General features: G+C 61.2%; 83 protein-coding genes (2 of these 83 cut by a window edge). 30 read left to right on the top strand and 53 right to left on the bottom strand.

The window, feature by feature from the left end; all coding sequences use genetic code 11:
• The 7 genes from KW841_RS05275 to KW841_RS05245 form a co-directional block, all read right to left on the bottom strand.
• A protein-coding gene (locus KW841_RS05275) for a DUF58 domain-containing protein (protein ID WP_371319491.1) crosses the window boundary here: on the bottom strand, positions 1-904 show its 5' portion. Its footprint begins 41 nt before the window's first position; 904 of the gene's 945 nt are visible here — the first part of the coding sequence; the start codon lies at positions 902-904; its stop codon lies off the left edge, out of view.
• Positions 904-1884 (bottom strand): MoxR family ATPase, encoded by a 981-nt coding sequence (locus KW841_RS05270; RefSeq protein WP_102673574.1) that lies wholly within the window; start codon positions 1882-1884, stop codon positions 904-906. Before KW841_RS05270 ends, KW841_RS05275 begins: the two co-directional genes overlap by 1 nt.
• 54 nt (positions 1885-1938) lie before the next feature.
• Positions 1939-2886 (bottom strand): transporter, encoded by a 948-nt coding sequence (locus KW841_RS05265; RefSeq protein ID WP_218474202.1) that lies wholly within the window; start codon positions 2884-2886, stop codon positions 1939-1941.
• Between the two features lie 12 nt (positions 2887-2898).
• Entirely contained in the window at positions 2899-4299 is a 1401-nt protein-coding gene (locus KW841_RS05260; RefSeq protein WP_218474200.1) for a DUF1254 domain-containing protein, read from the bottom strand.
• Positions 4300-4319: 20 nt separating this feature from the next.
• Entirely contained in the window at positions 4320-5771 is a 1452-nt protein-coding gene (locus KW841_RS05255; protein WP_218474197.1) for a DUF1254 domain-containing protein, read from the bottom strand.
• Between the two features lie 10 nt (positions 5772-5781).
• Positions 5782-6573: a hypothetical protein gene (locus KW841_RS05250; protein WP_218474582.1), complete on the bottom strand. Its 792-nt coding sequence runs from the start codon at positions 6571-6573 to the stop codon at positions 5782-5784.
• A 293-nt stretch (positions 6574-6866) separates the two neighbouring features.
• The gene (locus KW841_RS05245; protein WP_218474195.1) at positions 6867-7292 is read right to left on the bottom strand and encodes a YciI family protein; all 426 of its coding nucleotides are present in this window, start codon (positions 7290-7292) and stop codon (positions 6867-6869) included.
• Between the two features lie 419 nt (positions 7293-7711).
• Between KW841_RS05245 and tpx the strand changes: the two genes are divergently transcribed.
• The 7 genes from tpx to KW841_RS05210 all read left to right on the top strand — a co-directional run bounded on the left by tpx (position 7712) and on the right by KW841_RS05210 (position 20835).
• Positions 7712-8212 (top strand): thiol peroxidase, encoded by a 501-nt coding sequence (tpx, locus tag KW841_RS05240; RefSeq protein ID WP_007974363.1) that lies wholly within the window; start codon positions 7712-7714, stop codon positions 8210-8212.
• A gap of 177 nt (positions 8213-8389) precedes the next feature.
• Positions 8390-9706 carry an MdtA/MuxA family multidrug efflux RND transporter periplasmic adaptor subunit gene (locus tag KW841_RS05235; RefSeq protein WP_218474193.1) on the top strand — a complete coding sequence of 439 codons (1317 nt, stop codon included), beginning with the start codon at positions 8390-8392 and terminating at the stop codon, positions 9704-9706.
• A complete protein-coding gene (locus tag KW841_RS05230) occupies positions 9703-12798 on the top strand; it encodes an MdtB/MuxB family multidrug efflux RND transporter permease subunit (protein WP_218474191.1) in 3096 nt (1031 codons plus the stop codon). The genes KW841_RS05235 and KW841_RS05230 overlap by 4 nt, the downstream gene beginning before the upstream one ends.
• A 148-nt stretch (positions 12799-12946) precedes the next feature.
• Positions 12947-16054, top strand: a complete 3108-nt coding sequence (locus KW841_RS05225) for an efflux RND transporter permease subunit (protein ID WP_218474177.1) — start codon at positions 12947-12949, stop codon at positions 16052-16054.
• Positions 16051-17532 (top strand): efflux transporter outer membrane subunit, encoded by a 1482-nt coding sequence (locus tag KW841_RS05220; RefSeq protein WP_218474175.1) that lies wholly within the window; start codon positions 16051-16053, stop codon positions 17530-17532. Before KW841_RS05225 ends, KW841_RS05220 begins: the two co-directional genes overlap by 4 nt.
• A 296-nt stretch (positions 17533-17828) precedes the next feature.
• Positions 17829-19910, top strand: coding sequence for a bifunctional diguanylate cyclase/phosphodiesterase (locus KW841_RS05215; RefSeq protein WP_218474173.1), 2082 nt, complete (start codon positions 17829-17831; stop codon positions 19908-19910).
• 178 nt (positions 19911-20088) lie between these two features.
• Positions 20089-20835, top strand: coding sequence for an SDR family oxidoreductase (locus tag KW841_RS05210; RefSeq protein WP_104448305.1), 747 nt, complete (start codon positions 20089-20091; stop codon positions 20833-20835).
• Between the two features lie 149 nt (positions 20836-20984).
• Here the strand turns inward: KW841_RS05210 and mapR are convergent, their stop codons facing one another.
• From mapR to KW841_RS05195, 3 genes are all read right to left on the bottom strand, one after another.
• On the bottom strand, positions 20985-22394 hold the full coding sequence (mapR, locus tag KW841_RS05205) for a GntR family transcriptional regulator MpaR (protein ID WP_007974376.1): 1410 nt from the start codon (positions 22392-22394) through the stop codon (positions 20985-20987).
• Between the two features lie 209 nt (positions 22395-22603).
• On the bottom strand, positions 22604-24016 hold the full coding sequence (ccoG, locus tag KW841_RS05200; RefSeq protein WP_218474171.1) for a cytochrome c oxidase accessory protein CcoG: 1413 nt from the start codon (positions 24014-24016) through the stop codon (positions 22604-22606).
• A 195-nt stretch (positions 24017-24211) separates the two neighbouring features.
• The gene (locus KW841_RS05195; RefSeq protein ID WP_218474169.1) at positions 24212-24445 is read right to left on the bottom strand and encodes a DUF3203 family protein; all 234 of its coding nucleotides are present in this window, start codon (positions 24443-24445) and stop codon (positions 24212-24214) included.
• 120 nt (positions 24446-24565) lie between these two features.
• Between KW841_RS05195 and KW841_RS05190 the strand changes: the two genes are divergently transcribed.
• The gene (locus KW841_RS05190; RefSeq protein WP_218474167.1) at positions 24566-25066 is read left to right on the top strand and encodes an MgtC/SapB family protein; all 501 of its coding nucleotides are present in this window, start codon (positions 24566-24568) and stop codon (positions 25064-25066) included.
• A 489-nt stretch (positions 25067-25555) separates the two neighbouring features.
• On the opposite strand, the gene KW841_RS05185 is transcribed toward KW841_RS05190, so the two are convergent.
• Positions 25556-25723, bottom strand: coding sequence for a hypothetical protein (locus KW841_RS05185; protein ID WP_218474163.1), 168 nt, complete (start codon positions 25721-25723; stop codon positions 25556-25558).
• 203 nt (positions 25724-25926) lie between these two features.
• On the opposite strand from KW841_RS05185, the gene KW841_RS05180 reads away from it, so the two are divergent.
• From KW841_RS05180 to glgB, 3 genes are all read left to right on the top strand, one after another.
• Positions 25927-27924: an alpha-1,4-glucan--maltose-1-phosphate maltosyltransferase gene (locus KW841_RS05180; protein WP_218474160.1), complete on the top strand. Its 1998-nt coding sequence runs from the start codon at positions 25927-25929 to the stop codon at positions 27922-27924.
• A gap of 139 nt (positions 27925-28063) precedes the next feature.
• The gene (gene treS, locus KW841_RS05175) at positions 28064-31405 is read left to right on the top strand and encodes a maltose alpha-D-glucosyltransferase (protein WP_218474157.1); all 3342 of its coding nucleotides are present in this window, start codon (positions 28064-28066) and stop codon (positions 31403-31405) included.
• A 2-nt stretch (positions 31406-31407) separates the two neighbouring features.
• Positions 31408-33639: a 1,4-alpha-glucan branching protein GlgB gene (gene glgB / locus KW841_RS05170; protein ID WP_218474154.1), complete on the top strand. Its 2232-nt coding sequence runs from the start codon at positions 31408-31410 to the stop codon at positions 33637-33639.
• 82 nt (positions 33640-33721) lie between these two features.
• Here glgB and KW841_RS05165 read toward each other — a convergent pair whose 3' ends face one another.
• The 12 genes from KW841_RS05165 to glgA all read right to left on the bottom strand — a co-directional run bounded on the left by KW841_RS05165 (position 33722) and on the right by glgA (position 56936).
• The gene (locus KW841_RS05165; protein ID WP_256357710.1) at positions 33722-36484 is read right to left on the bottom strand and encodes an RHS repeat domain-containing protein; all 2763 of its coding nucleotides are present in this window, start codon (positions 36482-36484) and stop codon (positions 33722-33724) included.
• A gap of 241 nt (positions 36485-36725) precedes the next feature.
• Complete coding sequence (locus KW841_RS05160) at positions 36726-39614, bottom strand: RHS repeat domain-containing protein (RefSeq protein ID WP_256357709.1); 2889 nt, start codon at positions 39612-39614, stop codon at positions 36726-36728.
• A gap of 80 nt (positions 39615-39694) precedes the next feature.
• Positions 39695-40762, bottom strand: coding sequence for an autotransporter outer membrane beta-barrel domain-containing protein (locus KW841_RS05155; protein WP_218474152.1), 1068 nt, complete (start codon positions 40760-40762; stop codon positions 39695-39697).
• 300 nt (positions 40763-41062) lie between these two features.
• Positions 41063-43660 (bottom strand): autotransporter outer membrane beta-barrel domain-containing protein, encoded by a 2598-nt coding sequence (locus KW841_RS05150; RefSeq protein WP_218474149.1) that lies wholly within the window; start codon positions 43658-43660, stop codon positions 41063-41065.
• 273 nt (positions 43661-43933) lie between these two features.
• Complete coding sequence (locus KW841_RS05145; RefSeq protein WP_218474147.1) at positions 43934-44734, bottom strand: endonuclease/exonuclease/phosphatase family protein; 801 nt, start codon at positions 44732-44734, stop codon at positions 43934-43936.
• A gap of 256 nt (positions 44735-44990) precedes the next feature.
• On the bottom strand, positions 44991-45749 hold the full coding sequence (locus KW841_RS05140) for a PIG-L deacetylase family protein (RefSeq protein ID WP_218474145.1): 759 nt from the start codon (positions 45747-45749) through the stop codon (positions 44991-44993).
• A gap of 215 nt (positions 45750-45964) precedes the next feature.
• On the bottom strand, positions 45965-48127 hold the full coding sequence (glgX, locus tag KW841_RS05135; RefSeq protein WP_218474141.1) for a glycogen debranching protein GlgX: 2163 nt from the start codon (positions 48125-48127) through the stop codon (positions 45965-45967).
• A gap of 193 nt (positions 48128-48320) precedes the next feature.
• A complete protein-coding gene (locus KW841_RS05130; RefSeq protein ID WP_218474139.1) occupies positions 48321-48656 on the bottom strand; it encodes a DUF2934 domain-containing protein in 336 nt (111 codons plus the stop codon).
• Positions 48657-48677: 21 nt separating this feature from the next.
• The gene (locus tag KW841_RS05125) at positions 48678-51473 is read right to left on the bottom strand and encodes a malto-oligosyltrehalose synthase (protein ID WP_218474136.1); all 2796 of its coding nucleotides are present in this window, start codon (positions 51471-51473) and stop codon (positions 48678-48680) included.
• On the bottom strand, positions 51470-53548 hold the full coding sequence (gene malQ, locus KW841_RS05120) for a 4-alpha-glucanotransferase (protein ID WP_218474134.1): 2079 nt from the start codon (positions 53546-53548) through the stop codon (positions 51470-51472). The genes KW841_RS05125 and malQ overlap by 4 nt, the downstream gene beginning before the upstream one ends.
• On the bottom strand, positions 53541-55340 hold the full coding sequence (treZ, locus tag KW841_RS05115) for a malto-oligosyltrehalose trehalohydrolase (protein WP_218474131.1): 1800 nt from the start codon (positions 55338-55340) through the stop codon (positions 53541-53543). The genes malQ and treZ overlap by 8 nt, the downstream gene beginning before the upstream one ends.
• Before the next feature lie 12 nt (positions 55341-55352).
• Positions 55353-56936, bottom strand: coding sequence for a glycogen synthase GlgA (gene glgA, locus KW841_RS05110; protein ID WP_126045985.1), 1584 nt, complete (start codon positions 56934-56936; stop codon positions 55353-55355).
• Positions 56937-57495: 559 nt separating this feature from the next.
• Here glgA and KW841_RS05105 point away from each other — a divergent pair.
• Together KW841_RS05105 and nudC are read left to right on the top strand one after the other, a co-directional pair.
• On the top strand, positions 57496-58308 hold the full coding sequence (locus tag KW841_RS05105) for a crotonase/enoyl-CoA hydratase family protein (RefSeq protein ID WP_007974277.1): 813 nt from the start codon (positions 57496-57498) through the stop codon (positions 58306-58308).
• A gap of 6 nt (positions 58309-58314) precedes the next feature.
• The gene (gene nudC / locus KW841_RS05100; protein WP_218474129.1) at positions 58315-59145 is read left to right on the top strand and encodes an NAD(+) diphosphatase; all 831 of its coding nucleotides are present in this window, start codon (positions 58315-58317) and stop codon (positions 59143-59145) included.
• Here the strand turns inward: nudC and KW841_RS05095 are convergent.
• From KW841_RS05095 to KW841_RS05085, 3 genes are all read right to left on the bottom strand, one after another.
• Positions 59113-59892: a TSUP family transporter gene (locus KW841_RS05095; RefSeq protein ID WP_007974280.1), complete on the bottom strand. Its 780-nt coding sequence runs from the start codon at positions 59890-59892 to the stop codon at positions 59113-59115. The two genes, nudC and KW841_RS05095, sit on opposite strands and share 33 nt — an antisense overlap.
• Positions 59893-60082: 190 nt before the next feature.
• Positions 60083-60559, bottom strand: coding sequence for a nuclear transport factor 2 family protein (locus KW841_RS05090; protein ID WP_218474126.1), 477 nt, complete (start codon positions 60557-60559; stop codon positions 60083-60085).
• 55 nt (positions 60560-60614) lie between these two features.
• Complete coding sequence (locus tag KW841_RS05085) at positions 60615-61178, bottom strand: TetR/AcrR family transcriptional regulator (RefSeq protein ID WP_218474123.1); 564 nt, start codon at positions 61176-61178, stop codon at positions 60615-60617.
• A gap of 217 nt (positions 61179-61395) precedes the next feature.
• Here KW841_RS05085 and pssA point away from each other — a divergent pair, with 217 nt between their 5' ends.
• Together pssA and KW841_RS05075 are read left to right on the top strand one after the other, a co-directional pair.
• Positions 61396-62739 (top strand): CDP-diacylglycerol--serine O-phosphatidyltransferase, encoded by a 1344-nt coding sequence (gene pssA, locus KW841_RS05080; RefSeq protein WP_007974285.1) that lies wholly within the window; start codon positions 61396-61398, stop codon positions 62737-62739.
• 163 nt (positions 62740-62902) lie between these two features.
• Entirely contained in the window at positions 62903-63919 is a 1017-nt protein-coding gene (locus KW841_RS05075) for an AraC family transcriptional regulator (RefSeq protein WP_218474580.1), read from the top strand.
• Between the two features lie 27 nt (positions 63920-63946).
• Here KW841_RS05075 and KW841_RS05070 read toward each other — a convergent pair whose 3' ends face one another.
• From KW841_RS05070 to arnB, 13 genes are all read right to left on the bottom strand, one after another.
• Positions 63947-64417, bottom strand: coding sequence for an LEA type 2 family protein (locus tag KW841_RS05070; RefSeq protein ID WP_218474121.1), 471 nt, complete (start codon positions 64415-64417; stop codon positions 63947-63949).
• A gap of 67 nt (positions 64418-64484) precedes the next feature.
• Positions 64485-65948: a nucleobase:cation symporter-2 family protein gene (locus KW841_RS05065; protein ID WP_218474118.1), complete on the bottom strand. Its 1464-nt coding sequence runs from the start codon at positions 65946-65948 to the stop codon at positions 64485-64487.
• Between the two features lie 97 nt (positions 65949-66045).
• Positions 66046-66753 (bottom strand): HPP family protein, encoded by a 708-nt coding sequence (locus KW841_RS05060; protein ID WP_007974292.1) that lies wholly within the window; start codon positions 66751-66753, stop codon positions 66046-66048.
• 159 nt (positions 66754-66912) lie between these two features.
• Positions 66913-68124 carry an MFS transporter gene (locus KW841_RS05055; protein WP_256357708.1) on the bottom strand — a complete coding sequence of 404 codons (1212 nt, stop codon included), beginning with the start codon at positions 68122-68124 and terminating at the stop codon, positions 66913-66915.
• Between the two features lie 55 nt (positions 68125-68179).
• Entirely contained in the window at positions 68180-69763 is a 1584-nt protein-coding gene (locus KW841_RS05050; RefSeq protein ID WP_371319489.1) for an ArnT family glycosyltransferase, read from the bottom strand.
• 5 nt (positions 69764-69768) lie between these two features.
• A complete protein-coding gene (locus tag KW841_RS05045) occupies positions 69769-71148 on the bottom strand; it encodes a UDP-glucose/GDP-mannose dehydrogenase family protein (protein WP_218474112.1) in 1380 nt (459 codons plus the stop codon).
• Positions 71145-71546, bottom strand: a complete 402-nt coding sequence (arnF, locus tag KW841_RS05040; RefSeq protein WP_218474110.1) for a 4-amino-4-deoxy-L-arabinose-phosphoundecaprenol flippase subunit ArnF — start codon at positions 71544-71546, stop codon at positions 71145-71147. The genes KW841_RS05045 and arnF overlap by 4 nt, the downstream gene beginning before the upstream one ends.
• Positions 71543-71887, bottom strand: a complete 345-nt coding sequence (arnE, locus tag KW841_RS05035) for a 4-amino-4-deoxy-L-arabinose-phosphoundecaprenol flippase subunit ArnE (RefSeq protein WP_218474107.1) — start codon at positions 71885-71887, stop codon at positions 71543-71545. The genes arnF and arnE overlap by 4 nt, the downstream gene beginning before the upstream one ends.
• Positions 71884-73533: a lipid IV(A) 4-amino-4-deoxy-L-arabinosyltransferase gene (gene arnT, locus KW841_RS05030; protein ID WP_218474104.1), complete on the bottom strand. Its 1650-nt coding sequence runs from the start codon at positions 73531-73533 to the stop codon at positions 71884-71886. The genes arnE and arnT (KW841_RS05030) overlap by 4 nt, the downstream gene beginning before the upstream one ends.
• Entirely contained in the window at positions 73530-74414 is an 885-nt protein-coding gene (gene arnD / locus KW841_RS05025) for a 4-deoxy-4-formamido-L-arabinose-phosphoundecaprenol deformylase (protein ID WP_218474101.1), read from the bottom strand. Before arnD ends, arnT (KW841_RS05030) begins: the two co-directional genes overlap by 4 nt.
• Positions 74414-76405 carry a bifunctional UDP-4-amino-4-deoxy-L-arabinose formyltransferase/UDP-glucuronic acid oxidase ArnA gene (gene arnA, locus KW841_RS05020; protein ID WP_218474099.1) on the bottom strand — a complete coding sequence of 664 codons (1992 nt, stop codon included), beginning with the start codon at positions 76403-76405 and terminating at the stop codon, positions 74414-74416. Before arnA ends, arnD begins: the two co-directional genes overlap by 1 nt.
• A complete protein-coding gene (gene arnC, locus KW841_RS05015) occupies positions 76402-77421 on the bottom strand; it encodes an undecaprenyl-phosphate 4-deoxy-4-formamido-L-arabinose transferase (RefSeq protein ID WP_218474096.1) in 1020 nt (339 codons plus the stop codon). The genes arnA and arnC overlap by 4 nt, the downstream gene beginning before the upstream one ends.
• On the bottom strand, positions 77418-78566 hold the full coding sequence (gene arnB / locus KW841_RS05010) for a UDP-4-amino-4-deoxy-L-arabinose aminotransferase (protein WP_218474094.1): 1149 nt from the start codon (positions 78564-78566) through the stop codon (positions 77418-77420). Before arnB ends, arnC begins: the two co-directional genes overlap by 4 nt.
• Positions 78567-78955: 389 nt before the next feature.
• Here arnB and xerC point away from each other — a divergent pair, with 389 nt between their 5' ends.
• Complete coding sequence (gene xerC, locus KW841_RS05005) at positions 78956-79894, top strand: tyrosine recombinase XerC (RefSeq protein ID WP_218474092.1); 939 nt, start codon at positions 78956-78958, stop codon at positions 79892-79894.
• A gap of 4 nt (positions 79895-79898) precedes the next feature.
• On the opposite strand, the gene KW841_RS05000 is transcribed toward xerC, so the two are convergent.
• From KW841_RS05000 to KW841_RS04945, 12 genes are all read right to left on the bottom strand, one after another.
• Complete coding sequence (locus tag KW841_RS05000) at positions 79899-80969, bottom strand: ABC transporter ATP-binding protein (protein WP_218474090.1); 1071 nt, start codon at positions 80967-80969, stop codon at positions 79899-79901.
• Positions 80966-82564, bottom strand: coding sequence for an iron ABC transporter permease (locus tag KW841_RS04995; protein ID WP_218474088.1), 1599 nt, complete (start codon positions 82562-82564; stop codon positions 80966-80968). The genes KW841_RS05000 and KW841_RS04995 overlap by 4 nt, the downstream gene beginning before the upstream one ends.
• A gap of 3 nt (positions 82565-82567) precedes the next feature.
• The gene (locus KW841_RS04990; RefSeq protein ID WP_218474086.1) at positions 82568-83581 is read right to left on the bottom strand and encodes an iron ABC transporter substrate-binding protein; all 1014 of its coding nucleotides are present in this window, start codon (positions 83579-83581) and stop codon (positions 82568-82570) included.
• A gap of 424 nt (positions 83582-84005) precedes the next feature.
• Entirely contained in the window at positions 84006-85727 is a 1722-nt protein-coding gene (arnT, locus tag KW841_RS04985; RefSeq protein WP_218474084.1) for a lipid IV(A) 4-amino-4-deoxy-L-arabinosyltransferase, read from the bottom strand.
• 174 nt (positions 85728-85901) lie between these two features.
• On the bottom strand, positions 85902-86558 hold the full coding sequence (locus tag KW841_RS04980) for a histidine phosphatase family protein (RefSeq protein ID WP_218474082.1): 657 nt from the start codon (positions 86556-86558) through the stop codon (positions 85902-85904).
• 531 nt (positions 86559-87089) lie between these two features.
• Positions 87090-87647 (bottom strand): membrane integrity-associated transporter subunit PqiC, encoded by a 558-nt coding sequence (locus tag KW841_RS04975; RefSeq protein WP_218474080.1) that lies wholly within the window; start codon positions 87645-87647, stop codon positions 87090-87092.
• 17 nt (positions 87648-87664) lie between these two features.
• Complete coding sequence (locus tag KW841_RS04970; RefSeq protein WP_218474078.1) at positions 87665-89341, bottom strand: intermembrane transport protein PqiB; 1677 nt, start codon at positions 89339-89341, stop codon at positions 87665-87667.
• A complete protein-coding gene (locus tag KW841_RS04965) occupies positions 89322-89978 on the bottom strand; it encodes a paraquat-inducible protein A (protein WP_007974321.1) in 657 nt (218 codons plus the stop codon). The genes KW841_RS04970 and KW841_RS04965 overlap by 20 nt, the downstream gene beginning before the upstream one ends.
• Positions 89975-90571, bottom strand: coding sequence for a paraquat-inducible protein A (locus KW841_RS04960; RefSeq protein WP_102700072.1), 597 nt, complete (start codon positions 90569-90571; stop codon positions 89975-89977). Before KW841_RS04960 ends, KW841_RS04965 begins: the two co-directional genes overlap by 4 nt.
• Before the next feature lie 283 nt (positions 90572-90854).
• Entirely contained in the window at positions 90855-92156 is a 1302-nt protein-coding gene (locus KW841_RS04955; protein ID WP_218474073.1) for an FAD-binding oxidoreductase, read from the bottom strand.
• Positions 92153-93241, bottom strand: coding sequence for a polyamine ABC transporter substrate-binding protein (locus KW841_RS04950; protein ID WP_218474070.1), 1089 nt, complete (start codon positions 93239-93241; stop codon positions 92153-92155). Before KW841_RS04950 ends, KW841_RS04955 begins: the two co-directional genes overlap by 4 nt.
• Before the next feature lie 152 nt (positions 93242-93393).
• Positions 93394-94752 (bottom strand): glutamine synthetase family protein, encoded by a 1359-nt coding sequence (locus KW841_RS04945; protein WP_007974329.1) that lies wholly within the window; start codon positions 94750-94752, stop codon positions 93394-93396.
• A gap of 161 nt (positions 94753-94913) precedes the next feature.
• Here KW841_RS04945 and KW841_RS04940 point away from each other — a divergent pair, with 161 nt between their 5' ends.
• Entirely contained in the window at positions 94914-95846 is a 933-nt protein-coding gene (locus KW841_RS04940) for a helix-turn-helix domain-containing protein (RefSeq protein WP_218474068.1), read from the top strand.
• Here KW841_RS04940 and KW841_RS04935 read toward each other — a convergent pair.
• Both KW841_RS04935 and KW841_RS04930 read right to left on the bottom strand, forming a co-directional pair.
• Positions 95843-96439, bottom strand: a complete 597-nt coding sequence (locus KW841_RS04935; protein ID WP_218474066.1) for a cupin domain-containing protein — start codon at positions 96437-96439, stop codon at positions 95843-95845. The genes KW841_RS04940 and KW841_RS04935 overlap by 4 nt on opposite strands.
• Positions 96440-96601: 162 nt before the next feature.
• A complete protein-coding gene (locus KW841_RS04930) occupies positions 96602-98563 on the bottom strand; it encodes an FAD-dependent oxidoreductase (RefSeq protein ID WP_218474063.1) in 1962 nt (653 codons plus the stop codon).
• Between the two features lie 316 nt (positions 98564-98879).
• On the opposite strand from KW841_RS04930, the gene KW841_RS04925 reads away from it, so the two are divergent.
• From KW841_RS04925 to KW841_RS04865, 13 genes are all read left to right on the top strand, one after another.
• Positions 98880-99929, top strand: a complete 1050-nt coding sequence (locus KW841_RS04925) for an ABC transporter substrate-binding protein (RefSeq protein WP_007974336.1) — start codon at positions 98880-98882, stop codon at positions 99927-99929.
• Positions 99930-100003: 74 nt separating this feature from the next.
• Complete coding sequence (locus tag KW841_RS04920) at positions 100004-100792, top strand: class II aldolase/adducin family protein (RefSeq protein WP_218474061.1); 789 nt, start codon at positions 100004-100006, stop codon at positions 100790-100792.
• Positions 100793-101037: 245 nt separating this feature from the next.
• Positions 101038-101685 carry a TetR family transcriptional regulator C-terminal domain-containing protein gene (locus tag KW841_RS04915; protein WP_007974341.1) on the top strand — a complete coding sequence of 216 codons (648 nt, stop codon included), beginning with the start codon at positions 101038-101040 and terminating at the stop codon, positions 101683-101685.
• Positions 101686-101777: 92 nt separating this feature from the next.
• Positions 101778-102494 carry a response regulator gene (locus tag KW841_RS04910; protein ID WP_218474059.1) on the top strand — a complete coding sequence of 239 codons (717 nt, stop codon included), beginning with the start codon at positions 101778-101780 and terminating at the stop codon, positions 102492-102494.
• Between the two features lie 5 nt (positions 102495-102499).
• Complete coding sequence (locus KW841_RS04905; RefSeq protein WP_218474057.1) at positions 102500-103273, top strand: ABC transporter substrate-binding protein; 774 nt, start codon at positions 102500-102502, stop codon at positions 103271-103273.
• Entirely contained in the window at positions 103270-105525 is a 2256-nt protein-coding gene (locus KW841_RS04900; RefSeq protein ID WP_218474055.1) for an ATP-binding protein, read from the top strand. Before KW841_RS04905 ends, KW841_RS04900 begins: the two co-directional genes overlap by 4 nt.
• Before the next feature lie 208 nt (positions 105526-105733).
• Positions 105734-107158 (top strand): amino acid permease, encoded by a 1425-nt coding sequence (locus tag KW841_RS04895; protein ID WP_218474053.1) that lies wholly within the window; start codon positions 105734-105736, stop codon positions 107156-107158.
• A 353-nt stretch (positions 107159-107511) separates the two neighbouring features.
• A complete protein-coding gene (locus KW841_RS04890) occupies positions 107512-108303 on the top strand; it encodes an enoyl-CoA hydratase/isomerase family protein (RefSeq protein ID WP_116579358.1) in 792 nt (263 codons plus the stop codon).
• Positions 108304-108343: 40 nt separating this feature from the next.
• Positions 108344-109504 carry an acyl-CoA dehydrogenase family protein gene (locus KW841_RS04885; protein WP_007974349.1) on the top strand — a complete coding sequence of 387 codons (1161 nt, stop codon included), beginning with the start codon at positions 108344-108346 and terminating at the stop codon, positions 109502-109504.
• 18 nt (positions 109505-109522) lie between these two features.
• Complete coding sequence (locus tag KW841_RS04880; RefSeq protein ID WP_218474051.1) at positions 109523-111622, top strand: acetate--CoA ligase family protein; 2100 nt, start codon at positions 109523-109525, stop codon at positions 111620-111622.
• Positions 111623-111632: 10 nt separating this feature from the next.
• A complete protein-coding gene (locus tag KW841_RS04875) occupies positions 111633-113240 on the top strand; it encodes a 5-guanidino-2-oxopentanoate decarboxylase (protein ID WP_218474578.1) in 1608 nt (535 codons plus the stop codon).
• A gap of 24 nt (positions 113241-113264) precedes the next feature.
• Positions 113265-114455, top strand: coding sequence for a pyridoxal phosphate-dependent aminotransferase (locus tag KW841_RS04870; protein WP_218474048.1), 1191 nt, complete (start codon positions 113265-113267; stop codon positions 114453-114455).
• Positions 114448-115343: the 5' portion of an aldehyde dehydrogenase family protein gene (locus KW841_RS04865; RefSeq protein ID WP_218474046.1), read on the top strand. The gene runs 520 nt beyond the window's last position; the window shows 896 of its 1416 coding nt (coding positions 1-896); it begins with the start codon at positions 114448-114450; the stop codon falls past the right edge of the window. The genes KW841_RS04870 and KW841_RS04865 overlap by 8 nt, the downstream gene beginning before the upstream one ends.

The following is a 115343-nucleotide window of genomic DNA, read 5'->3' as shown; positions in this document are numbered from 1 at the left end:
GTTGTTCGTGGGCTTCGGTGGCGGTGCTGAACATCATCAACGGCACCTGGCTGCGGCGCAGCAAGGTCGCGACGTCCTTGAGCCGACCGCTGAGAAAATCCCCCAAGGGCTGATGCACCTGTTGCCGATCCACCGCCAATTCCACCTGCAATTGCCCCTGGGTGATCAGCACGCGGCCGTTTTTCGGCAGGTTCAGCGCCAGCGGGTCATAGACCTGCATGGCGATCACATCGTTATGGGCCGCCAGTTGCCGCATGAGCTGCAAGGTGCGTTCGCCGGCCCCGGCAAAATCACTGACGATGCAGATCAGGTGGTCGTGACCGGCCACGGCCAGGCAATGCTGCAGGACCTTGTCGAGCTGGTCTGCGCCCTCGGCATCCGGGTTGCCCGCATTGAGTGCCTGGTTTTGTTGGGCAATGCGACTGCACAGCGCCTCGACGCGTTTGCGGCTGCGCAGTGGGGCGATGCTGTCGATGCGTTGATCGTTGAATACCAGCCCACCGACGCGGTCGCCCGCGTTGAACACCATCCATGCCGCCAGGGCGCCGAGTTCGGCGGCGACCGCGGATTTGAAGCTGCGTTGCGAACCAAAGAACATCGACATGCGCTGGTCGACGAGGATCAGCGCCGGGCGGTCGCGCTCTTCGGTGAATGTGCGTACCACCGGTTTGCCGGTGCGCAGGGAGGCGCGCCAGTCGAGATGACGCAAATCGTCCCCCGGCTGATAACGGCGCAGCTCATCGAAGTTCAGGCCGCGGCCACGCAAGCGTGAAGCGTGATTGCCCGCGAGGATGCTGCCTTGAGGTTGGCGAGCGACAAAACTCAGGTCACGGGCCTTGAACTCCAGGGCCATCAACTGCGCCAGAGAGACATACACCAGGCCGTCGACGCTGTTCATGGTCATCAGGCCGGAATCGCCACTTTATCGAGCAGACGGTCGAGCACCTGGTCGGCGCTCACGCCATCGGCCACCGCGTCGTAGCTCAGTTGCAGCCGATGGCGCAGCACCGGGTGCACCACGGCGCGGACGTTGTCCGGAGACACGAAATCCTGGCCCTGCAACCAGGCGTCGGCCCGGGCACACCGGTCCAGGCCGATACCGCCGCGAGGGCTGGCGCCGATGCTGATCCAGCGCCCGAGATCGGCGTCGTAGTCGGCCGGATGGCGCGTGGCGTTGATCAGGTCGATCAGGTAGCGGTCGATGGCCGGGGACACGTGCACCGCACTGACTTCCCGGCGCGCGGCAAAGATCACGTCCTGGGCCAGGGCAAAACCCTGCACCGCAGCCGTTTTGGCGCCGAGTGCCTGTTCTTCTTCGCGCAGCAGGCGCAGCACCTGGCTTTCGTTTTCCGCGCTCGGGTAGTCCAGCAGCACTTTCATCAGGAAGCGGTCCATCTGCGCTTCCGGCAGCGGGTACGTGCCTTCCTGTTCGATCGGGTTCTGGGTCGCCACCACGATGAACAGTTCCGGCAGGGCATGGCTGTTGCCGGCCACGGTGATCTGGCGTTCTTCCATGGCTTCGAGCAACGCCGCCTGGACCTTGGCCGGCGCACGGTTGATTTCGTCGGCCAGGATCAGGTTGCCGAACAGCGGGCCGGGCTGGAAGCGGATTTCGTTCTTGCCTTCGACCTGATGCAGTACCTCGGCGCCGGTAATGTCCGACGGCAGCAAATCCGGGGTGAACTGGATGCGGCTCATCTTCGCGTCCAGGTGTTTGGCCAATGCTTTTACCGTGCGGGTCTTGGCCAGGCCGGGCAGGCTTTCAAGCAGCAGGTGACCGTTGGCCAGCAGGCCCACAAGGATTTGCCGGATCACCTGGTCCTGACCGAGCACCGCTTCGGCGATGCTGGCTTGCAGGGCGTTGAGGTCGTTGAGAGCGGTCATGAAAGGTTCCTGCAAAAGGTCAAACGGGTACTGATGGCCATCCCGGGCTACCTCTTAGAAAAATGCCAGGGTCAGGTTGACGCTGATGCCATTGCCTTCGGGCCGGTTCTTGGTGTCGAACTCCGGCACCCAACGGGCACTGATGTTGGCCTGGGCGTCGGCGAACTTGCCGCTCCAGCCTACCGTCGGGCCCGCGCCCACCGAGCGTCCGCGAAAACCGCTGGTGGCGCCGGATCCGGAGTCATCGGTGACCTGCTGGATATAGCCTGCCACCATGCCGGCGTTCCAGCCGTTGCCGAAGCCGTGGGTCCACAGGGCGTCGAGGGTGAAAATGTTGCCGTTGCGATAATCGGTGGCGTCGTTCTCGGTGTAGAACTCCAGGCCGCTCGACAGGGTGAACTCGCCGCCCTTGCCGTCCAGGTGAGTGAACGCCACGGTCGGCATGAAGGTGTAAGTGTTCTGCCCGGGGTTGGCCAGGCGATCGTCGTTGTAGGCGCCGGTCGGCACGTAGATCGGCAGCGAGAACGCGATGTGGTTGAGCTCGTCGAAGTGATAACCGGCGGCAATCGGCGTCACCAGCATGTCGGCGAACTGGGTGCCGGTATCCTCGGAGCCCAGGGTCCTGCCGCGAGGGCCGGTGATGCTTGCGGTAATGTCGGTGTACTGCACCGGTACACCGATGGCCGAGGCGTAGTTCCAGGGACCCTTGCCCGTGTCCCAGACGCGAGTGAAGTTGGCCATGGTGTAAGACACTTTCATGTCCAGCCCGGTACTCAGGGCGCCCACGATCGGCACCTGAGCGTTGCCCTTGAGGTCGCCGTCGTACCAGATGCTGGTCAGGGACATGACCCAACCCGGCTCCGGGGGCACGATCCCGGCATCGGAAAACACTTGTTGGCCGGTGATCGGGCGACCGACACCGCCTTCGGCCGCCAGGCCCCATGGACTGACGCTGACCATGCACAGCGCCAACAAGGGGCGCACTACGAAAGGCCTGATCATGAACGACTCCGCTTATGGTTGTGGGGTGGCTGGCGTCAACAGCGGCAGTTTCCACTGGCCGTTGTTGACTTCCGGTTTTGGCAGGTACAGGCGCAGTACGCCGTAGAACGGACCATTCGGTGCCGGCAGCCAGTTGCTTTGCAATGCTTTGGCCGGTGCCTTGTGCTGCACGTAAAGGGTCAGGCCGCCATCGGCATCGAGCTTGAGGTCGGGCAACATCCGCGAATTGATCAAGTAGCGATTGAGTGGGTTGGCCACCAGCAATTTGTTCTTGCCGTCATACATGGTCAGGGACCAGAACGCATCGACCGGGGGCAGGGCGTCCTTGTCAAAATGCAGGGTGTAGTCGGTTTTCGACGCGTCGACCGGTTTTCCGTCCTTGTCGATGAAATAGCCGAAGTAGTTCGCCTCTTCGGCAGAGTTGCCGAAAATCCCCATGTTGGCGCCTGCATAGCGGTACAGGTAGTTGCCCTTGAGGTGGTCGCGACTGCCGAACAGGTCACCGCTGCTGATCTCATGGGTGTCGACTTTGGTTTTCTTGAATTCGGCGAACTCGGCCCTGGCGTCACTGATGCCGTCTTCCAGTGCCTTGCGTTGTTCGGTGCTGAGGTCGCTGAGCTTGAAGGGTTTGCCGGCCTCGACGCCGATTTTCGCGAAGCGCGCCAGCAGGTCTTTTTCCACGTCCTGGGCCGGGGTGAATGCCAGCATGAAATTCAGGTAGCGAAACAGGTCCGGGGTCTCGCTCATGGTCGGCGTCGGTTTCGGCCAGTCGATTTTCGGCGCGGCAGCCGGAGCTTTCTGTTTGACGTAGTGACTCAGGGATTCGACCTTGTAGCCTTTCTGGATCTGCTTGACCTTGGCCAGGTCTTTTTCATCGAACAATTGCGTGCGGTACAGCGCGTAAGCGATGTTGCTTTCACTGCGGACCATGCGGTCGATGTCGACCGGTTGCTGACCCTGCCAGGTCGGGCCGGCAATCATGTAGTGACCCCCGTTGTTGCCCGTGCTGCGAGTGCCCAGATAGCCAAAGTTCTGGGTGTAGGCGTCGATCAGTTGCACCGAGTAATAACGGTGTTCTTCGATGGGCGGCAGGGTCAGCACCAACGGCTCGGCGCGCAAATCCATCCAGACAAAGGAGTAGGGCGTATCGGAATTCGGGGTGACGAACGCCGTGTCCTTCGCGGTAAACGCCTTGGCGGTATTGCCGATCTGATTGAACGGTGCCTTGAAGTTCGGGCTCTTCCTGTCCACGGCCTGGGTGTAGAGGGTCTTGTACATCTCCACCACCGGGAAGCCGTACAGATAGGCCTCCTTGGCAATAGCTCGGGCTTCGTCCGGGGCGGCGGTGAAGTCGGCCCAGGCGTTGGTGCTCAGAGCCAGTGCCAGGCCGGTGAATACGATGCGGTAGTTCATGGTGCTTCCTGTCTCGGTCTTCATTGCACAGCCGTGATGTCGTCGAGTTTCCAGCTCTTGTCGAAATACGCCTCGGTCGGGGCGTACAGGCGGAAGTAGCTGAACCAGTGCTTGCCCGGCAGGGTTTGCACCCAGTTGTCTTCAAAGCCTTGCGGCGCTGTCGGGCCGAAGTAAAGATCCACCGAACCGTCGGGGTTTTTCTTCAGGTTCTGCCGGGACGACAGGTCGGCCTTGCGCTGCGGGTTGTCGATCAGGCAACGGCTGTCGATGTCGTACACGGTCATCGACCAGAACTGCTTGGCCGGCGGGTTGGCGCCGACATGCAGGCGATAGTTCTTGCTGCCGTCGAGCCAGTTACCCTGGTTGTCGGTGTAGGCGCCAAGGTAGGTCTGGCCCAGCCCCGGGGTTTTCGAGACCATGCCTTTGGTGTTGGTCACCGCCTCGTAGAACCAGGCGCTGCGTTCCCACAGCTGGTCGTAATAGGCGACACGCTGGGACGGCTCGGCGATGTTCAGCACGGTGTCCCATTGGCGATCCGGCCAGTACTGGGCATCGGGGAAACGCTTGGCGAAGGTGTTCGCCTTGGCGATCAGTTCTCCGACCTGCGCACCCTGTTCCAGGGCAGCGCGTTGCTTGTCGTCGGGATTGAACGGCTTGTCTTTCTCGATGCCCAGGCTGGCCAGCATGGCCATGTAGAAACGGTCACGCTCGTTGACCGGTTCCTTCTGAATGATCTGATGCAAGCGCTCCCAATACGCCAGGCCTCGTGGCTGGGTACCGGACCAGGCTTTACCGCCGGGGGACAACAACCTGGTCCTGGACGGTTCTGCACGCTTTACATACGGGTACATCTTGAATTGCTCGACCAGCGCCTTGCCCTTGGCCGGGTCTGGATCGAGTACGCGGAAACCGACCAGTACGTTCATGGTTTCCGATTTGGCCAGGTAATACTTGCCGGCATCGGCCGGTGGCTCGGCACCCGGTGGCAGCACCAGGTATTTGCCTCCCTTGCCTTTGTCCGGGCCTGTCTGGCCCATGTCGATGATCGCCCGCTGCCAGAAATCGCCCACGCCACCGGCGGTCGGGCCCGGTGGCAACTCAATCACCAGTGGCCCGGTTTCATTGAGGTCGACAAAGCCAAGGATGTAAGGCGTGGTGGCGTTGGCCGTGATCACCCCGAGCTTGTCTTCGTAGCTGTTGAGCACCATCAGGTCACCGCTGTGGGCACCCAGTTTGTCGCGAAACTCTTCCTGCCATTGGGCGTAGGACACCAGCGGCAACGCCCACAGATAACTTTGGGTGGCCTGCTGGAAATCCAGTTCGGCGTAAAGCCTGGCGATCGATTCGTGGGCCGGCAGTTCGCCTTGCATGGCAATTTTGCCGATACGTGTATCGAGATCCTGGGCGCCCACACCACAACTGACGAACATGGTCATCAGGCTGAAACCGGCTGCGCGAAGTGCACCGTGCATATAAAGGTCCTTATTTACCGAAGGTGACATTGATCCCGGCGAACAGTGTGAATTGCGGCAAGCCATCGCCTTTTCGGTCAACGGTCCACTGTGGTTCGATAAAGGCATTGAGGATATTGGACCCGGACTTCCAGGCTTTGCCGCCACCCAAACCGAGTGGGATGTAGTGAGTGTTGTTCTTCAGGTCGAACGTCCAGATGCCGGTCGAGCGCAGGTACCAGCCTTTTTCCAGGTTGTGGATGATGAACGGCTGGAAAGTGGCGGACTCGACATGGGGGCGGTCGTGATCACCGGCGAACGAGCTCTGGTACTGCACCAGTGCGCCAAGGAGTCCGCGCGGCGAGGAATCGATGGCGATGGCGGACAGTCCGGCCTGCCATTTTCCGGTTCCCAACTCATCCTGTTCGGCGGTCGGCGCAGTGATTTGCGGGCCGACGCCCAACTGCACGCCTTCGGTCTTGAGCAGGAAAATATCGAACAGGTTCAGGTCGCCGATGCCGGTGCTGTAGCCGTTGTGGGGATCCGGGCGGGTGCTGACAGGAAGGGTGACGCGCAACAGTTGCGGGACGCCAATGTAATCATTCGGCGCCATGGGCAACGCGCCACGCAGCAGCGCGTCATTGGTATGAGCGTTGGTGTCGAACAACCTGGGGGTGTAGTAGTCCTGAAGGTTGACGCCGGGCGCCAGGTTCAGCGGGTTGTTGCTTTTGTTGGCCGTCTCGGCGTTATCGGCGTGAGCACAAAAAACAGGCGCCAGCGAAGTCACCCAGACGAAGGCGTACTTCCCCAATTTCCTTGACATCATTCCCCCGGCTCCCTGGTGGCTGATTGGGCAGACGGCCCCTAAATTTGGCCGTAACTGCGTAATCCCTTTCCGATCAAGCCTGTAGGACTTATCGGATGAAGTTAGCAGTTAACCACGGGTTGGCCAGCCATATGGATTAATTCTTTCGTTTTGTGTGTGGATTCTCCTTATTTTTTTGTACTAAAAAGTTAATACGGATCAAAGGCTTGCCCAAGCAAGTTGAGTGGCTATCTAGTTCAATGTGGGAGCGAGCTTGCTCCCACAGGAAACAGAGGAAAAGGTCGAATCCGTCAGTTTTTCTTCGCCTGCTCCCAAACCCGCTGTTCCTGCTCGCGCAGTTCCGGCGTGAACTCGGCGCCAAAGTCTTCGGCTTCAAACACCTGGCGAATCTCGATCTCGGCCTCGGTGCCCGGCATCGGGTTCGGGCAGCGCTTGACCCATTCGATGGCTTCTTCCCTGGACTTCACTTTCCACAACCAGAAACCGGCAATCAGTTCCTTGGTTTCGATGAAGGGGCCGTCGATCACCGTGCGTTTTTCACCTGAAAACTTTACACGAGCGCCTTTGCTGCTCGGGTGCAGGCCTTCGCCCGCGAGCATGATGCCGGCCTTGACCAGTTCTTCGTTGTAGTTGCCCATGGCGGTCAGCAGTTCCTGGCTGGGCATCACGCCGGCTTCGGAATCCTGGCTGGCCTTGATGATGATCATGAATCGCATGGTGTCGTCTCCGTTGCAGTTGAGTGATTCGATTTATAGTCGATTGACCGGGACGCAATTCGACAGGCCCGTAACGAAATTTGTCATCGGGTTGCCTCGGCTGCCTTTCGTCATGAACACCGGGTGGCTGTGGGTGAAGGGGTTACGCTGGATTACGATCACTCACGTAACACGCGAACCCTGTGGGAGCGGGCTTGCTCCGGGCGGCGCTCCGACGATAGCGATGGGACAGTCGGCATGTATGTTGGAGCTGCTGCCGTCATCGCGGGCAAGCCCGCTCCCACAGGGTTATGGGTTGTATCCAGTTTTGTGCGCTGATACATGACAATTTATGTTTGACCGTAGGTCGCAGGACAATTTCGTGGTTAACTTCGGCCTCGTCAAAATTCTCCACCACAACGTTCAGAAGGACTCCGTTCATGGCTCAAGTCACTCTTAAAGGCAACCCGGTTCAAGTCAACGGCCAACTGCCTCAAGCCGGTTCCAAGGCGCCAGCCTTTTCCCTGGTTGCCGGCAATCTGTCCGACGTTACCCTCAAAGACTTTGCCGGCAAGCGCAAAGTGCTGAACATCTTCCCAAGCGTTGATACCCCGACCTGCGCCACCTCGGTACGCAAGTTCAACGCCCAGGCCAGCGACGTGGCCAACACCGTTGTGCTGTGCATCTCCGCTGACCTGCCCTTCGCCCAGGCCCGCTTCTGCGGCGCCGAAGGCCTGGAAAACGTACAGAACCTGTCGACCCTGCGCGGTGCCGAGTTCATCCAGAACTACGGCGTGGCCATCGCTGACGGCCCGCTCAAGGGCCTGACCGCTCGTGCCGTGGTGGTTCTGGACGAAAACGACAACGTGCTGCACAGCGAACTGGTTGGTGAAATCGCTGACGAGCCGAACTATGAAGCGGCACTTGCTGTTCTGAAATAAGCGTACCTTTACAATGTTTAACGGCCTGGCCCTGTCCAGGCCGTTTTCATTTGTGCTTCAGTGTCTTACACAAAACTCCTGTTACGTAAGCCGAAAGTAAATTGCCGGTAAAGGCGCTTTGCTTAAAACCCGCCAGTGCTTATCGTTCAGCCTCATGTAAAAAAGCCCACGCGCCCAATGGTTGATCACTCAATGCAATCCTCCGCTTCCCGTAGTCCTCGTCGCTGGCTGTTCGGCCTGCTTGTCCTGTTGGTCATTGCCGCCCTGTGCTGGAAATTCTGGCCGGGCAGCGCTGCACCCAAAGAGGCGGCGGGGCAGAAAGCCGTTGCCGGGCATACCGGTCGATCGGGGGGCATGCGTCCGGGGTTCGGCGGGGCGTCAGGGCCGGTGCCGGTGCGCGTGGCTCCGGCCGTCACCGGTGACTTCCCGCTGTATTTCAAGGCGCTGGGTACGGTCACGGCGCTGAACACCATCAACGTCCGCAGCCGCGTCGGCGGTGAGCTGGTCAAGATCTCTTTCGAAGAAGGGCAGATGGTCAAGGCCGGCGACCTGCTGGCCGAAATCGACCCACGCCCTTACCAGAACGCCTTGCTCCAAGCCGAAGGCACCTTGCTGCAGAATCAGGCGCAACTGAAAAACGCCCAGGTTGATGTCGAGCGCTATCGCGGCCTGTACCGCGAAGACAGTATTGCCAAGCAGACCCTGGACACCGCCGAAGCGCTGGTCGGTCAGTTCCAGGGCACGGTCAAGACCAATCAGGCAGCGGTCAACGATGCCAAACTCAACCTTGAATTCACCCGGATCCGCGCACCCATCACCGGTCGCGTGGGCCTGCGTCAACTGGACGTCGGTAACCTGGTGGCGGCCAACGACACCACCGCCTTGGCGATCATCACCCAGACCCAACCGATCAGCGTGGCCTTCACCCTCCCGGAAAACAGCCTCGACACCGTGCTCGCCCGTTATCGCAGCGGTGCCCAATTGCCGGCTGAAGCCTGGGATCGCGGCGATACCAAATTGCAGGCCACTGGCGTGCTGCAGAGCCTGGACAACCAGATCGACGTCACCACCGGCACCTTGAAATTCAAGGCTCGCTACGAGAACCGCGATCAGTCGCTGTTCCCCAACCAGTTCGTCAATGTGCGCCTGCTGGCCGACACCCTCAAAAACGTGGTGCTCGCACCGTCCGCCGCGATCCAGTTCGGCACCAACGGCACATTCGCCTATGTCCTGGACGGTGACAAGAAGGTCAAGATCCGTCAGTTGAAAGTCGGCGCCAGTGACGGCCTGAACACCGTGGTCACCGAAGGCCTGTCCGCGGGCGAGCGGGTCGTACTGGAAGGCACTGACCGCCTGAAGGACGGCAGCGATGTGGAGGTGGTCAACGACAGCCAGGACGTGCCGACCACGCCAACCGAACAGCTGCAAGGCAAGTCGGCGGTCAACGCGGCTGAGCCCGCGACTACCGACAAGGCGAAAAAGGGCGGCGCATGAATCTCTCGCGGCTGTTCATCCTTCGCCCGGTAGCCACCACGCTGAGCATGCTGGCAATTATCCTGGCCGGCGTCATTGCCTATCGTTTGCTGCCGGTGTCGGCGCTGCCCCAGGTCGATTACCCGACCATTCGCGTCATGACCCTGTACCCCGGCGCCAGTCCGGATGTCATGACCAGCGCGGTGACCGCGCCGCTTGAACGGCAGTTCGGGCAGATGCCCGGCCTGACGCAAATGGCCTCCACCAGTTCCGGCGGCGCGTCGGTGCTGACGTTGCGGTTCAGCCTCGACATCAACATGGACGTGGCCGAGCAACAGGTGCAGGCGGCGATCAACGCGGCCACCAACCTGCTGCCCAAGGACCTGCCGGCACCGCCGGTGTACAACAAGGTCAACCCGGCCGACACGCCGGTGCTGACCCTGGCCATCACCTCCAAGACCATGCTGCTGCCCAAGCTCAACGATCTGGTCGATACGCGCATGGCGCAGAAAATCGCCCAGATCAGCGGCGTCGGCATGGTCAGCATCGCCGGTGGTCAACGCCAGGCCGTGCGGATCAAGGTCAACCCTGAGGCCCTGGCGGCCAACGGCTTGAACCTGTCGGACGTGCGCACCCTGATCGGTGCCTCCAACGTCAACCAGCCCAAGGGCAACTTCGACGGCCCGACCCGGGTCTCGATGCTCGATGCCAACGATCAGCTGACGTCGCCCAAGGACTACGCCAACCTGATCCTGGCCTATGCCAACGGCGCGCCGCTGCGGCTCAAGGACGTCGCTGAAATCGTCGACGGCGCCGAGAACGAACGCCTCGCGGCATGGGCCAACGAGAACCAGGCCGTGCTGCTCAACATCCAGCGTCAACCGGGTGCCAACGTGATCGAGGTGGTGGACCGGATCAAGGCGCTGCTGCCGAGCATCACCGACAACCTGCCGGCCGGCCTCGACGTGGTGGTGCTGACCGACCGCACCCAGACCATCCGCGCCTCGGTCAAGGACGTGCAGCACGAATTGCTGATCGCTATCGCCCTGGTGGTCATGGTCACTTTCCTGTTCCTGCGTCGCGTCAGCGCCACGATCATTCCGTCGGTGGCCGTGCCGCTGTCGCTGATCGGCACGTTCGGCGTGATGTACCTGGCCGGGTTCTCGGTCAACAACCTGACCCTGATGGCCCTGACCATCGCCACCGGTTTCGTGGTGGACGATGCGATCGTCATGCTGGAGAACATTTCGCGCTTCATCGAGGAGGGCGACAGCCCGCTGAACGCGGCGCTCAAGGGCGCCAAGCAGATCGGTTTCACCCTGATTTCCCTGACGTTGTCGCTGATCGCCGTGCTGATCCCGCTGCTGTTCATGGCGGACGTGGTCGGGCGCTTGTTCCGCGAGTTCGCCATCACACTCGCTGTGGCGATCCTGATTTCCCTGGTGGTTTCCCTGACGCTGACGCCGATGATGTGCGCGCGGCTGCTCAAGCGCGAACCCAAGGAAGCCGAGCAGGGGCGTTTCTATCGCGCCAGCGGTGCGTTCATCGACTGGATGATCGCCGCCTACGGTCGCAAGTTGCAGTGGGTGCTCAAGCACCAGCCACTGACCTTGATGGTGGCCATTGGCACTCTGGCGCTGACGGTATTCTTGTACATGGTGGTGCCCAAGGGCTTCTTTCCGGTGCAGGACACCGGGGTTATCCAGGGTATTTCCGAAGCGCCGCAATCGATTTCCTTCGCCGCCATGAGCGAGCGCCAGCAGGAGCTGGCCAAGGTGATTCTGGCCGACCCGGACGTTGAGAGCCTGTCCTCCTACATTGGCGTGGACGGTGACAACTCGACCCTCAACAGCGGTCGGTTGCTGATCAACCTCAAGTCGCACCACGACCGTGACCTGAGTGCAACGCAAGTGATTGCCCGCCTGCAACCGGAGCTGGACAAGCTGGTCGGTATCCGTCTGTTCATGCAGCCGGTGCAGGACCTGACCATCGAGGACCGGGTCAGCCGCACGCAGTACCAGTTCAGCATGTCGTCACCGGACTCGGAGTTGCTGAGCCTGTGGAGCAAGCGTCTCGTCGAAGCCTTGGCCGAGCGGCCGGAATTGACCGACGTTGCCAGCGATTTGCAGGACAAGGGTCTGCAGGTTTATCTGGTGATCGATCGCGATGCGGCGTCGCGGGTCGGGGTGTCGGTGTCGAACATCACCGATGCGCTGTACGACGCCTTCGGCCAGCGGCAGATTTCCACGATCTACACCCAGGCGAGCCAGTACCGCGTGGTCCTGCAATCGCAGTCCGGCGAGAAGATCGGCCCGGATGCGTTGAACCAGATTCACGTCAAGACCACCGATGGCGGTCAGGTACGCCTGTCCAGCCTGGCGCATATCGAGGAACGTCAGGCGCAACTGGCGATCACCCACATTGGCCAGTTCCCGGCGGTGATGATGTCCTTCAACCTGGCGCCCGGCGTGGCGCTGGGGCATGCGGTCGAGATCATCGAGCAGGTGCAGAAGGACATCGGCATGCCGATTGGCGTGCAGACCCAGTTCCAGGGCGCGGCGGAAGCTTTCCAGGCTTCGTTGTCGAGCACCTTGCTGCTGATCCTGGCAGCGGTAGTGACCATGTACATCGTGCTGGGCGTGCTCTACGAGAGCTACATCCACCCGATCACCATTCTCTCGACCTTGCCATCGGCGGCGGTGGGCGCCTTGCTGGCGTTGATCCTCAGCGGCAACGACCTGGGCATGATCGCGATCATCGGCATCATCCTGCTGATCGGCATCGTCAAGAAGAACGCGATCATGATGATCGACTTCGCCCTCGACGCCGAGCGCAACCAGGGCATGGACCCGCAAACGGCGATCTATCAGGCCGCCTTGCTGCGTTTCCGGCCGATCCTGATGACCACCCTGGCGGCGCTCTTCGGTGCCGTGCCGTTGATGCTGGCCACCGGTTCCGGCGCGGAACTGCGCCAGCCGCTGGGGTTGGTGATGGTCGGCGGCCTGTTGCTGAGCCAGGTTTTGACCCTGTTCACTACGCCTGTGATTTACCTGTATTTCGATCGTCTCGGTCGGCGCTTTGGCAAGACCGGCGCTCAGGAGACGGCGGTATGAAGGCCTGCATAACCTGTGGGAGCGGGCTTGCCCGCGAAGGCGTCCGGTCAGTCGACAGGGATGTTGAATGCAAGGTCCTCTTCGCGAGCAAGCCCGCTCCCACAGGGGGGCAGCAGGGCTCGCGGGTTGGTGCCGGGAGCAGTCATCGATGAATCTCTCGGGACCTTTCATCAAGCGCCCGGTCGCGACCATGTTGCTGAGCCTGGCGATCATGCTGCTGGGTGGCGTGAGCTTCGGTTTGCTGCCCGTGTCGCCGCTGCCGCAAATGGACTTTCCGGTGATCGTGGTCCAGGCCAGCCTGCCCGGCGCCAGCCCCGAAGTCATGGCGTCGACCGTGGCCACGCCGCTGGAGCGCTCCTTCGGCGCCATCGCCGGGGTGAACACCATGAGCAGCCGGTCCAGCCAGGGATCGACCCGGGTTATCCTGCAATTCGATCTCGACCGCGACATCAACGGCGCGGCGCGGGAAGTGCAGGCGGCCATCAACGCCTCGCGCAACCTGCTGCCCAGCGGGATGCGCAGCATGCCGACCTACAAGAAGGTCAACCCGTCCCAGGCGCCGATCATGGTGCTGTCGCTGACGTCCGATGTGCTGGAAAAAGGCCAGCTCTATGACCTGGCTTCGACGATCCTGTCCCAGAGCCTGTCCCAGGTGCAGGGCGTTGGCGAGGTGCAGATCGGCGGCAGTTCGCTGCCGGCGGTGCGTATCGAACTCGAACCGCAGGCGCTGAACCAGTACGGCGTGGCCCTGGACGATGTGCGCAACACCATCGCCAATGCCAACGTACGCCGGCCCAAGGGTTCGGTGGAAGACGATCAGCGGCTGTGGCAGGTCCAGGCCAACGACCAGTTGGAAAAAGCCAAGGACTACGAGTCGCTGATCATCCACTACAACGGCGGCGCGGCCCTGCGCCTCAAGGACGTGGCCAAGGTCAGCGACGGCGTCGAAGACCGCTACAACAGCGGTTTCTTCAACGACGACGCGGCGGTGCTGCTGGTGATCAACCGGCAGGCCGGGGCCAACATCATCGAGACGGTCAACGAGATCAAGGCACAGTTGCCGGCGTTGCAGGCGGTGTTGCCGGCCAGTGTCAAGCTGAACCTGGCCATGGATCGCTCGCCGGTGATCAAGGCCACGCTGCATGAGGCGGAAATGACCCTGCTGATCGCCGTGGCGCTGGTGATCCTGGTGGTGTTCCTGTTCCTCGGTAACTTCCGCGCCTCGCTGATCCCGACCCTGGCGGTGCCGGTGTCGCTGGTCGGTACCTTTGCCGTGATGTACCTCTACGGCTTTTCTCTGAACAACCTGTCGCTGATGGCGCTGATCCTGGCCACCGGGCTGGTGGTGGACGATGCCATCGTGGTGCTGGAGAACATTTCCCGGCACATCGACGCAGGCGTGCGGCCGATGAAGGCGGCCTACCTCGGCGCCCAGGAAGTCGGCTTTACCTTGCTGTCGATGAACGTGTCACTGGTGGCGGTGTTCCTGTCGATCCTGTTCATGGGCGGGATCATTGAAAGCCTGTTCCGTGAATTCTCCATCACCCTGGCGGCGGCCATCGTGGTTTCGCTGCTGGTGTCGTTGACCCTGACCCCGATGCTCTGCGCCCGCTGGCTCAAGCCGCACACGCCGGGGCAGGAGAACCGCCTGCAACGCTGGAGCCGGCGGGCCAACGACTGGATGGTTGGCAAATACGCCACCAGCCTCGACTGGGTGCTGCGCCACAAACGCCTGACGTTGCTCAGTCTGTTCGTGACAATTGGCGTTAACATTGCGCTGTATATTGTTGTTCCTAAAACATTTTTGCCTCAGCAGGATACCGGTCAACTGATCGGTTTCGTGCGCGGCGACGACGGCCTGTCCTTCAGCGTGATGCAGCCGAAGATGGAGATTTTCCGTCGTGCGGTGCTCAAGGATGAGGCGGTAGAAAGCGTCGCCGGCTTCATCGGCGGCAGTAACGGCACCAACAACGCCTTCATGCTGGTGCGCCTGAAACCGATCAAGGAGCGCAACATTTCCGCGCAGAAAGTCATCGAACGCCTGCGCAAGGAAATGCCCAAGGTGCCCGGCGCACAGCTGATGCTCATGGCGGACCAGGACCTTCAGTTCGGTGGCGGCCGTGAGCAGACCACCTCGCAATACTCGTACATTCTGCAAAGCGGGGATCTCGGGGCATTGCGCGAGTGGTATCCGAAAGTCGTCACCGCGCTCAAGGCCTTGCCGGAACTGACGGCCATCGATGCGCGGGAAGGTCGGGGCGCCCGGCAAGTGACCCTGATCGTCGACCGCGACCAGGCCAAGCGCCTGGGTGTCGACATGGACATGGTCACGGCGGTGCTGAACAACGCCTACAGCCAGCGGCAGATTTCGACCATCTACGACAGCCTCAACCAGTATCAGGTGGTGATGGAGGTCAACCCGAAATACGCCCAGGACCCGGTCACCCTCAAGCAGGTCCAGGTGATCACCGCCGATGGCGCGCGGATCCCGCTGTCGACCATCGCCTATTACGAAAACAGCCTGGAAAACGACCGGGTCAGCCACGAAGGCCAGTTCGCCTCGGAAAGCATTGCCTTCGACATGGCTGAAGGCGTGACCGTGGAGCAGGGCGGTGCCGCCATCGAGCGGGCGATTGCCAAGGTCGGGCTGCCGGAAGAGGTGATCGCGAAAATGGCCGGCACAGCCGACGCTTTCGCGGCGACCCAGAAAAGTCAGCCGTGGATGATTCTGGGGGCGCTGGTGGCGGTGTATCTGGTCTTGGGTGTGCTGTACGAAAGCTACATTCATCCGCTGACCATCCTGTCCACCCTGCCGTCCGCCGGGGTCGGCGCGTTGCTGTCAATCTATGCGCTGGGCGGCGAGTTCAGCCTGATTTCGTTGCTGGGGCTGTTTCTGTTGATCGGCGTGGTGAAGAAAAACGCCATTCTGATGATCGACCTGGCGTTGCAGTTGGAGCGGCATCAGGGCATGGCACCGCTGGAGTCGATTCGCAGTGCCTGCCTGCAACGTTTGCGACCGATCCTGATGACCACCCTGGCGGCGATCCTCGGTGCCTTGCCGTTGCTGCTGAGCCGTGCCGAAGGGGCGGAAATGCGCCAGCCGCTGGGCCTGACCATCATCGGCGGGCTGATCTTCAGCCAAGTGCTGACGCTTTACACCACGCCGGTGGTTTACCTCTATCTCGACAAACTGCGCCATCGCTTCAACAAATGGCGTGGGGTGCGTACCGATGCTGCTCTGGAAACTCCGCTATGACTGAACGTTCGCTTTTCAACCTGGCTGCACCGCTGATCACGGCTCGAGGCTCGCGTCTGCTGAGCCTGTCACTGTGCGTGGCGATGCTCAGTGCCTGCGCCGTCGGCCCGGATTACCAGCGCCCGCAAACCGCCGAGCCTGCGCAGTACAAGGCCGCAGAAGGCTGGCGCCAGGCCAACCCGAGCGATGCCCTGGCGCGCGGCGCATGGTGGGAGCTGTATGGCGATCAACAGCTCAATGGCCTGATCGAGAAGCTCAACAGCGCCAACCAGACCGTCGCCCAGTCCGAAGCCCAGTACCGCCAGGCCCAGGCCTTGGTGCGCAGCGCACGCGGGGCGTTTTTCCCGACGGTCGACCTGAACGTCAGCAAGAACCGTTCAAGCCAGGGCACCGGCAGCAGCAACTCCAGCCTGAGCAGTTCGTCCAGCGGGATTCGCGACACGTATTCGGCTCAGGCGGGCGTCAGTTGGGAAGCGGATGTGTGGGGCAAGCTGCGCCGAGGCCTGGAAGCCGACACCGCGAATGCCCAGGCAAGCTTTGCCGATCTGGCGGCCATGCGCCTGAGTCAACAGTCGGAGCTGGTACAGAATTACCTGCAATTGCGCGTGATCGATGGTCAGAAGCGCCTGCTCCAGGACACGGTCGAGGCTTATCAGCGCTCCCTGAAGATGACCGAGAACCAGTACCGCGCCGGCGTATCGGGCAAGGACGCCGTGGCCCAGGCCCAGACCCAGCTCAAGAGCACCGAAGCGGACATGATCGACCTGATCTGGCAACGCGCGCAGTTCGAGAACGCCATCGCCGTGCTGATCGGCCTGCCGCCGGCGGAGTTCAGCCTGGCGGAAAGCCAGGACATTCCGCCGTTGCCGCAAGTGCCGCCGGCCCTGCCTTCGCAGTTGCTGGAGCGTCGCCCGGACATCGCATCCGCCGAACGCTCGGTGATGGCTGCCAACGCCAACATCGGTGTGGCCAAGGCGGCCTATTACCCGGACCTGACCCTGAGCTTGAACGGTGGTTACAGCAGCAGTACCTCGAAAGACTTGTTCAGCCTGCCGAACCGCTTCTGGTCCGTCGGGCCGCAATTGGCCATGACCCTGTTCGACGGCGGCCAGCGCTCGGCGGAAGTCGACCGCAGTGAAGCGGCCTATGACGAAACGGTGGCCAAGTACCGCCAGACCGTGCTGGACGGGTTCCGCGAAGTGGAAAACTTCCTGGTGCAGCTCAAGGTGCTGCAGGACGAAGCCGTCGTGCGCCAACAGGCGCTGGACGCCGCCCGTGAATCGTTGCGCCTGACCCAGAATCAGTACAAGGCCGGCTTGATCGCGTACATCGATGTGGTGGTGACCCAGGCGGCGGCGCTGAACAATGAGCGCAGCAACCTGGACCTGTTGCAAAGCCGCCTGATCGCCAGCGTGCAGTTGATTGCCGCGCTGGGCGGTGGCTGGGACGGGCAGCTTGAAGTGAGCGACAGTCAATAGCGCAATCTAACGGACACTGCAATCCCTGTGGGAGCGAGCTTGCTCGCGATAGCGGTGGTTCAGGCAACATTCATGCTGAATGTGACGCAGCCATCGCGAGCAAGCTCGCTCCCACAGGTTTTGTGGTGCCAGCAGCTTGACGTGAGTTAATGTAAAACCTTAAAACAGACGTTTCATCGGACTGATGGCCCTTTGCTAATTTTGTGGGTGCGTTCTCATTCGGAATCAGTACAATCGCCGCATTTTCCCCCGACGAGAATCAATACCGTTAATGGGGGTATTCGCGAGAAGTCCCCATGCTCATCGGTAGCTATTCCCCCACCCTGGTTATCATTTCGCTCTGTGTCGCGATTCTCGCTTCCTATACCGCACTCGACCTGACCGGACGCATTGCCACTGCCAAAGGCCGCGCGGTGCATTTGTGGACCGCGGGCGGGGCCATTGCCATGGGCATCGGCATCTGGTCGATGCACTTTATCGGCATGCTCGCGTTCAAACTGCCGATCGATCTGGGCTATGACGGCGCAATCACCCTGTTGTCGCTGTTGATCGGCGTGCTCTCCAGCGGTTTTGCGCTGTGGCTGGTCAGTCAGCCAAAACTGCCGGCCTGGCAACTGGCCTTTGGCGCGCTGGTCATGGGCGCCGGCATCAGCGCGATGCACTACACCGGCATGGCCGCCATGCGCATGCAACCGGGCATCGACTATGACCCAACGCTGTTCGGCGCTTCGCTGATGATCGCTGTCGGTGCCTCGGGCGCGGCACTGTGGATCGCTTTTCATTTGCGCCAACACACGCCTTATGTCCGTCTGATCCGTGGCGGTGCCGCTGTGATCATGGGCATCGCCATCGTCGGCATGCACTACACCGGGATGGCCGCTGCACGCTTTGCCGATGGCAGCTTTTGCGGGGCAGCGGTCGACGGTCTGAACGGCAAGGGCCTGGACAACCTGGTGTTGATCACCACGCTGGCGGTGCTGAGCATCGCCTTGCTGACCTCGATCCTCGATGCACGCCTGGAGGCTCGCACCGCGAGCCTGGCCCAGTCGCTGACCGAAGCCAACCGTGAACTGACCCAATTGGCCCTGCATGACACCCTCACCGGGTTGCCGAACCGGACGTTGCTCGCCGACCGAATCGATCAGGCCATGTCGCGGGTTCGTGAAGAGGGGGGTTGCTTTGCCCTGATGTTCATCGACCTGGACGGCTTCAAACCCGTCAACGATGCCTTCGGCCACCACATGGGTGACTTGCTGTTGCGCGAAGTGGCCCTGCGCCTGCGCGAAGACTTGCGCAGCCAGGACACCCTGGCGCGGATCGGCGGCGATGAGTTCGTGTTGCTGGTGCAATTGAGCGAACAGAACGATGCCTTGAACCTCGCGGCCCGCCAGGTCGGGTTGATCGCGCAGGCGTTCCGGGTTGCCGAACATGATTTGCACATTTCCGCCAGTGTCGGCATCGCGCTCTATCCGGGTAACGGGCAGTCCGCCCACGAATTGCTGATGAACGCCGACGCGGCGATGTACCACGCCAAGGGCGCCGGTAAAAACGGCTACAGCTTTTTCGACGCCTCGATGAACACCAACGCGCGCAAGCAACTGCAATTGCTGCAGGACTTGCGCAATGCCGTGGAACATCAGGAGTTCAGCCTGCATTACCAGCCCAAGTTCGATGCCGCCAATGGCCGGCCGGTGGGCGCCGAGGCGCTGTTGCGCTGGGAGCACCCGACGCAGGGGTTGCTGTTGCCGGACAAATTCATCGAACTGGCGGAAAAAACCGGGCTGATCATTCCGATCGGCGAGTGGGTGCTCAACGAAGCGTGCCGCCAGATGCGCGAATGGTACGTGCTGGGCTACACCGATTGGCGCATCGCCGTGAACCTGTCGGCCATCCAGTTTTGCCATGCCGGGCTGGTCCAGAGCGTCGCCAAGGCACTGGCGACTCACCATCTGCCGGCCAACAGCCTGACCCTGGAAATCACTGAAACCACCGCCATGAGCGATGCCGACGCGAGCATGACGGTGCTTCAGGAGCTCTCGGAAATGGGTGTCGACCTGTCAATCGACGATTTCGGCACCGGTTATTCGAGTTTGATGTACCTCAAGCGCCTGCCGGCCAACGAACTGAAGATCGACCGCGGTTTTGTCCGCGACCTGGAGCGCGACAGCGATGACGCCGCCATCGTTTCGGCCATCGTGGCGCTCGGCCAGGCGCTGGGGTTGCGCATCGTTGCCGAAGGTGTGGAGACGGACTCGCAGCAGGACTTCCTGACGCAACTGGGCTGCGACTCGTTGCAGGGTTACCTGCTGGGGCATCCGCTGCCGGCCGCAGGTTTCATGGTGGAAATCCATCGCTCGGAGCGATTGGCGCTGGCTTGATAGTCCGTGTCATCGTTCATCGCGGGCAAGCCACGCTCCCACGGAATATGCAGAACCTGTGGGAGCGTGGCTTGCCCGCGATGGCGTCTGTGCAAACGCCACCGAAGCCATGCAAAAACCATCAATGGCGGTTATTCTTGCCCCCGACCGCTTAAGCTTTGATTGGGGGAAGGCTCGCATGGACAAAGTCATCGTCATCACCGGCGGCAGCCGCGGCATTGGTGCCGCCACCGCATTGTTGGCCGCCGCGCAGGGCTATCGGATCTGCATCAACTACCAGGCGGACGAAAAGGCTGCACTCGACGTACTGGAGCAAGTCCGCGCCCTCGGTGCGCAAGCCATTGCGGTAAGGGCCGACGTCAGCATCGAAGACGAAGTCATCGCGCTGTTCCATCGGGTCGACAACGAACTGGGCCGGGTCACGGCGCTGGTCAACAACGCCGGCACCGTGGGGCAAAAGTCCCGGGTCGACGAAATGTCCGAGTTCCGCATCCTCAAGATCATGAAAACCAATGTCCTGGCGCCGATCCTCTGCGCCAAGCACGCGATCCTGCGCATGTCGCCCAAGCACGGCGGGCAGGGTGGCAGCATCGTCAACGTCTCCTCGGTGGCTGCACGCTTGGGCGCGCCCAACGAATACGTTGATTACGCGGCGTCAAAAGGTGCGCTCGACACCTTCACCATCGGCCTGTCCAAGGAAGTGGCGGGAGAGGGGATCCGTGTCAACGCCGTGCGCCCGGGCTACATCTACACCGATTTCCATGCCTTGAGCGGCGATCCGGATCGGGTCAGCAAGCTGGAATCGGCGATCCCGATGGCACGGGGCGGGCGTCCGGATGAAGTGGCGGAGGCGATTGTCTGGTTGTTGTCGGACAAGGCTTCTTATGCGACGGGGACGTTTGTTGATCTGGGTGGTGGGCGTTGATCTGAGGTTTGCGTTGTCAGTGCTGGCCTCTTCGCGGGCAAGCCCGCTCCCACAGGGTTATCTGGTGTACGCAAAGTCTGTGAACACCCGAGATTCCTTGTGGGAGCGGGCTTGCCCGCGAAGGCATTTGACCGGGCGACGCCTGTGTATCAGAACGACCGCACAATCCGCCCCAACGTCTCCATCGCCTTCTCCGCAGCCTCATCCCACGGGCTCCCATAATTCAACCGAATACAATTCCTGAACCTTTGCGTCGGCGAAAAAATCGGCCCCGGTGCAATGCTGATCCCCTGCGCCAGCGCCATCTGAAACAACTTCAACGAATCCATCTGCTCCGGCAATTCCAGCCACAAAAAGTACCCGCCCGCCGGTTGGCTGACCCGCGTCTGTGCCGGGAAATAGCGGGCGATGGCGGCAAGCATGGCGGCTTGCTGGTCTTCCAGCGCGTGACGCAATTTACGCAGGTGGCGGTCGTAGCCGCCGTGTTGCAGGTAATCGGCGATAGCGGCCTGTGCAGGCATGGACGCGCACAGCGAGGTCATGAGTTTCAGGCGTTCGATTTTCTGCGCGTAGCGTCCGGCGGCGACCCAGCCGATGCGGTAACCGGGGGCCAGGCTCTTGGCGAACGAGCCGCAATGCATCACCAGGCCTTCGGTATCGAAGGCCTTGGCCGGTTTCGGGGCTTGTTGACCGTAATACAGTTCGGCGTAGACATCGTCTTCGATCAGCGGCACCTGGTGGCGGCGCAGCAGTTCCACGAGCTGCTGTTTCTTGGCCTCGGGCACGGTGGCGCCCATGGGGTTCTGGAAGCTGGTCATGCACCAGCAGGCCTTGATCGGATGGCGTTCCAGGGTTTGTTCGAGCACGCCGAGGTCGATGCCGTCGCGCGGGTGCACGGGGATTTCCACGGCTTTGAGTTTCAGCCGTTCGAGCACTTGCAGGCAGGCGTAGAACGCCGGGGCTTCGATGGCCACCAGGTCGCCAGGCTGCGTCACCGCTTGCAGGCACAGGTTGAGGGCTTCCAGGGCGCCGTTGGTGATCAGCAGTTCCTCCATGGGCAGCATCAGTCCGCCGACCATGTAGCGCAGGGCGATTTGCCGGCGCAGCTGCGGGTTGCCGGGCGACAGGTCGGTGACCACCATGCGCGGGTCCATCTCGCGGGTGGCGCTGGCCAGGGAGCGGGACAAGCGTTGCAGGGGGAACAGCGTCGGGCTGGGGAATGCCGAGCCGAAGGCCACGGTGTTCGGGTCCTTGATCGAGTCGAGTACTGAAAACACCAGTTCGCTGACGTCGACTTCCGTGGATTCGTTGACCTGGCTGCTGATCACCGGCTCGGAAAACGGTCGCGGCGCATGGGCATTGACGAAATAGCCGGAGCGCGGACGGGCGCGGATCAGCCCGCGGCGCTCCAGCAGGTAGTAGGCCTGGAACACCGTCGACGGGCTGACGCCATAGGTCTGGCTGGCGTAGCGCACTGACGGCACACGCTGGCCCGGTCCGAGAACGCCGGAGCGGATCAGTTCTGCGATGTCGTCGGCGAATTTTTCGTAGCGTTTCATCGGTGTCCCGCAATGGAGTCGTTTCGATTAATTGTGGCGAGGGGGCTTGCCCCCGTTCGGCTGCGCAGCAGTCGTAATGCCTGAGTGTCAAATCTATCTGTATGACAAAGAAGGGCCGCTACGCAGCCCAACGGGGGCAAGCCCCCTCGCCACAGTGGATTGCATTGCCAAAACAGGAGCGCATTTCACACGGACCGCAGTCTAAGGGATCAGCGATTCATTGGCGCAACAAACCGGCTCTTCGCCACGCTGTAGACGCCAGGCTCATCGCTGTCGACCACTTCAAAGCTGATGCTCTGCGAACTGCTGGCCGGGCGCTCCGTGAGCATCACCACCGACACCGGCACGTCGACAATCTCGCCCGGCGCCAGGCTCAGCACGGTCTTGCCCTGCAACTCGAAATCATCGGCATCGACCAGGCGCAATTGGTAGGCCTGACGCTGCTGGGTCTTGTTGATGACCTTCAGGCTGTAGATGTTTTCGATCTGCCCCTGGCTGTTTTCACGAAACAGGCCCCGGTCCTTGCTGACGTCGAGCGAGACCATCGGCCGTTCGACCAATGCCACCACCAGGGCGGCGATCATCACCAGCAGCACGGCGGTGTAGCCGATCAGGCGCGGGCGCAGCAGGTGTGTCTTGCCGCCTTGCAACTGATGCTCGGAGGTATAGCTGATCAGTCCCCGGGCGTAGCCCATTTTGTCCATGATCGAATCGCAGGCGTCGATGCATGCGGCGCAACCGATGCATTCCATCTGCAAGCCATCGCGGATGTCGATGCCGGTCGGGCAGACCTGTACGCAGAGCTGGCAATCGATGCAATCGCCCAAACCGACCTCGGCGGGTTTGACCTCGCGCTTGCGCGGGCCACGGTTTTCGCCACGGGCCACGTCGTAGGAAATGGTGAGGGTGTCTTTGTCGAACATCACGCTCTGGAACCGCGCGTAGGGGCACATGTGCATGCATACCGCTTCACGCAGCCAGCCGGCATTGATGTAGGTGGCACCGGTGAAAAACAGCACCCAGAACAGGCTGACGCCGCTCATTTGCAAAGTCAGCAGTTCTTCGGCCAGTGGCCGGATCGGGGTGAAGTAGCCGACGAAGGTCAGGCCGGTCAGCAGGCTGATGGCGAGCCACAAGGTGTGTTTGGCCGAGCGACGCATCAGTTTGTTGACGCCCCACGGCGCGGCTTGCAGCTTGATCCGTTGGTTGCGCTCGCCCTCGGTGATTTTCTCGCACCACATGAAGATCCAGGTCCACGAACTTTGTGGGCAGGTGTAGCCGCACCAGACCCGCCCGGCAAACACGGTGATCGCGAACAGGCCGAACGCGGCGATGATCAACAGCGCCGACAGCAGGATGAAGTCCTGCGGCCAGAAAGTCGCGCCGAAGATATGGAATTTGCTTTCGGAAAGATCCCAGAGCACCGCCTGGCGACCGCCCCAGTTCAACCACACGGTGCCGAAAAACAGCAAAAACAGAAAACCCGCGCCGCTGATGCGCAGGTTGCGGAACAGCCCGGTGAAGCTGCGGGTGTGGATCAGGTTGTCGCGGGTGATGGCCTTCGTCTTTGGACGCGGAGGCTCGAAGGTTTCTACGGTTCGGACGGGGATTCTCTCGCTCATGGTCTTTCGCTCATCAGCCTCCATCAGGCATGAGCACTATGAGCGGCGATCTGTTTGCATAACAGACTCAGGTGGTGCATTAAAAAGCGGATCAGATGGCGGTGTTCGCCCGGCCTGCGACAACTTGAAGCACCCGTCGCACAAAGCTGCAAACGCCTGTGCACAACAGCTGCGGCGGGTGTTGATCAACCTCAGTCAAATCACCGAATCACTGTCGGTGGCTTTCAGGTGCCGGCGCCCATCCACCGCGCCTGCGACGGTCAAGGCGTCGGCTTCCGCCTCGGTGATGTAGATGCGCTGGCCTTCGATGTCCACCGCCGACATGGCTTTGCGACCATCGGTGACGATGGTCACGTCAGGACACAGACGAATTTCTTCGCCATTTTCAGTGGTGAAAAAGCAGGTCTGGTTCTCGATGCGCACGGTCATGGCGGAATCCTTTTTCAGGGGTATCTAATGTTTCAGGCCGCAACCACCGGTCATCGTTCTGTGCAACCGATTAATGGTCGCTGCGGTCCACTCTCCATGACTCCTCACAAGGACAACACCATGAACGCTTGGTGGCACGAAGTCTGGGTGACCCTGCAAGCCGAGTTCGCCGACATCACCGATGCTTCGCAATTGACGCGGATGACCGTGCGTCTGTTGATGGCCGCCGTGTTGGGCGGAATTCTCGGGTTCGAACGCGAGCACCAGGGCAAGGCCGCTGGCGTGCGCACCCACATGCTGGTGGCGATGGGAGCGGCGCTGTTCGTGCTGGTGCCGCAGATGTCCGGTTCACAGGCCGATGCCATGAGTCGGGTCGTGCAGGGCGTGATTGCCGGGATCGGCTTTCTCGGGGCCGGCACTATCCTGAAAAACCACGAAGGCGACGAAGGCAACGTCAAGGGCCTGACCACCGCCGCCGGCCTGTGGATGACCGCCGCCATCGGCGTCGCCACCGGGCTGGGCCGGGAGGCGACGGCAGTGCTCAGCACGCTGTTGGCGCTGGGGGTGTTCAGTGTGATGCCGAGGATCGTGAAGCTGATTGACAAGGATCATCGGCCATAGGCGCTGCCAGGGATTCGCCCCGTCTGTGCAAGTCGCTTCACAGCCTGACTCCAGCTTGTCTCTCTCCGTTTCCGAGAGTTCGTGCTGGCTGTAGTCCATATCACTGTGCAGCAGATGTTTCTCCAGCTCCCTGATGATTGAGCTTTTGGTTGATTGTTCAGAGGGATTGCGTTCGGCTTGGAAGCAAAGAAATTGGTAGTTGAATATTTTCAAGGGATGTCCAGCCGTCGAGTGGTCGTTCACGGTGTAGCGCGTGGTGCTGTGCGCTAGCGCTGTTTGCGAATTCGCTGATGCTGGAAAAAAACGTTTTCATGGCTAACCACACTCAAGGCTGAAGAAGTGATGGCTATATAAGGCGCGGGGTACAGGTTTCGTAAAGTGTCGGACGGGCAGAATGGGCGCTTTAGGATCGGTACTACAGGTACTTGGGAAGCGTCATTCATTTTTGATGATCGTTCCTGCTGTCGAGGCAGGAACGATCAACTGTCTTCATTCAGGATTCACAATCACCGGCGGCATTGTCGCTGGCGGTTCTTCCCTTGGCGGCGGGGTCGTGCCAGGTGGGTCCAGTTCGGGCACCGGCTGGGGTTCGCTGGGGGGGATCACCGGGTTGTCGATGTTTGGATCGGGGGTTTCAGCCGGGAATGGATTGTTCATTGGTCAGGCCTCCGGTGGCACATGGCGTGAGTCGTGCTTTAGTAGGTTGACTGCTGCGCGAACGATTTGATTCCGCAAATTGCTGATGAACTTTTCCCGCCAGCCATCGCTCGGAACCTAAGTGAGTACGTCCCGGGGCGGATGGCCCAACGGGATGGCGACCCGACACAAGCGCGTCCATGGGGCGTAAGGAGAGAGGCTCGATGACGGCTGAAAAACCGACTGAGTTGAGCTACAACCCGCACATGCCGCTGTCGCAGGCGCTGTTGCTGCCGCGCATTGTCATAGAAAACATCATGCCGACCCTTGAAGGCGGGCAGTTCGCGGTCAAGGCGGTGGTGGGCCAGGATGTGGTGGTGACGGCCAAGGTCTTTGCCGACGGGCATGACAAGTTGGCGGTTCGCGTGCGCTGGCGGGCCGAGGACGAGGACGTCTGGCAAAGCGCTGTCATGCAGGATCTGGGCAACAACGGTTGGCAGGGGCAGTTCCGGGTGAACAGTCAGGGCCGTTTTCTGTTCTGTATCGAAGCCTGGATCGATCAATTCGCCAGTTTTCGCTACGAACTGGAAAAAAAGCATTTGGCAGCGGTGCCCGTCAGCCTCGAATTGCAGGAAGGGCGGATACAGGTTCAGCAAGCCGCCGAGCGCAGTGAAGGGCAACTCTGCGAGCAATTGGCGGCATTGCACCATGAACTGGCAGGACTGCTCGAAACCGAGCAGGTCGCACTGTTTTTGCACCAACGTAGCGCCGACCTCATGGCCCGCGTCGATCATCGTGCCTACCTGAGCCTGAGCCCGGAGTACCCGGTGGATGTGGAGCGCGAGCTGGCGCAGTTCGCCAGTTGGTATGAGTTGTTCCCGCGTTCGATCACCGACAGTCCGGAGCGCCACGGTACTTTCAACGACGTGCATTCGCGGCTGGCGATGATCCACGACATGGGCTTCGATGTGCTGTATTTCCCGCCGATCCACCCGATCGGGCGCAGCTACCGCAAAGGCCCGAACAACTCACTGACGGCAGGCCCCGATGATCCGGGCAGCCCCTATGCGATCGGTAGCGAGGAGGGCGGGCACGAGGCGATTCACAAGCAGTTGGGGACTCGCGAAGACTTCCGGCGACTGGTCTCGGCCGCTGCGGCCCACGGCCTGGAAATCGCCCTCGACTTCGCCATCCAGTGCTCTCAGGACCACCCATGGCTCAAGCAGCACCCCGGCTGGTTCAACTGGCGACCCGACGGCACGATCAAGTACGCGGAGAACCCGCCGAAGAAATACCAGGACATCGTCAACGTCGACTTCTATGCCCCCGAGGCGATTCCCAGCCTGTGGGTGGAGCTGCGCGACATCGTGGTGGGCTGGGTCGAGGAGGGTGTGAAGATCTTTCGCGTCGATAACCCGCACACCAAGCCGTTGCCGTTCTGGCAATGGCTGATCGCCGATGTACGGGCGCTGTACCCCGAAGTGATCTTCCTGGCCGAGGCCTTTACTACTCCGGCAATGATGGCGCGCCTGGGCAAGGTCGGTTATTCCCAGAGCTACACCTATTTCACCTGGCGCAATACCAAGGCCGAACTGGCGACCTACTTCACTGAACTCAACGAATCGCCGTGGCGCGAGTGCTATCGGCCGAATTTTTTCGTCAATACACCGGACATCAACCCGGCGTTCCTGCATGAATCCGGGCGTCCCGGGTTCCTCATCCGCGCCGTGCTGGCGACCATGGGCTCGGGCCTGTGGGGCATGTATTCGGGTTTCGAGTTGTGCGAGTCGGCACCGGTGCCGGGCAAGGAAGAGTACCTCGACTCCGAGAAGTACGAGATCCGCCCCAGGGACTTCAACACGCCGGGCAACATCATTGCCGAGATTGCCCAGCTCAACCGCATCCGCCGGCAGAACCCGGCGCTGCACACGCATCTGGGCCTGAAGGTCTACAACGCCTGGAACGACAACATCCTGTATTTCGGCAAACGCAGCTTTGACGGCAGCAACTTTATTCTGGTGGCGGTCAGCCTCGATCCGCACAACGTGCAGGAGGCGAGTTTCGAGTTGCCGCTGTGGGAAATGGGGTTGCCCGACGACGCCAGCACCCAGGGCGAAGACCTGATGAATGGCCATCGCTGGACCTGGCATGGCAAGCATCAGTTCATGCGGATCGACCCGGCGTACCAGCCGTTCGGGATCTGGCGCATTACCGCCTCTTGAATGCGCCGCCCCCCTGTAGGAGCTGCCGAAGGCTGCGATCTTTTGCTTTAAAGAAAGTGAAGATCAAAAGATCGCAGCCTGCGGCAGCTCCTACAGGGGCGTCTGAGAGCGGCCTTTATGAATTCACCAGGAGTTTCACATGGCGAAGAAACCCAAGGCAGCCACGTTCATCAAGGACCCGCTCTGGTACAAGGATGCGGTGATCTATCAAGTACACGTCAAATCGTATTTCGACTCCAACAACGACGGGATCGGCGACTTTCCCGGCCTCATCGCCAAGCTCGACTACATCGCCGACCTGGGCGTCAACACGATCTGGCTGTTGCCCTTCTATCCCTCGCCACGGCGCGACGACGGTTATGACATCGCCGAGTACCGCGGCGTGCACAGTGACTACGGGACCATGGCCGATGCCAGGCGTTTCATTGCCGAGGCACACAAACGCGGCCTGCGGGTGATCACCGAACTGGTCATCAACCACACCTCAGACCAGCATCCGTGGTTCCAGCGCGCACGCAAGGCCAAACCCGGGTCGGCGGCGCGGGACTTCTACGTGTGGTCCGACGACGATCAGAAATATGACGGCACCCGCATCATTTTCCTCGACACCGAAAAGTCCAACTGGACCTGGGACCCGGTCGCCGGCCAATACTTCTGGCACCGTTTCTACTCCCACCAGCCGGACCTGAATTTCGATAACCCGCAGGTCATGAAAGCGGTGCTGTCGGTGATGCGTTACTGGCTCGACATGGGCATCGACGGCTTGCGCCTGGATGCGATTCCCTACCTGATCGAGCGCGACGGCACCAACAACGAGAACCTGCCGGAAACCCACGATGTCCTGAAGCAGATTCGCGCCGAAATCGATGCCCATTACCCCGACCGCATGCTGCTGGCGGAGGCCAATCAGTGGCCGGAGGACACCCAGCTGTACTTCGGCGACACCGACAGGAAAGGCCTGAACGGCGACGAGTGCCACATGGCCTTTCACTTCCCGTTGATGCCGCGCATGTACATGGCGCTGGCCCAGGAAGATCGCTTCCCGATCACCGACATTCTGCGCCAGACCCCGGACATTCCCGCCAACTGCCAATGGGCGATCTTCCTGCGCAACCACGATGAACTGACCCTGGAGATGGTCACCGACAAGGAACGCGATTACCTGTGGAATTACTACGCCGCCGACCGTCGCGCGCGGATCAACCTGGGGATTCGTCGGCGCCTGGCGCCGCTGGTGGAGCGTGACCGACGCCGGGTCGAACTGCTCAACAGCCTGCTGCTGTCGATGCCCGGCACGCCGACCTTGTATTACGGCGACGAGATCGGCATGGGCGACAACATCTACCTCGGCGACCGTGATGGCGTGCGCACGCCGATGCAATGGTCCATCGACCGCAACGGCGGTTTCTCCCGCGCCGACCCGGCCAGCCTGGTGCTGCCGCCGATTATGGACCCGCAATACGGCTATCTGTCGGTCAACGTCGAAACCCAGGCCGGCGACCCGCATTCGCTGTTGAACTGGACCCGGCGCATGCTCGCCGTGCGCAAGCAATCCAAGGCCTTCGGGCGCGGTACATTGAAGATGCTGTCGCCGAGCAACCGGCGGATCCTGGCCTACACCCGTGAATACACCGGGGCGGACGGCAAACGCGAAGTCATCCTGTGCGTGGCCAACGTCTCGCGCAGTGCCCAGGCCGCCGAACTCGATTTGTCCGCCTACGTCGGCATGGTGCCGGTGGAGATGCTCGGGGGTAACGCGTTCCCGCCCATCGGCCAGCTGAATTTCCTCCTGACCCTCGCGCCCTACGGCTTTTACTGGTTTGGTCTCGCCGCGGAAAACCAGATGCCCAGCTGGCATGTGGAACCCGCACAAAGCCTGCCGGACTTCACCACGCTGGTGCTGAAAAAACGCATGGAAGAACTGCTCGAAGCGCCGTCACGCCACATCCTTGAGCAAAGCATCCTGCCCAGCTGGTTGCAGAATCGTCGCTGGTTCGCCGGCAAGGATGCCGCCATCGAGCAGGTCGATCTGGCCTACGGTGTGCGCTTCGGCGATGCACAACATCCGGTGCTGTTCAGTGAGATCAATGTCACCAGCGGTGGCCAGACCAGTCGCTATCAGTTGCCGTTCGGCTTTATCTCCGAGGATCAGGTCGGTACGCCGTTGCCGCAGCAACTGGCGCTGTCGCGGGTACGGCGTGGACGCCAGGTCGGCCTGATCACCGATGCCTTCAGCCTGGAATCCTTCGTGCATGCGGTATTGCAAGGGATTCAGGCCGGTACGGTATTGGCCTGCAGCGATGGCGACATTCGCTTCGAGTCCACCGCCGAACTGGAAAAGCTCGGCCTCAATGCCGAGTCGCCGGTGCGCTACCTGTCGGCGGAACAGTCCAACAGCTCGGTGGTGATCGGCAACAGCATGGTGCTCAAGCTGATCCGCAAGGTCGCCAGCGGCGTGCATCCCGAGCTTGAGATGAGCGCCTATCTGACCGAAGCCGGGTTCAGCAATATATCGCCACTGCTGGGGGCCGTGGTGCGCCGGGACGGGGCGGGTGAAGACAACCTGCTGATGATCGCCCAGGGCTACCTGAACAATCAGGGCGATGCCTGGGAATGGACGCAAAACAACCTCGAACGGGCGCTGCGCGATGAACTGGCCGACGCCATGTCCGAGCAGGAGCAACACTACAACGCGCTCGGCGAACTGAAAGATTTTGCCGGTATGCTGGGCCGGCGTCTGGGGGAAATGCATCAGGTGCTGGCAACGCCGAGCGCCAACCCGGACTTCCTGCCGCAGGTCACCACGCAGAAGGACGCGCTGGCCTCGGCCAGGGATGTCGCAACGCAAATCGAGCACGCGCTGAACTTGCTCAAGCAACATCAGAATCAACTGACCCCGGCGGACCAGACCCTGGTCGGCCATTTACTGGACAACAAAAAAGCTATTCTCGGACATGTGCAAGCGTTGGGCAAAAAGACCGCGGGCGGCTTGCGCATTCGTGTGCATGGCGACCTGCATCTGGGCCAGGTGCTGGTGATCAAGGGCGATGCGTACTTGATCGACTTCGAGGGGGAACCGGCGCGGCCCTTGCATGAACGTCGGGGCAAACACAGCCCGTACAAGGACGTCAGTGGCGTGCTGCGTTCCTTCGACTATGCGGCGGCAATGGCGACCAACGTGCACAACGTCGATAACACGGCGGCGGCCGACGCCGCGCGTGTGCGGGTCACCGAGCGCTATTTGAGTGAAGCGCGAACAGCATTTGTCGACGCCTATCGGCTGGGGGCAGCTAGTCTTGCCCATGCATGGCAAGATCCCGAAGGCGAGGACGCTGCGCTGGCGTTGTTCGGTCTGGAGAAGGCGGCGTATGAAGTGGCCTATGAGGCGGAAAATCGCCCCACCTGGTTGCCCGTGCCGTTGCACGGTTTATATGGATTATTGAGTGGGCTTAAACCCTTTTCCGATCTTGGTGGAGAGTAGTCATGAGTGTCTCGAACAAGGAACAGGGTCATCACAAAGAAGCGCTGCTGCCCGGCGCACGGGATATCGATGCCTTGGTGCGCGCCGAGCATATCGATCCCTTTGCCATACTTGGCCCCCACGGTGATGGTGCCGGTGGACAGTTCATCCGCGCCTATCTGCCAGGCGCCCTGAGTGTAGAAGTTCTGGCCAGGGACTCGGGCGAAGCGCTTGGGAGTCTTCAAGCCACAGAGACGCCGGGGTTGTTTGTCGGGCATTTCGACCGCGCGCAAGCGTATCTGCTGCGCACCCATTGGGCCGGCGGCGAGCAGACGGCCGAAGACCCTTACAGCTTCGGCCCCTTGCTGGGCGACATGGATTTGTACCTGTTTGCCGAAGGCAATCACCGCGACCTCAGTGCGTGCCTCGGTGCGCAGCTCAAGACCGTGGACAGCGTCGACGGTGTGCGTTTCGCGGTGTGGGCGCCCAATGCCCGGCGGGTGTCGGTGGTGGGTGATTTCAACGTCTGGGACGGGCGCCGCCATCCGATGCGCCTGCGGCATCCCACCGGGGTCTGGGAGTTGTTCATCCCGCGTCTGCAAGCGGGGGACGCCTACAAGTACGAAATTCTCGGTGCCAACGGCATCCTGCCGCTGAAGGCCGACCCGATGGCGCTGGCCACCAGCCTGCCACCGGACACCGCCTCGAAAGTCGCCTCGCCTTTGAGCGTCGACTGGCAGGATCAAGACTGGATGATGGCCCGTGGTGACCGCCAGCGAGTGACGGCGCCCTTGTCGATCTACGAATTGCACGCCGGTTCGTGGCAATGCGAGCTGGACGACCTGGGTGAAGTGGCCCGCCAGTACACCTGGCCGGAACTGACCGAGCGACTGATTCCCTATGTCAAAGACCTGGGCTTCACCCACATCGAACTGATGCCGATCATGGAGCATCCGTTTGGTGGATCATGGGGCTATCAACTACTGTCGCAATTCGCGCCGAGTGCGCGTTATGGCACGCCGGACCAGTTCGCCGCATTCGTCAACGCTTGCCACCAGGCCGGCATCGGGGTGATTCTCGATTGGGTGCCGGCGCATTTCCCGACCGATACCCACGGCCTGGCCCAGTTCGACGGCACGGCGCTGTATGAGTACGGCAACCCGCAGGAAGGCTTCCACCAGGATTGGGACACGCTGATCTACAACCTGGGACGCACCGAAGTGCACGGCTACATGCTGGCGTCGGCGCTGCACTGGCTCAAGCATTTCCACGTCGATGGCCTGCGGGTCGATGCCGTGGCCTCGATGCTGTACCGCGACTACTCGCGCAAGGCCGGCGAATGGGTGCCGAACCGCCATGGCGGGCGCGAGAACCTGGAAGCCATCGACTTCCTGCGCCACCTCAACGATGTGGTCGCCCTGGAAGCACCCGGTGCGCTGGTGATCGCCGAGGAATCCACCGCATGGCCGGGCGTCAGCCAGGGCACGCAACAGGGTGGCCTGGGCTTTGCCTACAAATGGAACATGGGCTGGATGCACGATTCGCTGCATTACATCCAGCAGGACCCGGTGTACCGCGCCCATCACCACAACGAGCTGAGTTTTGGCCTGGTGTACGCCTGGTCCGAACGTTTCATCCTGCCGATCTCCCACGACGAAGTGGTACACGGCAAACACTCGCTGATCGACAAAATGCCCGGCGACCGCTGGCAAAAATTCGCCAACCTGCGGGCCTACCTGAGTTTCATGTGGGCGCATCCGGGCAAGAAGCTGCTGTTCATGGGCTGTGAGTTCGGCCAATGGCGCGAGTGGAACCACGATCAGCAACTGGACTGGTACTTGCTGCAGTACTCCGAACACAAGGGCGTGCAGAAACTGGTCGGCGACCTCAATCGCCTGTACCGCGAAGAACCGGCACTGCATGAGCAGGACGATGTGCCGCAGGGTTTCCAATGGCTGATCGGCGATGATGCGATCAATAGTGTTTATGCGTGGCTGCGCTGGAGCAAGGACGGCCGGCCTGTGCTGGTGGTGGCCAACTTCACACCGGTGCCGCGTGAGGCTTATCGCGTTGGCGTGCCGTTTGCTGGGCAGTGGAGCGAGGTGCTCAACAGCGATTCGTCGATTTATGCCGGTTCCAATTACGGCAACAGTGGCGGGGCGATGGCCGAGGACACGCCGAGCCATGGGCAGGCGTTGTCGTTGGTGTTGAATTTGCCGCCGTTGGCGGTGTTGATGTTAAGGCCGGAGGGGTGATGAGGGGGCGTTGATTATAGGCAGACCCCTTCCTGCAGATGCTGACCTGTAGGAAAGGGTGCTCGCCTTGATGGCATCGGGATTATCGACGACCTGTTGTTGCTCCGGTATATCCGTTCTGTTTCCAAACTGAAATTATCTTGAAGGCTTCCTCAGCCGTTTTTTTAACTTCAGGCACGCCCTCTAGTTTTAGTTTGTCTGGGTGTGTAAGCAGTGCTATCGCCTTGTATCTTTGTTGTCTACTGCTTTCGTCTTCGGCAGGAAAAATAGCGCGAATATTATTTTTATTTTTGATGATGTCGATGGCCATGTTGTATCCCTTGATAATGTTTTTATCTGTTTGCGGTGGCAGTTCAATGGGAGTTACAAACGGATTTTCCGTTGGTCTCTGAGTGTTGCGTGAATGGGAAGCCCCAGGTTGCTGGCTTGATTCAAAATGCTGCCGCCCTGAATCTGTTCGTTCAGAACTACTCGGCCTACCACTCCCTGAAAATCCGGGGGAGGGCCGTCCAGCCCCTTTAAAAAATTCGAACTCAGGTGCCGTCCAGGCTACATAAGTTTCACTGGTTGTAGATTTAAATCCCTGTGCAGATTCGAAAAATTCATCAGTCGATCTAAAAATATATTCCCCAAGCCTTTCTTTTTCATTTTTAAGTTCTTCACGTATCTTAAGTATTCTTTGCGAAAACTTTAGAAAGTGTTTGTGTTTTGATATCGATTTTGTCTTGTTTATTTTTTCAAGAATTTTCTGTATTTTTATATTGTCTTTAAGGGCGACTATTATAAGTGTCGACTCCTCAAGCTCTTTTTTAAAATTTTTTAAATCTTCATCATTGTATTTTTCGCCTTTTTCTCCATTTACATCCAGTAAGGTGATCGGATTGTTGCTGACCATGCAGTAATAGTTGAGCCCGTCGATAGGGCCCGCGGGGTCTGGATTGATCCAGCGTTGTAACCACGGCGCATAGTAGCGGAGGCCATAGTAATAAAGCCCCGTCGCATCCCGTTCCTTGCCCGAATAACGCACGGTCTTGTACTTGGCTTCTGTGGCCGACCGGGCAGCAAAACAAGCCGTACCACCAAACGGGTAATACCATTCCTGGCTGATCAGGTCAGCGTTCTGGTCCAGTTCCAGGGCGCTGGATTTCAAGTGGTCGTTGAGGTTGTAGCGCACTTGATTGTTGGCGATGTCCTCGGGCTGTCCGGCGACCCAATGCAACACCTGCACGCTGTTGCTACCGGCGCTGGCAGTGATCACATGAAGGACCTCCCCGGTGCCACCATGACTACGGATTTCCACACCGGGCAGATAGCGCACTTCGCTGATCAGCGTGCGCGCATTGGTCTGGTTTGCGCGGAGCTTGCGTACACGTTGGCCGCCGCCATCGTAGACATAGCGTTCGTAGTCATCCTCCGCGTTGTCGCGCACCAGCGGGCGCACGACGCTGAGTTGATTGCGCAGGTCCCATTCCATCGCCTGGCCAGCTTGCAGTTCCCGTAGATTGCCATTGGCATCGAAGCCGGCAGCGATTTCCGCTTCCGTCGGTGGCCGTCCGTTGCGTTCGGGCAGGCAGCGGTTGCTGTATTTGGCGCGAGTCAAAATGCGGCCGTGGGGCTGGGCGCCGACGTGTACCAGGTCCAGCAGGTTGCCGCCGGCGTCGTAGTGGTAGGTCTGGGTGTAGTTGGCGACCTGGCTGGGGTCGGGGGGCAGGGGTTGCAGGTCGGGCAGGGCGGGGCCGCCGTGGCCGATTTTGGCTTCCCAGCCGCGGGCTTCGATCAGTTGACCGAGGGTGTCGTAGCGGTAGGTCTTGAGCGGTTCGATGCGCTGGTTGTTGAAGTAGCGAATCGGTTGGGCGGCGTCTTCGAGGCTTAGCACGTTGCCGCTGGCGTCGTAGCGGTAGCACAAGTCGTGAAGGGGCGTGCCATCGGCTTTGTGTGCGCTCAAGCCAATCAGGCGTCCGTCCGCGAGGTCGTAGCGATGGCGGGTGATGACGCGGTTGCCGGCGGTTTCCGACTCGATCTGGCCGGAGGCGTTGTAATGGAGAGCGCTGACCAGCGTCATCTCGTCCTCACCGACCAGGGTCAACCGCGTGTTTTTCAATTGGCCGGCGACGGTGTAGGCAAAGCGCTGGCGGTTGCCCAACGCATCCGTTTGCTGGAGGGGTTCGGCGCCTGGCGAGTAGATATGCGAAGTGGTGGCGCCATCGCCGGTTTCGAGCAAGGCGTCGCGGGCGGCTTCGCTCGCCGGCCAATCCGGTGTGTCGGCATCGCGCAAGAAGTGCCGGGTCTGTTGCAGCACCGCGCCGCCGAGCCCCAGCTCCTTCAGGTGCAGCGTGCCGGCCGGATCGTCATGGCGGATCAGTTGGCCGCAGAGGTTATGCTCGGCTGTGTCGGCATCAACCCCCGCATAGGTAAAGCGCTCAATCACGTGTTCAGCGCTATCGTCGCCACGCTCTCGCACCGCCAGGGGGCGCAACAGTGCATCGAACTCAGTCAGCGTGCGGCTACCACGACCGTCCCAACGCTCAACGGTTTGCCCGGCAGCACCTTGCAACGCCACCCGCCAACCGGCGTCGACGCTGTCACTCGCCAACGGCACGCCGGACAGGCTGAATATCTGGCTGAGGTTGGCCGGCACTGACGCATCGTTCTGCGCCAAGGCAAACAGATGCGGATCACGACATGCCACCGGTCGCCCGGCGGCGTCGAAGTGTTGATGCGTGATCCGCGCCTCTGCCGGATCGGTCGCTAGCCGTCGATGGTATTGAATGACCCTGACCGCCAGCCCGCGCGCGTCTGAAACCGCAAGGGTTGGCGTGCCGTGATGCGCATGGTCCATAGACATCCGTGCCGGCCTCGATCAGGGTGACGTGCCCATTACAATGCATCGCCGTCAAAGCCTTGGATACTGTAAGAAATACCTGTTTTCACCAACATATCCGTGGGATGCCTCGCTGGACCGAAGAAGGCTAACCGGTGCCGGTGGTGGCCAACTTCACACCAGGCCGAAGGGGGCTTGACTTTCAACGATAGTTGCTGGTTTGCAGGAAGGTGTTTACTTTCTGCAAACCACACTCTGGCAGGTCCTAGTAAGGCATGGCAGTGCGACTGCCGTTATGTCCGCGTATTTCTTTGAGTCGAACATGGTATTGGCTACTGTTGTCCGCTACTTTCCAGAACTCCGTTACTACAAAATCTGCATGTGGGGTAAATACCAGATCCTTTTCTGTTGGTACGGAGTGCGATGGGGACCATACATAGGAAGCGCTAAATCCTTCTATTGTCATAAAGAGTTTATTTGGTCCATGCATGAATGTTTCAGCAACGGATTTTTCTTTGGCTACCGAAAGAAAACTCTTTGAGTGAAGAATGGTTCCTTCTCCCAGGGCGATCTGGAAGTTACTTAGTCCGGAGTCTGATACGTCTTGGCCTCGATAATAAGTGGTGGTTGATTTGTTTGACTGGTTATATAGCAGGATGCTGATTTTCTTGGCGTCTGCAAGATTAAACACCTTTGCAGTTGCCTCTATGTCTCTCCTTTGTGATATCCCTAATATTATGCCATGCCTATCGTGGATTTCTCGTACTACTTCATCTCTATCGATTTTTATTTTTTCATCGTACCTCATAGCATAGTTGATCGCTGACGAGCCTTCATTTGTTGAGTAAATAGACTTGAATTGGTCCATGTACTTATAGGTCGGGAAGGGTTCGTTGATTTTTTTAAGATTTGATCTTGTGGAGATGGCCAAGGTGCTTGTGCTACTCGCCATGCTGTCAATCGAGCGCATAAGTGCGCTATCTTTAATGGCCCTAAATTTACCTTTAACTCTACTAATTGCCAAAGCGACAATTTTCGGATCATGCGTGTCCATATATAGGCTTGACAATGTTTTTAATGCTCTCGCTGGGTCTTCTTTGTAGGCTTCCTGGAATGATTCCAATTTCCACATTTCTCGCGAGAGATCGCCTTCAGGTGACAACCCATCAGGGTCATGAAGTACAACAGGGTTATTTCTCACCATTCGATAAAAATTTAACCCATCAATCGATCCCGCGGGATCCGGATTAATCCATCGCTGCAACCACGGCGCGTAATACCTGAATCCATAGTAGTAAAGCCCCGTCGCATCCCGCTCCTTGCCCGAATAGCGCACGGTCTTGTATTTGGCTTCTGTGGCCGAACGGGCCGCGAAACATGCCGTACCACCAAACGGGTAATACCATTCCTGGCTGATCAGGTCGGCGTTCTGGTCCAGTTCCAGAGCGCTGGACTGCAAGTGGTCGTTAAGGCTGTAGCGCACTTGATTGTTGGCGATGTCCTCGGGCTGTCCGGCGACCCAATGCAGCACCTGCACGCTGTTGCTGCCCGCGCTGGCGGTGATCACGTGAAGGACCTCCCCGGTGCCACCATGACTACGGATTTCCACACCGGGCAGATAGCGCACTTCGCTGATCAGGGTGCGGGCATTGGTCTGGTTCGCGCGGAGCTTGCGTACACGTTGGCCACCGCCATCGTAGACATAGCGTTCGTAGTCGTCCTCAGCCTCCTCGCGCACCACCGGGCGCACGATGCTCAGTTGATTGCGCAAGTCCCATTCCAGCGTCTGGCCAGATTGCAGCTCCCGCAGGTTGCCATTGGCATCGAAGCCGGCAGCGATTTCCGCTTCCGTCGGTGGCCGGCCGTTGCGTTCGGGCAGGCAGCGGTTGCTGTATTTGGCGCGAGTCAAAATACGGCCGTGGGGCTGGGCGCCGACGTGCACCAGGTCCAGCAGGTTACCGCCGGCGTCGTAGTGGTAGGTCTGGGTGTAGTTGGCGACCTGGCTGGGGTCGAGGGGCAGGGGGTGCAGGTCGGGCAGGGCGGGGCCGCCGTGGCCGGTTTTGGCTTCCCAGCCGCGGGCTTCGATCAGTTGACCGAGGGTGTCGTAGCGGTAGGTCTTGAGCGGTTCGATGCGCTGGTTGTTGAAGTAGCGAATCGGTTGGGCGGCGTCTTCGAGGCTTAGCACGTTGCCGGTGGCGTCGTAGCGGTAGCACAAGTCTTGAAGGGGCGTGCCATCGGCTTTGTGTGCGCTCAAGCCAATGAGGCGTCCGTCCGCGAGGTCGTAGCGATGGCGGGTGATGACGCGGTTGCCGGCGGTTTCCGCCTCGATCTGGCCGAAGGCGTTGTAATGGAGAGCGCTGACCAGCGTCATCTCGTCCTCACCGACCAGGGTCAACCGAGTGTTTTTCAATTGGCCGGCGACGGTATAGGCATAATGCTGGCGGTTGCCCAACGCATCCGTTTGCTGGAGGGGTTCGGCGCCTGGCGAGTAGACATTGGACGTGGTGGCGCCATCACCGGTTTCGAGCAAGGCGTCGCGGGCGGCTTCGTTCGCCGGCCAATCCGGTGTCTCGGCATCGCGCAAGAAGTGCCGGGTCTGTTGCAGCACCGCGCCGCCGAGCCCCAGTTCCTTCAGGTGCAGGGTTCCGGCCGGATCGTCATGGCGAATCAGCTGGCCGCAGAGGTTATGCTCGGCTGTGTCAGCATCAACCCCTGCATAGGTAAAGCACTCAATCACGTGTTCAGCGCTCTCACCGCCACGCTCTCGCACCGCCACGGGGCGCAACAGCGCATCGAACTCAGTCAGCGTGCGGCTTCCACGACCGTCCCAGCGCTCAACGATTTGCCCGGCAGCACCCTGCAACGCGACCCGCCACCCGGCGTCGAGGCTGTCACTCGCCAACGACGCGCCGGACAGGCTGAATATCTGGCTCAGGTTGGCCGGCACCGACGCATCGTTCTGCGCCATTGCAAACAGATACGGATCACGAGTGGCCACCGGCCGTCCGGCGGTGTCGAAGCGTTGATGCGTGACCCGCGTCTCAACCGGATCGGCCGCTTGCCGCCGATGGAACTGCACCGCCCTGAGCGCCAGAGCACGCGGGTCGATGACTGCAAGGGTCGGGGTGCCGCTATGCACATAATCCAAAGGCATTGGTGATGGCCTTGACCAGGGAGGCTGCCATCACAATGCATCACCACCAGAGCCTTGGATACTGTAAGAAATACCAGTTTTTACCAACGCATCCGCACACCCAGGCTGCCAATCAACCCATTCAAATCATTGTCGTCCACGTCGCTGCTGTAGTCGGCGCTGACGTACAGGCTCACGGTCGGGGTGACCTTGGCGACCAGACCCAGGCCCAGTTCGACGGTCGAGGACTTGCGGCTGCTGCTGATCTTGTCGACCTGATCGAGGGTCACGGCATTGCCGCTGTACACGGTGTGCCACAAGTTGGTCCGCACGTAGGGTTCGACGGGCATCCCGCTTATGTCGTAGCTGCCTTTCAAGTGCGCACCGACTCGACCGCTCCATGAAGTCAGGTCACTGGAAGAGGCGTTGCCCGAGCCTGCATACGGGGTGTCCAGGGTGATGCGCTGATTGATCAATTGCGCCTGGGGTTCAATCACCCAGTTTTCACCCAGACCGATAGGGAAGCCGCCTTCCACCGACAGCGTCATCGCGCTGCCCTCGGTGGCCCTTCGGGTCCCTTGTTCGTTGCGGCTGAAGCCGTTGACCCGGCTACCGCTGGCGGTCAGGTCGACGTGCCAGCCTTGTGGACCGGTCAGGCTCCAATAGGCGCCGAGGCTTTGCCCCCGGAGGTTGAGCGTGTCGCGGTTGGGGTTGGACATGGCCGGGGTGACCTGTGCGCCCTTGTTGTTGAGCTGGAACTGGTTCGAGCCACTGACCAGACCGACCCTTTGCGTATGGCCGCCGGCACTTTGCAGGGTGAGGATCGCCGGGCCTTTGAGTTCGTGGGTGCCGGGAACGGCCATAGCCTGGGAAATGTAATCGGCTTGTGCCTGGCGGGAGGGCTGGCCGTAGAGGTGGTCCCAGGCAATGGGCGCGGCGTCTTCGGTGGTCAGGCTGGAACTGCGCAGATCGGGATGGTCGCTGAATGGACCGGGCCAGGTTGCTGCAAGGGTAGTCAGACCGATAGTCGGGATGTCCTGGCGATACCACGGCGTTGTTTCCTGCTCGGCAGTGGCGGCGAGCAATTCCATGGAGGAACACAGCAGGAGTGAACTCGATACAGTGCAAAAAGTGACTTTGATCTCTTGTGAAGTGAGTGAAGTTTTCATGGAGGTCTACCTTGCAGTCGCATGCGGTATCTCGTTCTGGCGTCTCTCCTACCCCGAATGAGGGGCGACCGAATGGATTAGGCGGCGTCACGGGCTGCCCGTTTTTACGGGAGCCCGTGGCTGGTCCTGGTAGTGTTTTCGGGGGTAGTAACCTGAAGTCAAGAAGACCGAAACAGTCGAGTCAAGAAGATGGCCGATCAGTGGTAATGGTTTAAAAGGGCCTGTTCAATGGTGTGTTTCCAGGTGCTTGTTTATTCGAGCAATCGTCAAAAAACCTCGGGATAGAGCGGTTTCAACTCCTCACCACCTGACCCGAACCCCCACGTTACCGACCGTTCCCCGTTGTTGGTTGCTGTCGATATTGCTGGTGTAGTCAAGTCCTGCGTAGACACTGACCGAGGCGGCAACGCTCAGTACCATGCCGATTCCAAGGTCGGCGGACGAGGCTCGTTGCTGGGTTTCGACCTGATCGACATGGTCAAAGGTGACCGTGTCGGTACCGGTAAAGGTGTGCCAGATATTGGCCCGCAGATAGGGTTCCAGCGGCCGGCCACTGACTTCGTAGCGACCCTTGAGGCGTGCGCCGACGCGGCCGGTCCAGGCGCTGTCGGAATCGAACGAGACATGGGAGATACCGTCGTCCTGGCTGCCGAGCTTGACCTTCTGGTAAATCGCCTGGGCCTGGGGTTCGACCACCCAGTTGTCTGCCACGGTGATCGGGTATCCGACTTCTGCCGATAACGTGGTTACGTGGCCGTCATTGTCGATCTTCAGGCCACTTTCGGAACGGTTGTCGCCATTGAGCCAGGTGTACATGGCCACGGCATCGAAATAGGCGCCGGCGGGATCGGTGAGGGTCCAGTACACGCCAAGGCTGTCGCCTTTCAGCTCGACGCTGCCGGAGCGTTTGCCTTCGAAGCCCTGATTGAAACCGTCGACATCCCCTTGCAGGCGACTGTGGCCGATGAAGAAACCGCTGCGCTGGGTTTGCCCACCCGCCAATTGTGAACTGAACAGGTCATTGCCGACCTGGAAGCCATTGAGCGAGCCGTCCAGTCTTGGTGTGACGGTGCCGGCCCAGGTCTGCTCGAGGTTCTTGCCGTAGACCCGGCCCCAACCGGCACCCAGGGCCCCGGTTTCCGTGAGCAGGCGCTGATCGCCTTGACGGTCATGAAAGGTACCCAGTGCTGTCAGGGTCAATTGTGCTGCAGCTGGCGGCACTACCGACCAGGCAGGCACTGCCTCGCGATACAGGGGGATAGGTTTTGCGCCGGGTACGGCGGCCGGTAACACAGGCGCTTCGAGGGTCACGACGCCTCCAGCGCCTTGAACCCCGTTGGCCACAACCACGGGCGCGGCGACCGGCACTGCCACGATAGGCACCAGCGTCGGCGGCAAGGCGGGATCCGGGTTGGCGACGGCAACCACGGGCGGCGCCACCACCGAGGAGCGCAAATACCAGCTGTTTTCGCTGCCCGGTGTGATACCGCCTTTGAACAGGCGGTAATCGAAGGCGCCAACCGACACCCGGGCTTTGAGGGCGAACGCGGTGTTGTCGCTGACCGCCGTGCCTTGGGCCTGAACCAGCTGGATGCCGTTTTGCCGGGTCAGGGCACCCGCGCCGCCAACGTTGGTGACGCTGATCAGGGTGCTGCCGGTCAGTGTTCCGTTGTTGACCACCAGCTTGTCGCTGGGTGAACTGTCATCGCCCACGGTGCTTTGCAAGAGCAACTGACCGCCGTTACCCACGTAATTGCCTTCAACCGTCAGGGTGTCGTTGGTACGCGAGTTACCGCCGGCAAGGTCGATGACCCCACTGTTGTTCAAGGTCGCGAGGCGGCCCGCGGTCGAAGATGAGATGCTGCCCTGGATTGACGTGAGCACGCTGCTGCCGTCGATGTTGAACACGCCGGTGCCCGTGGTGCTGTCCCCCAATTGAAGATTGCCATCGAGATCCAGGCGCGAGCCCTGGACCAGATTGAGGGTTTCCCAATTGATATACCGTGCGGCGCCCGATGAAGTGGTGTCATCGAAGGTCAGCAGGTCATTGCCATTGCCGCCATCGATGCTCGGGGTCTGGGCGAGGGTGCTTTCGGTCAGATTGCGCAAAGTGGCGCGGTCGTTGCCTGCCCCCAGCAGGACTTGCGAGCGGATGATCCCGCCGCCGTCCCACACCAGCGTGTCATCACCGTTGCCGGCGCGAATCTCGCCGACGATTTCTCCGCCGGTGATCGTGATGCTGTCGTTGCCGTTGCTGACACTGATGTTGCCGCCGATACGCCCCCCGGAAACGATGATCTCATCGGTGCCCAAACCGGTCACCAGGTTGCGGAGGATCTGCCCACCGGACATATCGAAGATATTGTTATCGAGTTTCATGTCGACCCGGTCGATGATGCCGTCGGTCATCCTGGCCACGTCGCCATCTTCGAAGGCGCCAAGGATGGTGCCGCCGGTCATCAGGAAGGTATCGCGGCCGTCCCCTTGGGCCAGGGACTGAATGATTCCACCGGACATGATGAAGTCATCGATGCCATTGCCTTGGCTGACCGCCCCGCTGACTTGCCCGGCGATGATCATAAAGCTGTCCGCCCCGTCGCCCAGATCCACGGCACCGGCCACGGTGCCTGAGGCCATGTTCACAGCGTCGGCGCCAGCACCGAAGGTCACGTTGCCGTTGATCCTGCCGGTGCCATTGGTGGGGAAGGTCAGGGTGTTATTGCCCGACAAATCGGTTAACGGCCCGCTGGTGGCGCTGTCGCAGACGAAGTTGTCGTTGCCGGCGGTAGGGGTGAGTGTGCAGGCTGCGTAGGCGGGTTGGGACCAGTTCGCACATAACCAGATCGAGAACAGGCAGGCGCCATAACGGTACTTGGGCAGATCTGTCGAAAACTCCATGTTGCCTCCGCGATGGGATCAACTTCCGTTCCTTTGGCCATCATCGATGGCCAGGAACCAGACGTGCTTGGCAGCGCGAGTTGCAAGACAACATCGGGAGCAACTATAACCCGCAAGTACCTTCGGCAACCAAGGCGCTACGTGTGTGTCGCAAGCCCCTGCGGATGTCCGTCAGGGCGGCAACAACGTAGCAGGCACCGATCCAACATGGCTACTGTCAGAAATAACAGGTGGGGGACGATTTCTCGGTACTTCACACTCAATCGCCGCGATTCAAAGATGCACTTCCACCGCCAACGGCAAATGGTCGGAAAGGTGCGTCCACGGCTTGTTGCCGAGTATCTGCGGCTCATGGCTGCTGGCATTGCGCAGGTAGACGCGGTCCAGGCGCAACAAGGGGAACCGCGCGGGGTAGGTTTTGGCCGGGCGGCCATGGTGGCGTTCGAAGGCTTCGTGCAGGTAGTCGCGGCGGGCAAGGGTGGCGTTGCCTTGCATCTGCCAGTCGTTGAAGTCGCCGGCAATGATCACCGGCGCATCATCCGGAAGGGATTCGAGGAGCTGGCAGAGCAACTGCAATTGCAGCTGACGATGGCTTTCCAGCAGGCTGAGGTGCACGCAGATGGCATGCACTTCGCTGTGCCCCGGCACGTCCAGCACGCAGTGCAGCAAGCCGCGACGTTCCGGGCCGGTAATGGAGACATCCAGGTTTCGGTATTCGCGGATCGGGTATTTCGACAGCAGGGCATTGCCATGGTGACCGTCGGGATAGACAGCATTGCGCCCATAGGCGAAGTCGCTCCACATGCTGTCGGCAAGGAATTCGTATTGCGAGGTCTGTGGCCAATCGTTGTAGCGGGAGGAGTGGCGGTCGTGCTCGCCGACCACTTCCTGCAGAAACACCAGGTCCGCCGACGTACTGCGCACGGCTTCACGTAGTTCGGGGAGGATGAAGCGCCGGTTGAGCGCGGTAAATCCCTTGTGGGTATTGACCGTCAGCACGCGCAGTCGGTGGATGTCCGGGGGAGTACTCAACGGCACCGATTCAACTGATTGCCGCTTGGAATGACTGGCCACGTTCGCTCCTATGATTGGGGGCTGCCTATGTATGCGACTGATGCATGGACGGGCAGTTCAGTTTGCCTTTAACGCCGACGCGCCAGATCTGACACTCTGCGGCGTAACCTCGGCGGCCAATGCCCCCTGTAGGAGCGAGCTTGCTCGCGATAAACCTGAGAGCACCGCGGGGTGTCAGGCTCCCCGCATCATCGTTGACCTCCATCGTCGGATCGCCGCCCGGAGCATGCTCGCTCCTACAAAAAGCGCAGTGGGATCAGACGAAGACGATTTCATAAGGCAAACGAATGCGCTCCAGCAGCGTGCGCGGCATCAACGGCGCAAGGCCGATGGCGGGCTCACCGTCGAGTTGGCTGGCGTAGGCGTGGGTGGCGTGGCTCTTGCGGGCGACGGTCCAGGCATCGAGGCGCACCTTGCGCGCACGATGCCAGGGGATCAGCTCCCGGTCCCGCGCCGGCCAGTGCCAGGCCCTGAACGGCACGTCGTTGTAGGTGGCGCCAACACTGGCCGCCGCCCTGGCACTGGCGCGGCCGACGGTGTCGTGGTCGACGTTGCCGTCTTCGCACCAGGTGCTGAACACCACATCACCCGGGCGCAGGTAGCGCGCGATGAATTGGGCGATCCGTTCTTCGTGTTCCACCAGGGCGTTGTCGGTAAACCCGCCTCGGATCCACTTCAGGCTGTGCATCGGCAACCCGAGTCGGCGGATGGCTTCCACGCTTTCCTGGGGACGAAACACACTGAGGCGTTTTTCCGACCACTGCCGAGAGCCGGGATGGCTGGCGCTGCCGTCGGTGATCGAGATCAATTGCAGTGGGTGGCCCAGGTTGCTGAGCAATTGCAGCAGGCCGCCGCAGGTCACGACTTCATCGCCGGGGTGCGGGGCAATGAGCACTGCGCGAGCACCGGCAGGCACGAGGGATTGGGTGTTGATGACCGCAATACTGTCCAGTTGCGGGGCACTGTTCCAGATCTGGGAGGGCAGGCTGGCTTCGCTGAGGGAAACGGATTTCATGGGTATACGTCCTTGTGCTGCTTCGCCTTCAGTCGTGCGCGAGACAAGCCCGGCCGACCCGTGAGGGCTGGTGGATAGCGAGGTGCGACAACCCCAACCCTGGATTGCCGCGAATCGAGTATTGCTCATGCAACGCTATTCGTCGCGTCGCGAACCCGACCAAAATGATTTTTCCGCTCTGCGGCAGTGGCGCGCTGAATGCCTGAGCCTCGTTGTCACTCCTCTTCCTCATGCTGCAACTCGAACAGCAGCAATGAACGACCGGTCACCGAGTACTCGTGGCCGAACTCGAAGCGCTCCTGGCCACGGATCGACGGCTGGTTGGTGTCGATCATGCACGTCCAGAAACCGCCGTCAGGCACTTGCGGCAGGCGGAAATTGACGATGTCGTGATGCGCGTTGACCACCAGCATCAGCGTTGCGTCGGCACCTTTGCGGCGAATGCCGGTTTCCTGGGCGCGGCCATCGAGCAGCATGCCCAGGCAGCGGTTGTGTGCATCGTGCCAATGCTTGGTGGTCATTTCCGTGCCGTCCGGCGCCAACCAGGTCACGTCCTTGACGCCGATGTCTTCGTTGTAGTTGCCCACCAGAAAACGCCCGCGGCGCAGGATCGGGTAGGTCAGGCGCAACTTGATCAGGCGCTTGACGAACTTGAGCAAGGCCTTGCCGTCTTCGCTGAGGTCCCAGTTGACCCAGCCGATCTCGCTGTCCTGGCAATACGCATTGTTGTTGCCCTCCTGGGTGCGGGCGAACTCGTCGCCGGCCACCAGCATCGGCGTGCCCTGGGCCAACAGCAGGGTGGCGAAGAAATTGCGCATCTGCCGATGGCGCAGCGCGTTGATCTCGGGATCATCGGTGGGGCCTTCGACGCCGTGGTTCCAGGACAGGTTGTTGTTGCTGCCGTCCTGATTGTTTTCGTCGTTGGCCTCGTTGTGCTTGTCGTTATACGACACCAGGTCGTTGAGGGTGAAGCCGTCATGGGCGGTGACGAAGTTCAGCGATGAATAGGGGCGCCGACCCCGTTCATTGAACATATCCCCCGAAGCGGTCAGGCGGCTGGCGAAGTCCGCCAGTTGACCGTCGTCGCCCTTCCAGAATGCGCGCACGGTGTCGCGAAATTTGTCGTTCCACTCGACCCAGCCCGGCGGAAAATTGCCGACCTGGTAACCGCCGGGGCCACAGTCCCAGGGTTCGGAGATCAGCTTGACCTGGCGCAGCACCGGGTCCTGGCGGCAGGCGACGAGGAAACTGTGGCGCTCATCGAAACCGCCGTGATATCGCCCGAGTATGGTTGCCAGGTCGAAGCGGAACCCGTCCACGTGCATTTCCGAAGCCCAGTAGCGCAGGGAGTCGGTGACCATTTGCAGTACGCACGGGTGACTCAGGTCCAGGGTGTTGCCGGTGCCGGAATCGTTGATATAGAAGCGCTTGTCATCGGGCATCAGGCGGTAGTAGGACGCGTTGTCGATGCCGCGCATGGACAGGGTCGGGCCTTGCTCGTTGCCTTCGGCGGTGTGGTTGTAGACCACGTCGAGAATCACTTCCAGATTCGCTTCGTGCAGGTGCGCAACCATTTCCTTGAACTCGGCAATCTTGCCACTGGCCAGGTAACGCGGGTCGGGGGCGAAGAACGCGATGCTGTTGTAGCCCCAGTAATTGGTCATGCCCTTGTGCAGCAAATGCTGGTCGTTGACGAACGCGTGGATCGGCAGCAACTCCACGGTCGACACGCCGAGCTTGCGGATGTGCTCCAACACGTCATCGACCATCAGCCCGGCAAAGGTTCCGCGCAGGTTTTCCGGGACCGAAGGGTGACGCATGCTGAAGCCGCGTACATGGGTTTCATAAATGATCGTCTTGTCCCACGGTACGCTGACGCGGTGGTCGTGGCCCCAGGTGTGCGCCGGGTCGATGACCTTGCACTTGGGCACGAAGGGCGCACTGTCACGTTCATCGAAGCTGAGGTCGGCGTCGGGGTGGCCGATGGTGTAGCCGAACAGCGCTTCGGACCATTTCAACTTGCCGACCAGTTGTTTGGCGTAGGGGTCGATCAGCAGTTTGTTGGGATTGAAGCGATGACCGTTGGCCGGGTCGTACGGACCGTAGACGCGATAGCCGTAAATCAACCCGGGATGAGCGTCGGGCAGGTAGCCGTGGAAGATCTCGTCGGTGTATTCGGGCAGTTCGATGCGTTCGAGCTCAACCTCGCCGCTGTCGTCGAACAGGCACAGTTCGACCCGGGTGGCGTGGGCGGAAAACAGGGCGAAGTTGACTCCCAGTCCGTCCCAGGTGGCACCCAGCGGGAAGGGCAGGCCTTCACGGATTCGCGTGGCTTCAGCGCGGGGGGCTGGCGCGGGGGCTTTCTTTGGGCTGGTCATAAGTGCTCCTGCAAACTAGAAATCTATGGCGACTGCCATGCCGCCATCGCGAGCAGGCTCGCTCCCACATTGATCGGGAACGGGCCACAAATTTTTGAACGACACAGATCCCATGTGGGAGCGAGCCTGCTCGCGATGAGGCCATCAGGCTCGACGTTCATGGTGACTCTTCGCAAGCCTTGCCAGGACTGTCTCAAACCGCGGGCGGTTTTCGCGCCGCACGGGGCTTTTTCTCGACGGCCTTTTCTCCCGGCGGGATCACTTTTGAAGCCGCCGCCGGTTTGGCCTTAGCTTTCGGCGCGGCGGTCTTGCCATTGAGTGTCTTGTCCGGGGCGATTTTAGCGTCGCCGGTTTTCTTCGGTGCTGCCTTGCTGGCGGTGGACTTCGCAGGCTTTTTCGGGGCCAGGGCTTCGGCTTCCGCCAGTTTGCACGCCATCTCCCAGTGGCGGGCTTCCTGACCTTCGGGTTTTCCTTCGGACTCCCAGATCTGATAGGCGAATTCGCGGATGCGTTTATCGTCGGTACTCATCGCAATGCTCCTGAACTGAACTCAAGTGTGGTGAGTTTGAATAATGAGATTGACCGGGAAATCCCCCAGCGCGGTGCTGATCAGCAGCTCTCTGTGTTTTGTGACTTTGATGCCGGTAAAAAGTCCCTTCAGATGTTCGTCGGCAACGGTGAACGGCAGTTTGACCCGGGTATCGCCCCACAGCGGCGCGTGGACCTGGGGTACGGCACTGTTTTCCAGCAGTTCGGCACAGCGTATCGGCACAATCACAATGGCGCGTTCTCCCTCCCGTTCGCGGACAAATCCCAGCACACGATGGGCCTCGCTGCCCAGCACTTCCAGAGCCCGGTAAGTGCCATGCCGAAACAGCTCGGCATGTTCGGCACGCAGGCCCAGGGTGCGCGCAATCAGGGTTTGCTTGATGCGCCCGTCCTGCCAGTTCGACAACAGGTCCGGCAGGTCTATCGTGTGCTGCAGTGCCTGCTGGCGGCTGGCGAAATCCACGGGGCGACGGTTGTCCGGGTCGACCAGGCTGAAGTCCCAGAAATCGTTGCCCTGATACAAGTCCGGCACGCCGGGCACGGTCATGCGCAGCAAGGTTTGCGCCAAACCGTTAAGGGCACCGGGGGCGGCAATCAAACGGGCCGCCTTGGCCAGGGCCGAACGCAGCAGCTCACCTTCGGGGCTGAGCAACAGGCGCTGGATAAAGTCCTCGGTCGCTTGCTCGTAAGCGTCATTGGGCGCGCTCCAGCTGCTTTGCAGCTTGGCTTCGCGCAGGGCCTTGCGCTGCCATTGCCAGAGGCGTTTGGCGTAGTCCTCGAGCGCCGGCGGATTATCGAAAGCCAACTCCAGCGGCCAACTGCCGAGGATCGCCTGGTAGAGAATCAACTCATCGCCCGCCGAGGGCACTTGATCGTCCTGGCGCAAGGGCCGGGCGAGGGCGCGCCACAGGCCGATCTGCTCGGTGTACCAGCCGCTGCGCTCACTCAGTACCGCCAGCCGCGCGCGTGAGTCTTCGCCACGCTTGTGGTCGTGGGTGGCACTGGCCAGCAGATTGTCGGGGAAGGTTTCAAGGCGCTCGATGCAGGCGCGATGAAAGTCGGCCACCGGCGCACTGAACTGCTCGGTGCTGAACCCCACGTCATTGCGCGAGAGCAGGACAGCCGAACGATAGAACGCGGTGTCTTCCACCGCTTTCGCAGCGGCTGGCGAGGTCAGTTGCTGGAAACGCACGCAGGCGTGCTTGAGGCGTTTGCGCTGACGACCGGCCGGGCGTTGCCGCCAGGGCTCGCCACCGAGCCAGCCGGCCAGGCAGTCGAGCACCGGCCAGTCTGCCTCGCCCAGTGTCTGACGGGCGCCGTCCATGGCCTGCTGGAAAAACACCTCGTCCTGGCCTGTCCGGCCAAGGGGGCTGATGTAGGTGCGGTACACCGGGAAATGCACGATCAGCGCCTGCAAGGCCCGGCGAATGGCGCCGAGCGTCAGGTCGCGACTCATGAGATTGTCCCGGGCCACTTGCAGCAAGGCCTGGGCGACGCTTTCGAAATCGCCGGCCAGGGAACCGTTGAGGATTTGCTGGCGGGCCAGTTGTGCTTCCTGGGAGAAGTCAGCGGGCCGCTCACTGTGGCGCTGCCAGAGTTCGGCCAGTGTCTGCGCGCCCCGTGGGTCGTGTTGCAACAGTGACAGTTGGTTCATGAATTCATAACCGGTGGTGCCGTCCACCGACCAGTCGAGGTGCAGGGACTCGCCTTTGCCGAGGATTTTTTCAACATAGATGGGCAAATGGCGGCCCGCACACAGACTGTCGACCCGGCGCCGCAGCTTTCGGCAGTAGCCCCGCGGGTCGGCGAGGCCGTCGATGTGGTCGATGCGTAACCCATCGATCAGCCCCTCGGCCACCAGTTTGAAGATCTTCGCGTGGGTGGCTTCGAACACCGCAGGACGCTCGACGCGCAATCCGCCCAGTTCGTTGATATCAAAGAAGCGCCGCCAGTTGATGTCATCGGCGGCCGTGCGCCAGCTGGCGAGGCGATAGCTCTGGCGCTCCAGCAGGTTGTGCAGGCGCTGGAAGCCTTCGTGGGTCACTGAGTCGTAGTGCTTCAGGTGCCGGTCAATGGCTTGAGCAATAAGCGGATCGCTGACCAGATCGCGCAGTCCCGCCTTCAGCGGTATGGCCAGGCTGTGGGCGTCGGTCTGATAGCTCAGGGTGCTGAAGCGATCGGCCAGGTTTTTCAGTTGTTCGGCCTGCTCCGTATCGAGCGCTGCATCGGTTTTGAGCAGCTCGCCGTAGTCCCGGGGGCAAATGGGAAAGCGATGTTCGTAGTGCTCGACATGGAAGCTGCCGTGCCAGGCATCGAAGCGCAAGGGCAGGGTGCCGTCCTGCAACGCCACACCGTAATCGCTGCCCAGGAACGGCAGGAGCAGTTGGCCTTCCATCAACGGATCGGGAGAGTGCCACTGGATGTCGAAAAACTCGCCATAGGGACTCAGGCGTCCCCACTCCAACAGGTCCAGCCACCAGGGATTGTCAGCGCCGCCGACCGCCATGTGGTTGGAGACTATGTCGAGGATCAATCCCATTTCCTGCTCGTGCAAGGCGTTGACCAGGCTGCGCAGCGCCACTTCGCCACCCAGTTCCGGGTTGACCCTGGTCGGGTCCACCACGTCATAGCCATGCATCGATCCGGCTCGGGCACGCAACAGCGGGGAGGCGTAGACATGGCTGATGCCCAGGCGTGCGAAATACGGCACCAGCGGCACCGCGTCTTCCAGCGTGAAGCCTTTATGAAATTGCAGGCGCAGCGTCGCGCGCAGTGGGCGGGTCGGCTGTCGGGTCATCGGTCACGCTCGGCCGCCTGCAGTCGCGCACAGGCGAGCAGTTCCAGGCGCCGCGCGGCATCCGGTCCATCGAGCAGGGCTTCGCTGTAGCCGGGCAAGCGCCGCGACCAGTTCGGGTGGGTGTCGATGGTGCCGGGCAGGTTGGCCTGTTGTTCCACGCCAAGGGCATCTTCCAGCGGCAAGAGCACCAAGGGTGCCCGGGTATGACCGAGAAATCGCACGCTGGCGTCGAGCACCTGGTCGGTTTCGTGGGATTCTTCGCGAAAGTTCTGCGGGTCCTGGCTCAACGCCCGGCGCAGGCCCTCGCGCTCGCGCTCGCGATGCTGGCGCCATTCGATCTCACCGCTGGCGTCGACCATGCCGAGCCGGGCGTTCCAGTCGATGTCGCGGCCATGCCACCAGCCGTTGAGGGTGGGCAGGTCATGGGTGCTGGTGGTCGCCAGGGCGTTGTCCGGCCAGTCGAGGATCGGCTTGAAGTGCGTGTTGTCCTGCTCGAACAGCAGCACCCGCATGCCGAGCATCGAACGGGCGATGAGTTTTTCCCGCAGGCCGTCCGGCACGGTGCCGAGGTCTTCGCCGAGGACGATGGCCTGGTGCCGATGGGATTCCAGGGTCAACAAGCGCAGCAGGTCGTCCACCGGGTAATACAGGTAGGCGCCATCGGCTGGCGGTGAGCCGTTGGGGATCACCCACAGCCGCTGCAGTCCCATGACGTGATCGATACGCAAGCCACCGCAATGGGCGAAATTGGCCCGCAGCATTTCGATGAACGCCCGGAAACCATTGCGCACCAGGCCTTCAGGGGAGAACGCGGAAATTCCCCAGCCCTGGCCCGTGCGGTTGAGTATGTCCGGTGGCGCACCGACGGTGAGGGACGCGAGCAGTTCGTCCTGCCGGCTCCAGGCCTGGCTGCCGCCGCCATCGGCACCGACGGCCAGGTCGGCGATCAGGCCGATGCTCATGCCGCTGGCACGGGCGGCGGTTTGCGCGCGTTCCAGGCAGCGAGTGATCAGCCACTGGCAGAAGGCGAAGAAGCCGATACGCCCGGCATTCTCTTCGGCAAAAGCCGCGAGTTCGGCGCTGCGCGGATTACGCCAGGGTTCGGGCCACAGTCGCCAGTCGAGGCCTTCACCGCGGGCGGCGCGTGCCTCCTGTATGGCTTCGAAGCGACAGTGGTTTTCCAGCGCTTCGCCGGCAGCGTGACGAAAACTGCTGAAGTCTTCGTGCAAGGGGTGTTCACCCTGGACAAAACCTTCGTACAGCGACTGCAACAGCCGATGCTTGGCTTCGGCGGCGGCCGGCCAGTCAATCAGCGCACGCTCCTCCAGCGCCTTGAGCTCAATGGCCAGCCCGGTTGCATCGATCGCGGTGCGCAGGGCGCGCTCGCCGAGAATGGTGCCGGGGGCGCAGTAAAGGCTGTTGAGAAACAAACGGCTGGACGGCGAATACGGGCTGTAGCGTTGGGTGTCATTGGAAAACATCGCATGCAAGGGGCTGATCGCCAGCGCCTCGGCGCCACGTTCACCGGCCACTCGGGCGAGGTCCTCCAGCGCCTGGGTGTCACCAAACCCGCCATCGCCGGGGCGGCGCAAGGCATACAATTGCACGCTCAGGCCCCAGGCACGGGGGATCGGGTTATCCACGGCATCGGCGACGCTGTAACAACGGGGTGGCGCCACCGCCAGGGTGAAGGTTTGTCCGTCGATACTGACCTGTTGATAGCCGACCGGTACCAGCCCCGGCAGCTTTGCGTTGGCGTCCAGCTTGAGGTTGAGCCGTGAACCGTCTTCAAGGTGGATTTCGCAAGGGGTTTCAGGTGCAAAGAAATGCGCCAGATCCAGGCCAACTCCAACATCGGCGGTGATCAATGGCGGCAAGTGATGGGTCTGCTGCACCGCTTGCAATTCCAGCAGGCTGGCGTCGATTTCCTGGGCGCTGCCTGCCGGGTGGCCAAGGCCGGTCAGCACATTGCGCAACACCGAAGGTGCGACTTTTTGCGGGCGGCCGTTGGCGTCGATCCAGTCGACCGCAAGGCCGGCACGGCTGGCCAGAATTTCCAGTTGCGCATCACTCATGGACGCTCTCCATACGAACTAGCAAAGGGGCTGCGGCGGTGAGGCTGACAAGCGCGCAATACGGGGCAAGGGTGCCCTGTTCCAGTAGATCGGCGCTCTTTGGCGGGTATTCGAACACCCGCGCAGCACCGGTCTGTGAGGTGTGGACTACGGGCTTGTCGCTGAGGTTCAGGTCAATGCGCAGCTCGCTGCCATCGCCCAGGCGCCAGGCGGCACTGACCGCGCCTTCGCCCAGCTCGTCAGCTCCCAATGCCTGCGTGCCCGGCAAGTGGGGAATGAGCAGCCGGTGACGGAGCTGCAACAGCCGGCGATACAGGTCGTGCATCTCTGCATGGCCGGTCGAAGGCAGGACAGGACGGGACGCTGCAAACGTCTGCGGATCGTTCGGGTCAGGAATGTGTTCGCGCAGGAGTGGGTCGGCAAACACGCTGAAGGCTGCGAACTCGTTGCGGCGGCCGTCCCGAACCAATTTTGCCAACTCACCGTGATGGCTGGTGAAAAACAGGAAGGGTTGCTCGACGGCGAACTCGTCGCCCATGAACAGCAGCGGAATCATCGGTGACAACAGCAGCAACACCGTGGCGGCCCGCAGCGCTTGCGGGTGGGCGAGTTGATGCAGGCGCTCGCCGAAGGCCCGGTTGCCGATCTGGTCATGGTTCTGCAGGAACAGGATGAAGGCGCCGGGAGGCAAGTGCCCGCTGGGTTCACCGCGTGCCACGCCATGGCGATTGATATGACCCTGGAACACGAAACCCTGGCTCAGGCAACGCGCCAGTTGTTCGGTGGGGTTGTGCGCGTAGTCGGCGTAATAGGCCTCGGTTTCGCCGGTCAGTAACACATGCAGGGCATTGTGGCCGTCATCGTTCCACTGCGCGTCGTAACCCTGTTCGAGCAGTCCGGCCTGATTGTGTTCGTTCTCCACCATCAGCCACACATGTCGCGCCGGTCCCGTCTGCCGGCGCACCCGTTGCGCCAGTTCCTGGAGGAAATCCGGATCTTCAATGGCGTGCACCGCGTCCAGGCGCAAACCGTCGAAACGGTATTCGAGCAGCCACATCAAGGCGTTTTCGATGAAGAAGTCCCGTACTTCGCGGCGGCGGAAGTCGATGGCCGCGCCCCACGGCGTCTGTTTGTCTTCGCGAAAGAAGCCCTTGGCATAACGATGCAGGTAATTGCCGTGCGGACCGAAGTGGTTGTAGACCACGTCGAGAATCACCGCCAGGCCATGACCGTGGGCGGTGTCGATCAAGTGTTTGAGCTGCTCGGGTGACCCGTATGAAGCCTGGGGCGCGTAGGGGAGGACACCGTCATACCCCCAATTGCGCTCACCGGGAAACTGCGCGATGGGCATCAGTTCGATCGCGGTGACGCCCAGTTCGACCAGGCGCGCCAGATGCTGCTCGACGGCGCTGAAACCGCCGAGCGTACCGACGTGCAGTTCGTAGATCACCGCTTCGTTCCACGGCCGTCCCGACCAGGCACTGTGTTGCCAGGCATAGGCCAGCGGATCGACCACCACACTGTGTCGGTCGATATCGCCGTCCTGAGCGCGGGAAGCCGGGTCGGGCACTTCCAGTTCGCCGTCGATGCTGTAGCGGTAAAGCGTGCCCGCTGCGCATCGGATGTTGCTCACGAACCAGCCGTCGGCCTGGGGCAGCAACGGCAAGGACTGTCCATGTTCCAGTTCGACACTGACGTAAAACGCATCTGGCGCCCACAACGCAAATTGCGTGTGCTCTGCGTCCAGCATGATTGCGCCGTGGGGCCAGGTCTCAAGGGTCCGTAACGGCATCTTGAAAGCCTCTTACTGTTTGTTCGATTTCCCCAACGCTTTCGCCACAAGCTGTTCATAGAGTTCGGCGTAGGGTTCGACCGCCTTGCACCAGTTGAATGGCGCTGCCATGGCCCGGCAGCGCATGGCGTGCAGCAGGTCGGGGAAGGCGAACACCTTGAACGCGCGGCTCAGGGCTTCCTGGTAGCTCTGCACCGTTGATTCATCGAACAGGAAGCCGGTCACGCCGTTTTCGATGGTGTCGGCCAGGCCGCCGGTATTGCGCGCCACCGGTAACGAGCCGAAGCGCTGGGCGTACATCTGGCTCAGACCGCAGGGCTCGTAACGCGAAGGCATCAGCAGGAAGTCGCTGCCGGCGAACATGCGCCGGGCATCGGTTTCATTAAAGCCGATGCGCACGCCGATCTGGCCGGGGAAACGCAGGGCCAGTTCGCGCATCGATTGTTCTTCTTCCGGCTCGCCACGACCGATGATCGCGATCTGCCCACCGGATTTGACGATGTATTCGGAGACCGCTTCGGTCAGGTCCAGGCCTTTCTGATAGACCAGGCGCGACACCACGGCGAACAGCGGCCCTTCGGAGTCTTGCAGGCCGAACAGCTCGCGCACATGGGCGGCGTTCACCGCCTTGCCATCCCAGTCGCCAATTTCGAACGGGCAGAACAGGTGCGGGTCGGTGGCCGCATCCCAGCTTTCATCGATGCCGTTGGGAATCCCGCTGAGCAGGCCTTGCTGGGTCTTGGCGGCGAGGAAACCGTCGAGTCCGCAGCCGAAATCCGGGGTGGTGATTTCCTGGGCGTAGGTCGCGCTGACAGTGGTGATGTGGCTCGAGTAGGCCATGCCGGCCTTGAGGAACGACATCTTGCCATAGAACTCCATGCCTTCCTGTTGCAGCGCGTGATGGGGAATGCCCAGTTCGGGGCACGAGCCAAGGCTGGTCACGCCTTGATAAGCGAGGTTGTGAATGGTGAACAGCGTTGGCGTCCGCTGTCCGCGCCAGTGCATGTAGGCCGGGGCCAGACCGGCCGGCCAGTCGTGGGCGTGCACCAGGTCCGGGCACCAGTGGATTTGCGCCAGGTTGGCGGCGATGTCGGCCGCCGCCAGGCCCAGGCGGGCGAAACGGATATGGTTGTCCGGCCAGTCACGGCCGTTGTTGGCGCCGTAGGGTGAACCTTCGCGCTCGTAGAGTTCGGGGCAGATCAGTACGTAAATGACCAGACCATCGGGCATGTCCATGCGCCCGATCTTGCACGGTGGCAACGCGGCATGACCGCCGAGTTCACCGATGATATGAATGGGGTTCTCGCTGTGCAGCACCTGCGGGTAACCCGGGATCAACACCCGCACATCGTGCAGATGGGCCATGGCCCGTGGCAGCGCCGCGGAAACGTCGCCCAGGCCACCGGTTTTCACCAGGTCGGCAATTTCCGAGGTCACGAACAACACTTTCTTACGGTTAGGATTCTGGTGGGCTGCCGGAGTCAGCGTCCTGGTGCCGGGCACGCTGACGGGTTGGGTGTTCGCGGCAGTTACGGCGCTCGATTCGCCGACCTGATGAGCACGTTCTCCCTGTATTTCCAAAGCCGTACTGATCATATGAATCTCCCGTGCTGTTGATCTAATTCTTAGGTCTGGCAAACGGTGTTTCATGGCCAATTCCCTTGGCCGGGCAAAAAAGCGCTGCGCATCAGTGAGCAAGCGCTGCCCGATGCGTCGAAGCAAAAGGGGTGAATGAGCCGTTGCAAAGATTGCACCAGTCGCAACGCACCTTCTTGTCAGAGGACCGATCGGGAATGGAAAAAGTTTCGACTATTTTTCCACTTTATGACCGACCGGTTTCGCTTTGAGAAAATGAGTCTAGGCCAGAACTTAGAGCGGTAAAGGGCCGTTGGCAAAATTGTTCGACAATCGGTTTGTAACGGTACGGACGTGCCTGATCGAGGTGCAAACGCCCCGACGAAGTGCATGTTTTTTTGCGTTTTTGCCGCAAAAAGTCACCGGGCGGTCACATGAATGTGCGACGTGATCGAGCGGCTGCGCACCAATGCGGTGCGTGCGCTAAGTCCCGGATTTGGCTGAACCGCTGCCTTACTGCCGGTCGCGATGCCTTGTTATAGTTCGGGCCTCGTTTTCTGCCCGCAAAAGGATCAATGGAATGTCTCAGTACAGCGCGTTCAACGTCGAACTGGTCGATAAAATCGCCCATGTGCAGATCAACCGACCGGAGAAGATCAACTCGATGAACGCTGCTTTCTGGAGCGAGATCGTCGAGATCTTCCAGTGGATCGACGACACCGATGAAGTGCGCGTGGTGGTCCTCAGTGGTGCAGGCAAGCATTTCTCCTCGGGTATCGACCTGATGATGCTGGCCGGTGTGGCCAATGAACTGGGCAAGGACGTTGGTCGCAATGCGCGGCTGTTGCGGCGCAAGATCCTTACCCTGCAAGCGTCGTTCAATGCCGTCGACAACTGCCGTAAACCGGTACTTGCAGCGATTCAGGGCTACTGCCTCGGTGGCGCCATCGACCTGATTGCCGCGTGCGACATGCGTTATGCCGCTGAGGACGCACAGTTCTCGATCAAGGAAATCGACATCGGCATGGCCGCCGACGTTGGCACGCTGCAACGCTTGCCGCGGATCATCGGTGACGGCATGCTGCGCGAACTGGCTTACACTGGTCGCACCTTTGGCGCCGACGAAGCGCGGAGCATGGGCCTGGTCAATCGCGTCTACAGCGACAACGCCAGCCTGCTCGACGGCGTCATGGGCATTGCCCGCGAAATCGCCGGTAAGTCGCCGATCGCCGTCACCGGCACCAAGGAGATGATCAGCTACATGCGTGACCATCGCATCGATGACGGCCTCGAATACATCGCCACCTGGAACGCCGCCATGCTGCAGTCCACCGATCTGCGCGTGGCCATGGCCGCCCATATGAGCAAACAGAAACCCGAATTTCTGGATTGATTAACCATGATTCCTCGCTGGACCACTGCAGTACTGGACACCGATCACCCCGGCGGCTGGGCCGTCGCGCGCAGCCCCGAAGGCTTTCTGTTCGATGACAATGGCGCACTGTTTCCACGCGAATGGCTGAAGCGTCAGGATCTGCCGATTCTTGCCGAACACGGCATCGGTCATCTCGATGGCGAGCCGGTCTATCTGCTGGAACTGCGCAGTCAAGGCGAAGTGCCGGGCTGCAACTGGAAAGGCTTGCGGGCGTTCATGCTCGAAGGCGATCACACGGTCTACAAGGTGCTTGGTTACGCCGCACAGATCGGCACCTGGGCCCGCGAACACCGCTTTTGCGGCAATTGCGGCCAGGCGACCCATCAGGTGGTGCGTGAGCGGGCGATGTACTGCCAGCCGTGTGACTTGCGCTATTACCCGCGGATTTCACCGAGCATGATCGTACTGGTGACCCGTGGCGACGAGATTCTGCTGGGACGTTCGCCACGTTTTGTGCCAGGGGTCTACAGCACCCTGGCCGGGTTTGCCGAGCCGGGCGAATCGGCCGAGGACTGCCTGATTCGCGAGGTTCGCGAAGAGGTGAGCATCGAGGTCAGGAACATCCAGTACATGGGCAGCCAGTGCTGGCCGTTCCCGCACTCGATGATGCTCGGCTTTCATGCCGAGTACGCCAGTGGCGAAATCGTTTGCCAGGAAGACGAGATCGAGGATGCCCAGTGGTTCAACGTGCACGCGCTGCCGCCGTTGCCGGCGTCGCGCTCGATTGCCCGTTACCTGATCGACGTCTACGTGGCGCGGCGTTTAGGCCACGCTGAACCAGTGCTGCCAGGCTAGGCGCACGGTCAGACCCAACACCACGGTGATGAACACCGGACGAATGAATTTCGCGCCGCCGCTGATGGCGGTGCGGGCGCCGAAGAAGGCGCCGACCATCAATGACGAGCCCATGCACAGGCCGATGATCCAGTCCACCTGACCGGAAAAGATGAAGATCGACAGCGCCGCTGCGTTGCTGACGAAGTTCATGCTACGCGCCACGCCGCTGGCCTTCACCAGGTCGATGGGGTAGAGCAACAGGCTGCTCACGGTCCAGAACGCGCCCGTGCCGGGACCGGCCACGCCGTCATAGAAACCGAGGCTGAAGCCCTGGGTCGACTGCCACGTTTTCTTGATCGGTGCATCGCTGTCCGTCGGCGCTTTCGGCGTGCCGCCAAACAAAAGATAGACACCGCAGGCGAAGACGATCACCGGCAGCATTTTGTTCAGCCACTCCGCTGGCAGGTAGTGCGCGACCACGGCACCGGTCAGCGCGCCGACCAGGGTACCGACGATGGCGTGCACCCATTGCGCGGGGTGGAACAGCTTGCGCCGATAGAAGGTGAAACTGGCAATCGCCGAGCCGAAGGTCGAACTGAGCTTGTTGGTGCCCAGTACCAGGTGCGGCGGCAAGCCGGCGGTCAACAGCGCCGGGGTGGTCAACAGCCCACCGCCACCAGCGATGGCGTCGATGAAACCGGCAACAAAAGCGACAAGGGCCAGGATGGCCAGGGTGGAGAGGTCAACACTGAGTTCGAAAGGCATGGGATCGGCTTATTCGGCGGGTGCAGAAAGAGGCTGCGGGGAAGGGCAGCATCTTAACCACCTGCACAACACAAAACCAATGTGGGAGCGAGCTTGCTCGCGAAAGCGGTGTGTCAGCCAACGTCAATGTTGGATCTGATGGCCCCTTCGCGGGCAAGCCCGCTCCCACAGGGATCAGCGTCAGGTCGGATTACAGGCCCAGATCCGACAGGCTCGGATGATCGTCAGGACGACGCCCCAGCGGCCAGTGGAACTTGCGCTCGCTTTCCTTGATCGGCATGTCGTTGATGCAGGCAAAGCGACGGGCCATCAGGCCGTCCTCGTTGAACTCCCAGTTTTCGTTGCCGTAGGAACGGAACCAGTTGCCCGAGTCGTCGTGCCATTCATAGGCATAACGTACGGCGATGCAGTTGTCGGTAAAGGCCCAGAGTTCCTTGATCAGTCGATAATCCAGCTCCTTGGCCCATTTGCGGGTCAGGAAGCCTTTGGCTTCTTCGCGGTTATGGGCGAACTCGGCGCGGTTTCGCCACTGGGTGTCCAGGGTGTAGGCCAGGGACACGCGCTGCGGATCGCGGGAATTCCAGCCATCCTCAGCCAGGCGAACTTTTTCAATGGCCGATTCACGGGTGAAAGGGGGCAATGGCGGACGAACTTCGGCATTAGACATTTCAAGTCTCCGTATCAAGTTAAAGTTAAAACAATTGTCGAGCTTGATCAGGTTGCTACAGGTCCAATAACTTTCGCGCCATGCATTGCGCATTATCGGCGGCACTGTGATCACCCGTTACAAGCGCCACGGTAATGGCACCATCGATCAGGATCAGCAGCTGTCTGGCCAGCGTCTGCGGATCCTCGGCACCATGTTCGGTACACAGCTCGCACACGTAGTCGAGCAGTTTCTGTTTATGTTCTTTGGCGACCAGGCGCACCGGGTCTTGCGGGTCGCCGGTTTCGCCACTGGTGTTGATGAAGGCGCAGCCGCGAAAGCCTTCGCTGGCGAACCACGACTTGAGTACGGTAAACAGGTTCAGCAGCCGCCCGGCCGGCGTCGGTGCCTGGCCGACTTCGCTGCGGTACCAGTGCATCCAGCGCTGATCGCGGCGTTGCAGGGCGGCCACGACCAGTTCGTCCTTGTTGGCGAAGTAGCGGTAAATGCTTTTTCTCGAGACACCGGCGGTTTTCACCAGGAGATCCATGCCAGTGGCGGCTATGCCACTTTTGTAGATCAACTTTTCGGTGACATCCAGAATGATGTCGCGTGTGTCATTGCTATTGATTTCGTTCATGTGGAATACAGTAGAACGATCGTTCTCCATGGTCAATTATTATTTTTATAGCGCCTGGTAAATGGTCTTCGCGAGCAGGCTCGCTCCCACAGGGGGAATGCATTTCAATGTGGGAGCGAGCCTGCTCGCGAAGGGGGCATTACAGACAGTAACAAGACCCAAAGCTATCGATGGTGTAAGCTCTCAGGCTCTTCGGATTCGACCCATTGCGAGCCCTATGCCGTCGCTTTTCAAACGTTCCCTGCTGCCCAAGCTGCGCAGTTTTCCGCTGACGGCCGATGCCGTCGGCATCCTTTCCGGCGCTGCCGAATTCCGTCGTTGCCTGCTTGAGCAAATCGCCAGCGCGACCCGGCGCATTTACATCGTTGCGCTGTACCTGCAACAGGATGAAGCCGGTCAGGAAATTCTCGATGCCTTGCACGCGGCCAAACTGGCACGTCCGGAACTGGACGTGGTGGTGGTCGTCGACTGGCTGCGCGCCCAGCGCGGCCTGATCGGTGCCGGCAAGCAACCGGGCAACTCGGCCTGGTACCAGGAGATGACCCGCACCCACGAAAGCGTGGTGCCGATCTATGGCGTCCCGGTACAAACCCGCGAACTGTTCGGTGTGCTGCACCTCAAAGGCTTCGTGATCGATGACTGCGTGATCTACAGCGGCGCGAGCCTGAACAACGTCTACCTGCACAAATTCGACAAGTACCGCTACGACCGCTATCACGTGCTGCACAATCGCGAACTGGCCGATTCGATGCAGCACCTGGTGCAGCACGGCCTGGTGGCCTCCAAAGCGGTGCACCGCCTCGACCTGCCGAACCTGCCGACGACCCGCAGCCTGCGCAATGACATCGGTGACCTGCGCAGCCGGCTCAAGCACGCGGCGTACGACACCACGCGAGGCACCACCGACCGGACCGGTCTGTCCGTCAGCCCATTGCTCGGCGTCGGCAAGAACAATCCGCTGAACCGGGTGATCTGCGAGTTGATCGCCAGCGCCCAGCAGCAGCTGACCATTTGCACGCCGTACTTCAACCTGCCGCTGGCGATCATCCGAGAGATCAACCGCGCGCTGGCCCGTGGGGTGAAGATCGACATTGTGGTCGGTGACAAGACGGCCAATGACTTCTACATTCCGCCGAGCGAACCGTTCCGGGTCATATCGGCGCTGCCGTACCTGTACGAAATCAGCTTGCGCCGGTTTGCCAAGCGTCATCAGCGCAACATCGACAGCGGTCAGTTGAACCTGCACCTGTGGCTTGATGGTGACAACACCTATCACCTCAAGGGCATGTGGATCGATCGGCGCTATACCTTGCTGACCGGCAACAACCTCAACCCGCGGGCGTTCCGGCTCGATCTGGAAAACGCCTTGTTGATCGATGATCCGCACGGCGAATGGCTGGAGCCGCGCCGTCAGGAATTGGCGGAGATTTTCCAGCACACCCGGCGAATCGAGCACTTCCAGAACCTGGAAACCCTGGCCGAATACCCAATGGGCGTGGCCAAGTTCCTCAAGCGCGTGAGTCGTGTGCGGATCGAGCGGCTGCTGTACCGGATTCTCTAAAAGATCGCAGCCTGCGGCAGCGCCTACAGGGATTTTGTCCGTTCGCGGCACTTGCGGCGCGTAGGAGCTGCCGCAGGCTGCGATCTTTTGATCTTGCTCGTTTTGGCTTTTGATCTTGCTAATATGCCCCCCACTCGAACAAGAACAGGGCTTGCCGCACTCCATGTCGGAAAAAGACACCATCTCCATCCAACTGGTGCGTGAAGCACTGTTGCAAAGCTGCGCGCCAGGCATCGACAAGGACGAGGTGTTGATCAAGGTCGGCATCGATCCGCAGCTGTTGGGTAACGCCGACGCCCGGGTTCCAGCCACCGCTTATGCGCGCCTGTGGCGATTGCTGGCACGGCGCGGGGATGACGAGTTTTTTGGCATGGACCCACGCAAACTCAAATCCGGCAGCTTCGCATTCCTGTGTCGCAGCGCCATGCTCCAACCCAACGTGGCGGCGGGACTGGCTGGCGGCCTGGCGTTTCTGTCGTTGATCCTCGAACACCTGCCGGCGCAGTTGGTGCGTCAGCAAAGCCTGGCGGAAATCGTCCTGCTCGAAGACGACAGGGAGCCACGCCGGGCCTTCACCTATTTCACCTACTGGATGATCGTCCACGGCGTTGCCTGCTGGCTGGCAGGGCGGCGGATTCCGATTCTGGCCATTGAACTGCGCTGTTCGAAACCGGATTTCTGCGATGACTATCAGGTGATGTTTTCCGAGAACCTGCGTTTCGACCGGCCGCGTACGCGGATGATTTTCTCCGCCGATTGCCTGGATCTGCCGATCAAGCGCAGCCCCGAAGAGCTCAAGCGATTCCTGGCCCTCGCGCCGGCGAACATTCTGGTGAAATACCGTGATCCGCAGAGCCTGGCCAGCCGGATCAAACACGATCTGCGTCACCTGCCGGCCGAGCACTGGCCGGAAACCGAGACCCTGGCGCAACGCCTGTGCATGTCGGCATCGACATTGCGCCGCCGGCTCGCCGAAGAAGGGCAAACCTATCAAGGTCTCAAGGACAGCGTGCGCAAGGAGCTGGCGATCGTCTGGCTGGCCGAGCCGGCGATCAGCTTCAGCGAAATCGCCACGCGGCTGGGGTTCGCTGACACCAGTTCGTTCTACAAGGCCTTTCGCAAGTGGTCAGGGTCAAATCCGGGGCATTACCGCAGCCTGATTCTCAATGACGTCGAGTAGATTCAGCGCCAGCCTGACCCTCTCTCGCTAGCGACTGCCAGTGGTCGACCCCGGCAGATTGAGGGTGCCGCTGTCTACGAAGCGCATCGTGTTGAACAGCCCGCCCGAAAGCTTGCCGCGCAGGATATAAGGCATGTTGTTGAGGGTTTTCATCTGGCTGATGCCATAGGTCTGGCGGATGAACGAAAATGCCGAAACGCTGACCGGCACGCTCACGACGGTGTCGGAAAAACGCCCGATCGAGCCTCTCACATCGGTGACGCCAGAGGCGAATGGCTGACCGTTGATGTCCAGATCCAGGGCGACGCCGCTGTAGGTGAGGTTGTTGTCATTGGGGTTCTGCACGCGGATGGTCACGGCAAAGCGTACTTCCATGCCCTCGCCCTGCAGGGGCTCGATACCCACGACGTTGATTTTCAGCGGGTCTCGATTGGGCAGCGAGGAACAGGCGCTCAGGCAGAGCAGAATGGAAATCAGGACTGCGTGAACGCTGCGCATGGACGTGCTCTCATCTGAAAAAGGGCTGTACCGCCACCGGCTCAGCCCCTGAGCCCGTCCGGCGGTTCTACGGTGCGACCACCGCAGCCTTTGCGGGTTCATCCCTGGTGGTCACATCGGGGTTCTGCATCACCTGAAGCACGGAGGCCTCCGGATCGAATTCGTCTTCTTCCAGCTCGATGAACTCCTCAGGCAGGAAGATATTAAGAACGATAGCGCACAGCGCGCCGACGGTGATGGGCGATTCGAAAATGTTGTGCAGGGCCTTGGGCAGTTCACGCAAGACTTCCGGCACGGCGGCCACCCCCAGGCCCATGCCGATGGAAATCGCCACGATCAGCATGTTGCGCCGATGCAGGCCGGCCTCGGCGAGAATCTTGATCCCGGCCACGGCGACGGTGCCGAACATCACCAGCTCCGCGCCGCCCAGTACCGGTTTGGGCATCAGTTGCAGTACCGCGCCGATCATCGGGAACAGGCCCAGCACCACCAGCAAACCGGCAATGAAAAACGCTACGTAACGACTGGCGACGCCCGTGAGCTGGATCACCCCGTTGTTCTGGGCGAAGGTCACCATTGGCATGCTGTTGAACACCGCCGCCATGGCCGAGTTGAGGCCATCGGCGAGCAGGCCGGACTTGATCCGGCGAATGTACACCGGGCCTTTGACCGGTTGCCGGGAAATCATCGAGTTGGCCGTGAGGTCGCCGGCGGCCTCCAATGGCGAAACGAGGAAGATCACCGCCACCGGAATGAACGCCACCCAATCGAAGGAAAAACCGTACTTGAACGGCACCGGTACGCTCATCAGCGGGACGTCGGGCAGGCTGTTGAAATCCACCTGGCCCATGAGCCAGGCCACCCCGTAACCGAGGGTCAGGCCGATGACAATTGCTCCCAGGCGCAGAAACGGCACGTCGACCCGGTTCAACACCACGATGGTTCCCAGCACCAGCGCCGCAAGGGCCAGGTGACTGGCGGCCCCCAGGTCCTGGGCGCCGAAGCCTCCGGCGATGTCGGTCATGGCCACCTTGATCAGCGACAAACCCATCAGCGTGATGATTGTCCCGGTCACTACCGGGGTGATCAGCATGCGCAGTTTGCCGATGAACTGGCTCAACACCACTTCAATGAACGCGGCAAAAAAACACACGCCGAAGATGGTCGAGAGAATCTCGTCGGTGCCGCCGCCCCGGGCCTTGACCATGAAACCGGCGCTGAGAATCACACTGATGAACGAGAAACTGGTGCCTTGCAGGCACAACAGGCCCGAACCCACCGGACCAAAACGCCGCGCCTGCACGAAGGTGCCCAGGCCCGAGACGAACAACGCCATGCTGATCAGATAGGGAATTTCGCTTTGCAGGCCCAGGGCGCTGCCCATGATCAGCGTCGGGGTGATGATGCCGACGAAACTCGCCAGCACGTGTTGCAGGGCGGCGAAGACAGTGGCGGTCAGGTGCGGACGGTCATCGAGGCCGTAGATCAGGTCATTGTTACGTGGCGCGGGGGCTTTTTCGGAGGCGGTCATGGTGGTTTGCGTGCCAGAAGGCGGGCCGGGTCAGAAAATGGAGGCGCAGGATGCCAGAACCGCCCCGCCACGGCAAAAGATCCTCCAGAACAGGGGCTTACGGACGCGGGGCGAACACCTCGGTGACGCTGCGTCGTTTGGCGTGCAATTGGCTGGCCTGGATCAGCTGTTCGAGGTCCTCGGGCGTGACGTCATAGAAGGCTTCCATGTCCGCCAGCGCCAGTTTCAGGTCTTCAGCGGTGATGGCCTGACTGTCGACGGGCGGGTGATCGGCCGGGATCATGACGGTCGGTTCGCTGCTGCCCTTGGGGTAACGCACGCGGGTCAGGTTGTTGTAGGCGAGGGCGCAGAACAGCATCGTCGCTGCGCTGAGCATGACCGGCTCAATGGCTTTCCAGTCCATGGCAATGGTCACCGGGTCGGCCAGCACCAGGGTCAGGGCCAACGCCCCGGCCGGTGGATGCAGGCAGCGCAACCAACACATCAGCAACACCGCCATGCCCGCCGCCAGACAGGCGCTCCCCAGGGTCCGGCCCAACACATGGGCCACCAGCAGCGCAATCACTGCAGCACACAAGTAGCCACCCAGAATCGACCAGGGCTGTGCGAGCGCTCCCGACGACACGGCAAACAACAGCACCGCCGAGGCCCCGAGCGGGCCGATCAGGTGCTGGGCCACCTCGATGCCAAACACCTGGCTACAGAGCCAGACGCTGAGCAGCGTGCCCAAGGCCATGCCGATGGCGGCACGGCTCCATTCGGTGGGGCGGGTGTTGATGGCGACGGGCAACCAGCGGGCAAGCATTGCGAGAAAACTCCGGCAGAAAAAAGCGAGGTAAAAAAAGGGCTTAGCTGGGAAACCCAGAAAGCCCTTGAAGGTGTTCCAACTGTTGGGGGAGGAACACGCACAGTGTGCCGTTCAATCCAGCTACTGACAAATTCATATTAATGAGCTTTCAGTGCATTAATTTTGCTTTAAGTCGCCCCGTCGGCCACTCATATAGCAGAGCAGGCCGCCTAGCGCTGCGAGTGCACTCAAGGCATAAAACATTGTTGGCGCCGGGCTGTGCATCAGCATGAAGCCGCAAATCACCGGGCTCACCGCGCCGCCCAGCGCAGCAAGGTTTTGCGCGCCGTAGTAACTGCCGCGCAGTTCTTCCGGAGCCAGGGTGTCGACAAAGAGAAACTCGGCCGGGTAAATAATGATTTCACCCAGGGTGAAGATGAACATTGCCACGCACCAGCTCACCAGGCTGTCCGCGAGACTGAAACCGATCAGGCCGAGGATGAACAGGCCGGTGCCGGCCACAATCCACTGGCGCAATTGTTCACGTTTCAGAAAGCGCCCGACCTGGTATTGCAACAGGATCACGCTGATGGCGTTGCAGGCGAGCAGGGCGGCCATGATTTCCATGGTGTGCTGGGGATTACTGGTCACCAGCAGGTATTGCGACAGGTAAAAGGTAAATCGCCCGTGCACCACGGTGCTGAGCAGGCAACCGGCGGTGAACAGGATCAGGGTGCGGTCGTTTTTCAGGGTGATCAGGGTTTTCAGAAAGCTCTGCGCCTGACCGGCAGGAGCCACTTTGGCCGGATCCGCGGGAATGCCGGTCATCAGGAACATACTGAAAAAAGCGATAGCCGCCGCGATCAGGAATGGCGCACTCGCAAAGGCACCGGCAATCAGCACGCCAAGCATCGGCCCGACCGCGTAGCCAATGTTGGTCAGCGTATAGCTCAAGGAAAACGCCTTGGCACGCTGGCCCACGGGCAGGTTGTCGCTGAGAATGGCTTTCGAACCGATCAGGAACAGCGCCGAGGCGGTTTCGGTGACGATCAGGGTGATCGTGGTCAGGTAGAGGTTTTCGGCAAAGGTCAGCAACAGCAGGCCGACCGCACTGGAGGCCATCGACAGCACAAGCAATCGGCGTTTTTCGAAGCGATCGATGATGTAGCCGCCATAGAGGGAGAGCAGGGTGGCGACAAACACCGCAATGCCGAGCAACAAGCCAACGTCCTGTTGGTTGAGGCCAAGCTTGTCGCTGACGAACAACGTGAGTAACGGGCTGGTGATGGCGCGGCTGACGACTATGGTCAGCGAGCAGATCAGCAGGCGGCGGATGAGGGGGGAGTAACGGGTCACGGCGCGAATGTCCTTATTCGATCGGGTCGGCATCAGCCCAAGGTCAGCGCTACTCTAGCAGTCGGACACCCGCTCGTTGCTACGGGATTTACTTGAGGCGCAGCAGCACGAAATCATTCTTGTCGAAACGCCCGCTCAACACGGGTGGCAAGCCACCGATAGCCGTGCCCTGCAGTGTCTTGTAGACGTTCAGGTCCATCATCAGCCACGCCGGGCCCTTGAAAGCGTCTAGTTCCTGGGGGGAATCGGTGAACTCCGGTTGCAGGCCTTGATTGATGTTGACCATGAACTTGATGGCTTTGGCATCCTTGCCCATCGCGTGCATCACCAGGGGGGCGGGGTCTTTTTGCACGAGTTCGAACGCTTCGTGGCTGAAGGTTCGGGTGTCGTATAGCTGTCGCTGGATGGGCTCGAACTGCAGGATATATAACGACCACAGTGCCAGGACTGCGCAAAGAGCGAGAACCTGTGCACGCCAGCGGGGGTGCTTGAACGCTGCCACGGCGACCGTTTGCAGCACGCCGAGAATGATGAACAACGAAGGGAGGTGAGCCACGTCTTCGGGGAATCTTCGCTGCACGACCAGCAAGGTCACGATCAGCAGCCCCGGGATCAGCAGCCATAAGCCCTGCATCAATACGCGCAGCCAACTGAACAGCCGACCTTGCACGGCGTAGAACGGGTAAGCCGCAATGATCGCTGCCATGGGCAGCATCGGCAGCAGGTAACGGGCCTTTTTCGCCTGCGGGACGGAAAGGCCGACCATCACGATCAACCCGGCAGCTGCGCAGTACAGCGTCAGGCGCAATGCCGGGCCTGACTGTTGTCGACCCGAAGCTGAGACCGCCACCAATGCCAGCACTGCCAACGGCCAGGCCAGTGCGTAATTGCCCATCGAGCTGGTGAAGTAATACAACACTTCGTTGGAGCCTTCGCTGCCGTCCATGCGTCCCATGAACTGCATGCGAATCACGTCCTGCAAGAAGGCCGGGCCGCCGCTGACGTCGGCCAGCCACAGCAACAGACCGACACACACCGCCAACAGCACCGATGCCAGCAATCCGAAGACAAACAGCCGCCGCCATTGGCGATTGACCAGAAAATAGCTGCAGAGCATCCCCGCAGGAATCACCAGGCCGATGGGGCCGCGTATCCAGAAGCCCAGCATCAGCAAGGCAAAGACCAGGCCCCGGCGCCGCGGTGCCGCAAAGTGATCGGCGGCATAAGCCAGGTAGAACACACTGAACGCGACGGCCGCCAGCATCAGGTCGAGGGAAACGGCGCGGGTTTCGGTGATGAAGGTGTTGGTCAGCAGCATCAGGGCGATGCTCAGCAGCGCCCAACGCGTGGAGTAGGGCGCCAGCAGGCGGTACATCAAGGTGACGATGACCGCTGCGGCGATGGCGCTCGGCAGCCACGCGGTCAGGCTGGTGACCTGGCCGAGCGGCAGTGAAAGCAGCCAGATGAATACCGTTGAAAGGCCAGAATAGTCTGCGTAGGGCTGGCCGTAGGTCGTCGGAAAAAATGACGGTCCGTTGCGCAGCATTTCCTGGGCGAACAGCACGAAGCGCGAATCGAAGCCGATGGCCGGCTGCTGATACATCCCGGCGCAGAACAACATCAGCGCCAACAGACCCAGCGCGAGCGACTGTTGGCGCAAGTGGGGGAGCATGACGTTTAAGCGACCACTGATTCGGTCAGCCATTGCTGGTAAGGCATCGGCAACTTGCGCGACTCACCCCGACCGATCGGGAAGTAGGTAAAACCGATGCGCGCCAGTCGGTCCGCGTCGTACAGGTTACGGCCATCGAAGATCACCGGGGCGTTGAGGCGTTGGCGGATAAACTCGAAGTCCGGTGCCTTGAACTGTTGCCATTCGGTGCAGATGATCAGCGCATCGGCGCCGGTCAAGACTGACTCAGGCGTCCCCATGAGCATCAGTTTCGACTCATCCGGGTACAGCTTCTGGGTTTCCTGCATGGCTTCCGGATCGAACGCACGGACATTCGCCCCGGCGGCCCACAACGATTCGAGCAACACCCGGCTCGGTGCGTCGCGCATGTCGTCGGTATTGGGTTTGAAGGCCAGGCCCCAGACGGCAAAGGTCTTGCCACGCAGGTCGCCCTTGTAGAACGCGTTGATGCGCTCGAACAGCTTGTGCTTTTGCCGCTCGTTGATGGCTTCCACCGCTTGCAGCAGGTCACTGGAGCAATGGGCCTGTTCGGCGCTGTGGATCAGGGCGCGCATGTCCTTGGGGAAGCACGAGCCACCGTAGCCGCAACCGGGGTAGATGAAGTGGTAGCCGATACGCGAGTCGGCGCCGATGCCCAGGCGTACCGATTCGATGTCGGCACCCAGGTGTTCGGCCAGTTCGGCGATCTGGTTGATGAAGCTGATCTTGGTCGCCAGCATGCAGTTGGCGGCGTACTTGGTCAGCTCGGCGCTGCGCAGATCCATGAACATGATGCGTTCGTGGTTGCGGTTGAACGGCGAGTACAGGTCACGCATCACCTCACGCACTTCATCGCGTTCGCAGCCGATGACGATACGGTCCGGGCGCCGGCAGTCGGCCACGGCCGAACCTTCTTTCAGGAACTCCGGGTTGGAGACGATATCGAACTGCAATACACGTCCGACGCTGAGCAGGCATTTGTCGATGTGTGCACGCAAGGCGTCGCCGGTGCCGACCGGGACGGTGGATTTCTCCACCAGGATCGCCGGCTGCTCGCGATGACGTGCCACGGCTTCGCCCACCGACATCACGTAGCGCAAGTCCGCCGAGCCGTCGTCCCGGGAGGGAGTACCGACTGCGATGAACAACACTTCGCCGTGCTGGACGGCGAATTTTTCATCGCAGGTGAATTGCAACCGCTTGGCGTCAAGACCTTCGCGTACCAGGCTGGCCAGGCCGGGTTCGAAAATACTCACGTGCCCCTGTTTGAGCAGTTCGACTTTTTTCTCGTCAACGTCCATGCAGACCACGTCGTGGCCGACTTCCGCCAATACCGCTGCCTGCACCAGGCCAACATAACCGCTACCAAACACACTGATTTTCATGGGGCACTCCTTGATTCGGGCGCACGAGCAGGTCGGGAATTGATGGTAATGACGCCGAGGATGACCAATGCCACGCCAAGGCTTTTTGTAAGGCTGAACGCTTCGCTGAACAGCGGCAGGCTGGCGGCCAGCAGGTACACCAGCGCATAGCTGATGCTCAGCAACGAGTAGGCACGGCCCAGGGGCAGGTCCCGCAGGGCGGCGAGCCAGCACAGCATCGACAAGGCGTAGGCGAGGATGGCCACGAGCACCACGGCAACGGCTGTGAGGTCAATGTGCGCGCTGAGCCACTGTTCCGGCGATGGCAGGTGGCTCATGCTCCAGCGCATGCCCAGTTGGGCGGCACTGACCAGCAACACACTGCCCAGGGCGAAGGTGATACCGCGCCTGCGGTTCATGCGTGTTGCCCCAACAGAGCCACGCCACCGATCACCAATGCCACACCGACCCAGTGGCGGCGGTCGATGGTTTCGTGGAACACGAAACGCGCAACAAGGGTGATCAGCACGAAGTTCAGGCTCAGCATCGGATAGGCAACCCCGACTTCCAGGCGTTGCAGCACCAGCAGCCATACCAGCAGGCCCAGGCCCAACGCAGCCAGAGCCAACCACAGCCAGGGCGAGCGCAGTTTGTCCATCCACCCGGAAGGTTTGCCGCGCCAGCTTTCCACCGCATATTTCTGGGCGATCTGGCCCAGGCAGGTCAGCAGGCAGGCCATCAGTAGCAATAGCAGGCTCATGGTGCCGCCTGCGGGATAATCAAAATCACCAGGTTGCCTTGTTCATAGCGCTTGCCCTCTTTGGGCAGCTGTTCGAGTTCACGCAGCTCTTCCTCACCCTTGACCCGCATCACTACACCGACCGAGCCTTGCTGGCGGGCATCGTGCATCCACTGCTGCACCTGGTCCGGGTCTACGCGCTGCTTAAGCGAATCAGGATAGGCAAGGCCATATTTCAATTCGCCTATCGTGTTGAAAAAAGCCACTTGCGGCCGTTTCATCCGCCAGGACAGCGCCGAAGCGGCGCCCAGGTCGTTGCTCAGCAATTTGACGCTTTGGCCGAGCTCCTGGGCGTGATCGAGGATGAACTGGTCAGGTGTTTTATTGGCGACCACGGAATTGGGCAGACCGGCAGGCAACAGGCCGGCGAACAGCAGGCTGCCAAAGGCCGGGGCGGCCCAGCACTGCAATGGGCGGAAGGCTTGCAGCAGGTTGGCCATGATCCAGCCGATCAAACCGATGAACACCAACACCAGGTTGTGCAGTTCATGATCGTAGATCGGCTTTTTCAGTTGCACGTAAACCAGGGCCAGCAGGGTAACCACGCCCACCACCAGGTTCAGCAGGCCGTTGATGCCCAGCACGCGGCCTTGTTCGAGCTTCAATCGGTCAGCCAGCGCATGGCCGAGCAACAAGGCCAGGGGTAACAGGCACGGCAGGATGTAGGCCGGCAGTTTGCCTTTGCTCAGGCTGAAGAAGATCAACGGCATCCACAGCCATAGCAGCAGGAAGCCGATACCGGACTGACGCCGGGTCTGCCAGGCTTGCTTGAGCGCGGGCGGCAACAAGGCAACCCACGGCATGCTGAAAGCCACCAGCAACGGCAGGTAGTACCACCAGGGCGCGTTATGCTGGGCATCTTCCCCGGCAAAACGGCGGATGTGTTCGTGCCAGAAGAAAAACCGCCAGTAGTCGGGCTCCTGGGCGTGCACGGCGAGCGCCCACGGCAGGCTGACGGCGATGGCGACCACGACCGCCACCGGGCCGTAGACCAGTAGTTCACGCCAGCGCTTTTGCCAGATCACCCAGGGCAGGGCGACCAACACGGGCAGCAACCAGGCCAGGAAACCCTTGGTCAGGAAACCCATGCCACAGGCCAGGCCCAGCACCGCCCACGCCGCCAACCGTTGACGGCGGCCGACACTGTCCAGCGCAAACCACAAGGCGACCAGGCTGAGGTTGACCCAGAAGGTGAATTGCGGATCGAGGTTGGCGTACCCGGCCTGCCCGGCGATGACCGTAAAGCTCATGTAAAGCAAGGCGCAGGCAAAACTCTTGCGCGGTTCGTTCCACAGGCGGCGGGCGATCAGGTAGCACAGCAGCACGCTCAAGCCGGTGCTCAGGGCCGAGGCGAAGCGCACCCCGAAAAGGTTCTGGCCGAACAGCGCCTGCCCGAGGGCAATCATCCAGTAGCCGGCCGCCGGTTTTTCAAAATAGCGTACGTCCATGAAATGCGGTGATACCCAGTTGCCGCTCAGGAGCATGCCCTGGCTGATCTGGGCGTAGCGGGTTTCGTCGGGGATCCACAAGCCATGACTGCCCATTGGCAGCAGGTACGCCAGCGCCATCATGGTCAGCAATATCGGCAAAGCCCAGCGTTTGCTCATGCGCCTTGCACTCCCAGCCAGCCTTCGCGACCTTCGAGCGCACCGCGTACCACGCGGCCGACCGGCAGACTGTCAGGGACCTGGGGCAACAAGTCGCCCAGGGGTTGAAAACGGATGTCCCGCTGACGCGCATCGCTCAGCAGTTGACGGAAATCGTTGGCCATCAGAATCCCTTCTACCTCGGCATGGATCGTGTAGACGTTGAGTGTTTCCGGAGTGAACCGGTCCAGGATGAACCTGTTGAAATCCTTGGCGGCGACGCTCGGGCCGACCACCTCGTCGAAGGTCGGCAGGTCCACCGGAATTTGCGGTGCGCCCAGGCAACCATTGGCCAATTGCGGCTGGAACAGGCTCTGGCCACGGCAATCGCTGTTGTAGCGAAAGCCGAACCCTTGCTTGGCCTCGATCACACGCTCGTCGGCACGCCAGCCGGCGGAGGCCGAGCAGGTGATCTTTTCCCCGAGGATGTCGCTGAGGGTGTCCACGCCACGGCGTATCTGCTCGACCAGTTGTGCATCGCTCCAACGCCCGGCATTGGCTTGCCAGCCGTGGTGGTCCCAGGCGTGCAGGCCGACTTCATGCCCGGCATCCCGGGCCTGCCGCATCAAGTGCCCCAGGTCGCGGCCGATCGGTTTTCCGGGCCATGCGGTGCCGGCCAGCAGAATGTCCCAGCCATACAGGCCGGCTGCATTGGAACGGAGCATTTTCCAGAGAAACTGTGGACGGATGAGACGCCACAAGTGGCGCCCCATGTTGTCCGGCCCGACACTGAAGAAGAACGTCGCCTTGACCTGGGCTTCATCAAGGATTTCCAGCAACCGGGGCACCCCTTCACGGGTGCCTCGGTAAGTGTCGACATCGATCCGCAGTCCCGCCTGCATCAGCGCTTGTCCGCGATTTCGAGCATGGCCTCGCGCAAGAAGAAGTCCAGCGTGTTGCCGATGGTTTCGCTCATCTCCACGGTCGGCGTCCAGTCCAGCAGGCGCTTGGCGTTGGCGATGCTCGGCTTGCGATGGGACACGTCCTGGTAACCGGTGCCGTAGAACGCCTTGCTCTCGATATCGCGGAAGCCGGCGAACGGAGGGAAGTTGGCACGCAGCGGGTGAGCTTCGAACTGGCGCAGCAGCTCTTCGCCCAGTTGACGGATGCTGGCCTCGTTGTCCGGGTTGCCGATGTTGATGATCTGGCCGTTGCAGACGTCGTTGTCGTTGTCGATGATCCGTGCCAGGGCTTCAACGCCGTCGACGATGTCGGTGAAGCAGCGTTTTTGCTCGCCACCGTCGAACAGGCGAATCGGCGTACCTTCCACCAGGTTCAGGATCAATTGGGTAATCGCCCGGGAGCTGCCGATACGGGCCGAATCCAGACGGTCCAGGCGCGGCCCCATCCAGTTGAACGGACGGAACAGGGTGAAGTTCAGGCCTTTCTGGCCGTAGGCCCAGATCACCCGATCCAGCAGTTGCTTGGAGACCGAGTAGATCCAGCGCTGCTTGTTGATCGGGCCGACCACCAGGTTGGAGCTGTCTTCGTCGAAGTTAGGGTCCTGGCACATGCCATAGACTTCCGAGGTCGACGGGAAGATCACGCGTTTGTTGTACTTGACGCAGTAGCGAACCAGTTTCAGGTTCTCTTCGAAGTCCAGTTCGAATACGCGCAACGGGTTGCGGGTGTATTCGATTGGCGTGGCGATGGCCACCAGCGGCAGTACCACGTCGCACTTCTTGATGTGGTATTCGATCCACTCGGAGTGGATGCTGATGTCGCCTTCGACGAAGTGGAAGTGCGGGTGGCTGCGCAGGCGCTCGATGGCGTCCGAACCGATATCCAGGCCGTAGACTTCGTAGCGGTCGTCACGCAGCAGGCGCTCGGACAGGTGGTTGCCGATGAAACCGTTGACGCCGAGGATCAGCACGCGGGTGCGACGCGGGGTACGGCCGGACTCGGCACCGCGCAGCACGGAACCGTCCACCAGGCCCAGTTCGTTAGCCAGTTGCGGGCCGCTCAGGTACAGGCCGTTGTCGTTGCGCTGGCCGGCGTTGATGATCAGCGAGTCTTCACCGCAGGCGATGCGCAGCGGGTCGACGCTGATCACACGGCCCGGCGCCTGGCCTTCGTTGCCCTTGGCGACTTCGGCGCTCCAGACAATCAGCTTGTGCTCGCCTACCGCGCAGAAGGCGCCCGGGTACGGCTGGGTCACGGCGCGGACCAGGTTGAACAGTTCTTCGGCCGGTTTGGCCCAGACCAGTTTGCCGTCAGCCGGCGTGCGACGGCCAAACACCGTAGCCTTGGATTCGTCCTGTGGTGTTTCGCTGACTTTGCCTTGCAGTAGCGCCGGCAAGGTATCGCGTAGCAGATCAGCGGCCGCCGTACGCAGTTTTCCGTGCAGGCTCAGCGCCGTGTCGCTGCGCTCGATCGCGACTTTTTGCTGGGCAACGATAGCGCCGGCATCGGCACGCTTGACCATGCGGTGCAGGGTCACGCCGGTTTCGGTTTCGCCGTTCACCAGCACCCAGTTGGCCGGTGCGCGACCACGGTAGCGTGGCAGCAGCGAACCGTGCAGGTTGAACGCGCCCTTGCGCGCCGTGGCCAGCAGCGGCTCGCTCAGCAGGTTGCGGTAGTAGAAGGAGAAAATGTAGTCGGGATCAAGCTTGGCGATACGTTCGATCCACAACGGGTGGTTGGCGTCCTCCGGTGCATGCACGGCAATACCGTGGCGGGCGCACAGTTGCGCGACGGAACCGTAGAAGGCGTTCTCCTTCGGATCGTCGGCGTGGGTGAACACCGCAGCGATCTCGAAACCGCAGGAGAGCAGGGATTCGATGCCGGCACAACCAATATCGTGATAGGCGAAGACAACAGCTTTTGCATTCATGAAGGAACCTGATCTGAAGAAGTGGAAGTAAGGCCGTCGACGGTGACAACGGAAGCAGGGGAGGCGGGCTGGCTGCGCAGGACCTTCTCGACGAAAAAGCGCGGACGTGCGCGCACGTCGCTGTACATGCGGCCCAGGTATTCACCCAACAGGCCCATGCCGATGAATTGCCCACCGGTGAAGACGAACAGCACGGCGAACAGGACGAAGGTACCTCCACCGGCCCAGCCGGCGCCGAACACCAGGCGCAGCAGGACCAGGGCGATGGCGAACAGCATGCCCAGGGCCGCCATGCCGACGCCGACGATGCTCAGCAGTCGCAGGGGCGTGGTGGTCATGCAGGTGACCAGGTCGAACATCAGGTTGATCAGGCGCATCGGGCTGTACTTGGAATCGCCGTGTTCACGCTCGGCATGGGTCACGAGGATTTCCGTGGTGTGGCGGGCAAAGCTGTTGGCCAGGATCGGAATGAAGGTGCTGCGTTCACGGCAGGCGAGCATGGCGTCGACGATGGTGCGGCGGTAGGCGCGCAGCATGCAGCCGTAGTCGCTCATGGCCACGCCGGTGGAGCGTTGCACGGCGAGGTTGATCAGCTTCGATGGCCAGCGGCGCAAGGCCGAGTCCTGGCGATTGTTGCGCACCGTCGCGACGACGTCATAACCCAGCTCGGCCTGTTCGATCAGCCGCGGGATTTCTTCGGGCGGGTTTTGCAGGTCGGCATCGAGGGTGATGACGACATCGCCCTTGCACTGTTCGAAACCGGCCATGATCGCCGCATGCTGGCCGTAATTGCGGTTGAGGATGACGGCCACCACCGGGCTGCCTTCGCGGGACGCGGCGTCCTCCAGAATCTGTGCGGAGTCGTCGCGGCTGCCGTCGTCGACCAGCACGATTTCGTAGGCATGGTGCAACTGCTGGCAAGCCGCTTCGGTACGCCGGAGTAATTCAGGCAGGCTTTCCTGTTCGTTGTAGACCGGAATGACGATCGAAACGAAGTTGATTGGGTAAGGTCTCAAAGGCTTCTATCCATGCAGTTTTCAATGGCACCGACGACGCGCTGGACATCATCGGTGGTCATGTCGGGGAATAACGGGATCGAACACAGCCGTGCCGAGTTCCATTCGGTGTTGGGCAGGTACAGGTTGGGGTAACGCTGGCGGTAGTAGGTGTGCAGGTGTGTGGCAATGAAGTGAATGCCGGTGCCGATATTCTGCTCCTGCAGGGCTTTCATGAACGCTTCGCGATCCAGTCCGCACTGCTCGGCATCGATACGCAGGATGAACAGATGCCAGGCGTGTTGCTGCGAATAAGCGGGGATGGCCAACGGTTGCACCGGCAAACCTTCCAGACGCTGCAAGTAGGTCTGGGCCAGTTGAGTTCGTTTGACGTTTATTTCGTCCAGGCGTTCCAGTTGCACCAGGGCGATGGCCGCGTTGATATCGGCCAGATTGTACTTGAAACCGGGCTCGACCACTTGCGCCTGAGGCTTGCGGCCGTGGGTCATACGGTCGTAGGCATCAACCCCCAGCCCGTGAAACTTGAGCATGCGTACCCGCGAGGCCAGGGCCTCATCGTCGCTGACGAACATGGCGCCTTCGGCGCAGGTCATGTTCTTGATCGCGTGGAACGAGAAGATCGCCGTGCCTTTGGCACCGACGTGACGACCTTTGTAGAACGTGCCTGCGGCGTGGGCGGCGTCTTCGATCACGGCAATGCCGTGTTTGTCGGCCAGGGCGTAAAGCGGATCGAGATCGAATGCCGCACCGGCGTAATGCACCGGGATGATGGCTTTGGTGCGCGGCGTGATCGCAGCTTCGATTGTGCTTACATCGGTCATCAACGTGTTGCGGTCAACGTCGACGAACACGGGCGTGGCACCCAGCAGGGTGATCATGTTGGCAGTGGAAACCCAGGTCTGCGACGGCGTAATGACTTCATCGCCGGGACCGATGCCCAATGCCAGCAGCGTGATATGCATGCCGCCGGTGGCCGAGGAAAGTGCGACGGCATGTCGGCAACCGATGTACTTGGCAAAGTGTTCTTCCAGTGCCTGGTTCTTCGGCCCGGTAGTGATCCACCCGGAACGCAATACTTGCTCGACGGCGGCGATTTCTTCGTCACCGATACCGGGACGGGAGAACGGGAGAAACGCCTGACTCATGGGCACCTCAGGGGCTGTCAACGTAAATAGCCTTTGAGGCTAAAGGGATCCAGAAATCAGCTTAGACGCTAAATCAGAACCTGCATCAAATCAAATAGTTACCGGTCGGCGGTAAAAAACTGCATCGGTTGACTTTTTTCGCCATGGGCGGCAGGTTGGACGTCCATTCGGGTTGTTTCGACTTCGGAGAAGGTTATGCCCGATTTTGTGAAAGGGACATGAAAAAACGGTTGGGGAATCGTTTATCTGAAGGCTATTAAGCTGCTGTTCAGACTTCCCGCGTTTATGGCGTTTTTAGGAAAAGTCCTACAGGGCTAATGTGTTTTATATGATCGTTATTTCTCTTCTTAGTTGCTTCATTGAACTGTTTTCATTCAAGGCCGTTTCGTTTGATTGACTTACCTGTAACTGATTCTCGCATGCCCCTGACCAATCCGCTGACCCTGTATCTGGCGCGACTGGCACCCTCCAGCCAGCTGACCATGCGCTATGTGCTGCAGGACGCTGCCGACCGCCTGGGCTTCGAAGACTGCGATATCGAAGAGATACCCTGGCACAACCTGCAGCCCGAAGACGTGATCGCACTGGTGGCTACATTACGTTCAGATGGCTATGCGCCGAACACCTCTTCACTGTATGTCAACGCGGTGCGCGGGGTAATGAACGAAGCGTGGCGCATGAGCCTGATCTCTCAGGAGCACCTGTTGAAGATGCGCTCGGTGAAGGGCATCGCCGGTACACGGCTGTCCCAGGGACGCAACCTCAGGCGTACGCTGATCCAGGAACTGATGGCGGTCTGCGCCGCCGATCCACGGCCACAAGGCTTGCGGGATGCCGCGATCATCGGGATTTTGTACGGGTCGGGAATGCGCAAGTCCGAATCGGTGAACCTGGAGTTGAATCAGGTCGACTTCACCCAGCGCAGCCTGCAGGTGACCGCCAAGGGCAACAAGCAGTTGATCAAGTACGCGCCGGCCTGGGCCTTCGCCAAACTGCAAGCCTGGCTTGAATTGCGCCGCTCCCTGCTCAAGGAAGGCGAGTCGGACGATCCGTTCCTGTTCAACCGCATCCGCCGTGGCAGCCACATCACCCGTGAGCGCATCACCAAACATGCGATCTATTACATCGCCCGGCAACGGGGCGCGCAGGTCGGGGTGAAAATCATGCCCCACGACTTCCGGCGTTCATTCATTACCCGGGTGATCGAAGAGCATGACTTATCGATTGCGCAGAAACTGGCGCACCACAGCAACATCCAGACCACGGCCAACTACGACGTGCGCGACGACAACGAGCGGCGTCGGGCAGTGGACCGGTTCGACCTGTGAACGATTACAGCTCGCTCAACACATGGGCATGGCCAATGGTCGAGACCTGAACGGCGCTGCCGGCTGGTGGTGCGTACATGCCGGAACTTCGCACCAGCAGTGAGCGGCCCGGTTGCTCGCCGCTGGTCAATGACTGGAGCTCGACCGTCAGCGTGCAAGTGTTGCCGCTGAAATCCCGATCGGTGACCACGGCCCGGCAACCATCGGCTTGCGGGTCACTGGGGAGGATACTGGCCAATTGCAGCTGTTCGGGGCGCAGCATGATCTGCGCCGAGTTGTTGTTGCGGTGGTTGTTGACCGGGATCCGCCCCAGGTCGCAATGAGCCCAACCGGCCTCGATGCGTGCCGGCATCACCACCGCATCCCCCAGGAACAGGGCGGTCTGTTCGTCTTCGGGATAGCGGTAAAGGTCCAGCGGATGCCCTGACTGTACCAGTCGGCCCTGGCGCATCACCGCCAACTGGTCGGCGAACGACAGGGCTTCACTCTGGTCATGGGTAACCAGAATGGTGGTGACGCCCGCGTCTTCCAGCAGCCGCGCGACCATCTTGCGCATCGCGGCGCGCAATCCGGTATCGAGCGCCGAGAACGGCTCGTCCAGCAGCATCAGCCGTGGCTGTTGTGCCAATGCCCGGGCCAGGGCCACGCGCTGTTGCTGACCACCGGACAATTCGTGAGGCCAGCGCTCGGCCATCTTCGCGTCCAGCGCCACGCTGTCCATCAGTTCGGCGACGCGCTGTTGTTTTTCAGAACCCTTGCTCGACAAACCGAAGCCGATGTTCGCCGCCACGGTCATGTGCGGAAACAGGGCGCCGTCCTGCGGCACGTAGCCGATCAGGCGTTGATGGGCCGGCACTTCGTGGGTGTCGTCGACCAGGGTCTGGCCATTGAGCGAAAGACGTCCGGAATCGGGGAATTCGAAGCCGGCAATCATTCGCAGCAAGGTGGTCTTGCCTGAGCCGGATGGGCCGACGATGACCGTGCGGCTACCGCTTGGCACCGACAGGCTGACATTGTCCAATGCGCAATGGGCGCCATAGGATTTGTAGAGGGCATTGAGTTCAAGAGTGTTCATCGGCCAGCCGTTTTTTTCGATTGGTGATAAAGAAGTCCGGTCAGCGGCAGTGACAGCACAACCATCAATAGGGCGTAGGGCGCCGCGGCAGCGTAATCGATTTCGCTGGTCATGGCCCAGAACCCGGTCGCCAGGGTGCGCGTGCCGTTCGGGGCCAGCAGCAGGGTAGCGGTCAATTCGTTGGTGATCGCCAGGAACACCAGCGCCGCGCCAGCGGCGGCTCCGGGGGCGGCGAGGCGCAAGGTGATCAGCCACAGTGCCTGGGCCGGCGAACGGCCAAGGCTGCGGGCAATGTTCTCCAGTTCCACCGGGGCTTGGGCAATGCCGGCGCGCAGGCTGACCAGGGCGCGGGGCAAGAACATCAGCAGGTACGCCAGCAACACGGTGAAGGTGGTCTGGTAAATCGGCCGGGCAAAATGGATCGTGACGGTGACCAGGGCCAACGCCACGATAATTCCGGGCAAGGAACTGGTGATGTAGTTGCAGCTTTCCAGCACGCGTTGCATACGGCCGGGGTAACGGATCGACAGCCAGGCAATCGGGATCGCCGCTAACGTTGTCAGCGCTGCACCGGCGACGCCGAGCAGCAGGGTTTGCTCCAAAGCAGGCAACAACTCGCTCGTGTCCCAGACCTCCACGCCGCCGGCGATCAGCCATTTGCCCAAGGTGATCAAGGGCACGCCCAGGGCCAGGGCACAGGTCACGATTTGCAGCGTCAACGAGAGCAGGGTGGAAGCCGGTTTCAGGCACACGACCCGCTGCTCCCGGGCGCTCCCCGAGCCGACGCGAGCATAACGTGCCGAACCCCGGGCGGCGGATTCGGCCGTCAACATGGCCAGGCAACACAGTGCCAGCACGCTGGCCAGCATGTGCGCCGCTGCGCCGTTGAAGGTCGATTTGAACTGGTCGAAGATCGCGGTGGTAAAGGTGTCGAAGCGGATCATGGCGTACAGGCCATATTCGGCCAGCAGGTGTAGACCGACCAGCAACGCGCCGCCGCAGATCGCCAGGCGCAATTGCGGCAATACCACACGGAAAAACACTTTCCAGGGTTTGAGCCCCATGGACTCGGCGACGTCTTCGATGGCCGGGTCGAGCCGGCGCAACGTGGCCGCCACCGGCAAATACAGGAACGGGAAGTAGGCGATGACCGAGACCAGGACGCCGGCAAACAAGCCGTGAATCGGTGGCACCAGGCTGACCCAGGCGTAGCTGTGAACGAATGCAGGCACCGCCAGCGGTGCGGTGGCCAGCAACGACCACCAGCGCCGCCCCGGCAGATTCGTGCGTTCGGTCAGCCATGCCAGCGTTACGCCCAGTGCCACGCACAAGGGAATCGTCAGCAGTACCAGCAATACGGTGTTGACCAGCAGTTCACCGACCCGAGGGCGGAACACCAGGGTCACGACGGTTGACCAGCCTGTCTGCAGGGACACGCCGATAACATACGCGATCGGTAGCAGTGCCAGTAACGAAACCAGCACCGACAAACCGATCACCCATACACCGCCACGCCCGGCAAACAGTCCGCGGGATCGTCGACGCAATTGTGCGGGAGTCGCCTCGGCGACTTCCGCAGGCAGGGTTTCAGGCATCAATTAGAGCAGTCCGGCCTGTGTCATCAGCTCTACGGCTTTTTTGCTGTCGAGTTTTGAAGCATCGACAGTCGGCGCATCGAGTTGATTCAGAGGCACAAGTTTAGGGTTGGATTCAGCGCCTTTACCGACGGCGTATTCAAACGACTTGCCGTTCTTCAGCACCGCCTGGCCGTCCTTGCCGGTAATGTATTTGAGGAACGCCTGGGCTTGTTCCTTGTGTTTACTGGAAGCGAGGACGCCGCCGCCGGAGATGCTGACAAAAGCGCCCGGGTCCTTGTGCTTGAAGTAGTGCAGGGTGGTGTTCTTGCTGTTTTCCCCGGTCTTGGACTGATCCACCAGGCTGTAGTAGTGGTAGATCACGCCGCTTTCGATCTGCCCGGCATTCACCGCCTTGAGTACCGCGCTGTTGCCACGGTAGCTGGTGTAGTTGGTTTTCATCGCCTTGAGCCATTCCAGTGTGGCGGCTTCGCCCTTTTGTTGCAGGATGGCGGCGACGATGGCCTGGAAGTCAGCACCGCCTGGCGACGCGGCCCAGCGACCTTTCCAGCTTGGATCGGCCAGGTCCATGATCGATTTCGGCAGGTTGGTTTCCGAGAGTTTGCTCGGGTTGTACACAAACACCGTAGAACGTGCGGCGATCCCGACCCATTTGCCATGGGCCGGACGGTAGGCCGGGTCAACCTGCTCCAGCGTGGCTTTTTCGACAGGCGCGAACAGCCCGGCGTTGTCGACCAGCACCATGGCCGGGGAGTTTTCGGTCAGGAATACATCGGCCGGAGACGCCGCGCCTTCCTGCACGATCTGATTGCCCATTTCGGTGTCATCGCCGTTGCGCAAGGTGACCGGGATACCGGTTTCCTGGGTAAAGCCCTCGACCCAGGCCTTGGTCAGGCCTTCGTGTTGTGCGTTGTACACCACGATGCCGACAGAGTCAGCGGCATAGGCCTGGCCAGCGCTCAACAAAGCGGTGGCCAGCAGGGCTTTTTTCAAGAACGAAGGGATTTTGGGAATCATTCTGCGGGCTGCTCCTGGTGCATTTTTTGAAAGTCATGTGCATTGAAACGCCAGTTAACCAATGCGAATCATTTGCATGTCTGGAATTGCAGGGAATGTAGAGATCCAAATGAGAAAATAACGTCAAAAAAACCGTTAATACATGTAATTTTCATTCAGATTAGCAGCAGTGTGCCCACTGTGGCTCGACTCGTCGATCAAACGATATCGTCGATGAGAATGTGACGCTGCCCCCGACGGCCTTTTTTCAATCCCTCGAAGCCAGTTGCTGTTGGCCCCGCGTGGCGTTCATCGGGGTTGCGAAAGGATAGCTCGGTGATTGCCGGTGTGCCGGGGAACGGGTCCACCCGCTTCAACCCTTCGTCAACGGCCCAACCGGGGGGCGTAGGGCGCAGGCCTTGTGGTCCTTTTCCTGGCCTGCCTGTCAGGGCTGGATTGGCGGGAAGATCAGGACCTGCAGGTTGCCACGCTGATAACGCGTGCCGTCGGCAGGTAGCGCCTCGACCTCCTGAACCTCATCGACGCTGTTGACCCGCATCACCACCGCGACCGAGCCTTTCTTGCGCGCCTCGGTCATCCATCGCCCGACATCTTGCAGGGTCACCTTGCGTTCGGCGACAGCGGGATCCTGTAGACCGTATTTCATTTCACCGACGACGTTGTAGAGCGCTGTCTCCGGTCTGCCGGTCAGCCACGACAGGGCCGAGGCTGCCCCCAGGTCGTTGCTCAGCAGCGTGGTGGTCTTGTTCAGGCTGTCCAGGTGTTCGGAGATAAACCGGTCGGGCATCTTGCTGTCGACGATCTGACCCGGCATGGCGGCAGGTAGCAGCGCCACCAGCAGCCAGATGCCGAGGGCCGGCATTGCCCATAACGTCAATGGCCGCAGGATTTGCAGGGAATTGGCGATGATCCAGCCCAGCAGCACGATGAACGCCAGGGACAGGCTGAACATCTCGGTATTTTCGAATATTTCTTTGCTCAGTTGCAGGTACAGCAAGGCCGTCAGGGCCGTCGTGGCAATGACGACGTTGAGCCATCCGTTGAGGCGAATCGTCCGTCCCCGTGCCTGTTGCAGCAGGCGGGTCAGGGCATCCCCCATCAGCAGCGCCAGCGGCAACAGGCACGGCATGATGTAAGTCGGCAATTTGCCGCTGCTCATGCTGAAAATCACCAATGGCAACAACAACCAGAGCAGGAGAAAACCGCTGACGGGCTGACGCTTGTTGTTCCAGGCCTGGATGAAGGTTGTTGGTAACAACACAGCCCAGGGCAGGACAGAAACGACCAGCATCGGCAGATAGAACCACCACGGACGGGCGTGTTGCGCGTTGTCGGCGGCGAAGCGGCGTACGTGCTCGTTCCAGAAGAAGAAATTCCAGAAATCCGGTTCTTGATGGTGAATGGCCAGTGCCCAGGGCAGGCAGACAGCCGCGGCGACCACAACAGCCAGTGGCCCGTAACGCAACAGTTCGCCAATACGGCGCTGCCAGAGCATGTAGGGCAGGGCGATCACTGCCGGCAGCAGCCAGGCCAGGAAGCCCTTGGTCATGAAGCCCATGCCGCAGGCGATGCCCAGGACCACCCAGGCAACCAGGCGGGCACGCGTGGTGCGGCTGTCGATGGCAAACCACAGGGAGACCAGGCTCAGGTTGACCCACAGGGTGAACTGCGGATCGAGGTTGGCGTATCCGGCCTGACCGGCAATCAGCCCGAAGCTCATGTAAAGCAGCGCGCAAGCAAAGCTTTTGCGCGGATCGCCCCAGAACCGCCGGGCAATCAGCCAGGTCAGCCACACGCTCAACCCGGTGCTCAGCGCCGACGCGATGCGCACCCCGAACAAGTTGTCGCCAAACACCGCCTGACCGATGGCAATCATCCAGTACCCGGCAATCGGCTTCTCGAAATAACGAAGGCCCATGAAGTGCGGGGAGATCCAGTTCCCGCTCTGCAGCATTTCCTGGCTGATCTGGGCATAACGGGTTTCGTCGGGAATCCACAGGCCGTGGCTCATCAGCGGCAGCAAGTAGAACGCTATGAACGCCAGAACCAGGGCGAACAGCATCCACCGCTCATTGGCAGGTGTCGTTGGTGCGAGCAGGCGGGAAGAATGGCCAATAAAATCCGGCAGTGGCTGATTTGACGTCATGTCTGGACCTTGGCGCTGAAAAGGCTGATTGAAGAAAGAGATGAAAGTTGCAAGAGGGAAAAGCGGGATGATATTGAACAGCGAGAAGTTAAGTCATGTTTCTCGCCGTTTGTTCAGCTGTTATTCAGTCAACTTTGAAGTAACTTGTTGCCAGAGTTTTCGCCGAGTGATGACTCAGTCTTTTTCTTGTTGCAGAGTATTCCAGTCTTCGGCATTCACAATGCCGAGTACTTGCAATTGCCCATTGCCATCGATGTGGACAAACAACGAGCTGCCGTACTCGGCGTCCTTCGCCGCGTGTTTGAGGCCGGTCTGCTGTTCAAAGTCCGCGATGCAACCGCTGTGGGTCACCAGCACCAGGTTGCGATGGGCCACCTTGTGCGCCACGACATCGTTGCGCAGGGGCGTGCCGCAGGTGACCAGCCATTCCTGGGTCCGAGGGTCGCTGTTGAACATGGAATGCGCGGTCTGCGCGGTGCGTGTAACGGGGCTGGTCAGGATGTCGGTCTGCGACAGCCCCAGGTGTGCCAGACCTCGCCCGACAACGGCGGCCGCTTCACTGCCGACACGGGTGATGCCATCAGCCGGGCCCAGGCAAGGGTTGCTGGAACGGTCGCACCGCTCGGCATGGCGAATCAGCACCGCGATCTCGCCGGCATTCCATTGTTGCAGTAGTTCGGCCCGGGCTTGCGCGTCCTCCTGGGCCAGGTTGGTCGGGGATTTCGGCCACAGCACAAAGCCGGTGACCAGCACGGCGATGGTCAGTGCGCTAATGGCCACGACCGATTTGGACAGGCGCGAAGACGGTTTACGCAAGACGGAGTCGACCAAGTTTGTCCACCATTGAAGCGCCAGGGAAAGTGCTGTTGAACAAAACCTTAAACAGCACATAAAAATTCCACCGAAACTAAGTTCAGCGAATTAACCGGAGCCCAAGTTAAATCTGCGCAGGTGTCGGAACGGTGAACGGAATGTGAAAAAATTGCACAGGGGGTTGTGGCGGGTAATTAGTTAACTACTGGGAATTGTTATCTTTTGCTCTTGCGTAGGATGGCAGCGCTAAAATTAGGTTCTTCACGCAATCCCGGGAAACACCAATAACGCAATACCTGTAGGAGCCAGCCTGCTGGCGATGGACTCAAGTGCGCTGCGTTCATCCAGCCCGCACGCGTTATCGTTGACGCCCATTGCTGGCAAGCCAGCTCCCACAAAGGACCATGCCCACGCCGAAACTGTAGGAGCCAGCCTGCTGGCGATGGACTCAAGCGCGCCGCGTTTATCCAGGTCACACGCATTATCGTGAACGACCATCGCTGGCAAGCCAGCTCCCACAGGAGCCTGCTTGCCGGCGATGGATCGCCTTCAGGACGAAGGACAACTCGCCTGGAGTCGGGTGGCCGCCTGGCTGATCAGCGCGGCCAGGCGTTTGATGTTGTTTTGCTGGGCAAGTACCAACTCATCGACACTTGCGCCTGACGGCGTTTGCAAGGTGCTGCGGCAAATCACCTGGGCCTTGTTGTCCGGCTCGGCACTGCGCAGACGCCATATCACGTCCATCAGCGCATATTGACCGGGGACAGAGTCAAAACGCTGCACATCGACCCGTACCGAATACTTGCCCTTTACGGGACTGTTGCTCAGTTGATCGGCCAGCGCACTGCGCAATTCCTCCACGAGGGTTGCACCCCACCAATGGCTTTCGAGGATCGCCAGGGTACTGTTGCCCTCGCGAATGACGATCTGCGCCCGATCGACCTGGGGCGGCAAGCTTATCGTCTCGATCTGAATCACCCCGACGGTGGTCGTCGAATGATTGCCCACCTGGGTCGGCGTCAGGGTATGGAACTGAATCGGGTCACTGCGGCAAGCGGCGAGCAGCAACAACGCGGTGAACACTGTGAATTTCAGCGGAAAAACCATGGGTGTTGCTCCTGTGCTCAATTGCGCGGTGGCCCTTGCAGATCCATGGGCGGGGCATTTTTCGGGCGGCCGCGAAGCAGCGACTCCGGATGCCGTCCCAGGTAATCCGATAGATCACGCAAGGATCTCGACGTGCGTCCCAGTTCATCCAGGGTCTGATTCAGTTTTTCCCGTTGCGGCGAGTCGTCGGCCAAGGTCGAACCGGCGGATTGCAAGGTCGTATTGGCGGTTTCCATCGTCTTGCTGAAGTCCGACAGAGTGCTTTGCACGCCAGGCAGGATCTTGCCGTTGAATTGCGCCATGCCCTTGCGCAGTTCGACGAGATTGCCATCGAGATTGCCGGCGATTCGCTCGATCGGCAGTTTGTTGATCTTGTCGACCATGGCTTCGAGTTTTTCCTGCAATTGCTCGAGGCTGCCCGGAATGGTTGGAATCATGACCGGACGCGCCGTTGCATCGAAGGCGACCTTTTCTGCCTTGGGGTAGAAGTCCAGGGCGATGTACAACTGGCCGGTCAGGAAGTTGCCGGTGCGCGCCTGGGCACGCAGGCCATTATCGATAAAGGTGCCGATCAGCCGTACGCCACCCGCTTCGTCATTGGGGTCATGATTGAGCGCCTTGAGCATCTTGTCGTGGGCCTTGCCCAGGCGTTGCGGGTAAATCACGATGCCGACATTGACCGGAAAGGAGCGAAGCTTCTCGTCGTAATCCAGATTGACCGACACCACCTTGCCGATTTCCACACCGAGGAATTCCACCGGCGCATCGACCTTGAGTCCGCGCATTGCCTGGTCGAAACGCATGGCCAGGTACTGTGGCTTGCCGTTTGGCGGGGCGAGGGCGGTTTGCTGGTCGTCGAACAGTTCGTAGGCGTATTCCGCAGCGGCCGGTTTATCGCCAGGGCTGTAGTCGGGTGCGCGGAAGGCAATGCCGCCCACCAGCAGGGAGGACAACGATTCGGTCTTGACCGCAAAGCCGTTGGCGCCGACGTTCACGTCAATGCCGCTGGCGTTCCAGAAACGCGTGTTTTCGGTAACGTACTTGTCGTTGGGGGCGTGGATGAACAGCTCGATGTTCACGCCTTTGCCATCCGGGTCTAGCGCGTAGGCCACCACCTGACCCACCGGGATCTTGCGGTAGTAGACCGGGGAGCCGATATCCAGCGAGCCCAGGTCCTGGGTGAACAGGGTGAAACGCTTGCCCGGCTCGCCATAGGTGATGGGCGGCGGGTTTTCCAGCCCCGTGAAGTGTTTTGCCCGTCCGTTGGCCTGGCCGATATCGGCACCGATGTAATCGCCCGACAGCAGGGTATCGATACCGGACACGCCACCCGCGCCAATGCGCGGGCGCACGACCCAGAACTGCGAATCCTCGCGGGTAAAGCTTTCGGCCTGCTTGGCCAGCTTGATGGTGGCGTTGACACTCTTCTGGTCGTCGCTCAGTTCCACATCCGAGACTTGGCCAATCACCACATTACGGTACTTGACCTCGGTTTTATTCGCCGTCAGGCCGCTCCCTGTCTTGAACGTGACAACGATGGTCGGGCCTTGCTGCAGAATGCTGTGAACCACCAGCGAAATACCCACCAGCACCGCGACGATCGGTACGATCCAGACCAGCGAAACGCTGAAACGGCGGGTCTTGATCGGTGCCTGCCCAGGGGCTTGCGGCCCGTCAGTGGCTTGCGACTTCATCCGTGACCTCCTCATTGTGTGGGTTTTCCCGCTCTTTATCCCAGATCATGCGTGGATCGAAACTCATTGCCGAGAGCATGGTGAACACCACAACCAGACCAAAAAACAGAATGCCCGGGCGCGGCTCGATGTCGGCCAGGGCCTGGAATTTCACCAGCGAGGCCACCAGGGCGACCACGATCACATCGAGCATCGACCAGTAGCCGATGACCTCGACGAAGCGGTACAGCGTCGAACGCTCTTTACGTGCCCACTCGCTGTCGCGCTGCACGGTGATCAGCAGCAAGGTGATGGCGACGAACTTGATGCCCGGCACCGCGATACTGGCAATGAAAATGATCAGGGCGATGTCCCAGGCCCCGGCCTCCCAGAACTCCAGCACGCCGCTCATGATCGTGCTGTCGGCGCCGTGGCCGACCATTTCGGTGTTCATCACCGGCAACAGGTTGGCCGGGATGTAAAACACCAGGGCCGCGATCATGTAGGCCCAGGTGCGGGTCAGCGAATTGGTTTTGCGCCGGTGCAGCGGCGCGCCGCAACGCTCGCATTCGTGAGGTTCGCCAGTCATGTCGCAAGCCAGGCCGCAGGTGTGACACAGGCACAGGTTGAGCTCGTCGGCGTACGGAGGCGTGCTCATACAATGTCCCACAGTTCGCGGATGTCGCGCCCGGCGATGCGGATCATCATCAGGCTCAACACGGCCAGGGCAAACAACCCGATACCGGGCAGCACATCAAGCAGCCCGGCGAGTTTGATCACGGCGACCATGGCGCCCAGCAGGCAGACTTCGAGCATGCTCCAGGGCCTCAGGGTTTCCAGCCAGCGCATGCAGAGCTTGAAGCCCGGTGAGCGTTGTCCGGCCAGTGCGAAGCCCAGCACCCAGATCAGCAACAACAACTGGAAGATCGGCGCGATGATCATGGCGATCGCCGCCACCATGGCGATGAAGGTGATAGGCCCCAGGCTCAGGGCCAGTACCGAGTCCCAGAGGGTGGCGCTGTGCTTCGAGCCTTTGAGGCTGATGCTCATCACGGGATAGAAATTGGCGAAAATCCACAGCATGAGCGCGGTGAAGGTCAACGCAAGACGCTGTTCCACCGTGAGGCCGTTATAGCGCTGAAGTACGCCGCCGCAGCGCGTACACAAGGTTTTCTGGTGTTTGGCGAGCGTCACTTTTTGGTAAACGCTGTCGCAGTGCTCGCAGATGATCAGCTGATCGGTAGTTGCCATGGGTCAAGCTCAACAAGAGGCAGGAAATTCAGAGCACCCCCTCAATATAGAAGTGCCTCGCGATTGAGCAAATCGAAAGTCGAAACAAGGGGATATAAAAGAAGTGGTTGCACTTGCAGGAAGGCATTTTGTGGCGAGGGGGCTTGCCCCCGTTGGGTCGCGAAGCGACCCCTTGCAGTTTTTCAGGAACCTGCAATTGACGAGACGGCGGGTGCTGCGCACCCGAACGGGGCGATGCGGCGATCCGACAAGCCCCCTCGCCACAGGGTTTTGTGTACCCGAACTAGCCCAGCATTTCCCGCATCCGATACCAGAACATGCCAAGGGCCAGCAGCGGCGAGCGCAGGGCGCGTCCGCCGGGGAAGGTCATGTGCGGCACGGCGCTGAACACGTCGAAGCCTTTGCTGTGTCCGGCATGGATCGCTTCGCCCAACAACTTCGCGCACCAGTGGGTGACGTTCAGGCCATGGCCGGAGTAGCCCTGGGCGTAGAACACGTTCGGGTGCTGGCTCAGGCGCCCGACCTGCGGGAAGCGGTTGGCCGAGATGCCGATCATGCCGCCCCACTGATAGTCGATGCGCGTTTTGGCCAGTTGCGGGAACACCTTGAGCATCTGCGGGCGCATGTAGGCCGCGATGTCCGCCGGGTCGCGCCCGGAGTAATGACAGGCACCGCCGAACAACAGACGCCGGTCAGCCGAGAGCCGGTAGTAATCCAGGCCGACTTTCTGGTCGCACAGCGCGACGTTGTGCGGGATCAGTTGCCTGGCGGCATCTTCCGACAAGGGTTCGGTGGCGATGATGTAGCTGCCCGCCGGGAGCACCTTGCCGCTGAGCTTCGGTTCCAGCTCTTCCAGGTGGGCATTGCACGCCAGCACCAGCGTGGCCGCACGCACGGTGCCACCGGCACAGCGCACCTGCACCGTGCTGCCGTGGATCAACTCCAGCACGGGGCTTTGCTCGAAGATCTGCACGCCAAGGGACTCGGCGACTTGCGCTTCGCCCAGTGCCAGGTTCAGCGGATGCAGGTGGCCCGAGCCCATGTCGACCAGGCCGCCCGCGTAAACGCCGGAGTCCACCACGTGCTCGCGGATCTGGCCAGGTTCGATCAGGCGCGTTTCATGGGCGTAACCGGACTCGAGCAATTGGGCGTGTTCGGCCTTCAGCCCGGCAAAGTGCGCCGGGGTGTTGGCCAGTTCACAGAAGCCCCAGCGCAGGTCGCAATCAATGCCGTGTTCGCGGATGCGATGGGCCACGACTTGCACGGATTCGACCCCGGCCTGTTCCAGGTACTGCACGCCTTCGGTGCCGACATGTCTGGCAAAGCCGCTGACGTCATGGCCGATGCCGCGTATCAACTGGCCGCCATTGCGCCCGCTGGCGCCCCAGCCAATTCGCCGGGCCTCCAGCAGGACCACCGAGAGCCCGCGCTGGGCCAGTTCGATGGCGGTGTTGATGCCGGTGAAACCCGCACCGACCACGCAGACATCGGCCACCAGGTCCGAGGCCAGCGCGGGACGCTGCCTCATGCCCTTGGCGGACGCTGCGTAATAGGAGTGGGTGTGTTCCTGGGTGTACTGATTCATTTGTTGGACTTCACTTTGCTCCACGAGCGGGTCATCAGGCGCATGATCGACTGTGGCGGCGTGGTGGAGATGTAGAGTTTGTCGAGGACCTCCTGGGGCGGATACACCTCGGGGTTGTTGACCAGCTCGGGGTCCATGTATTGCTTGGCGGCCGGGTTCGGGTTGGCGTAGCCGACCGACGCGCTGACCTTGGCAATCACTTGCGGGTCCAGCAGGTAGTTGATGAAGGCGTGGGCTTCTTTCGGATTGCTGGCGTCGGCGGGGATGGCCAGCAGGTCGAACCACAGGTTGGCGCCTTCCTTGGGAATGGCGTAGGCGATGTTCACGCCGTTGTTGGCTTCCTTGGCGCGGTTGGCGGCCTGGAACACGTCGCCCGAGTAACCGAACGCCACGCAGATGTCACCGTTGGCCAGGTCCGAGACGTATTTGGAGGAGTGGAAGTAGGTGATGTAGGGACGGATCTGCAGCAGCTTGGCTTCGGCCTTCTTGTAGTCCTCAGGGTTTTCGCTGCGCGGGTCCATGCCCATGTAGTTGAGGATTGCCGGGAACACCTCATCCGCCGAGTCCATCATCGACACGCCGCAGGCGCTGAGCTTCTTGATGTTTTCCGGTTCGAACAGCACGGCCCAGGAGTCGATCTTGTCGATGCCCAGCACCGCCTTGACCTTGTCGACGTTGTAGCCGATGCCGTTGGTGCCCCACAGGTAGGGCACCGAGTGGGCGTTGCCCGGATCGTTTTTCTCCAGCAGCGCCAACAGTTTCGGGTCCAGGTTCTTGAAGTTCGGCAACTGCTCGCGATCGAGCTTGAGGAACGCGCCGGCCTTTACCTGGCGGGCGAGGAAGTGGTTCGACGGCACGACCACGTCATACCCGGTGCGACCGGCAAGCAGCTTGCCTTCCAGGGTTTCGTTGGAATCGAAAACGTCGTAGATCACCTTGATCCCGGTCTTGGCCTGGAAGTCGGCGAGGGTGGTTTCGCCGATGTAGTCGGTCCAGTTGTAGACACTGACCTGGGGTTGAGCCTGGGCAATGGTGCTGAACATCGCTGCAAGTGCGACCGGGACCATGGATTTCAATAGACGCATATCGATACCTTCTTGGAATTATTGGATTCTTCAGGTGATTCTTTAGTGGTCTGTCGGCCCTCATCGCGAGCAAGCTCGCTCCCACAGGGGAACGCATTTCAAATGTGGGAGCGAGCTTGCTCGCGATGGGGTCATTACGGACGGTGAAGATCTCAGACGCTGAGCATCAGGAACTCACGCTCCCACGAACTGATCACGCGCTTGAAGTTCTCGTGCTCGGCGCGTTTGACCGCGACGTAGCCCCGTACGAACTTGCTGCCCAGGTAGCGGCTGATGGTGTCGCACTCTTCCATCTGGGTCAGGGCGTCTTCGATGGTGATTGGCAGGCGCAGGTTGCGACGCTCATAGGCGCGGCCCTGTACCGCGGCGCTTGGCTCGATGCGCTCGACCATGCCCAGGTAACCGCACAGCAGGCTGGCGGCGATGGCCAGGTACGGGTTGGCGTCCGCGCCCGGCAGGCGGTTTTCCACGCGCATGGCGTCCGGGCTGGACGTCGGTACGCGCAGGCCGACGGTGCGGTTTTCTTCGCCCCATTCGACGTTCACCGGTGCCGAGGTGTCCGGCAGGAAGCGGCGGAACGAGTTGACGTTCGGTGCGAACATCGGCAGCACTTTCGGGATGTACTTCTGCAAGCCCCCGATGTGATGCAGGAACAGCTCGCTCATGTTGCCATCGGCATCGGCGAAGATCGGCTGGCCGGTGGCAATGTCCACCACGCTCTGGTGAATGTGCATGGCGCTGCCAGGCTCGTCGCCGACCGGCTTGGCCATGAAGGTTGCCGCTACGTTGTGCTTGAGCGCCGCTTCACGCATGGTGCGCTTGAACACGGTGATCTGGTCGGCCAGGTCCAGTGCGTTGCCATGACGGAAGTTGATTTCCATCTGCGCCGGGCCGTCTTCGTGGATCAACGTGTCGAGGTCCAGGCCTTGCAGTTCGCACCAGTCGTAGACGTCTTCGAACAGCGGATCGAATTCGTTGGCCGCGTCGATGGAGAACGACTGGCGACCGCTTTCGGCACGGCCCGAACGGCCCATCGGCGCCTTGAGCGGCAAGTCCGGGTCTTCGCAGCGCTGGGTCAGGTAGAACTCCATTTCCGGCGCGACAATCGGCCGCCAGCCTTTGTCGGTGTACAGTTGCAGGACTTTCTTCAGCACGTTGCGCGGCGACAGTTCGATCGGGTTGCCGAACTTGTCGAAGGTGTCGTGGATCACGATGGCGGTCGGCTCGATGGCCCACGGCACCACGTAGACGGCGTCGGCGTCCGGCTTGCAGACCATGTCGATGTCGGCCGGGTCGAGCAGGTCGTAGTAGATGTCGTCGTCGACAAAGTCCCCGGTTACCGTTTGCAGAAGGACACTTTCCGGCAGGCGCATGCCTCGCTCATGCAGGAACTTGTTGGTCGGTGCAATTTTGCCGCGTGCAATGCCGGTCAGGTCGCTGACAACGCACTCGACTTCGGTAATCTTGTGATCTTTCAGCCAAGTGAACAGCTGATCGAAAGGGACATTCATAAAGACCTCGTTATTGGTTTTATTAACGCCAGGAGAGGCCGGTTTCATCCGCCGGACACTTCCCCTGTAGCGCGTTGAGGTCTATCTTGGGCGAGCCTTGCGGTTCCATCTATCCACTTTAAGCAGCACAAAGCGCACCAAAAGAGTGCGTAAGGTCACCCATGACAGGTTCCAATTCCCTCCAGGTCCAAGCCTTCAACACCGCCGATGTCGCCGAGCAAATCCGCGCCACACCGGGTTGGATTCAGCATTACCAGCAGATGTCGCCGGGGCATTTCGCGGGGTTGGTGCGCTATCTGGATCTGCAGGGCGTGGAGATTTACGAAGAGTCGATGAACACCCGGGTCGAGCAGAATTTCAGTGCGCCCCAGGGCTCGTTGTCGTTCTGTTTCGATCGCGGCGACAACGCGCTGTACGTGTTGAATGGCGAAAGTCGCAACATCTGGATCACCCCGGAGAACTACCAGGAAATCGCCGTGGTGTTCGGGCCGGAGTTCGTAAAACGCCACAGCCTCGAAATCGCCCGGCTCGAAGGGCTGTTCATGGCGCCGCTCAACTCGCAGCAGAACGCGCTGTTCTGCCGCTGGCTCAGCGGGACCCTGACGCGGCTGTCGCAGACCTTCGATCCACCGAGCCGCGAAGCGCTGACCCAGCAATTGCTGGACGACTGTCTGTTCATTCTCGACAACGCCTGTGTCGGTCTCGACCAGGGCGCCTTGCAGCGCCGTGCCGGAGAGCGGGCGATCATGAAGCGGGTAGGGGAATGGGCGGCGGATACCCCGGAGGAACACCTCAACCTGCTGGAACTGTCCCAGGTGGCCGGGGTTTCACTGCGCCAGTTGCAGCATGCGTTCAAGACCTACACCGGCATGGCGCCGACCCAATGGCTGCGCCTGCGCCGCCTCAACAGTGCCCGCCGCGAATTGCTGAGCCGCACGCCGACGCAAACCACCGTGGCCGAAGTGGCGATGCACTGGTCGTTCTGGCACCTGGGGCGGTTTTCCAGCAGCTATCGCGCGCTGTTCAAGGAACTGCCGAGCGACACCCTCAAGCGTGCGAGTGTCGCGCAGCCCATCGGGCGCGGCCGGCGTTAAAACGTCGGCGGTGTAATCACCCAGATCACCACCGCGTCCATATCGCCGGGGTTGCCGTAGCGGTGCGGTTCCTGGCTGGAAAAGCTGAAGCTGTCGCCTTCGTTGAGCTGGAAATGGCGCTCGCCAACCCACAGCTCGAAACTGCCGGACAGCAGAAAGCCGGCTTCTTCGCCGTCGTGGCTGTAGCTTTGCTGGCTGTAGGTGCCGGGCGGGAACCGTGAGTGGAGCATTTCCAGTTGGCGGTTGGCTTGGGGCGTCAGCAACTGGTCGACGATGCCGTCTTCGTAATGCACGTTCAGGCGGCTGTTCTTGCGCACCACGACGCCATCGTCTTCGGGGGCGGTGACCGCTTCACTGGCGAAGAACCACTGGATGGTGACACCGAGGCTGCGGGCAATGTTGAACAGCGCCGGAATCGAGGGGTAGGCGAGGTTGCGCTCCAGCTGGCTGATGTAGCCGGCCGTGAGTTCGCTCTGTTGCGCCAGTTCCGCCAGGGTCATGCCCCGGCGTTTGCGCAGGCCGCGAATGCGCGTGCCGAGGAAGTGCGGTTCGGCGCTGCCGGTTTCGGACGGTTTCCTGCTGTTATTGCTCATGCTCAGTTCCAAACCCGGGTCTACGCTACGCCCCTGTAGGAGCTGCCGAAGGCTGCGATCTTTTGATTTTGCTTTTCAAAAACAAGATCAAAAGATCGCAGCCTTCGGCAGCTCCTACACAGAGCGATCATGTGTATGTAAAGCCCCGGAGTATAAACAGCCTTAAAGCTCCCACGCGACTTTCAGCCCTTCATAAATCGCTTCTTCGGCGGTGCGCGGCGCCAGGCAGTCGCCGATGCGGCGAAACTCCACCAGCCCTTGCAGCTCGGCACCCAAGGTATCCACCGGTTGATGACCCTGGCACAGCACCAGCGTATCGATGTTCTCCATCAGCATCGGCTCGCCGCTGGCGGTGTGTTGCAGGTAGACCGTGTTGTCATCGCAGCCATACAACCGCGCGTACGGCGTGATCGGCACGCCCAGTTTATGCAGCTCGCCAGCCAGTTGATCGCGCACGTACAGCGGCAGGTTCTCCCCGCAATGGGTGCCGTTGACCGCCAGTTGCACCTGATGCCCGGCACGCACCAGGCGTTCGGCGATGCCGGGACCGATCCAGTCGCAGCGCCAGTCGATCACCACCACCGAGCGGCCGATCTGTACCTCGTCGCGCAACACCTGCCAGGCATCCACCACCTGCAATTCACCGCCACGCTCGAAGGTTGGCCAGTAAGGCTCGGCACCGGTAGCGACGATCACCATGTCCGGTTTTTCCTGCTCCACCAGTGCCCGGTCGACCCGCGTGTTGCGCACCACGCGCACGCCGGCCAGCTGCATTTCCCGCTGCAGGTTGGTGCTGGCGCCGCCAAACTCACTGCGCCGTGGCAGCAACTGCGCGAGCAACACCTGGCCGCCCAGTTGTGAACCGGCTTCGTAAAGGGTCACGTCATGTCCGCGCTGAGCGGCGACAGCGGCTGCTTTCATCCCGGCCGGACCGCCGCCGGCGATCATGATGCGTTTGCGATTTATCGCTTGTCGGCGTTCAGCAAAAATCAGCTCGCGCCCGGTTTCCGGGTGCTGGATGCAGGAAATCGGCAAGCCCTTGTGGAAGTGCCCGATGCACGCCTGATTGCAGGCAATGCACGCGCGCACGTCCTCGACGCGGCCGGTGTCGGTCTTGTTGGGCATCTGCGGATCGCAGATCAGCGCCCGGGTCATGCCACAGACGTCGGCCTGGCCGCGAGCCAGAATCAGCTCGGCTTCCTGGGGCTGGTTGATGCGCCCGGTGACGAACAGCGGAATGTTCAAACCGGCCTTGAACGTCCCGGCTTCCTTGGCCAGGTACGCCGCTTCGATCGCCATGGGCGGCACGATATGCACCGCGCCGCCCAGGGAGGCCGAAGTCCCGGCGACGATGTGCACGTAATCAAGCTGCGCTTGCAGTGACTGTACGGCGGCCAGGGATTCGTCTTCGGTCAGGCCTTCGGGGTCGCGTTCGTCGGCGGAAATGCGCAGGCCGATGATGAACTGTTCATCGGTCGCCGCACGCACGGCTTGGATGACTTCGCGCAGGAAACGCAAGCGCTGGTCCAACTCGCCGTTGTAGCCATCGGTGCGCCGGTTGACCCGCGGATTGATGAATTGCGCCGGCAGGTAACCATGGCTGGCAACCACTTCGACGCCATCGATTCCGGCCTGATGCAGGCGGCGGGCGGCAGCGGCATAACCGGCGACGATCTCGTCGATCATGGCCTGATCGAGGGCTCGGGGCATCACCCGGAAACGTTCATTGGGCACCGACGAGGCCGAATAGGCCACCGCCAGCAGGCCATCGCTGGACTCCATGATCTCCCGCCCCGGATGGAACACCTGGGACAACACCAGGGTGCCGTGGGCGTGGCAGGTTTGCGCCAGTCTGCGATAGCCCTCGATGCACGCATCGTCGGTGGCCATCAGCACATGGGAGGTGTAGCGCGCACTGTCGTGCACACCGGCCACTTGCAGCACGATCAGCCCGGCGCCGCCTTCGGCACGTGCCCGGTGGTAGGCGATCAATGGCTCGTTGACCAGATTGTCGGTGGGCATCGAGGTGTCGTGACCGCTGGACATGATGCGGTTTTTCAGGCGCTTGCCACGGATTTCCAGGGGTTCGAACAGGTGCGCGAAGGCAGGTGTCGAGGTCGGCATGGTGCGGGTACTCCAGGCAGGCTGACCTGTGTAGGAGCGAGCTTGCTCGCGATGGACTTGAGAACGCCGCGGGGTGTCAGGTACCCAGCGTTATCATTGACGTCCATCGCGAGCAGGCTCGCTCCTACAGAGGTAACAGGTTTTGAGTGTTGTTATTATTGGCCTATAGAAATTTACCTTCAGTAAAAAATCAACTTGTTTTTTTACTATGGCGTGGAGTAATTTCATTTCGAGCCCGCTCCCGGGCCGTACCTCACAACAATAAAAAGGGCTGCACCGGCCTCTGTCCGGGCGGCACCTGCACGAGGAACCATTGATGAAATCGCACACGCTCAAGCACGGTTTTTATCCCTTGGTGTTGTCCGTGGCCATGGGCCTGGGCAGCGCTCAGGCAGCATCGGACATGGTGGTGGTCGGATACGGCGGAGCCGGACAAAAAGCCCAGGACGTGGCGTTCTTTCAACCCTTCGCCGCCGTGGATCAAAGCAAGGTGATCCAGAGCGAATACAACGGCGAGATGGCCAAGATCAAAGTGATGGTCGACACCGGCAACGTCGACTGGGACGTGGTGCAGATCGAAGGCCCGGACCTGATGCGCGGCTGCGAGGAGGGCATGTACGAGCGCCTGGACTGGACCCGCCTGGGCCACGCCGACCAGTTGATCCCCGAGGCGGCACAGGAGTGCGGTTCCGCCGCACTGGTGTGGAGCGTGGCGATTGCCTACGACACCGACAAACTGGCCCAGGCCCCGACCTCCTGGGCAGACTTCTGGGACGTGAAGAAAACCCCCGGCAAGCGCGGACTGCGTAAACGCGCGGTGTACAACCTGGAGTTCGCCTTGCTCGCGGACGGCGTGAAAACCGAAGACGTCTACACAGTACTCGGCACCCCGCAAGGCGTGGACCGGGCATTCGCCAAACTCACTGAACTCAAGCCCTACATCCAGTGGTGGGAAGCCGGGGCGCAACCGCCGCAGTGGCTGACCGCCGGCGACGTGGTGATGACCTCGACCTACAGCGGACGCATCGCCGACGCCGCGCAGAAAGGCAGTCACCTCGGCCTGGTCTGGCCCGGCAGCCTGTACGGGATGGACTACTGGGCGATCATCAAAGGTTCCAGGCACGTGGACCAGGCCAAGCGCTTCATCGCCTTCGCCAATCAGCCGGACGCCCAAGTCAACTACGTGCAGCAAATCCCATACGGCCCGACCAACATCCAGGCTGCCGCACGGCTGGACGACAAGCTGGCGCAATGGGTGCCCACCGCGCCGCAGAACCTCAAGGGCGCGTTGTCGATGAATGTCGGCTTCTGGGTCGATCATGGCGAAGAGCTGGAAGAGCGCTTCAACGCCTGGGCCAGTAAATAAACACGGATGGCTGGACGTGTCCGAGCGTCCAGCCTTACTGTCTGCCCAGCCGATTACCCTGGAGAACCCCGACCATGAACAAAATCGCCAGCCACCTGGCCCCTGAACGCCGCGCCACCGAGCAGCGCCTGCGTGAGGAACTGGCGGCCTGCTACCGCCTGATTGCGCACTTTCGCATGACCGATTTGATCTTCACCCACATCTCGGTGCGCATTCCGGGGCCGGAGCATCACTTTCTGATCAACCCGTATGGGCTGATGTTCGACGAAATCACCGCGTCCAACCTGGTGAAAATCGACCTCAACGGCCGTGCCGTAGAGACCTCGCCGTACCCGGTCAACCCGGCCGGTTTCGTGATTCACAGCGCCATCCACGGTGCTCGTGAGGATGCGCAATGCGTGCTGCACACCCACACCAAATCCGGTTGCGCGGTGGCGGCGTTGAAGTGCGGGTTGTTGCCGGTGAACCAGATTTCCATGGAGTTCTATGGCCGTGTTGCCTACCACGATTATGAAGGCGTGGCGCTGGACCTGAGTGAGCAGCAACGGCTGGTGGCGGACCTGGGTGATAAATCGGTCCTGATGCTGCGCAACCATGGTTTGTTGACCGTGGGTGAAACGGTGAGCCAGGCGTTCCTGCGCATGTACTACCTGGAAAAAGCCTGTGAAATCCAGTTGGCCGCGCAAGCTGCCGGTGAAGTTGTTCTGCCGTCGCATGAGGTCTGCGCGCATACCGAGCGGCAGTTCAATGATCCGGGGCGGCCGTTGGAGGAAGGGGAGTTGAACGATCCGGATGCCATGCAACTGGCCTGGGCGGCGTTGTTGCGGATGCTGGATCGGGTGGCTCCGGGGTATCGCGACTAGCACTGCCCTTGTGTTGAACGGGCCGGCCTCATCGCTGGCAAGCCAGCTCCCACAGGGTTAGTGGGTGTACACAAAATCTGTGAGCACCCGAAAACATTGTGGGAGCTGGCTTGCCAGCGATGGCGGCACCGCGGTCCATCTTGCTTGCTCTTGACTGGAGGCAAGGCCCACTCTTGCTGTACAGTCGTTCAGCCCGCCGCCAACCCGCGCGGGCCCAAACGATTGAACCAAGGAGCGTGTCGCCCATGAACCAGGAAGCCCGTTTTTCCCGCATGGAACCGGAGTTGCGCAAAGCCAACCTGATCGAGGCGACGCTGGTGTGCCTCAAGCGTCACGGCTTCCAGGGCGCGTCGATCCGCAAGATATCCGCCGAGGCCGGGGTCTCGGTGGGGCTGATCAGCCATCACTATTCCGGCAAGGATGAACTGGTGGCCGAGGCCTACATGGCAATCACCGGGCGGGTCATGACCCTGTTGCGCGACGCCATGGAACAGGCCGCACCGAATGCCCGGGAGCGTTTGTCGGCGTTTTTCCGCGGTTCGTTTTCCGCCGAACTGCTCGATCCGCAACTGATCGATGCCTGGCTGGCGTTCTGGGGCGCGGTGAAAACCGCCGAGGCGATCAACAAGGCCCACGATCATTCCTATGGCGAGTATCGCGCCATCCTGCGCAAGGTGCTGGCGGAACTGGCCCAGGAAGAGGGCTGGGAAAACTTCGACGCCGACCTCGCCGCCATCAGCCTCAGCGCCTTGCTTGACGGCCTGTGGCTGGAGTCCGGGTTGAACCCCGGGACCTTTACCCCGGAACAGGGCATCCAGATCTGCGAGGCCTGGGTCGATGGTTTGCAGGCCGGGGGACGCCAGCGCTTTTGCGTGCAGACGAGCGACTGTTGATCAGTTGTTCAACACTGGATACTCTCTGGCGCCGATGCGGGAAAACACTCTAATAAGAAACTGGCCTTCGGGCCTGAGCCGGACACCAAGCGATGACTCCTCGGGTACTGATCGTCGATGACGATCCGCTGATTCGCGATCTGCTGCACGCCTACCTGTCCCAGGAAGGCTACGACGTCCATTGCGCCGCCACGGCGGAACTGGCGGAAACCTTCCTGGCCAGCCAGACCGTCGACCTGGTGATGCTCGACATCCGCCTGCCGGGCAAGGACGGCCTGACCCTGACCCGCGAGCTGCGGGTGCGTTCGGAGGTCGGGATCATCCTGATCACCGGGCGCAACGATGAAATCGACCGCATCGTCGGCCTCGAATGCGGCGCCGACGACTATGTGATCAAACCCCTCAACCCAAGGGAACTGGTGTCCCGGGCGAAAAACCTGATTCGCCGGGTACGTCATGCGCAAACGCCACAGCCGGCCGTTGCACTGCCCAAACCGGTCAAGCAGTTCGCCGATTGGGCGCTGGACACCGACCGCCGTCGCCTGATCGATCCATCGGGCAACGAAACCCTGCTGACCCACGGCGAATACCAGTTGCTCAGCGTGTTCCTGCGCAACAGCGGCCACACCCTCAGCCGCGATCAATTGATGGACCAGATCCGCAACCGCGAATGGGTGCCCAACGACCGCTCCATCGACGTGCTGGTCGGACGCCTGCGTCGCAAGTTGCACGACGATCCGGCCGAACCGCAGTTGATCATCACCATTCACGGCGCCGGTTACCTGTTCACCGCCGGCGTGGCGGCCTGAGCCGGATGGCGCGATGGCTTTGCCTGCTGGCGCTGCTGGTGAACGGCCATGCTGTCTCGGCGGAAAGGGTTCGCTATTGCGATTACCCGGTGTACCCGCCGATCTCCTGGAGCGATGGCAAGCAGGTGCGCGGCTTGGCGCCGAGCGTGGTGAAGCACTTGTTCGGTCAGTTGGGGTACGAAGTCGAGGTGGTCGTGCTGGGCAACTGGAAACGCTGCCTGCTGGACGCCGCCGAAGGTCGGGTCGATGTCGTGCTGGCCTACAGCACCACGCAACGGGAGCAGAGCATGCTGTTCTCGACGGTGCCGGTATTGCGTGAAGAAGTGGCGCTGTTCATCAACCGTCAACACCCGGTGAAATTCGAACAACTGGACGACCTGGCCCATTACCGTGGCGGCCTGTTGTTCGGTGAGAGCTACGGGGTGGAGTTCGATCGCATGGTCGCGCGCAACAACAACATCGAATGGGTGTCCGACAGCCACCAGAACTTCGGCAAGCTGATTCGCGGGCGCATCGACTTCATCACCCAGGAGCGGCGCACCGGCCAGTTGTACGTGGAAAACCTGCCCGGCGGCCAGGACATCGTTGCCTTGCCCAAAGCCTTGAGCGTGGACTATCTGCGGGTTGCCGTGTCGCGGCGCTCGCCCCTGGCCAACCGCATGCCCGAGATCAACGCGCAATTGCAGCGCATGGTCGATGCCGGCGACATCGAGCGCTGGCTCAACGAAAGCGAAGTGACCTACCGCGACATGATCAACCTGCCGGCGGATGCGCAATGATTCGTGCCCGTCCCGGTGGACTGTTGCGACGCCTGTTGCTGTTCATTCTGTTATTCAGCCTGTGCTTCACCGTGCTGGCCAGCAGCGTGCAACTGTACATCGAGTATCGACGGGAAATGCGCGACATCGATTCGCGTATGGAACTGATCCGCGCCGGCTACCTGGCCAGCCTGGAACGCAGCCTCTGGGACTTGAACCAGGAGCAGCTGAACGTGCAGTTGCGCGGGCTGGTGGACTTCTCCGACGTCGCGCGGGTGCACTTGACCAGTGCCGATTTCGACCTGATACAGGGCAATCCCGAGCCGGTCGGGCCGCTGCGTATCGAACGCTTTGCCCTGGACTATCAGCCGCCGTCCGGCCCGTTGCGCCAACTGGGCGAACTGGAAGTCAGCACTGACCTGGGGGCGGTGTACCAACGTCTCTACGCCACCGGTTTGACCAGTCTGTTGTGGATGGCGGTGTTTCTCTGCGGTCTGGCCGTGGCGTTGTCGGGCTTGTTTTATCGCCTGGTGACCCGACACCTGAAAGTCATGGCCGAGTTCGCCCGGCGCATCGCCGCCGGTGAATGGCAGGAACCTCTGCAACTGGACAAGCGCCGCGGCAGCGACGAAATCGATACCGTGGCCCATGCCCTGGACGACATGCGCCGGGCGATCCTGCACGACATCGAGCGCCGGGAAAGCGATCGCCTGGCCTTGCAGGACAACCGTGACGAGCTGCTGAAAATGGTCGAGCGCCGCACCGCCAGCCTGATGCGCGCCAAGGATGAAGCGGAAGCGGCCAACCTTGCCAAATCGCGGTTTCTGGCGACCATGAGCCACGAACTGCGCACGCCCCTAAACGGCATCCTCGGCATGGCCGAACTGTTGCGCGGCGCGCGCCTGGATGCCCGGGACGGCAAGCGCCTGGATGCCTTGCACAAGGCCGGCGAAGGCTTGCTGACGATCCTCAACGAAGTGCTGTATTTCGCCAAGCTGGAGGAGGGCGTCAGCCATCCCGAGCCGGTGGATTTCTCGCTGCGCCAGTTGCTCGACGAAGTGCTGACGCTGCTGGAACCGCGAGCCTTGAACAACGACACCATCCTCAGTTGCCGGGTCGATCAGCGGATCGCCGACCATCACCATGGCGCCGAGCAGTTCCTGCGACAAGTGCTGAGTAACCTGCTGGCCAACGCGATCAAGTTCACCGAGGGCGGCGAAGTCAGTGTCCAGGTGGCGCTTCTCAGCGAAACCGGCGAACAAATGGGACAGCGGCTGCGGGTCAGTGTCACTGACGACGGTATCGGCATTGCCCCGGCGATGCAGGCGAAGATTTTCGAGCGTTTCACCCAGGCCAGCGAAGAAGTCGCGCAACGTTTTGGTGGCACCGGGTTGGGGTTGGCGATCTGCAAACACCTGGTGGAACAGATGGGCGGCTGCATCGGCGTGGACAGCGAAGAGGGGCGCGGCAGTTGCTTCTGGTTCGAGCTGTCCTTGCAGCCGGCCAGCGGCGTGGCTGAAGCCCGGCCGGTTCGGGCGGCGGGGCCGGCACTGGATATCCTGGTGGTCGAGGACGTGGCGCTCAACCGCGAAGTGGCCAAGGGTTTGCTGCAGCGCGACGGCCACCGGGTGTGGCTCGCCGAAGACGCGGAGCAGGCGCTGCAACACTGCGCGACACAGGTTTTCGACTTGCTGTTGCTGGACGTGCATCTGCCGGGCATCAGCGGTGTCGAGTTATGCCGGCAGATCCGCCACAGCGACGGGCCGAACCGCCATACCCGCATTTTCGCGCTGACCGCCAGTGTGCAACCGGCACTGGTGCGCGGTTATCTGGAGGCCGGCATGGACGGTGTCCTGGCCAAGCCCTTGAAGCTGGAAAACCTGCGCCAGGTGCTGGAAGGGCGTACTCACATCGCCGGGGCGCTGATGAGCGATGAAGCGATGGACTGGCCGCTGTTGCAGACCCATCGCACCTTGCTCGGTGAGCAAAAGGTCCAGGGCCTGCTGGCGGTGCTGCGCGATTCGATCCTGCAGCACCGCGATGCGCTGCATGAAGCCATGGCCGACGCTGACTGCACAGAGGTCGCGCAACTGGCGCACCGTCTGGCCGGCAGCTGCGATTCCCTGGGCTTCAGGGCCCTGGCCAGCACCTTGAGGACGCTGGAAACCCTGGCGTTGGCCAACGATGAATCGGACATCCAGCGCATGAGTCCCGCGCTGGATGAGCAATTGCAGCACTCGCTCGATACCCTCAAAGGCCTGTTGCAGAGCTGACGTACAAATTTGTTACGACTTTCTACAACTTCGATCCTTGCGGTCAACGCGAACTTACATGGCTTTCCAATAATCGACGCAACCGCCGCAGCGCGGTCTTCGAAGCTTATTGGAGATAATAATAATGAATTGCCGTAAAGCTGATCCCTCCCTGCTCCGTGACGTCCTGTCATGCGCTGCGCTCCTCACTGACTGCTGAGGTGCCGACATGAACGAAAATACAGATCGCAGCACCCAACAAAAAGGCATACAGCTGACCCGTGCCCTCAAGAGCCGGCACATCTTCATGCTGTCCCTGGGCGGCGTCATCGGCACCGGGCTGTTCATGGGCTCCGGCGTGACCATCAACCAGGGCGGCCCGGTGGGGGCGATCCTGGCTTACCTGGTCGCGGGTTTCCTGATGTACCTGGTGATGGTCTGCCTGGGCGAACTGTCGGTGCAGATGCCGGTGTCCGGTTCGTTCCAGACCCACGCCACCAAGTACATCGGCCCGGCCACCGGGTTCATGATCGGCTGGGTGTACTGGATGAGCTGGGCCACCACCGTCGGCCTGGAATTCACCGCCGCCGGCATGCTGATGACCCGCTGGTTCCCGCAAGTGCCGATCTGGTACTGGTCCGCGTTGTTCGTGGTGGTGCTGTTCGGCATCAATGCCCTGGCCACCCGCGCTTTCGGTGAAGCCGAATACTGGTTCTCGGGGATCAAGGTCGCGGCCATTCTCGGTTTCATCGTGGTCGGTGTGCTGGTGATCTTCGGCGTGATGCCCCTGAGCAGCGGCGCACCGGCACCGATGGCGACCAACCTGATCGGCGATTCGCTGTTCCCCAACGGACTGTCCGCCGTGTTCGCGGTGATGATGACCGTGGTCTACGCGTTCCAGGGTTGCGAGATCATGGGCGTGGCCGCCGGTGAAACCGACCAGCCGGAAAAGAGCATTCCCCGCGCCGTGCGCAACGTGGTGTTCCGCGTGCTGATTTTCTACGTGCTGGCGATTGTCGTGCTGTCGGCCATCGTGCCATGGCAGCAGGCGGGGCTGATGGAAAGCCCGTTCGTGCAGGTGTTCGACATGGTTGGCATTCCCTACGCCGCCGACCTGATGAACTTCGTGATCCTCACCGCGATCCTGTCGGTGGGCAACTCCGGCCTGTATGCCTCTACGCGCATCCTGTGGGCGATGTCGAAAACCGGCATGGCGCCGAAAAGCCTGTCGCCCTTGAGCAAGCGTGGCGTGCCGTTGCGGGCCCTGAGCATCACCTTGTGCTTCGCGCTGGTGTCGCTGATGACCAGCTTCGTCGCCGCCGACACCTTGTTCATGGTGCTGATGGCGGTGAGTGGCATGTCCGGCACCGTGACCTGGATCGTCATCGCCCTGGCGCAGTACAAGTTCCGCAAGGCGTACCTGCGTGACGGCGGCAAACTCAGCGACCTGAAATACCGCGCACCCTGGTTCCCGGTATTGCCGCTGATGTGCATCACGCTGTGCTGCTCGCTGTTCGTGTTCCTGGCCCTGGATGAAACCCAGCGTCCATCGCTGTATTGGGGCTTTGGCTTCATTGCGCTGTGCTATGGCGCGTACTTCCTGATTCATCGCAAGCGTCAGGGCGTGCTGGCACCGAGCTTGCCGACTGTTTAATTCCTTCAATCCAACACATTCCCTGTGGGAGCGAGCTTGCTCGCGATGGCGGCATCAGGTTCAACATCACTGTTGACTGATCCACCGCAATCGCGAGCAAGCTCGCTCCCACAGTGGTTTGTGGCGATCAGTAAATCGATGACCTACCGGCTGTCAGCAGTTGTTCGAAGTTGTAACAGCGGCAACGGCACATCCCTCGAAATATAAATAATATCTAACAAAATCAATGACTAATTGATCTTGATAGCTTGTTACAGCCCATTTCCCCACCGATTGCCGCCTTACTGAACACTCGTTTAGTATGGCCTCAAGTCGCATCACCTCAGACCAATCACAATAATTCGAGGATTCCCATGACCACTCAATCGTCGCTGCTCAGCCAGGTCGAAGCAGGCGTTGCCTGGATCACCCTCAATCGCACTGCCCAGCGCAATGCGCTGGATGTTCCAACGCTGAAAAACCTGCATGCCTTGCTCGACGGGTTCAACGCCGATCCAGCGGTGCGCGTGGTGGTATTGACGGGCAGTGGCCGCAGCTTCTGCGCGGGTGCCGACCTCGATGAATGGGCGGATGCCGAAGCCCGGGGCGCACTGGAGACCTACGGCTGGACCGAGACCGCCCACGCCTTGATGACCCGCCTGCACAGCCTGGAAAAACCGACCATCGCCGCCATCAACGGCACCGCCGTCGGCGCCGGGATGGATCTGACCCTGTGCTGCGACCTGCGCATTGCCGGCCAGTCGGCACGTTTCAAGGCCGGCTACACCAGCATGGCGTACTCGCCGGATGCCGGCGCCAGTTGGCACCTGCCACGTTTGATCGGCAGCGAACAGGCCAAGCGCCTGCTGTTCCTCGATGAACTGTGGGGTGCTGACCGTGCCCTCGACGCCGGCCTGGTCGGCGATGTCTGTGCCGACGATCAGTTGCTGACGGTCACCAGCGAACTGGCCGCACGCCTGGCCGCCGGCCCGACCTTCGCCTTCGCCCAGACCAAAAAACTCATGCGCGAAGGCGCCGACCGCAGCCTGGCGGAACAACTGCAAGCCGAACTCGCCGCGGGCCTGCTCTGCGGTCGCAGTGAAGACGGCAACGAAGCCCTGCGCGCCGCCATGGAAAAACGTCCGGCACGTTTCGTCGGCCGTTGATTCCCACACTTCTTTCAGCACACGAACAACAGGTAGCACCATGAATTTCCAACTGACCCAAGAACAAGAAATGTTGGTGGACTCGGTACGCAGCTTCGTCGAGAAGGAACTGCTGCCCTATGAAGAGCAAGTCGACCGCGCCGACGAGGTGTCCCCGGAACTGGCGGCGCAGATTCGCGGCAAGGCGATCGCCGCCGGCTTCTACGCCTTCAACATGCCCGAAGAAGTGGGCGGCGGTGGCCTGGACTACCTGTCCCAGGCGCTGATCGAACGTGAGCTGTCCAAAGTGTCCTGGGCGCTGCACGTGTTTGTCGCGCGGCCGTCGAAGATCCTCATGGCCTGCACTGGCGAGCAGATCAACGACTACCTGTTGCCGTGCATCCAGGGCGAGAAAATCGACTGCTTCGCCCTGACAGAGCCGGGCGCGGGCTCCGACGCCAATGCAATCAAGACCCGCGCCGTGCGTGAAGGCGACGACTTCATTCTCAACGGCAGCAAGCATTTCATCAGTCACGCTGGGCATGCCGACTTCGCCATCGTCTTCGCCGTGACCGACACCTACGAACACAACGGCAAAAAACGTAACGCCGTGACCTCGTTCCTGGTCGACCGCAACACCCCGGGCATGACCATCCGCCGTGGACCCAAGTGCGTGAGCAACCGGGGTTACCACACCTTCGAAATGTTCTTCGACGACTGCCGCGTACCGGCCAGCAAAGTGCTGGGCGAAGTCGGCAAGGGTTGGGACGTGGCCAACGCCTGGCTGACCGCCGGGCGGGTGATGGTGGCGGCCAACTGCGTCGGTCAGGCCCAGCGTGCACTCGACGTATCGCTGCAATGGGCGGCGGACCGCAAGCAATTCGGCCAGCCAATCGGCACTTACCAGGGCGTGTCGTTCAAGTTGGCCGACATGGCCACGCAGATCCGCGCCGCCGAACTGCTGACCCTGCACACCGCGTGGAAAATGGACCAGGGCACCATGACCGATGGCGAGGCCGGCATGGCCAAGCTGTTCGCCAGTGAAGTGCTCGGCCGTACCGCCGACGAAGCGGTGCAGATCTTCGGCGGCATGGGCCTGATGGACGAAGGTCCGGTGGAGCGCATCTGGCGTAACGCGCGGATCGAACGGATCTGGGAAGGCACCTCGGAAATCCAGCGCCACATCATTTCCCGCGAGCTGCTGCGGCCGCTGCTGCGCTGACCGGCCCGGAGAATTCCCATGTCCCAAACCATTCGTGACAACCTCAAACGCATGCTCGCGCCGCAACACGTGGCGTTCGTCGGCGGCCGCAGCATGGCGCGCGCCCTCAAGCGCTGTGCCGAGGGCGGCTACCCAGGGCAAATGTGGCTGGTCAATCCGCAGCACGACAGCCTCGAAGGCGTACCCTGCGTGCGCAGCGTCGCCGAGCTGCCTTGCGGCCCGGACGCGGTATTCATCGCCACCAACCGCGAACTCACCCTGACCTGCGTGGCCGAACTGGCCGCCATCGGCGCGGGCGGCGCGATCTGCTACGCCTCCGGCTTCGCTGAAACCGGCGCCGAAGGCCAGGCCCTGCAACAGCAATTGCTTAAGGCCGCTGGCGACATGGCCTTGCTCGGCCCTAACTGCTACGGCCTGCTCGACTACCTGCACAGCTCCGCGCTGTGGCCGGTGGCCCATGGCGGCAAAGCGGTGGAGAAGGGTGTGGCGGTGCTGACCCAGAGCGGCAACTTCGCCTACAACCTGTCCATGAGCGATCGCTCGTTGCCGGTGGCCTACATGGCGTCGGTGGGCAATCAGGCGCAACTGGGCGTGGCTGAACTGATGGACGTGTTGCTCGACGAACCGCGGGTCACCGCCATCGGTCTGCACCTGGAAGGCCTGAAAAACGTGCCGGGTTTTGCCCGCGCCGCGCACAAGGCGCTGGAGAAGGGCATCCCGATCATCGCCCTGAAAACCGGCGTGTCGCAGATCGGCGCCGAACTGGCCTTGAGTCACACCAGCTCGCTGTCCGGCTCCGATGCGCTGTACGACGCGCTGTTCGACCGTCTGGGGGTGATCCGCGTCAGCGGCCCGGTGAGTTTTGTCGAAACCCTCAAGGCCGCGGCCTGCGGCAACCTGCCAGCGGGTAATAGCCTGATCGCGCTGGCCTGTTCCGGCGGTGACGCCGGCCTGATTGCCGACTACGCCGAGCGCAACGACCTGGGCCTGCCGAAACTCGATCAAGGGCAGGTCGGCGAACTCGCGCAAGTGCTGCCGACCTACGCCAACCTGGTCAACCCGCTGGATTTCACCACGGCGATCTGGGGCGACGGCGAAGCCTTGAACCGCATGCTCGACAGTGCCCTGCGCACCGAAGCCGACGCGGCGATGCTGGTGCTCGACTACCCGTCGGAGTTCACCGGCGAGCGCAAGGAGTGCGACCTGCTGCTGGAGCTGTACTGCGCGGCACTGCAGCGCCACGGCAAGACCGGTTTCGTCACCTCGGCCTTCCCCGAATTGCTGCCGGCCCATGCCCGTGAGCGTCTGCACGCGCAAGGCGTCGCGGCCTTGCAGGGTGTTGAAGACGGGCTGGCCGCGTGGGGCCGCATCGCCGGTTATCAGCGCAATCGCCAGGCCTTGCTGGCTCTGGGTGAGTCGGCGCTGGTGCCGCTGTGCCCGCACGCGCTGGAAGGCGAGGGGCGCCTGCTCAATGAATGGGATTCCAAGCAGGCGTTGAAAGCCTTTGGCCTGCCGACGCCAAACGGCGTATTGAGCACCCCGGAGCAGGCCCTGAAGGATGCCGAATCACTGGGCTATCCGCTGGTCTTGAAAGCCGTCAGCGCACAGCTGCCGCACAAGACCGAGGCCGGCGCCGTGGCGCTGAACCTCAAGGATGGCGCGGCGTTGAGTGCGGCGCTGGAGAAGATGCGCGCGAGCATCGCCGCCTACGCCCCGGGCGTAGCCTTCGATCAACTGTTGCTCGAGCCCATGGCCAGACCGCCACTGGCTGAGCTGATCGTCGGCATCAAGCGCGAAAACGATTTCGGCCTCGCGCTGGTGATCGGTGCCGGCGGCATTCTGGTGGAATTGCTCAAGGACAGTCGCAGCCTGTTGCTGCCGACCACCGACGGTGCGATCCGCAATGCCTTGCTCAGCCTGCGCAGCGCCCCGTTGTTGCAAGGCTTCCGTGGCCGCGAGCCTGCTGACCTCGACGCCCTGGTGACGGCGATCCGCGCCGTGGCCGACTACGCCTGCGAAAACGCCGCGCAACTGCTGGAACTCGATGTGAACCCATTGTTGGTCGGTGCCCAGGGCACGACTGCGGTCGATGCGTTGATTCGCCTCGGTCAGGAGTGAGGACATGAACATGCAAAGCAAAACCTTGACCGGCGGCCAGGCCCTGGTGCGCCTGTTGGCCAACTACGGCGTCGATACCGTGTTCGGCATCCCCGGCGTACACACCCTGGAGCTGTATCGCGGCTTGCCCGGCAGCGGCATTCGCCACGTGCTGACCCGTCATGAGCAGGGCGCCAGCTTCATGGCCGACGGTTATGCCCGGGTCAGCGGCAAACCCGGCGTGTGCTTCGTCATCACCGGTCCCGGCGTGACCAACGCCGCCACCGGTATTGGCCAGGCCTATGCCGATTCGATTCCGATGCTGGTGATTTCCAGCGTCAACCACAGCGCCAGCCTCGGCAAGGGTTGGGGCAGCCTGCACGAGTGTCAGGACCAGCGGGCGATGACCGCGCCGATCACGGCGTTCTCGGCCGTGGCGCTGACCGCCGAAGATTTGCCGGAACTGGTCGCCCGTGCCTACGCGGTGTTCGACAGCGAGCGGCCGCGCCCGGTGCACATCTCGGTGCCGCTGGACGTGTTGGCGGCGCCGATTGCCCGTGACTGGAGCAATGATGTGGTGCGTCGTCCGGGCCGTGGTCCGGCATCCGCTACTGCGCTTGACCAGGCCGTGGCCAAACTCAAAGACGCGAAACGGCCGATGATCATCGCCGGTGGTGGTGCACTGAATGCCGCGCAGGAAGTGAGCGAACTCAGCACACGTCTCGCTGCGCCACTGTTCACCAGCGTCGCCGGCAAGGGCCTGCTGCCACCGGATGCACCGCTCAACGCCGGTTCCTCCCTGTGCGTGGAGCCGGGCTGGAACCTGATCGCCGAGGCCGACGTGGTGCTGGCGGTCGGCACTGAAATGGCCGACACCGACTTCTGGCGCGAACGCCTGCCGCTCCAGGGTGAACTGCTGCGTGTCGATATCGACCCGCGCAAATTCAACGACTTCTACCCCTGCGCAGTGGCCTTGCAGGGCGATGCACAACAAACCCTCAGCGGTTTGCTTGAGCGCCTGCCATCGGACGTGCGGGATGCCGCCACGGCGATAGCCTCGGTTGCCGCGTTGCGCGAAGCGGTCAAGGCCAGCCATGGCCCGTTGCAGTCGATCCATCAGGCAATTCTCGAGCGTATTGCGGCGGAGCTGCCGGAAAACGCCTTCATAAGCACCGACATGACCCAGCTTGCGTATACGGGTAACTACGCCTTTGACAGCCTGGCCATCCGCAGCTGGTTGCACCCGACCGGCTACGGCACCTTGGGTTATGGCCTGCCGGCGGGGATCGGCGCCAAATTCGGCGCACCGCAACGGGCCGGTCTGGTGCTGGTCGGCGACGGTGGTTTCCTCTACACCGCGCAGGAACTGGCGACGGCGGTCGAAGAGCTGGACAGCCCGCTGGTGGTGCTGCTGTGGAACAACGACGCCCTGGGGCAGATCCGCGACGACATGCTCGGCCTGGACATCGAACCCATCGGCGTACTGCCGCGCAATCCGGACTTCGCTGCCCTCGCGCGTGCGTTCGGTTGCACGGTGAACCAGCCGCAAAGTCTGGCCGAGTTGCAAACCGACTTGCGCCATGGCTTCAAGCGCAACGGCGTGACCTTGATCGAACTCAAGCATGCCTGCGCGCACTGATCTGTATTTGAAGGGGACGAAGCCATGCGCTTTTCCGATCTGACTCAACGTATCGCCGGTGATGGCGCTGCCGCGTGGGATATTCATTACCGCGCCCTGGCGCTGCGCGAGCAGGGCCAGGACATTTTGCTGCTGTCCGTGGGCGACCCGGATTTCGACACGCCACAGCCCATCGTGCAGGGCGCTATCGACAGCCTGCTGAGCGGCAACACCCATTACGCCGAGGTGCGCGGCAAGCGTGCCCTGCGTGAGGCCATTGCCAGGCGCCATCAACAACGCAGCGGCCAAAGCGTTTCGGCCGATCAGGTCACCGTGCTGGCCGGGGCACAATGTGCGCTGTTCAGCGTGGCCCAATGCGTGCTCAATCCCGGTGACGAGGTGATAGTCGCCGAACCGATGTACGTCACCTACGAAGCCGTGTTCGGTGCCTGCGGCGCTGTGGTGGTGCCGGTGCCGGTGCGCTCGGAAAACGGCTTCCGCGTATTGCCTGAAGATGTCGCCGCACGCATCACGCCGCGCACCCGGGCCCTGGCGTTGAACAGTCCGCACAACCCGTCCGGCGCCAGTCTGCCGCGCAGCACCTGGGCTGCTCTGGCCGAGTTGTGCATCGCCCACGATCTGTGGCTGATTTCCGACGAGGTCTACAGCGAACTGCTGTTCGAAGGCGAGCACGTCAGCCCGGCGAGCCTGCCGGGCATGGCCGAGCGCACCGCGACCCTCAACAGCCTGTCGAAATCCCACGCCATGACCGGCTGGCGCGTTGGCTGGGTGGTGGCGCCACCGTCCCTCGCTGCGCACCTGGAAAACCTTGCACTGTGCATGCTCTACGGCTCGCCGGATTTCATTCAGGACGCTGCCGTGGTGGCCCTGGAAAGCAACCTGCCGGAACTGGAGGCCATGCGCGAAGCCTATCGCCAGCGTCGCGATCTGGTGTGCGATAGCCTGGCCGATTGCCCTGGCGTGCGGGCGCTGAAACCTGACGGCGGCATGTTCGTGATGCTCGACATCCGCCAGACCGGGCTCAGTGCCCAGGCGTTTGCCGACCGTCTGCTGGATCGCCACGGTGTGTCGGTATTGGCGGGCGAGGCCTTTGGGCCGAGCGCGGCGGGGCATATTCGACTCGGTCTGGTGGTCGGCGCCGAACCCTTGCGCGATGCCTGCCAGCGCATTGCCCGTTGTGCCCAGGAATTGATGGAGACCCAGGTTCATGCTTAATCACAATGCACTGTTTATTGATGGCCGCTGGCAAAAACCGTCGGGGCAGGGCATCGCCGAGGTGATCAACCCGGCCACCGAGGAAGTCTGCGGCAGTGTTCCGCTCGGTGATGAACTCGATGTCGAAAACGCTGTGGCAGCTGCGCGCCGGGCCTTCGCTTCATGGTCGCGTACGCCGTCCAGCGTGCGCGCCGGTTACATTCGCGCCCTGGCCGGACAATTGCGTGCCCGCGCCGATGAGATGGCCTCGGTCATCACCACTGAGTTGGGCATGCCGGTGCAATGGTGCCGCTCGGTGCAGGTCGACGGGCCGATCGCTGGCCTTGAGCAGTACGTCGAACTGGCTCATCTCATGGACGAGGTGCGCGAAGTCGGCAATTCGCTGGTGATCCGCGAGGCCGTGGGCGTCTGCGCGTTCATCAACCCGTGGAATTACCCGCTGCACCAGTTGATCGGCAAACTCGCGCCGGCCCTGGCCGCCGGTTGCACCGTGGTGGTCAAGCCGAGCCAGGAAACGCCGCTGCACGCGTTTCTGCTGGCGCAGATGATAGAAGACATCGGCTTGCCGGCCGGGGTGTTCAACCTGGTCAGCGGGCCGGGGTCGAAAGTCGGCGAAGCGCTGGCCAAACACCCTGACGTGGACATGGTGTCGTTTACCGGCTCCACCGGTGCGGGCGTTCGCGTCGCACAAGCGGCGGCGCCTTCGGTGAAACGGGTGTGCCTGGAACTGGGCGGCAAGTCGCCGCTGCTGATTGCCGAGGATGCGGACCTCGACGCGGCCGTGCGCTACGGCGTGCAGGACGTGATGATCAACTCCGGCCAGACCTGCACCGCGCTGACCCGCATGCTGCTGCCGGCCGGCCGTTATGCCGAAGCCGTGGAAATCGC

Source organism: Pseudomonas sp. PDM28 (assembly GCF_019219115.1).
In the GTDB taxonomy this organism is placed as follows: domain Bacteria; phylum Pseudomonadota; class Gammaproteobacteria; order Pseudomonadales; family Pseudomonadaceae; genus Aquipseudomonas; species Aquipseudomonas laurylsulfatiphila.
This window is presented reverse-complemented; position numbering and strand designations above follow the sequence as displayed.

What these genes read in the sequence shown, in the direction of transcription:
- KW841_RS04905 (WP_218474057.1), top strand. Translation starts at nt 102,500, where the DNA reads ATGGCGCGATGGCTTTGCCTGCTGGCGCTGCTGGTGAACGGCCATGCT.
- KW841_RS04970 (WP_218474078.1), bottom strand. Translation starts at nt 89,341, where the DNA reads ATGAAGTCGCAAGCCACTGACGGGCCGCAAGCCCCTGGGCAGGCACCG.
- KW841_RS05255 (WP_218474197.1), bottom strand. Translation starts at nt 5,771, where the DNA reads ATGCACGGTGCACTTCGCGCAGCCGGTTTCAGCCTGATGACCATGTTC.
- KW841_RS05055 (WP_256357708.1), bottom strand. Translation starts at nt 68,124, where the DNA reads ATGCCGACCCGATCGAATAAGGACATTCGCGCCGTGACCCGTTACTCC.
- KW841_RS04870 (WP_218474048.1), top strand. Translation starts at nt 113,265, where the DNA reads ATGCGCTTTTCCGATCTGACTCAACGTATCGCCGGTGATGGCGCTGCC.
- KW841_RS05210 (WP_104448305.1), top strand. Translation starts at nt 20,089, where the DNA reads ATGGACAAAGTCATCGTCATCACCGGCGGCAGCCGCGGCATTGGTGCC.
- KW841_RS05075 (WP_218474580.1), top strand. Translation starts at nt 62,903, where the DNA reads ATGTCGGAAAAAGACACCATCTCCATCCAACTGGTGCGTGAAGCACTG.
- KW841_RS05090 (WP_218474126.1), bottom strand. Translation starts at nt 60,559, where the DNA reads ATGTCTAATGCCGAAGTTCGTCCGCCATTGCCCCCTTTCACCCGTGAA.
- arnF (WP_218474110.1), bottom strand. Translation starts at nt 71,546, where the DNA reads ATGAACCGCAGGCGCGGTATCACCTTCGCCCTGGGCAGTGTGTTGCTG.
- KW841_RS04935 (WP_218474066.1), bottom strand. Translation starts at nt 96,439, where the DNA reads ATGAGCAATAACAGCAGGAAACCGTCCGAAACCGGCAGCGCCGAACCG.
- KW841_RS05185 (WP_218474163.1), bottom strand. Translation starts at nt 25,723, where the DNA reads ATGAACAATCCATTCCCGGCTGAAACCCCCGATCCAAACATCGACAAC.
- KW841_RS05190 (WP_218474167.1), top strand. Translation starts at nt 24,566, where the DNA reads ATGAACGCTTGGTGGCACGAAGTCTGGGTGACCCTGCAAGCCGAGTTC.
- treS (WP_218474157.1), top strand. Translation starts at nt 28,064, where the DNA reads ATGGCGAAGAAACCCAAGGCAGCCACGTTCATCAAGGACCCGCTCTGG.
- KW841_RS04900 (WP_218474055.1), top strand. Translation starts at nt 103,270, where the DNA reads ATGATTCGTGCCCGTCCCGGTGGACTGTTGCGACGCCTGTTGCTGTTC.
- KW841_RS04875 (WP_218474578.1), top strand. Translation starts at nt 111,633, where the DNA reads ATGCAAAGCAAAACCTTGACCGGCGGCCAGGCCCTGGTGCGCCTGTTG.
- KW841_RS05165 (WP_256357710.1), bottom strand. Translation starts at nt 36,484, where the DNA reads ATGTCTATGGACCATGCGCATCACGGCACGCCAACCCTTGCGGTTTCA.
- KW841_RS05000 (WP_218474090.1), bottom strand. Translation starts at nt 80,969, where the DNA reads ATGAACACTCTTGAACTCAATGCCCTCTACAAATCCTATGGCGCCCAT.
- KW841_RS05085 (WP_218474123.1), bottom strand. Translation starts at nt 61,178, where the DNA reads ATGAACGAAATCAATAGCAATGACACACGCGACATCATTCTGGATGTC.
- KW841_RS05095 (WP_007974280.1), bottom strand. Translation starts at nt 59,892, where the DNA reads ATGCCTTTCGAACTCAGTGTTGACCTCTCCACCCTGGCCATCCTGGCC.
- ccoG (WP_218474171.1), bottom strand. Translation starts at nt 24,016, where the DNA reads ATGAGCGAGAGAATCCCCGTCCGAACCGTAGAAACCTTCGAGCCTCCG.
- KW841_RS05050 (WP_371319489.1), bottom strand. Translation starts at nt 69,763, where the DNA reads ATGCTCCCCCACTTGCGCCAACAGTCGCTCGCGCTGGGTCTGTTGGCG.
- KW841_RS05245 (WP_218474195.1), bottom strand. Translation starts at nt 7,292, where the DNA reads ATGCGATTCATGATCATCATCAAGGCCAGCCAGGATTCCGAAGCCGGC.
- KW841_RS05065 (WP_218474118.1), bottom strand. Translation starts at nt 65,948, where the DNA reads ATGACCGCCTCCGAAAAAGCCCCCGCGCCACGTAACAATGACCTGATC.
- malQ (WP_218474134.1), bottom strand. Translation starts at nt 53,548, where the DNA reads ATGAGTGATGCGCAACTGGAAATTCTGGCCAGCCGTGCCGGCCTTGCG.
- KW841_RS04920 (WP_218474061.1), top strand. Translation starts at nt 100,004, where the DNA reads ATGAACAAAATCGCCAGCCACCTGGCCCCTGAACGCCGCGCCACCGAG.
- KW841_RS04910 (WP_218474059.1), top strand. Translation starts at nt 101,778, where the DNA reads ATGACTCCTCGGGTACTGATCGTCGATGACGATCCGCTGATTCGCGAT.
- arnB (WP_218474094.1), bottom strand. Translation starts at nt 78,566, where the DNA reads ATGAGTCAGGCGTTTCTCCCGTTCTCCCGTCCCGGTATCGGTGACGAA.
- KW841_RS04925 (WP_007974336.1), top strand. Translation starts at nt 98,880, where the DNA reads ATGAAATCGCACACGCTCAAGCACGGTTTTTATCCCTTGGTGTTGTCC.
- KW841_RS05160 (WP_256357709.1), bottom strand. Translation starts at nt 39,614, where the DNA reads ATGCCTTTGGATTATGTGCATAGCGGCACCCCGACCCTTGCAGTCATC.
- KW841_RS05235 (WP_218474193.1), top strand. Translation starts at nt 8,390, where the DNA reads ATGGTTGATCACTCAATGCAATCCTCCGCTTCCCGTAGTCCTCGTCGC.
- treZ (WP_218474131.1), bottom strand. Translation starts at nt 55,340, where the DNA reads ATGCCGTTACGGACCCTTGAGACCTGGCCCCACGGCGCAATCATGCTG.
- KW841_RS04890 (WP_116579358.1), top strand. Translation starts at nt 107,512, where the DNA reads ATGACCACTCAATCGTCGCTGCTCAGCCAGGTCGAAGCAGGCGTTGCC.
- arnA (WP_218474099.1), bottom strand. Translation starts at nt 76,405, where the DNA reads ATGAATGCAAAAGCTGTTGTCTTCGCCTATCACGATATTGGTTGTGCC.
- KW841_RS05265 (WP_218474202.1), bottom strand. Translation starts at nt 2,886, where the DNA reads ATGATCAGGCCTTTCGTAGTGCGCCCCTTGTTGGCGCTGTGCATGGTC.
- KW841_RS04975 (WP_218474080.1), bottom strand. Translation starts at nt 87,647, where the DNA reads ATGGTTTTTCCGCTGAAATTCACAGTGTTCACCGCGTTGTTGCTGCTC.
- KW841_RS04895 (WP_218474053.1), top strand. Translation starts at nt 105,734, where the DNA reads ATGAACGAAAATACAGATCGCAGCACCCAACAAAAAGGCATACAGCTG.
- tpx (WP_007974363.1), top strand. Translation starts at nt 7,712, where the DNA reads ATGGCTCAAGTCACTCTTAAAGGCAACCCGGTTCAAGTCAACGGCCAA.
- KW841_RS05155 (WP_218474152.1), bottom strand. Translation starts at nt 40,762, where the DNA reads ATGAAAACTTCACTCACTTCACAAGAGATCAAAGTCACTTTTTGCACT.
- KW841_RS05060 (WP_007974292.1), bottom strand. Translation starts at nt 66,753, where the DNA reads ATGCTTGCCCGCTGGTTGCCCGTCGCCATCAACACCCGCCCCACCGAA.
- pssA (WP_007974285.1), top strand. Translation starts at nt 61,396, where the DNA reads ATGCCGTCGCTTTTCAAACGTTCCCTGCTGCCCAAGCTGCGCAGTTTT.
- KW841_RS05130 (WP_218474139.1), bottom strand. Translation starts at nt 48,656, where the DNA reads ATGAGTACCGACGATAAACGCATCCGCGAATTCGCCTATCAGATCTGG.
- arnD (WP_218474101.1), bottom strand. Translation starts at nt 74,414, where the DNA reads ATGCAGGCGGGACTGCGGATCGATGTCGACACTTACCGAGGCACCCGT.
- KW841_RS05260 (WP_218474200.1), bottom strand. Translation starts at nt 4,299, where the DNA reads ATGAACTACCGCATCGTATTCACCGGCCTGGCACTGGCTCTGAGCACC.
- KW841_RS04940 (WP_218474068.1), top strand. Translation starts at nt 94,914, where the DNA reads ATGACAGGTTCCAATTCCCTCCAGGTCCAAGCCTTCAACACCGCCGAT.
- arnT (WP_218474104.1), bottom strand. Translation starts at nt 73,533, where the DNA reads ATGAGCAAACGCTGGGCTTTGCCGATATTGCTGACCATGATGGCGCTG.
- KW841_RS05215 (WP_218474173.1), top strand. Translation starts at nt 17,829, where the DNA reads ATGCTCATCGGTAGCTATTCCCCCACCCTGGTTATCATTTCGCTCTGT.
- arnE (WP_218474107.1), bottom strand. Translation starts at nt 71,887, where the DNA reads ATGAGCCTGCTATTGCTACTGATGGCCTGCCTGCTGACCTGCCTGGGC.
- KW841_RS05230 (WP_218474191.1), top strand. Translation starts at nt 9,703, where the DNA reads ATGAATCTCTCGCGGCTGTTCATCCTTCGCCCGGTAGCCACCACGCTG.
- KW841_RS05225 (WP_218474177.1), top strand. Translation starts at nt 12,947, where the DNA reads ATGAATCTCTCGGGACCTTTCATCAAGCGCCCGGTCGCGACCATGTTG.
- KW841_RS05250 (WP_218474582.1), bottom strand. Translation starts at nt 6,573, where the DNA reads ATGTCAAGGAAATTGGGGAAGTACGCCTTCGTCTGGGTGACTTCGCTG.
- KW841_RS05180 (WP_218474160.1), top strand. Translation starts at nt 25,927, where the DNA reads ATGACGGCTGAAAAACCGACTGAGTTGAGCTACAACCCGCACATGCCG.
- KW841_RS05220 (WP_218474175.1), top strand. Translation starts at nt 16,051, where the DNA reads ATGACTGAACGTTCGCTTTTCAACCTGGCTGCACCGCTGATCACGGCT.
- KW841_RS05140 (WP_218474145.1), bottom strand. Translation starts at nt 45,749, where the DNA reads ATGAAATCCGTTTCCCTCAGCGAAGCCAGCCTGCCCTCCCAGATCTGG.
- glgX (WP_218474141.1), bottom strand. Translation starts at nt 48,127, where the DNA reads ATGACCAGCCCAAAGAAAGCCCCCGCGCCAGCCCCCCGCGCTGAAGCC.
- KW841_RS04965 (WP_007974321.1), bottom strand. Translation starts at nt 89,978, where the DNA reads ATGAGCACGCCTCCGTACGCCGACGAGCTCAACCTGTGCCTGTGTCAC.
- KW841_RS05105 (WP_007974277.1), top strand. Translation starts at nt 57,496, where the DNA reads ATGTCTCAGTACAGCGCGTTCAACGTCGAACTGGTCGATAAAATCGCC.
- KW841_RS05125 (WP_218474136.1), bottom strand. Translation starts at nt 51,473, where the DNA reads ATGACCCGACAGCCGACCCGCCCACTGCGCGCGACGCTGCGCCTGCAA.
- KW841_RS05195 (WP_218474169.1), bottom strand. Translation starts at nt 24,445, where the DNA reads ATGACCGTGCGCATCGAGAACCAGACCTGCTTTTTCACCACTGAAAAT.
- KW841_RS04945 (WP_007974329.1), bottom strand. Translation starts at nt 94,752, where the DNA reads ATGAATGTCCCTTTCGATCAGCTGTTCACTTGGCTGAAAGATCACAAG.
- KW841_RS04930 (WP_218474063.1), bottom strand. Translation starts at nt 98,563, where the DNA reads ATGCCGACCTCGACACCTGCCTTCGCGCACCTGTTCGAACCCCTGGAA.
- KW841_RS05045 (WP_218474112.1), bottom strand. Translation starts at nt 71,148, where the DNA reads ATGAAAATCAGTGTGTTTGGTAGCGGTTATGTTGGCCTGGTGCAGGCA.
- KW841_RS04885 (WP_007974349.1), top strand. Translation starts at nt 108,344, where the DNA reads ATGAATTTCCAACTGACCCAAGAACAAGAAATGTTGGTGGACTCGGTA.
- KW841_RS05150 (WP_218474149.1), bottom strand. Translation starts at nt 43,660, where the DNA reads ATGGAGTTTTCGACAGATCTGCCCAAGTACCGTTATGGCGCCTGCCTG.
- glgA (WP_126045985.1), bottom strand. Translation starts at nt 56,936, where the DNA reads ATGATCAGTACGGCTTTGGAAATACAGGGAGAACGTGCTCATCAGGTC.
- mapR (WP_007974376.1), bottom strand. Translation starts at nt 22,394, where the DNA reads ATGAAACGCTACGAAAAATTCGCCGACGACATCGCAGAACTGATCCGC.
- KW841_RS05070 (WP_218474121.1), bottom strand. Translation starts at nt 64,417, where the DNA reads ATGCGCAGCGTTCACGCAGTCCTGATTTCCATTCTGCTCTGCCTGAGC.
- nudC (WP_218474129.1), top strand. Translation starts at nt 58,315, where the DNA reads ATGATTCCTCGCTGGACCACTGCAGTACTGGACACCGATCACCCCGGC.
- arnT (WP_218474084.1), bottom strand. Translation starts at nt 85,727, where the DNA reads ATGACGTCAAATCAGCCACTGCCGGATTTTATTGGCCATTCTTCCCGC.
- glgB (WP_218474154.1), top strand. Translation starts at nt 31,408, where the DNA reads ATGAGTGTCTCGAACAAGGAACAGGGTCATCACAAAGAAGCGCTGCTG.
- KW841_RS04880 (WP_218474051.1), top strand. Translation starts at nt 109,523, where the DNA reads ATGTCCCAAACCATTCGTGACAACCTCAAACGCATGCTCGCGCCGCAA.
- KW841_RS04995 (WP_218474088.1), bottom strand. Translation starts at nt 82,564, where the DNA reads ATGCCTGAAACCCTGCCTGCGGAAGTCGCCGAGGCGACTCCCGCACAA.
- KW841_RS04915 (WP_007974341.1), top strand. Translation starts at nt 101,038, where the DNA reads ATGAACCAGGAAGCCCGTTTTTCCCGCATGGAACCGGAGTTGCGCAAA.
- KW841_RS05270 (WP_102673574.1), bottom strand. Translation starts at nt 1,884, where the DNA reads ATGACCGCTCTCAACGACCTCAACGCCCTGCAAGCCAGCATCGCCGAA.
- KW841_RS04955 (WP_218474073.1), bottom strand. Translation starts at nt 92,156, where the DNA reads ATGAATCAGTACACCCAGGAACACACCCACTCCTATTACGCAGCGTCC.
- KW841_RS04990 (WP_218474086.1), bottom strand. Translation starts at nt 83,581, where the DNA reads ATGATTCCCAAAATCCCTTCGTTCTTGAAAAAAGCCCTGCTGGCCACC.
- KW841_RS04950 (WP_218474070.1), bottom strand. Translation starts at nt 93,241, where the DNA reads ATGCGTCTATTGAAATCCATGGTCCCGGTCGCACTTGCAGCGATGTTC.
- KW841_RS04960 (WP_102700072.1), bottom strand. Translation starts at nt 90,571, where the DNA reads ATGGCAACTACCGATCAGCTGATCATCTGCGAGCACTGCGACAGCGTT.